Genomic DNA, 96,099 nt, shown 5'->3' on the forward strand with positions numbered 1-96,099 from the left:
CTGATCCGCCGCACCGCCACCGGGACGGCGGACATTCCCCCCTCCAGACTGGACTGACCGCCTCCCGCACATACTCACCACCATCGCAGCGTTGTTGATCCCGCCCCGCCGCGAACGTACCTGCCCCCGCGCCGTCAAACGCGCCCGCCACAACACCTACCGCGTCAAGAAACACGGCGAACCAGCCAGCACCCACCACCACAGCCCGCCCACCATCCGGCTCCACACACTCAACCCACCCGCAGCATGATCAACTTAAGCTACGCGGCATTGGGCCCGGACCGGGAAACGCGGCCGGCCGACGCTGAAAGCGCCGGCGAATCGGTACCCCAGCCCAACTCGCCAGCTCGGCGACCTGGAAAACCGCGACAATATCGCGTTACAGCACTACCGGCACCGTGAAGACCACCGAGCGAGTGTGACTCTGGTTCGGTACCTGGCGCACCGTGCACGTCCTCCCGGTCGGTAACACCGGAAAACCACCAAAACCAGCACCACCGGCGGGTATGACATCGCACTGATCACCACCGACCTCGCCGCCACAACCGAGGACATCATCGCCCGCTACCCGGCCCGCTATTCTATCGAGGTGATGTTCGTCGATGTCAACAACCTCCTCGGCGCCGGGCAAGCACGCAACCGTGTCCCGAAAGCCGTGAAACGAACCGCCCCGTTCGGATTGTTCTGCGACATCCTCATCGCCTGATACGCCCTCCACGGCCACGACCAGGACGGCGCCACCCAGCGTCGCGCCTCCACGCCGTGGTTCCGGACCAAAACCGAACCCTCCACCCTGGACATACTCACCAGGTTCAGCCGACAGATCATCGCCGTCCGTTTTGTGCCCACCACACCCCGACCAGACACAACCCAGGAAATCATGGAATTCCAGCACGCCTGGACACAAGCCGCCGCACAACCGCAAAAGTCGAGCGGTTACACCGAGCCTGGCAAGGAGCCTTCGAAGCGATGACAGACCGACCCGCGCGAGTCGACCAGTTGTCCGTCCAGCGAGAGAGCTGGGAGGCCCTCTCCTCCAACCACTACGACCGGATCATGGCGATACGGGAAGAAGCGTTCCCACCGGCCGAGCGCTTCGACGAGGACACGGTCGCGCTGCGCAACAGTACCTGGCTGTGGACCGCCCGTGCGGACGGGGACCAGATACTCGGGTTCGCCTCAGCACTGCTGCTCGCCACCGCGCGTGTGGCATACCTCGAGTATCTCGCGGTGGATTCGGCCGAGCGCGGCCGTGGGATCGGTGCCGCGATGCTGTCGGCGATGCTGGGCGATCTACGCGCGGCGGGGTCTGTTCGCGGGATCGTGGTCGAAGTGGAAGACCCGGTCCGAACGCCTGGAAACGACCCGCTGCTTGCCCGGAGAATTGGGTTTTACGGCAGGTGGGGGGCCAAGCCGGTCGGAATCCTGAACGATTATTCCATGCCCGATCTGGTTAGTCCCGGCGATCAGGTTCCGATGATCATCCTGTGGCGGGGAATTGTGGATGGCGACGAGCTCGGCGCGCCGGAACTGACCCGGGTGCTCACGGATCTTTACCGGGGCTACTATGCGAGCGCGGCACAGGAAGGGCATCTTGAGGAGATGATTCGCCGAATCAGGTGAAACGCCGGTGGCCGTGTCCCAGCGCTAATAAGGAGTGATGTGGGGGTTCTCGGTGAGGAATTGTCCGGATGCCGCTTTGTTGGTGGTTTTTTCCAATGAGCGGCGCACCTGGCACTCATAACAACGTCACCGGCGGCGTTGGCGCGCCGGTCGTGCAGGCGAATTCCATCGGCGGTGTCACGTTCCACCTGCCGGTGCCGGCCCCGCTGGTGCCGCACCAGTTGCCTGCGGTGGTTCCGCGGTTCGTGGGGCGAGACGAGAAAATCGCCCAACTGGACGCATCCCTGAACGGTTCGGATGCGCCGACCTCGCTGATCCACGTGATCAGCGGGACCGCCGGTGTCGGCAAGACCACGCTCGCGGTTCGGTGGGCGCACCAGGTGTCCGAAAAGTTCCCGGACGGGCAGCTTTACGTCAACCTGCGCGGTTTCGATCCCACCGGCGCGCCGGTGGCGCCCGCCGAGGCAGTCCGCGAGTTTCTCGACGCGTTCGGGGTGCCGTCGGAGCGGATTCCGGTCGCCTTGGACGCCCAGGCGGCGATGTACCGGAGCCTGCTCGCCGAGCGGCGCGTCCTGGTGGTGCTGGACAACGCGCATGACGCCAAGCAGGTGCGGCCGCTGCTGCCCGGCGCGGGCACCTGCCTGGTGCTGGTGACCAGCAGGGACCGGCTGCAGAGTCTGATCGTGCTGGAAGGTGCGCAGCCGGTCGGGTTGACGGCGATGACAAACGGCGAGGCGAAGGAACTGCTGGCCTCCCGGCTGGGTGCCGCCCGCGTGGCGAAGGCGCCGCAGGTCACTCAGGAACTGATCGACCGGTGCGTCCGCCTGCCGCTGGCGCTGGTGATCGTCGCGGCGCGCGCCCTCGTCAATCCGGACTTCCCGATCGAGGCGCTGGTGGAGGAGCTTCGGCACGAGCGGGACCGGCTGGATCTCCTTGACGCAGGCGATGGTTACCTCGGTGTCCGCGCCGTCTTCTCCTGGTCCTACCGTTCGCTGAGTCCCGAGGCCGCCGGTCTGTTCCGGTTGTTGGGGCTGCATTTGGGTCCCACGATCAGCCTGGCCGCCGCCGCGGCACTGGCTGGTTTGTCCGTGAGGGACGTACGGCCGTTGCTGGCCGAGTTGGCCAAGGCGCACCTGATCGAGGAGGCCCAGCCTCGGCGGTACGGGTTCCATGACCTGCTCCGCAGCTATGCCGCGGAACTGGTCGGCGGTGAGGAGTCCGAGCCGTGGCGACTGGGCGCGGTCCGGCGGATGCTGGAGTTCTACCTCCACACGGCTCTGGCCGCGGACCACCGCCTCGCGCCGCACCGCGCCCGGATCACCGTCCCCGAACCACCCGCTGGCCTGCCGCTCACCGCGATCGCCGACGAACGGCAGGCGCTCGACTGGTTCGTCACCGAACACGCGACGCTGCTCGGCGCGATCAACACCGCCCGCCACCACAGTGTCGACGCGTATGCGTGGCGGCTGGCCTGGAGTTTCAGCACGTATCTTGAGCGGAAGGGGCACTGGCGCGACTGGATGAGCACGCAGCGGACGGCGGTCTCCGCGGCGATGTGCCTGGGTGAGGTGTCGGCGCAGGCCCGGGCACACCTTCTCGCCAGCCGCGCCGCCATCAGGCTCGCCCAGCTCGATGACGCGGCGGCCCACCTTCAGCAGGCGCTCTCGTTGTACGAGGAGTTCGACAACTCCCTCGGCTTGGCCCGAACCCACATCTCGTTCAGCTGGGTACGCGAGCTGCAGCAGCGCTTTCCCGAAGCCATCGAACACGCGGCCCGGTCGCTTGAGCTGTTCCGGTCGGTGGGGAACCGGGCGGGAGAGGCGCGTGCGCTCGACCAGCTCGGGTGGGAGCAGGCCTTGTCCGGTGACTGTGAGCAGGGACTGGTCAACTGCGAACGGGCGCTGGAGCTGCTCATCGAGCTCGGCCACCGGCCGGGTCAGGCCGACTGCGAGGACAGTCTCGGTTACATCAACCACCAACTGGGCCGCTACGACCGTGCCGTGCGCCATCTGCAACGGAGTATCGCGCTGTGTCAGGAGCTTGGCGATCCGTACACGGGCGCCGTCGCCCGAGACCGCCTTGGTGACACGTATCTGGCGCTGGGCAGGGAACGAGAAGCATGCGAAACCTGGCAGGTCGCCCTGACGACACTTGAGCAGATGTTAGCGCCGGAAGAGCCCGCTGTCCGCGCCAAACTGGAAAAGTTCTTGCGCGGTAAGGAAAGTCCTGCGGGCGACGGGGCTCAGCGGGTGTGACCACGTTGGCCGGGAAAGAAGTCAGAGGGCGTCCCGCTCCACCACGGTGTCGACCGGGCTGACCAGACCTCGCCGTCGCCGATCCGGCCGGTGCGGCACGCGGTCACGACGGCTGCCAGCGCCTTTTCCACAATGGAATCGTCGAGCAAAATCTCCACGCGGAGCTTGGGCACGAAGTCGACGGAGTATTCGGCGCCGCGGTAGACGGCGCGACCATCACGTACCGGTTCGTCCTGCGACTCGACAACAACAGCCTCGTCTACGGCGAACTCCGCGGCGACGACGGGGACAGTGGTCTGAACCCCGGAGGCAAGGTGACCGTGACCGAGGACCCGGACCGGCTGGTGGGCCCGCAACGACCCGAGGACATCCACACCGCGCGGGACATGACCGTAACTGTCGCACTTGCCGCGGCAGACGCGACGGCCTTCGCCGTGGCGGGTTCTTACGGCGGGCGCGCTGACGCCGGCCCGCCGTCAACCCGCCGATACGGCCCGATGTCGTTGAGCCCGGTCGAGAAGCGAACCCAGCCGGCGAAACAAGCGAAGAGCTGGAGGGCCCTGGCCCTGGGTTCGCTGGTTACATTCGGCTGAACGCGCCGATATCTTCGTGAAAGTCGCGGATGGTTCGTTCAGTGAGGGTGGGCCGGGTGCCGGCGATCGCGGTGAGATAGTCCTCGGTCGTGGCCGGCTTGCCATCGCGATGGATCAGTTCGCGCTCGAATGCCGCTTGCGCACCTTTGCGTGCGGCGAACTCGATGTCGGCCGGGGTGAACATGTCGCTGGCGCGAACGAGCCGCGGCAGGTCGACCGAGCCAGCGGCGGGGCCGAGGTAGCGCTGCCAGATCGCGGTCCGCGCGGCCGTGTCCGGGGGCCCGATCGGGATCACGTAGTCGAAGCGGCCGGGGCGCAGGAACGCGGGGTCGAGCGACCGCACGGAGTTGGTGGCGCAGATCAGCAGCCTGTCGTCGTGCTCGCGAAACCCTGGAATGAGCTTGAGCAGCTCGTTGGTCACGCCATGCCCGGTGGTGATCGCCAAATCGCCGCGGGCGGCGGCGATCTCTTCGACCTCGTCGATGAACAGCAGGACCGCCACCAGCTCGGCGAGTTCGGTGAACGCCTCCCGGAGCGCGGCTGCCGGCCCGCCGCTGGTGTCGGACGCCAGCCGGGATGGGAACAGTTCAACGAAGGGCCAGGCCAGACGGGAGGCCACGGCTTTCGCGAAGCTGGTCTTGCCGGTGCCCGGCGGGCCGAACAGGATGACGCCCTTGGGCGGCGTAACCCCGTACCGGCCGGCCAGTTCCGGCTCGCTCAGCGGCAACACGATGTCCCGTTCGATGATCTGCTTTTCCCGCTCCATCCCGGCGACCGCATCCCACAAGCCGCTCGGCATCACCCGGCCGCCCACCGCGGCGAGCAGGCCCGCGTCCGCTCCGGTTTGTTCGGGTTTCTCGTAGTAGGTCAATCCGGTCCGGGCCTGGAACCCGGAGTTCTGCAGGGCCGTCGCTCCAGTGGCGGAGTCGGGGAGCAGGGCGCTGATCCGGCGTACCCCGGCCGCGCGCAACCGCCGTTCCAGTTCGGCGAGCAAAGAGCTACCGATGCCCTGGTGGCGCCAGTGCGCCGCCAGGGCCACCAACAACACCCAGGCCCGCTCGCCCTGTGCGTGCGCTACCGCCATGCCCACCAGCTCATGACCGACAACCGCCACCACCGCCGGTTGCTTGGCCCGGGCCGCCGCCATTACCTCTGAGATCGGGAAGACCGGCGCGGGTTCGTCCTCGTGCCGGCTCTGGTCCCAGACCCGGATCGCCTGGTCCAAGTCATCGTCATGGAAGTCCCGCAGTCGCCACGCCGGCATGGGCACCACCTCGCCAAACCCGGCCACGGCGCACCACCCCCGCGGATGGCGACGCCGTCGAGAACAGGATTTTCGCGACATCGACACCCTACGTCGACCCCGGAGACCACGCTCGGTTCATCAGGGCGAAGACGCCCACCCCAGGTCAGAGCCGCAGCCTCGTGGTCGGCGTGCAGGCCCCCTCGTGGTACGCGGCTCACGAACCTGAGCGGATGCGCCCCGAAAGCCGCTGCGCCACACTGACGGCGCGGAAATCGCGGTAACGCCTGGCCACCAGCGAACTCGATCATGTCGGTAGCGTCATGTTCCTTAAGGCTGTATGGAAAGCGGGTGGCAGCGGTGGGTCAACTCGCTGTGCTCGGTGGGGATGTCGCACGGATGTTGTCTCCGACATCGTGGCGAGATTGATTCCGGCGACGTGTTCATTCTCGGTGGATTTCGCAGAGCCGGAGTCTCACGATGTCGTGACCAACGGCTGACTGCCCCGCCGCGCGCGGTTTACGGACTCATCGTGATGGTGATCTGGTCCGGTGCCGCGTCCAGCAGGATCAGGAACCCCGCTGTTCCGACAATCCAGCGCAGTGCCGAGCGGGATCCGGAGGAGAGTTTGCTCTGCCACCGTTCGAACCGTTCACGCATCCTTTCGCGCAGGGCGGCCCAGGCGACAAAGAGCAGGATGCCGGGGAGCACCATGATGGTCACATACACGCCGAGAAGCGGCGACCATTGGATGGCGGTCAGGTGGGCCGTAGTCATGATGCCGATCGCGGCGAAGTACGGCACGGCGGTGGCGAACTCGAACAGCCAGGTCCCCAGTCCCATCAGCAGCATCGAGCGCATGGTGAAGGGCCGAGCCTGGATGGATGCCCGTTCGGGGTTCTTGTCGGGGATGAAGTAACTCCCCACTATGAGCGCTGCGCCGAGGGCGGCCTGTCCCCAGGTCCACACGCTGTCATCGACGTGTGGCACGACAGCGCCCAGGCCGAGCATGAGCAGTACGCCCAAGGCGAAGTACGCGATCGCGACCGATCCGAGGTACGCGCCAAGCAGAGTCCCCACGCGGTGCGGCCTGGCCAGCAGCAGATAGAGGGTCACCCCGATCACGGTGGGACTCAGCGTATCGAGCAGGGCCAGTCCGAGCACCGCCCCAATCGTCGCGATCGACAACCCTGCCTCCTGCTGCCCGAAGCTGACGATTCGTAATAACACGCCCGTGTCAATTATCGTAGCACGGGCGTGTTAGAATGTGGAGGTGCCGCGACTCGTTGATCACGATCGGCGACGGGTCGAGCTCGGCGAGGCCGCCATCCGGGTGATCCTGCGCGACGGCCTTGCCGGCGTGACCGTCCGCGGTGTCGCCGCCGAAGCGGGCTGGTCCACCGGGTCCCTGCGGCACTACTTCAGCAATCAGCACGAATTGCAGACCTACGTCGTACAGGCCACCACCGACACCCTCCGTCGACGGGTCCTTCCACGTGTCCAGCGGCCCCGCGCTCATGGTTCGGTGGTCGAACGGATCGCCACGATCGTGGAGGAGATGCTGCCGTTCGATGCCGAGCGGCGCGAGGAATACGCATTGTGGTCGGCGGTCGTGGAATGGGAACGTCAACACCCTCCCGAGGGAGGCTCTGTGACGTGGAAGGACCAGCGGGCGCTGTACCGCCAATGCATCGCCTCCCTACGCGGATACGAGCCAACCCGCGAACCGAGCCAGGCCACGCTCCCGCATTCTGATGCCGAGGTCGAACTCTGGGCGGCGCTCCTGCACACGTTCGTCGACGGACTCGCCGCCCAGATCATGAACACCCCCGGCGAAGTGACCGTCGACACCGCCGCACAACTGCTGCGTTCACTACTGCAAGCCGTACCTCGCGCACGGCCAGATCAGTGAGCGCGTCAAACGCTCATGGTGGGCTGTTCGTGTGGTGTCGGCGACATGCCGACACCACGTGATGGTCGAGCCGGTCCCCTCCGCGACGAGCTGTCGGCGAGCCGCCGGATGCCGGCCGAGCATGGGCGTGGGCAGGCGGTGACAATGGCAGGCGTGCCATCCAGGACCCGTTCGCCCCTTGACGTGCCCGTGCGGTGGCGGGCTCCCGTTCGACGAGTGCTGTGGCCGTGCGCACGCGGGCATCGCACCAGCGGCCACCGCGGAGGCGCTCATGCGCTCCCGTTACAGTGCCTTCGCCTTGGGCGACACGGACTACCTGCTGCGGAGTTGGCACTCGAGCACCCGTCCGGCGGCGCTTGTCCTGGACCCCGGGCAGCGCTGGGAACGCTTGGAGATTGTGACGACCTCCGGCGGCGGCCTGCTGCATGCCGACGGCATGGTGGAGTTTCGGGCGCACTGGCGGACGGCCGAGGGCGGCCGGGGAGTGCTGCACGAAATCAGCCGGTTCGTTCGCGAGGACGGTCGGTGGACGTACCTCGACGGTCAGCGGGTCTAGGTCGGTCTAGGTCGTCTTACGAGGAGCAACCGTGTCAGGACCGCGAACGGCGGGGCTCCGCGCTCTTTTCCTTGGTGCGCATCGCTTCCTGCCGAACCTCGGCCTGGATTGCGCGTTCACGCCGTAGCCAGTCGGGATTGTCGGCCTTCAATGCGTTGATCTGCTCGGTGGTGAGGGGGTCGGTGATTCCGCCACGCGCGAGACCGCCGATGGAGATGCCCAGCTTCGCCGCGACAACCGGCCGTGGATGGGGGCCGTCGCGGCGCAGTTCCCGCAGCCACTCGGGCGGATCGGTCTGCAGGGCGTTGAGTTCGTCGCGCGAGACGACACCCTTCCGGAACTCCGCGGGGGTGGCTTCGAGGAACACACCCAGCTTCTTCGCCGCGGTCGCGGGCTTCATCGTCTGGGCGGTCTTGCGCGAGGTCATGGCTCCAAGGGTATCGAGTGTGCGCCCCACCTCCGACCACGCCCGGTAATCTGGGCCGGTGACCGGTTCGGCCGTACCACTGTCTTTCAGGCTCGCGTACGTCCCTGGCGTGACGCCCGGCAAATGGGTGCGGACCTGGCACGAGCGGTTGCCCCAGGTCCCGTTGATCCTCACCCGGGTGCTTGCCGCCGAAGCCGCCGACCTGGTGCGGGAGCGCGCGGTCGACGCGGTCCTCCTGCGGTTGCCGACCGACCGGACGGGCCTGCACGCGATCCCTCTCTACACCGAGACGACGGTGGCCGTGACTCCGAAAGAGCACTTCGCCGCCGCCGCCGAAGAGGTGACACCCGAGGACCTCGCCGACGAGGTCGTGCTGCATCCTCTTGACGACACCCTCGACTGGGAGTGCCCGCCGGGACGTCCGGCGATCGAACGCCCCGCGACGACGGCGGATGCCATCCAGCTGGTGGCGGCGGGGGCGGGGTTACTCGTCGTCCCGCAGTCACTCGCCCGGCTGCACCACCGCCGGGACCTCACCTACCGGCCGATCTCGGACACCCCGCAGTCGCGCGTCGCGTTGTCGTGGCTGGAGGACGAGACCACCGACCTGATGGAGCAGTTCATCGGGATCGTCCGCGGGCGGACCGTGAACAGCACGCGCGGCCTGCCGCCTGCTCCACCGCAGCCGAAGCGCGGGGTCGACGGGCGGAAGCACGGCTCCGGCAAGCCGGCCGGTGGGAACCGGCGACAGGGTTCCGGCGCCGGGCATAAGAGCGCCCAGCGCGGAAAGCCTCGCCGCCGCGCGTAGCGAGCGTCATGCGCCCGCTGCCAGGCCCAACTACCTCCGGGAGTTCGCCGAGCGGAAAATGGCCTCGCGCCGGTTCAACGCCTCGTCCAGGGTGATCGCGGCGTCGATGAGGGCCAGGTGGGTGAAGGCCTGCGGGAAGTTGCCGATCTGCTCCCCGGTCAAAGCGATCTCCTCGGAGTAGAGCCCGAGGTGGTTGGCGTAGGTGAGCATTTTCTCGAAGGTCAGCCGGGCGTCCTCGAGCCGGCCGGCGCGGGCGAGCGCGTCGACGTACATGAACGTGCACAGGGAGAACGTGCCCTCGGCGCCCCGCAGCCCGTCGGGTGAGGCGCTCGGGTTGTAGCGGTAGACCAGGCTGTCGGTGACCAGTTCGTCGTCCATCGCGCGCAGCGTGGCGGTCCACATCGGATCCTGCGGGGCGATGAAACCGACCGTGGCCATCCGCAGCAGCGCCGAGTCCAGGACCTCGCTGCCGTAGTGCTGGACGAACGCCCGCCGGTGCGGGTTCCAGCCGGAGTCCATGATCTGGTCGTAGATGGCGTCTCGGGCGCGGGTCCAGTCGGTGACGGCCGCTGGAATCCCGCGTGCCGCCGCGAGCCGGAGACCGCGGTCGAAGGCCACCCAGCTCATCAAGCGGCCGTAGGTGAAGGCCTCCCGCCCGCCGCGGGTCTCCCAGATACCCTCCTCGGGCTGGTCCCAGTGCTCGGCGAGCCAGTCCAGCACCTCGCGGATCGACAGCCAGTCCCGGTGCCCGAGCTGCAACCCCTGTTGTTCGGCGAACAACAGGCTGTCCAGCGCCTCGCCGTAGATGTCGAGCTGGAGCTGGTCGGAGGCCCCGTTGCCGATCCGGACCGGACGGGAGCCGCGGTAGCCGCCCCAGTGCCCCAGGGACTCTTCCTTCAGATCCGAGCTGCCGTCGACCCGGTACATGATGTTCAACGGCCCACCCTCACCGCCGGTGCGCTCGTTGATCCGGTCTGTCAGCCAGGCGTTGAACTGGGCCGACTCCTCCGTGAACCCCAGCCGCAACAGCGCGTAGATCGAGAACGACGCGTCCCGGATCCAGGTGTAGCGGTAGTCCCAGTTGCGCTCGCCCCCCACCTGCTCCGGCAGGCCGGTGGTGGGTGCCGCGACCAGGCCCCCGGTAGGGGCGTAGGTCATCAGCTTCAGCGTGATCGCGGAGCGTTGCAGTGCCTCCCGCCACCGTCCGGTGTACGTCGATCGGGAGACCCACGAGCGCCAGAAGGTGACGGTGTCGTCGAACAACTCCTGGAACTCGGCGAGCCGGATCTCCCGCGGCGGGCCGGTGGCGGCCGACTCCAGCACCAGCCCGCGGACCTGGCCGGCCATCAGGCTGATCGACGCGTGCACGTCGCCTGCGTTCACCCGCACGTGGCCCAGCCGTGCGTCGTCAGGCTCGCGCACGGGGCAAAGGGTCAAACTCCGCCCGTCGGTGCTGAAGACCGCACCGCGCTCATCGATATGCAACTGGTGGGTCTGGCGCCCGTAGTCGAACCGCGGAGCGATGTCGATCTCGAAGCTCATCTCACCGCGAGTGCAGCGCAGCATCCGGACGATCCGGTGCCTGTCGGTGGGTTCCCGCCCGGCCGGGGGCATGCAGTCGACGACCTCTCCCACACCGGCCTCGCTGATGAACCGGGTGATGAGGACGGCGGTGTCCGGGAAGTACATCTGTTTGGTTTCGTACGTCCGCTGCGCGGGCCGAACCCGGAAGTGCCCGCCGCGCTGGTCATCCAGCAGCGCGCCGAACACGCTCGGGGAGTCGAATCGCGGGCAGCAGAACCAGTCGATCGAGCCCGTGGTGCTGACCAGCGCGGCCGTCTGCAGATCCCCGATCAAGCCGTGGTCGGCGATTGCGGCCTCAGTCATGACTACCTCCAAGACAACATTGGCGCGCGTCCGGCCATGCTCATCGCCGCTCCCCGCGTGGTGCATCACCCGAGGCGCGTGAACTGTGGGACCGCTGTGCCGGCGACATCCCGCCCGGTCGCGCTCGTCTCGCCCGACCTTTAGCTTGGAAATGCAGATCTTTGCCGGCCGGTGACCACATCGGACCGGCTGACGCGCCCAGGAACGGCGGCCGCGACGGAGCACGGCGCTCGACCCGGAGTTGGGAGTCAGGCCATGGAGGACCACATCACGCCACGCCGCGTGGTCATCGTGGGCGGCGGGTTCGCCGGGCTGTTCGCCGTCCGGTCGCTGCGCAACCACCCGGTCGCGATCACGCTTGTCGACCGTGCCGGCCACCACCTGTTCCAGCCTCTCCTGTATCAGTGCGCCACCGGGATCCTGTCCGAGGGGCAGATCGCCGTTCCGTTGCGGGACATCTTCAAGCGGCAGCGGAATGTCCGGTGCGTGCTGGCCGAAGTGACCGGCTTCGACCCGTCGCAGCACCGGGTGCTGGCCCGGCGGCCGGGCGGGGAGCGCATCGAGTTCGGCTATGACGATCTCATCGTGGCCACCGGCGTCGGCCAGTCCTACTTCGGGCACGACGAGTTCGCGCGGTGGGCGCCGGGCATGAAGACGGTGGCCGACGCGCTGGCGATCCGTCGCCGGGTCTTCGGCGCGTTCGAGCTCGCCGAGACCGCCACCACGGTCGCCGGGCGTCGCAGGTGGCTCACCTTCGCGTTGGTCGGCGCCGGGCCGACCGGAGTGGAGCTGGCAGGTCAGCTGCGAGAACTCGCCGCCAAGACGCTCGAAGCCGAGTTCCGCACCGTCAGGTCGGAGGATGCCCGGGTTCTGCTTTTCGACGGCGGCGATGCTCCGCTTGCTTCCTTCGGCCCCAAGCTTTCGGCGCGAGCGGCCCGGTCCCTCGAACACCTGGGTGTCGAGCTCCACATGGGAGCCCGCGTCACAGAAGTCGACCAGGACGGGCTCGTGGCGGTCGATGCTTCGGGGGAGGAGACCAGACACGACGTGGGTACCGTTTTGTGGACCGCCGGCGTACAGGCTCCTCCGGTAGCCGCAGCTCTCGCGTCGGCCACCGGCGCCAAGTGTGACCGTGCGGGCCGTATTCTCGTCGCCCCGGACCTCACCGTCCCCGGCCATCCAAATATTTGCGTGGTCGGGGATTTGATGAGCCTCGACCGGTTACCAGGCGTCGCTGAAGTCGCCATGCAGTCCGGCCTCTACGCCGCGCGGCGTATCAAGCGTCGGCTGACGGGCCATCCGCTGAGAAAACCGTTCCGCTACCACGACCTGGGTTCCGCCGCCTACATTTCGCGCGGCCGAGCCGTGATATCGGTTGGGCCGCTGCGGTTCGGGGGCTTTCCCGGCTGGGTGGCCTGGCTCTTCGTCCACATCGCCTTCCTGACAGGGTTCCGCAACCGCGTCGGCGCGATTCTGACCTGGTTTCTCGCGTTCACCCGTGACATCCGGCGTGAACGAATATTCACGATGCGTCAGATCGAGACGGACCGTGACGCCTACTCCGCGCGACCGGTGTCGCGCACAGTGGCGCCCGCGGGGCGTGAGCGCCCGTCGTAGCGTGATCTTGCTACGGAGCTGTGACGGTCGGGTGCTTCGGTTGCGGCGGATACCGCGGATATTTCGGTATTCCTCGTCCGCACCTTCCGGGAGAAATCAGTGGAAACCAGCCGCAGTGACCGTAACCAACCCCCTGCCGCCCCGCTGCTCAACGGCCAGAAGGCGTTGGTGACGGGCGCGAACTCCGGTATCGGCAAAGCCACCGCGATCGGCCTGGGGAGGGTGGGCGCCGACGTCGTGGTGAACTACGTCGCCGGGAAGGACGCCGCCGAAGAGGTGGTGCGCGAAATCAGAGGCCTGGGTGTCCGCGCCTACGCACACGAGGCGGACGTGTCGCAGGAGGACCAGGTCGTCGACATGGTCGCCCGGATGGTCAAGGAGTTCGGGACCATCGACGTCATGGTGGCGAACGCCGGCCTCCAGCGTGATGCTCCGATCAGCGAAATGACACTGGACCAGTGGAACAAGGTGCTGAACGTCAACCTCGCCGGCCAGTTCCTGTGCGCCCGTGAAGCGGCCAAGGAGTTCCTGCGACGCGGCGTCGTCCCGGAGGTGTCCCGCTCCGCCGGCAAGATCATCTGCATGAGCTCGGTCCATCAGATCATCCCCTGGTCGGGGCATGTGAACTACGCGGCGTCCAAGGGCGGCGTGCAGATGCTCATGGCGACCCTCGCGCAGGAGCTCGCGCCGCACGGGATCCGGGTGAACGCGGTCGCTCCGGGAGCGATCCGCACGCCCATCAACCGCAGCGCGTGGGACACCCCCGAGGCCGAAACGGACCTGCTCCGGCTCATCCCGTACCGGCGCGTGGGCGACCCGGACGACATCGCGAACGCGGTTGCCGTGCTGGCGTCCGACCTTCTCGACTACGTCGTGGGGACCACCGTCTACGTCGACGGCGGCATGACGCTGTTCCCCGGTTTCGCCACCGGTGGCTGAGGTCGACGGTCCTCGCGTCGCCCGGAACGAATCAGGGAGAACTTTTGAACAGCGCGATCGGCTTTCTGACGGAGGCGCCGCCGCAGCTTCTGCCGGCCCGCGAGCTCATGGCCTTCACCCTGGCCTCCCACATCCTGCTCGTGCCCTTCGGTGTCGCCCTGCCCGCCATCACCCTCCTGATGCACCATCGCGGGCTCCGCAAGGGCGACGCCGTAGCCCTGCAACTCGCGCGGCGCTGGTCGGTGGTGATGGCCGTCCAATTCGCCATCGGCATCGTGACCGGCACCGTGCTCTCCTTCGAATTCGGTCTGCTGTGGCCGGGCATGATGGGCCGGTGGGGCGATGTCTTCGGCCTCGGCTTCGGCGTCGAAGCATGGGCGTTCTTCCTCGAAGCGATCCTCATCGCCATATACCTCTACGGCTGGCGCAGGCTCAAACCGTGGACGCACTTCTGGCTCGGCCTGCCCCTGCCACTGGCGGCCCTGATGGGGGCATTCGGAATCATCGCCGCGAATTCCTGGATGAACACCCCGGGCGGCTTCACACTCGACGCGGGCGGTAACCCGGTTGACGTCAATGTGCGGCAGGCGGTCTTCACGCCGATGTTCGGCCCCGAGTACTGGCACTTCGTTGCCGGCGTGATCCTGACCGCGGGGTATGTGGTGGCCGGGGTGTACGCGGTCGGCTGGCTGCGCGGCCGCCGGGACCGTTACCACCGGCTCGGTTTCACCGTGCCGTTCACTGTCGCCGCGATCCTCACCCCGGTGCAGTTCATCCTGGGGGACTCCATCGCCCGCTCCGTCTTCCACGACCAGCCGGTGAAGTTCGCGGCCGTCGAAATCGTCTGGAACACCGACACGCACGTAGCCGAGTACATATTCGGACGCCTGAACCCCGACGGGACGATCTCCGGCGGACTCAGGATTCCCCAACTGGACTCGATCCTCGCCGGATTCAGCCCGGACACCGAGGTGACGGGCCTGACGACGGTCCCCGCGGGCAACCGCCCGACGGCGACCGAGGCCACCATCGCGCACTGGGCGTTCGACATCATGGTGATCATCGGCAGCCTGCTCGTCCTGCTCGCCCTCTGGTACGGCTGGTGCTGGCTGCGCCGCCGTGACCTGCCGAGGTCGCGATGGTTCTTCCGGTGTGCCGCCATCGCCGGTGCCGCTTGCCTGCTGACCGTGGAATGCGGCTGGATCACCACCGAAGTAGGCCGCCAGCCCTGGATCGTCTACCAGAACATGCGGGTCGCCGAGGCCGTGACGGGCACCCGTGCCTCGTCGCTGTGGGCGATGTTCGGCATCGTCGTCGTGGTCTACGTGCTGGTCTTCGGCGCCTTCCTGACCATCCTGCTCAAGATGCGCACCCGCTGGCGGATCGCCGACGAACAGCTGCTCGACGTCTCGGCGGCCGGGCCGCCGGAAGGCGACGTCCCCTACGGGCCCCGGCTGACGACGGCCGCCGGATCCACCGAGGCCACCGAGGCCACCGAGGTCGCCGCCGCGCCGGACCACGGTACGGGACGCGCGGACGGGGGAGAGCGGTGATTTCCGGGATCTCCGACGTCATCGCCGGGGTGCTGCTCGCCGCCGTGACGGCCTACGCGTGCGGTGGGGGCACCGACTACGGGGCCGGATTCTGGGACCTCGTCGCGGGTGGCAGCGAGCGTGGCGAGCGCCCCAGGTGGCTGATCGACCACGCGATGGAACCGGTCTGGGAGACCAACAACGTCTGGCTGATCTTCGTTCTGGTGATCATGTGGACCGGCTTTCCCGTCCTGTTCCAGACGGTCTTCTCGGCCATGTGGCTGCCCCTGGCACTCGCGGCCGTGGGGCTCGTCCTGCGTGGCGCCGGCTTCGCCCTGCGCAAGCAAACGCGGCTGTTGGCCGGGCGCCGGGTCTACGGCGCGGTCTTCGCCGTGTCCTCGCTCCTGACTCCCTTCTTCCTGGGAGCGGCCGTCGGGGGTTTGGCCACGGGCCGGGTGGCGCCAGGAACGACGGCGTCGGCCGATGCGTGGTCGAACGGGACGTCGGTGATCACCGGGCTGCTCACCGTCGCCGCGACAGCCTTCCTCGGTGCGGTGTTCCTCACCGCCGACGCCCGTCGCTTCGACGCCGCCGATCTCGCCGGCTACTTCCGGCTGCGGGCCTGGTACAGCCTCGGCGCCATCGCCGTGCTGGCGATCATCGGCCTCGCCGTCACCCGGGACGACGCCCGCTATGTCCACAACGGCCTCACCAGCGGAATCGGCCTGATCCTCGTCCTGCTGGCCGTCGTGGCCGCCGTGGCCACCGCCGTGCTGCTGTACCGCATGGCGACGGGCTTGGCGAGAATCACCGCGGTCGCCGGCGTCGCCCTCGTCGTCGTCGCGTGGGGGCTGGCCCAGCGGCCGTATCTCATCCCCACCTCACTGACCGTGGACCAGGCGGCCGGCGCGGCGACGACGCTGCGCTGGCTGGTCCTGGTCACGCTCATCGCGGTGGTGCTGGTAGGGCCGCTCCTCGTCCTGCTTTATCGCCTGGACACCCGCGGCGCCCTCCAGCCCCTCACCGACGCGGATCTGCGCCAGCCGCCCGCCGATCAAGCGTCGGACAGCTCTCCGCCGTCCTGAGGGATCAGGCACTCAGGAGTACGGCGACGTCTCCGGATCGCGGCGTCGGAATGGTTGTGCGTGTGACCGGTAGCAGCGCGCCATCCCCACGCACCAGGAACAGCATCTGGTGTCCGGCCGGGATCGGTCCGTCGATGCGATGCGTAACGACGCGAGCGCCGCGGTCGTAGCGGCGCGCGAGTTCGGGTCCGGTTAGGACAGTGTCGAAGAGAATCTGGCCTGCCGTGTAAGGAGCGATGACGCCCGGGCTGTCCGTCGACGGCCCGAGGCGATAGACCGAGCCTTCGATGGTGGCTTCGAGGTTCGTGGAGGCCAGTGCGTTGAAGTCGTTTTCGTCGGTGAGGAGCAGGACCCCGGTGAGGCCTTCGAGTTCCGCGCCCGCGCCGGTTGCCGCGGCGAACAGCCTGCCGGGGGCGAGTTCGAGCCCGGTGGCTCTGATCCTTTCGCGCTGCACCTCGTGGCCTGCCCACATGACCACGTCCAGTCCCGCCTCGCGCAGGGCGCGGCCCAGATCGATCACCCACGGATCGCCGCCGACGAGCAGCGGCCTGGAACGTGCCGAGCGCATCACGCCCAACCGTCTCGCCGCGGGTTTCGCGGTCAGCCCGTACAGCGTGACGGTGGCCACGATGACAACGAACGTGGCCGGCAGGATCGTCGAAGCGCCGCCGATCCCCTTCTCGACCAGCGTGGCCGAGAACGTCGAAGCGGTAGCCGCGGCCACGATGCCGCGCGGCGCCATCCACCCGAGGAAACCCCGCTCCCCGAACGTGAGATCCGTTCTCAGCGATGCCGTGGCGGCCACGAGGGGCCGGGTCACCAGGACGAGAACCGCCACGAGACCGAGCGTCGGCAGTACCACATGCCGCAGGGAGCCGGGACTGACGGTGGCCGAGACGGAGATGAACAGCAGTCCGATGACCAGATTCACGAGTGTCTCGAAGAAGGGCCTGCGAGCGGGGACGTCGGCGCCACGGAGGTTCGCCACCGCGAGCCCCATCAGGACCGCGGCGATGAGTCCCGTGTCGTCCCTGGCCACATCGCAGGCCGCCGCCACACCAACCACCGCGGCAAGCTGGACGGTGGTGCCGAGCACCTCCCCGGGCCGGAGCGTGCGCAACGCCAGTATCAGCAGGGCCGATCCCGCGACGCCACCCGCCACGCCCACCCCCACGCTGACGGCGAAGTATCCGGCCTGGCTTGCGAAAGCTCCGCGCTCACCGGCCACGATGCCGTGAAAGACGAGCGCCCCCAGGATGCCGCCCAGCGGGTCGATCAGCGATCCCTCCCAAAGGAGGATTCGCCGCAACCGTTCCGTGGGACGCACGAAGTCGAGCAACGGGCCGACGACCGTCGGTCCCGACACGACCACGATCGCTCCGAGCATTATGGCGGCGCTCCGGGAGATCCCGAGGAGCGGCAGACCCGCCAGTGCCGCCGATATCCCGGTGAGCGGCACACCCAACCAGATCAGCCGGGCCACGACCCGGCGTGTGTGGGCGCGAAAACGCTTCAGGTCCAGGCCGAGCCCGGCGTCGTAGAGAATCACCGCGACGGCCAGCGACACCAGGGGGGAGAAGGTGTCGCCCAGCAGTAGCCCGGGGTTGACATCGGAGGTCAGCGCGCCGGCGATGCATCCGGCCGGCAGCAGGACGATCAGCGCGGGTATACCCAGACGGCTCGCCACCACCTGTGAGCCCACGGCCAGTACGACAATCAGGCCGAGGCCCACGAAGACCTGATCACTCGTCACCGCGATGCCACCATTCGGCACAGCCGGACAGGAAATCCGGAATTCTCAACCGACTGGTCCCTGCTTCGCCCCTGGTATTCGAGGCTCCTGCCATTGCACCACCGGACGACGACCGTCGCACCTTGGTGCGTGACCAGGTCCTGGAGACCTCAGTCCTGAGCCGATCCCCGGCCTGCGCGCTGGTGCCGCCGCTCGCCGACCCGCCGCCAGATCGCCCGCTGGCACTTGAGCGTGCCGGTCCCGACCAGGATCAGTATGACGATGTTGAGCAGCAGTTGGAGCAAGGAACCCCAGGCTTCTTCCCGAGCGCCGAACGCGCACGAAACACCGATGTCGGCCCCCGCCGGAATGGTGGTGACCGAGATGAAGACGCCGAGCAACGCGCTTGTCCTGGCCTCGGTCAGTGACACGATGCCGACGATCCCGGCCAGCACCGCCACGACGACCGAGAAGAAGTTCGGTGTGTCGATCAGGTTCGACACCGGCCTGATCCCCAGCTCGAAGACCTTCGGCTGCAGGTCGAAGCCGCGGACGACGACGCCGAAGAGGAACGTGGCGGCGATGGCCAGCAGGAAGCCCACGAGCAGGGCCATCAGGCCACGCCGGACCCTCGTCCAGGAACGGCGGTCGATCCCGAGCGCGACGCTGGTGACGGCCCCGTACTCGGGTCCGACCACCATGGCCGCGACGATGAGGATCTGCGAGTTGGTGATGATGCCGGCCGCGGCGATGAGCCCGGCGATGACCAGGAAGAGGTAGAAACTCGGGGGATATCTCCCTTCGGAGCGGAGCCGGGCCTCGACCTGTTCCCACACCGGAGCCCGTGCCCGGGGGCCGAGTTCCTCGGCCCCGGCCCTCGCCGCGCGTTCCGAGAACGCCATGTCGACCGGGTCGAGGACGAGGGAGCCACGGCGGTCGATCCCGAGATTCCGCAGGCCCCGCAGCACCTCGTTCGCCGCGCCGGTCAGGACGTCGCACTCGATGGCGTCGCCATCGGGATTTCGCACGCTGCCGGGCTGCAGGACGAGGTTCAGCACGCACGGCTCGGCGCCCAGCAGCGCCATGGTGCGGTCCGTAAGGTCCGGCGGGCTCACCGCTCGGACATGGATCATGTCCATCCGAACCTCCGTCTGCGGGGTGCGATGTGCGGGCGTGTCCAGCCCTGCCCGGCCACTCGTTCATTAACGCGACGGTGGTGGGGCTCGGCAACTCGGGTTCGCTCCAGCATGCGGAAGGAGTGTGTTTGCCGGATGGTGGGGACATGCGGACACCCGGCGAGATGAGCGGGGCGGAGTTCCAGTCGCTCTACCGATCTCTGCGTAGTACGGCTCCCGGCGGCACCACACCTCGGGGAGCCCTGGACACCATCACGCACGAACAGGTGCTGGCAGCCGTCCGCGAAATCCGCTCCGGCCGTTCGGTCTCACTCGCCGCTCCCGTGAACACCCGAACCGCACCGGACGACGCCGAACCCGCCGAACACCGGTTCATCGCTCCCACCGGCGGTGACCCGGAGCCGAGCGGCCTGCGGTTCGCCCGGGACCGCATCGCCATGAACATTCACGGCGACGTCGACAGTCATATCGACGCGCTCTGCCACGTCATCTACGACGGCACCCTGCACGGCGGGGTGCCGGCGGCGGACGCCCTCTCTCCGGACGGGGCGAGCGAGGGGTCCATCGACCTGGCCCGCGACGGCATCGTCGGACGCGGCGTGCTCCTGGACATCCCGCGACTGCACGGCGTCCCCTGGCTCGAACCGGGAGCCCACGTGACCATCGAGGACCTTGCCGCGGCCGAGGCACGGCAGGGGCTGCGGATCGGCCGCGGCGACATCCTCCTCGTTCGGGTCGGGCACCGGCGGCGTCGCGACGAGCTCGGCCCCTGGGATGTGGCCGGCGCGCGGGCCGGACTCCATCCGGCCGCCCTTGTTTTTCTGGCCGACCGGCAGGTGGCCGTGCTCGGCGGTGACGGCAACAACGACACGGCCCCCAGCGTGACCCGGGATGTCGCGTTCCCCGTGCACGTGCTCGCCATCCACGCGATGGGCTTGCACCTGCTCGACTACCTGCGGTTCGAGGACCTCGCATCACTCTGCGCCCGGGAAGGACGCTGGTCGTTTCTGTGCGTGATCGCGCCGCTGCGGCTGCCCACCGCCACCGGGTCCCCCGTCAATCCGCTTGCGATCCTGTGACGGCCCGAGTCGCCGGAAACCTCGCGCGGGGCTACCTTGCGAATTGAGCGCAAATCCAGTTCACCTCGGTGAGAGTGTCCAATAAGGACGGTGGTCGGCATGTCGCGTCACTACGACGTCATCATTATCGGCACTGGTGCGGGCGGTGGCACGCTCGCTCATCGGCTGGCGCCGACGGGCAAACGGATCCTCCTTCTCGAACGCGGAGACTACCTGCCCCGTGAACGCGACAACTGGAATTCGACCGCGGTCTTCGTCAAAGGGAAATACCGCGCCCCGGAATTCTGGTACGACAAGCACGGAAACCAGTTCCCGCCCGAGGTCAACTACTACGTCGGCGGAAACACCAAGTTCTATGGTGCCGCACTTTTCCGCCTGCGCCCCGAGGACTTCGGCGAGCTCCGCCACCACGACGGCGTCTCACCCGCGTGGCCGCTGACCTACGAAGACCTCGAGCCGTACTACACGCAGGCGGAGCACCTCTACCTGGTCCACGGCCGGCACGGCGAGGACCCCACGGAAGGGCCGGCCGGCGCCCAGTACGCCTATCCGCCGGTCCAGCACGAGCCGCGCATCCAGCAGCTGAGCGACGATCTGGAAAAGCAGGGGCTCCACCCCTTCCACCTGCCGATCGGGGTGAACCTCAGCCAGGACGACCAAGGCCGCGCCACGCACCGCAGCGCCTGCATCCGCTGCGACCGCGTCGACGGCTTCCCATGCCTGCTCAACGCCAAGTCCGACGCTCAGGTCATCTGCGTCGACCCCGCCCTCGAACACGCGGGCGTCGAGCTTGTCACCACCGCCGACGTGCGGCGCCTCGAAACCGACCCGGCCGGCCGGAGCGTCACCTCGGTCGTCGCGGAGACGGGGGACGGCTCAACCGAGCGGTTCAGCGCGGACATCGTCGTCGTCGCCTGCGGGGCCGTCAACTCCGCAGTCCTGCTGCTGCGTTCGGCCAACGACCGGCATCCGAACGGCTTGGCCAACAGTTCGGACGTGGTGGGCAGGCACTACATGCGGCACAACAACCTGGCCCTGATGGCCATCTCCAAGGAGCCGAACGACACCAGATTCCAGAAGACGCTGGCCCTGAACGACTGGTACCTGGGCTCCGACGACTGGGACTATCCCCTCGGCGGCATCCAGATGCTCGGCAAATCCGACTCCGAGCAGATCCACGGCGAAGCGCCCCGCTGGGCCGGCGCCGTCACTCCCGACCTGCCCTTCGAGGTCCTCGCCCACCACGCCGTCGACTTCTGGCTGTGCGGGGAGGACCTGCCCGCCGCCGACAACCGGGTCACCCTCGACCGGGCCGGCGCCGTCCACCTGGCCCTCGACGAGAAGAACAACGTCGCGGCGCTGAACCGGTTGCGGCACAAACTGCAAGGCATGCTCGGCCACCTGGGCATGCACGAGCACCATCTCCTGTCGCACAGCATCTACCTGCACAAGGGCATGCCCATCGGTGCCACGGCGCACCAGGCGGGCACCGTCCGCTTCGGCCGGGATCCGGCGAGCTCCGCCCTCGACGTCAACTGCAAGGCCCACGACCTCGACAACCTCTACGTCGTCGACACGAGCTTCTTCCCGAGCATCGGGGCGGTCAATCCGTCGCTGACCGCCATCGCCAACGCCCTACGCGTCGGCGACCACCTCGCGGAGCGGCTGGGTTGATCGAGAACCACCCGGCCGGGCAAGACGGCGGCCTGGAACGCCGTGCCCAGCCGTGCCCAGCCGTGCTCAGCGGTCGCCGAGTTGCCACTCGGGCCTGACGTAGTGGCAGGTGTACCCGTTCGGGTAGCGCTCCAGGTAGTCCTGGTGCTCCCGCTCGGCCTCCCAGAACTCACCGGCCTGGGTCACTTCGGTGACCACCTTGCCCGGCCATTTGCCGGACGCGTCCACCTCGGCGATGGTCGCTTCCGCGACTTCCTTCTGCTTGTCGCTGTTGTAGAAGATCGCCGACCGGTAACTGGTGCCGATGTCGTTGCCCTGCCGGTCGAGCGTGGTCGGATCGTGGATCTGGAAGAAGAACTCCAGGATCTGCCGGTAGCTCAACTTCGCCGGGTCGAAGACGATCTCGATGGCTTCGGCGTGGGAACCGTGGTTGCGGTAGGTCGCATTGGGGACGTCACCTCCCGTGTAACCCACCCTGGTGGAGATGACGCCTGGATGGCGACGGAACAGGTCTTGCATGCCCCAGAAACAACCGCCCGCGAGGACAGCCTTCTCAGTCGCGGTGGCCATGTCGTTGCTCAGCTCCTTCGTCTGCTGGATGCCCACTCGACTCAACGTTTCCACATCTCCGCGTCATCCCCGACGGCGCCCGCACTTTTGGCCCGCCGCGGTGCTGCGACCGCCGGCAGCACCGCGGTGCCACGCCGGTCAGGTCCCGTGCAGGATCACGCCGCGGATGTTGCGGCCCGCGTGCATGTCCGCGTAGGCCTGGTTGATCTCGTCCAGTTTGTAGGTCGTCGTGATCAGCTCGTCCAGTTTGAGCGCGCCCGTCTTGTACATCCGTGCGAGGCGGGTGATCTCGTAGGAGGGCGTGCCCATGCCGAAGATGACGCCCTGGATGCGTTTCTGCATCATCGACAGGAGCCAAAGGTTGATCGGCAGGCCTTCGTCCTTGACGTCGCCGATGCCGGTGACGACGACGGTGCCGAACTTCCCGATCGCGTTGACCGCCTGTGCGACGTGTTCGCCGGTGGTGACCCCGACCGTGACGATCGCGGAGTGCGCACCCTGACCGTTGGTGACCGACCGGGCGAAGTCGGCGGCTTCGTCGATGCCGGTGAAGGCATGCGTGGCCCCGAACTCCAACGCTTTCTCCCGCTTGAACGCGACCGGGTCGACCGCGATGACATGCGCCGCTCCGCGGGCGCGGGCGCCCTGCACGGCGTTCATGCCCACGCCGCCGACGCCCATCACGATGACCGTCTGCCCCGCCGAAACCTCCGCCCCGTATTCCGCTGAGCCCCACCCGGTGGGGACCCCGCAGGACAGCAATGCCGCGACGTGGAAGGGCAAGTCGGCGTCGACCTTCGTGAGGGAGAACTCGGGCACGACAGCGTGCTGGGCGAACGTGCCGACCATGGTCATCTGGGCCACGTCCGTGCCGTCGAGCCGAGCCCGGTAGGTGCCGTCGGTCATGCACCCGCTGAGGGCGTACATGCCCAGGTCACAGAGGTTTCCCCGGCCGGAAGAGCAAGCCTCGCACCGTCCGCAGGAGGGCACGAACTGGGCGACCACGTGGTCGCCGACCGCGAGGTCGCGCACCCCGGGACCGACGGCTTCCACCACACCCGCGCCCTCGTGCCCGCCGATCAGTGGCAGGTGCGGGGTCGGCATGTCCCCGGTCGTCGCGTGGTCATCGGAATGGCACAGCCCGGCCGCGACGAACCTGACCAGCACCTCGTTGGCGGCCGGTTCGTCCAGTTCGATGTCCACGATGTGCCACTTGCCCGGTTGCTCGAGCAGCGCGGCCGCACGGGTTCGCATCCTTGCCCACCTCCAGGTACGCCGACAGCACCATCAGCCAGATGTAGAACAGGTTCTATTTCCAGTCAAGCGTACCGGCGTCCGGATGGCAAGGTCGGCGTGGTTTCCCGGAGCCACCACCGTCCAGATCGGCTCGCGGCCGTCCAAGATCGCCTCGACGGCACGGACCTCTGTCGCTACCTCACTGACCGAATCGGTGCGCTACCGCTGGTCCAAGACGTCGAAAACCGCGCCGGTGGTCCGAACCGTCAAGCGGGTGGGCCGCCATTTTCCCGCGCACGGCAGAATGGAGCCCGATGAATCATCTGGTGGGGCGTTACCTCGTCGGCCGCTATCGACTCGTTGATCCGATCGGATCCGGCGGTATGGGTTCGGTCTGGCGGGTCTGGGACGCGCGGCAACGTCAGTACGTGGCGGCGAAGCTGCTGCGCCCGGCCGACGCGGGCACGCTGCTGCGGTTCGTGCGGGAGCAGTCGTTGCGGGTGGTGCATCCGCACGTGGCCGCGCCCCAGGGGTGGGCGGCCGAGGACGACCAGGTGTTGTTGACCATGGACCTGGTCCGCGGCGGTAGCGTTGCCCAACTGCTCGACCGCTACGGAGCCCTGCCTCTCCCGCATGTCGCGGTCCTGATCGGCCAGTTACTGGAGGCGCTGGCCGCGGTGCACTCGCACGGTGTCGTGCACCGGGACGTCAAGCCGTCGAACCTGCTGCTGGAGCCGACCGGGCGGGACCGGCCGTTCCTGCGGCTGGCCGACTTCGGTATCGCCGCGGTGCAGGGGGAACCACGGCTGACGCAAACCCATCTGGTGATCGGCACTCCGGGATACCTGGCACCGGAGTACGCGCTCGGTGCCGCTCCGGACATGCGGCAGGACCTCTACGCGGTGGGCGCGGTCGCCGCCCGGCTGCTGACCGGGCAGCCGTCCGTTCTTCCCCGTGACCTGCCGGGGCCGGTTCAGGCGGTCGTACAGGCATTGCTGGCGGAGTCACCCTCGGACCGGCCGGACTCGGCCGCGGCCGCGCGGCGGGACTGGCAGGCGGCGATCGAGTCGGCCGGGGTGGGTCCGGTCGACCCTGCCCGGCCCGGCGCGATCGAGGTGGTCGACCGGTTGGGGCCGTTGCCGGACGGATTCGGTCCGAACGGCCCCCTCCCGGCCCTGCCGGCGACCCGGCCATCGGTCGTGCAGGACATGCCCGGCCAGCCGTCGCTAGCGGGTCCGGCACAGCGCTCTCTGCCGGCGCGACTGGGCTGGCCTGCCGCCATCGCCCTGGGGGCGGCGGCGTTGGCCCTCGCCTTCGTCGTGCCCGGTGCCCTTTCCGCGGGAAGGAGTGGAACGGGCTCCGGAACCGCGACGGCCGGATCGTCGGTGCCTTCGACGACCATCGCGTCCTCCGTGCCCGGCACGGAATCGCCGGTGCCGTCAGCGCCCAGGAGCCCAGCGGGGTCGCCGGCACCGGGAACCGTCACCCAACCCGGCCGTACCACCGTCGGCCAGACCGCACCGGCCGCGAACTCGCCACGCGCACCCGTCGACGACAGCTTCACCGTGTCGACGACCGATGGCTGTGGTGCGGTCGACTTCGTCGATCGTGGCGGCAACAACGACGACGTCCTCGTTCACGACTACTGCGCCGACCGCCACGGCGTGAAGGCCTACGCCTGGGTCGACGGCACCTACCTCGGCGCCGAGTACAACGGCAATGGCGAAGCGGCGGCCGCGGTGACCTGGACCCCGTTCGGCAAAGTCATCGGCGGCCAGCGCATCGGCCTCAAGGTCTGCCTGGTCGACGGGACCGATGACCCCGACCCGTCCCGCTGCGGGGAACGCACCGTCACCAGCGTCGACGGCTGACCAGGTCCGGCGCTTGGGTTCGAAGCGCAGGGCCTGAATCCCGCACTCGACCGATTTCGCGGTTCCCGGAAGCCCTTTTGGATTTCAGCAAAGGCGCCGTTTCGCTGTCGCGGTGTTGCTACATGCGCTTATGCGGGGGACGTGTGGATCGGTTGACGGTGGATTTCACCGTGCTCGGCTGATGGACACGCCGGCGGTGCATATCGACGCGACCGACCGGATGCTTGGCGATGTCGATCAGATCGTCAAGGATTTGGAGTCCCTTGGGAGGGAGATACGCGGGCGGCGTTCCATTCGGCGGTGGTCTGGCGGTGGGTGATCTGCGGGACGAGTTGCACGGGATCCGGGAGTTCGTCGTTACCGCGCACGGCAATCACACCGCCGCGGTGTTCTGCCTCGTCGACGTTATGATGATGTCCGGGGCTACCTACCCGGCAAATCGGTGGTCCGTTCGCGCCGGTTCCCGCGTGCTCCCGTGTCGTTCCCTTGGCAAAAGGGCGCCCGTTGCAGTCGACCGTTTCCGTCACCCCGGCACATTACCTGAGTTACATTGCCTGAGTTACATTGCCTGAGTTGCTGCCGCATGTCGCGGTGGTGCGCCCGATGTTCGGGTGGCGCGCGTGGGATCGGCAAGAGTTCTCTGGTGCGTCAGTTCGCGGGCTCGCTCGGGCTGCCGTTCTGTCCACGGGGTCCGGTGTTCCGTGCGACCTGACCGGCCACCGGGCTTGACGGTGCGTGTGTTAGCGCCCACACTCGGAGCGCGAAGTTCCGGCGAACGGAGATCGATGATGCTTTCCTCGCGGCCGAGGGCACGGACGTGGACTGGCGTGGTCGCCATCGCGGTGCTGGCGATCACGGGGGCCGACGTTGGGCAGAGCCACGGGGTTGATCTCGAGGCCGCGACGGTGGCGCAGGTGACGGCCGCGGCGCAAACCATCGCCGGGTTCGGCGCGTCCGGCGCCTGGTGGGTGAACGACCTGGCGCACTTCTCGCCCGGCGTGCGGACGCAGGCCGGTGATCTGCTGTTCGACAGTTCGGGAATCCAGCTCAGCCAGTACCGGTACAACATCGGTGGCGGGGGAGTGGGAGTCGCCGGTGGCCCGCGTGCCCCGCAGACCTTCTTGACGTCCGACGGGAGCTACGACTGGACGAAGGATCCGGGCGGGCAGGCGTTTCTGAAAATGGCTTCCGCGGCCGGGGTGCCCGATCTCATCGGTTTCGTGAACAGCGCGCCGAGTGTGTGGACCAGCAACGGAAAGAGTTGCGGCGGGAGATTCGTCACGAGTGACAACGCGGCTTATGCCGGTTACCTGTCGACGATCGTGTCGCACTTCGCCGGGCAGGGCGTGCGGATCAGCGAAATCAGTCCGATGAACGAGCCGGACAACACGTTCGGCTCCTGCGGTCAGGAAGGCATGACCGTACCGGCCGCCGACCGGGCCGGGGTGATCAGCGCCGTCGGATCGGCCTTGTCCGCGGCGGGCCTGCCCACCACGGTGATCGCCGACGAGTCGAGTCAGACCAGCCAGTTGCTGAGCGAAGCGCCGACGTGGCTGGCCAACCCCGCCGCCGCGTCCGCGGTCAGTGCGATCGCTCACCACACCTACGACTTTCCCGGCGACACCAACCTCCAGCGGGTGGGCGCGCTGGGCGCGGTGAACGGCAAACCGGTCTGGGGCTCGGAAATCTGTTGCCAGGTCACCGGCGGCGGGTATGGACAACAATACGATCCCACCATCGCGGGTGGTCTGGTGCTGGCGAACTACATCTACCGTGATTTCACCCTGGCCGGCGATTCCGCCTTCCAGTGGTGGACCGCGCTGTCCCCGGTGATGGGCTGCGATCCGGTTGCCGACCCGTCCTGCGCCACATCGGTCAACTCGTCCGGCTGGAACGACGGGCTCATCTACTACGACCCGAAATATGCCACCAACGGCAACCAGAAACTGTATCCGGTCAAACGTTTCTACGTGCTCGGGCAATACAGTAAGTTCGTCCGGCCGGGCGCGGTCCGCTACGCGATCAACGGCACGCCGGGCGGCGTGCAGGCGATGACCTTCTGGCGCGACAACTCGTGGCAGGTCGTGGTGACCAACACCAACACTTCGGCGACGGCGTTCGCCCTGAACCTGGGCAGCGGAACGCTGACCTCGTCCGGCGCGTACCGGACCAGCGCGACTGAGAACATCAGCCCCATCGCGGCACCGTCGATCGCCGGATCGACGATGTCCACCACGCTGCCGGCGCAGAGCGTGAGCACTTTCCTGCTCGGCAGTTCCGGCCGGCCGGGCAGCGGCGGCTACCCCGCCCGTCAACTGATCGGCGCCGGCTCAGGCCGTTGCCTGGACGTCCCGGGCGCGAGCACCACCAACGGCACCCGGTTGGAAATCCACGACTGCGACGGTGGGAGCAACCAGCGGTTCACCCTCACCGCGAGCGGCGCGATCACGGTGTACGGGAACAAATGTCTCGACGCCTACCAGCAGGGCACGAGCGCGGGCACCGTCGTCGACATCTACACCTGCAACGGCGGCCGGAACCAGCGCTGGGAGCCGCATCCGAACGGGACGATCACCAACGCGCAATCGGGGCTGTGTCTGGATGTCGTCGGCCAGGCCACCGGCAATGGGTCCAAAGTGGACATCTGGCCGTGCAATGGTGGCAGCAACCAGTCCTGGTCGCTGAACTGACCTGGGGTAGCCACGGCATCTCCCGTTGGCGACCCAGGTCGAACGGGCGCGACAGGGGAGCCGGGTTCAGGGACGCGGATCGGGTGCCACCACCGACTCGGGCACCTGGCAGGAGGTGTGCTCTACCCATACCGACTCGACGCGGATACTCTCCGCCGACTCGGGTAGCCCGCCCGTCACGCCGAAGGGGTCCAGCTGCTCGTGCAGCACGTATTCCGGGCTGTGGTCGAGGCATTCCGAGGTGAAGCCGCTGTACCCGCTCTTGGCGGGAAAGACGGTCAGGTTGCCGAAGAACTCCCGGGCCGGGTTCGCGTACAAGAACCTCGGCGTGATCAGCCCGCCGTCATCGAAGTCGTCCCAGAAATCGATGGTGACCGCGCAGAAATAGTTGGACTCGCGCTCCGCGGCATAGTCGAGTATCACCCGCAGGTGTGCCGCCGCGGCCTGGATGAGGACGCGGTTCTGTTCCGGAACGGGGAGATCGCCGAGGAATTCGACCTCGCGCAGCGTCGCGAACAGGGGCAGCTCCTCATAGGTGTCCCCGCCCGCGGGGACCGCCATCAGCCCCCGCGGATCCCATACCTCGTTGAGTTCCATGACCTCCCGCAACTGCTGACGGAACCGGGGGTCGATCTCGGCCATTCGCGCTCCTCGCCGCGTCGCGCTACCACTCGTGGGTGCCCGGTGACTGACCGCCGAAACGGCCTCCCGTCGGCCAGGCGAATCCATGATCGTACAGCCACTGGTACGTCCTTCGGTTCCAGTCCGGGTCGCTGTGCCGGAAGGATCCGTCGTAGTTGAGGCCCCCGGAGCCGTTGCCGCGTCCCTGCACGTGGATCTGGCTCCCGCCGTCGCGGGGAATGTCGACCCGGGCGCCGTCCAGTTCGTTGGGTATCCCGGCTCCCCGCCGGACGGCGTTTCTGGCCTGGTTGACCAGTCCCCGGCGGGTCTCGTCGATGCTGGGCTCAGCTTCCCCGTACAGCTGTCGCCATGCCTCGCTACGGCGTGCCGCCTGCTCCGGGTCGTAGGGGTCGGTCTCCCGGAGAACTCTCCTGGCCTGCTCGTCGCACATGACCAGGCCGAGCGGGTCGGCAAGCCGGTGGGGGTTGCCGACATAGCCGCGGGGATTCGGCCCGGCGCCGAGTCCGAGGGGGTCGCTGCTGATGTACCGGGCGTTTTCCGGGTCGTAGTAGCGATAGTGGTTGTAATGCAGCCCGGTCTCGGGGTCGTGGTACTGGCCGGGGAAACGCAACGGGGTCGCGGCCCGGTGGGTCAGGCGTCCGAGGGCCTGGCCCCAGACCGTGGCCTGGGCGTGCCAGGCGACGTTGCCGTACGGGTCCACCAGCTCCGCCGGGGCACCGACGAGGTCGGTGACGATGGCGTAGAACGCGGCGTCGACCCACGACTGCGGCGCGTCCTTCATCGGCATGCGCTCGATCTGGGTGAGGGGCTGCAGGCCCTTCGGATCGAGGTCCCAGGTGGTGGCGTGACCGCCGGAGTGGACCTGCTCGGCGAGTTGCACGCCGTCCCAGGCGAACAGGGTCTGCTCGGCGACCGATCCATCGGCCGCGAGGCGCTGCTTGGCGATGCGGCGGCCCAGCGGGTCGTAGCGGTAGCGCCACACGCTGCCGTCGGGGGTCCGGACGGCGGTGAGCCGGTCCTCGGCGTCCCAGGTGAAGTGCCAGGTGTCGGGCTTGCGGGAGAGCCTGGTCCTGGTCCGGGCCACGACCCGGCCTTGGGCGTCATAGTGGTAAGTGCGGTTGCCCGCGGCACGGAGCAGCGTGCCCTGGTACTGCCGGGGTCCTTGGGCCTGTGGTTCCGGGTCGCCCGGCCAGTAGGCGTCGGTGAGGTTGCCGGCGCGGTCGTAGGAGTAGCGCTCGACGTGGCCGGCGCTTTCCACACCGGTGATCCGGCCGTGGGGGTCCAGGGTGAACCGCCGCGTGCCGCTGAGCCGGTCCTCCACCGCCGTCAGGCGGTCGCCAGGGCGGTGGCGGTAGGTGCGCTGCTGTACCAGCCGGGCCTGCGCCGCCGGGCCAAGGCCGGCCACGGTGCTGACGGTCTGGGACACCAGGCGGTCGTTGCCGTCCCAGGTCTGGGCAAGCATCGCGCCGGTGTCGAGCAGCCGCTCGGTCTCCCGGCCCACGGGGTCGTAGCCGAACGAGACCGTACGTCCGCCGCTGTGCAGCCGGACGGCGCGGCCGGCAGGGTCGTATTCCCAGCTCGAGCGAGCACCGGTCGGAGTCAGCCGCTCGGTGCGGCGGCCGAGCGCGTCGTAGCGGGACGCCACGGTGCGGCCGTTGACGGTCTCGGCGACCACATCGCCGAGAACATCGCGTCGGACGACCAGTTCGGCGTCGGGATTGACGGCACGCCGCAGCCGCCCGGCCGGGTCGAACTCGAAGGTCGTGACCGCGTCTTCCGTGCGCCGCTCGATCACTCGCCCCATCGCGTCGCGGGTCAGCCAAACGCTTTGGCCCGCGCCGTTGGTGCGCCGGGTCACCTCGCCCGCGGCATCGTGTTCGTAGGTCACGACACGGCCGTTGAAATCGGTCTCGCGCACCAGGTTGCCGGCCTGATCGTAGCCGTAGCGCCACACCAGCCCCTCGGCATTCGTGACGGCGGTCAGCCTCAGCGCGGCGTCGTAGGTGTACTCGGTCCTGGCGCCGGTCGCATCGATGTCGGCCGCCACCAGGTCGAAACCGATGATCTCCCGCCGGATGACGTTGCCGCCGGCGTCGGTGTAGGCGGTCATGCAGCCCTCGGCGTCGTAGAGCCAGCGCTCGGTCCCGCCGCCGGTCCGCGTGCGGGACAGCAGCCGCCCCTCGACCGACCAGGTCAGCGCCGTGGTGTTGCCGAGCGGATCGGTCACCGATGCCAGCCGCCCCAGCTGGTCGCGGGAATGGCGGACGGTGGCGCCCACCGGATCGGTGACCGCCACGGGCAGGCCGGCGGCGTTGTTGACCGTGACCGTCGCTCCGCCCAGGGCGTCGATCCGGCGCGTCACCGCGCCCGTGTCGTCATGGGCGTAGCGCGTGACGTTGCCCGCCGGGTCGGTGGTCGCGACGGTGTTACCTCGTTCGTCGTACGCGTAGCGCCATACCGCGCCGTCCGGGTCGACCTGCGTCAGCGGCAGCCCGAGAGCGTTGTACTCGGCCAGTGCCTGCGTACCGTCCGGCATGGTGACCCGGACGAGGTTGCCGTCCTCGTCGTACTCGTTGCGCCGGACCCTGCCCATCGGGTCGGTCAGGGTGAGGACCCGGCCCCGGGCATCTCGCTCGAAGGTCGTGGTGTGACCCAGCGGGTCGGTCTCGGCGACGGTCTGGCCCAGGTGGTTGAGGTGGTAGACGGTCGTGTCGCCCAGCGCGTCGGTGAACCGGGTGGTGCCGCTGCCGTCCGGCGCGTGGTCGTAGGTGAACGTGCCGTCGAGATACCCGCCGGCGCCCTGGTTGGCCACGCACCGGCCCTGGCCGTCGTAGCGGTAGCGGTACCACATGCCGTTGCGGTCGGTCCACCGCATCAACCGTCCCACGTGGTCGTATTCGAACTTCAGCGGCAGGTCCGAGGAGTTGACGACTTCCGCCAGCCGGCCGGCGTCGTTGTAGCCGAATCGGACGATCGTGACGTCCTCGCCGGACGGGTTGGCCAGCCGCAATTCGGTGACCAGGCCGTTCTCGGTGCCCACCAGAACCGTGTAGCCGCCCGAGTGCCGCACGGCCGACACCACACCGGCGTCGTCTCGCTCCAGGTCGTAACGATTGCCGTTACGATCCACCACCGCCTGGAGTTCGGCCACGCCGGCACTGGCCGCGGCGAAGCGCAAGGTGAGACCGGATTCTCGTTGCGCCACCGCGAAACCGCCGTCCTCGACGCGGAACAGTGGCCATCGCGGCCCGAAATCCGGCTCCACCTGCCCATCGGCCGGTGGATCGGGGTAGACCAGCCGGATGCCGTCCTCGCCGAGGAACACCACGCCCTGCCCGTCGAACTCGAGCCGTTGGTCCAATGTGGACGCCCAGGACGGGCCGAACCGCCGTCCGGCGCGGTAGGACGACAGGTGAACGCGTCGCAGCACCAGCGGTAACACCCCGTCCAGCGCCAGATCGGTCTGGGCCATCACCACCTGGCCGGAAGCGACGTCCACCGGATCGTTGCAGGTGTTGAGATCCTGCGACGGCTTGTCCGCCTTGGCCGGATCTTCGGGCCGGTTCGGGCCGCCGTTGGGGGAACCATCTCCTTCGCCCGATGTGGCGGACGGGTCGCCGGCCGAGGAGGTGGCGCTGGAATCGCCCGCCGGGCCGTCGGTGCTGGATGAGGTGGTCGGGTCGCCGGCGTGCGTGGTGGGGGTGTCGTCGGCGGAGGAGATGTGGGTGCCGTCGTCGCCGGCCTTGAGGTGGGGTTCTTCACCGGTGTGGCCGTGCAGCGCCGACATGACCTTCTTGATGGCGCCGAAGATTTCTTCGAGCTTGCTCATCAACGGGCGCAGTGCCTCGACCGAGTTGATCAGCTTCTTGATCAGGGCGCCGATCTTTTCGATCCAGGCGGACACCTGCTCGACGACCTGGGCGACCACCACGGGTGTGCCGAGGCCGAGGGTGCAGACCTCTTCGAGGGCGTCCTGGATGATGTCGCCGATGGCCTGGGTGACCATGTCGCGGACCATGCCCCGGACCGCACCGGTGATCACCCCGACGATCTGCACCACCGTCGAGATGGTTTCGGCGCAGGTCGCCGCGGCACCCAGGTGATCGATCTTGTTCTTGATGTTCGCGCGGTAGGTGTCGGCGGCGGTCCCGGTCCAGTTCGCGGTGTCGGTGTTGACGGTGTCGGTCAGATCCTTGGCCGCCTTCTGCACCGCGGTGGCGATGTTCTTCCAGGTAGCCGAGTAGGCGGCGATCTGGTCGGCGTCGCCGGCCAGTTTGTTGAGCGCCTCCTGCAACGGCTTGACATGCTCGATCAGCCAGTTCAGGCCATAGGAGATCAGGGTGCCGACCGGGTTCATCGCCATGGTCAGCAGATCCATCCCGGTGCCGAACGCGGCGATCCCGCCCTCGATCCAGCTACCCGACTGAACTCCTTCGTAGACCCCGGCGGCATCGTCGAGCACGTTGATCCCGCTGTGCCAGGTGGTCGAGTCCTGCTTCTGCGCGACCAGCGGATTACTCATGACTCCTCCTCCGCGAGCCCGCGCGCGACCGTGTCGACAGGGCGCACCTTCCGAGGAAGGGCGCCCCCCGATAGCGGGAGGAAAGCGCGCGTCTTGTGGTCGCCTTGACGGCCGTGGCCTGACACGGAGCTACTCATGCCAGTTCCTTACCGAGGGATTTCAACGTGCTCGAGTGGGACTGTTCCGCATTCTGGTAGCTCCGCACGGTTTTCGTTATCGCGTCCGAGATCGACGTGACGGCCTCGCGGGACAGGCCGAGTGTGACCAGCCCGGGCGCGCTTACCGCCAGCACCATCGGTACGAACAACGGTCCGCAGATCAAGCCGTACGCCTGGACCCCCATCGTCACCTGCTCCGCCGCCGACAGCGCCTGCCCCAACTCCGCCGCGACCTGTTCCACCGCTTTGGCGTGCTTGGCCAATTCGTCGGTACGAACCTGGTAGCCACCCGAATCCGACATAACGCCCCCTGTTCGCGGACAACGTCTCCAGTCATGGACGTGAAGAACCAAGTATCGGTTCCCCCGGATCACCCGGAAAGGACCAATTTCGGGCCGTCAACGGGATAATTGGGACAATTGCCCGGAAGGGCATCGACAGGTCATCGGGTCGCTCGCATCGCGGCTGACAGCGGTCGATGAGCTCGATCGACCGCTTTCGTGCGGCTGCGGGCGGGCTTATCGATCGACCTGGCGTTCGCCGCGCTGATCCCGCGGCCGATCGCCTTCGCCCGGCAGGTAAGCGGACAGGGTGACGTCCAGGGTCGTCTCGACGTCGGTTTCGGTTATGCCGCCCCACAACCACAGTTCGGCGAGGCCGTGCAGCGCGGCCCACAGCGAGGCGGCGAGCATGCGGGAATCGGTCCCGGCACGCCATCCACGAGTCTGCGCGCTGGCCACCAGGTCGGTGAACAGGGCGAGGATCGCGTCGTTTCCCTTGGCGAGGTCCGGTTCGCGCGCGTCGATGAGGTCGTGCCGGAACATCAGCTCGAACATCGCCGGGTTGTCCAGGGCGAACGTCAGGTAGATCCGGCACGCGGCCAGCAGGCGCTCGCGCGGGTCGCCCTCCGGCAGCCCGTCGCCGCACCTGCGCAGTTCGGCGAAGCCTTCGGTAGCCACCGCCGACAACAACTCGGCCCGGCCGGTGAAGTGGCGCAACGGCGCGCCGTGCGAGACCCCCGCGGCCCGCGCGATGCGGCGCAGGGTCACCGCCTGGACGCCCTCCTCGCTGAGCAGGGTGACCGCGCTGGAGATCAGACGTTGCCGGGGATCGCTGTCCACTGGGTCACTTCATCGGCGAGGACGGGAAGCAACTCCGGACGTTTCGCGGAAAAACCGTCACCAGGGGAACGTCCGGTGAACCAGTTGCGCGTGCGGGTGACCGCGACCGGCAGCACCTCACGCCACATCCAGGCGGCGTGCGCACGCAGTCCCGGGCTGAGCGGTGCGCCGGGCAGGGGTGCGAGCCAGGCCGGGTCGGGCGCCACGCCGAGGAGGGTGAGCAGGTGCGCGGCGAGCTTGCGGTGGCCAGGTTCGGAGAGGTGTAACCGGTCCGGACCGAAGTACCGCAGGTCGTGAACGGCCTCTTCCTCCGCCAGGTCCACGAGCAGCGCGCCGTGTTTCGCGGCCGTCGCGCGGATGGCGTCGTTGAGCGCTTCCAGCCGTCCGCGGACCTTCAGCACGCCGGGTACGCGGTTGGAGATGTCGCTGAGGGTGAACACGACGACGGTCGGTATCGCCCTGGTCAGCATGCGCACCGCGGCGTCCACCCGCTTGGCCACGACCTCCGCGCGGAAGTTCCGGGTCATCACGTCGTTGGCGCCGCCGAAGAGGGCCACCAGGTCGGGCTGGAGGTCCAGCGCGGTCGGGATCTGCTCGACGATGATCTGGTCGAGGCGCCGCCCGCGCACGCCGAGGTTGGCGTAGCGGAACTCCGGCTCGTTCGCGGCGAGTGCGGCCGCGGTCAGGTCGGCCCAACCCCGATACTGCTCGCTGCCGGGGTAGCGGTCGTGCAGCCCTTCCGTGCAGCTGTCGCCCAGCGCGACGAACCGTCGATAGCCCATTCAGATCTCCGTCATGTTCCGTTCACTTCGGAGATCCGTTGTAGCAAACTCACGTAGACAGTGTCTACTGCCCCTTGGGCGGCAAGGACGTTGCTGTGGTAACGCTATCGCCAGGGAACCTGGGGTGACCGGTAGAAGTCGACGCCTTCGACGTTCCAGCGCGGTGCCTGCGCCGCGAGGCGCTGGCGGTAGGCCGTCCAGTTGTGCGTGGCGCGGGGCGACCAGCCGAGTTCGGCGACACCGGGCAGGCGGGGGAAGGCCATGAACTCGATGTCGTCGCCGGTCCGCAGGGTCTCCGACCACAGCGGCGCCTCGACTCCCGCCACGGACTCCTCGCCGACCCCCTGCAACACGGTCGCCGGATCCCAGTCGTAGGCGTCGGCGACCTCGACGTAACCGGCCCAGTTCTGGCCCAGCGGGGTGTCCGGGTTGTACTGCATGTCCAGGTACGCCTTGTTCGCCGGCGACATCAGAATCCTGTTGCCCGCCGCCGCGGCCGCCGCGGTCGCGGCATCCTGACCGTCTGTGTCCCAGAACTGCGGGACCGTGCTCAGCGGCGGGTTCACCTTCGCCACCTCGTGCCAGGCCTGGGCGTCCTTGCCGTGCCTGGCGACCAGCGGAAGCACCTCGTGCATGAACTTCTCGTAGTCCGCGGGCTGGGTCGCCTGTGCCTCGTCGCCGCCGATGTGCAGGTAGCGGCCCGGGGTGAGCGCGGCGAGTTCGCCGATGACGTCGTCGAGGAACCGGTAGGTGACGTCCTTGCTCACGCAGAGCGAGCTGAAACCGACTTCGGTGCCGGTGTACAGCGGTGGCGCGACACCATCGCAGTTCAGTTCGGCATAGGAGGCGAGCGCCGCGTTCGTGTGCCCGGGCATGTCGATCTCGGGGATGACGGTGATGTGCCGGGAGGCGGCGTACCGCACGAGGTCCTTGTACTGCTCCTGCGTGTAGTAGCCGCCCCGACCGCCGCCGACCTCGGTGCTGCCGCCGTAGGTCGCCAATCGTGGCCATTTCCTGATCTCGATCCGCCAGCCCTGGTCGTCGGTCAGGTGCAGGTGCAGCCGGTTGATCTTGTACTGGGCGAGCTGGTCGATATAACGCTTGACCTGGTCGACGGTGAAGAAATGGCGCGCCACGTCGAGCATCGCGCCGCGGTAGGAGAAGCGCGGATAATCCACGATATGCCCACCGGAGACGACCCAGGGTCCCGTCTGGTGTTCCTTCGCCTCGATCGTGGGCGGGAGAAGCTGGCGCAGGGTCTGCGCTCCCGCGAACAGGCCGTCGCCGGTGTTCGCGCGAATCGTTGTTCCGGACCTGGTCACGTCCAGCCGGTAACCCTGGTCGCCGACGCCTTCCGTCGGGCCGAGGCTCAGGGAGATCGCGGGCGTTTTCGCTTGTGTCACAACGGGTAGCGGGTATCCGGTCGACGGGCGCAGCAGGCCGGCCAGATACTCGGCGACCTCGCGTGCGCCGCCGTCGGCACGGATCACCGTCGCGGCGGTGATCCGGAAATCCGCCGCCGGATCGGCCCTGGCTTCCACCGGCGCGGGAATCACTTCGGCGACGCGCGAAGTGGTCTGGACCGCGTCCGCGGGCAGGGTGGCCGTGGTGAGGGCGAGCAGGGCCGCGCCGAGCAGGCCGGCCAAGGACAACCGTGGTCGCATGGGCACTCCTGCGAGGAGAGGGAACTGGTCCGGCCCTAAAAGGTATAGACCAAATCCGCTCCCCGCGCAATGCCCGGCGACCGGGCTTCGGTGACTAGGGACGCAGGATGCCGCGCAGGTTGTCCAGCACGGCCGGATCCTCGATGGTCGAGGGGGTCGGCTCGGCGCGGCCCTCGGCGATGCCGCGCATGGTCTTCCGGAGGATCTTCCCGGACCGCGTCTTCGGCAGAGCGTCCACAACAGACACATGGCGGAAGGCCGCGACGGGGCCGATTTCCCGGCGTACGGCCGCGATCAGCTCATCACGCAGGGCGTCCTCGGAGACCTCGGCGTTCGCCTTGAGCACCACCAAGCCGTGCGGCAGTTGTCCCTTCAGCTCGTCGCGGACACCGATCACCGCGCACTCGGCGACGGCCGGATGCGAGGCCAGCACGGCCTCCATGGCACCGGTGGACAACCGGTGCCCCGCCACGTTGATCACGTCGTCGGTGCGGCCCATGATGAAGAGGTAGCCGTCTTCGTCGAAATATCCGGAGTCTCCGGTCAGGTAGTAGCCCTCGTACCGGGACAGGTACGCCTCGACGTACCGCTCGTCATCACCCCACAGCGTGGGCAGTGTGCCCGGCGGCAACGGCAGCTTGATCGCGATCGCACCCTCCCGGCCGGCCGGCACCACGTTGCCTTCCGCGTCGAGAATCCGCACGTCGTAGCCGGGTACGGGGACGGTCGCCGACCCGGGCTTGACCGCCATCGGCTCCAGGCCACGCGGATTGGCCGCGATCGGCCAGCCGGTCTCGGTCTGCCACCAGTGATCGATCACCGGGACGCCCAGTTTGCCGAGCGCCCAGTGGTAGGTCTCCGGGTCGAGGCGCTCACCGGCCATGAACAGCGTGCGGAACGCCGAAATGTCGTGTTTCGCCAGCTCCTTGGCGTCCGGGTCGAGCCGTTTGATCGCCCGCAGCGCGGTCGGCGCGGTGAACAACGCCGTGACCCGGTGCTCGGAGATCACCCGCCAGAAGGCGCCCGCGTCCGGCGTGCCGACGGGCTTGCCTTCGTACATCACGGTGGTCGCGCCGATCAGCAGTGGCGCGTACACGATGTAGGAGTGGCCGACGACCCAGCCGACGTCGGAGGCCGTCCACCAGATGTCGCCGGGCTGGATGCCGTACACCGCGTTCATCGACCACGCCAGCGCGACGGCGTGACCACCGGTGTCGCGCACGACGCCCTTCGGCTTCCCGGTGGTGCCGGAGGTGTAGAGGATGTAAAGCGGATCGGTCGCGGCGAGGCTCACCGGGTCGGCCGGGGTGACCCCGTCCAGCAACTCGTACCAGTCGACGTCCCGCGGTCCCGGTTCGGCGCGCGCGGCTTCCCGTTGCAGCACAACGATCTTTTCGGGCTGATGCTCGGTCGTCTCGAGCGCTGCGTCGATGATCGGCTTGTACTCGACGATTCTGGCCGGTTCGATCCCGCAGGACGCCGCGAGGATCACCTTCGGCTTCGCGTCGTCGATGCGGACCGCGAGTTCCTTCGGCGCGAACCCGCCGAACACCACGGAGTGCACCGCTCCGAGCCGGGCGCAGGCGAGCATCGCGATCGCGGCTTCGGGCACCATCGGCATGTAGATGATCACGCGGTCGCCCTTGCCGACGCCGAGGGACGCCAGGCCGCCCGCGAACCGGGCGACCTCGTCGCGCAGCTCGGCGTAGGTGTAGGTGCGCCTGCTCGAGGTGACCGGAGAGTCCCAGATCAGCGCCGCCTGGTCGGCGCGGCCGCGTTCGACGTGCCGGTCGAGCGCGTTGTACGACGTGTTCAACTCGCCGCCGGGAAACCAGCGGTAGAAGGGCGGGTTCGCCGAGTCGAGCGCCCGCACCGGTGCTCTCGTCCAGTCGATGGCCTTGGCCGCGGCCAGCCAGAAACCTTCCGGATCGGACAGGCTGCGCTGGTATTCGTCGGTGTGGGTGCCCATCGGGATGGTCCTCCTCGTCCAGCTGTTGCTGTGTCATTCAACGCACGTGTGCGGGTGGCCGGGCCGCGACGCTCGTCGTCGGCCGCCGGTCAACGATGACTGCGGCCCGCATCCCCACCCCGCACACCGTTGTCCGGCCTCACCACAGTGCTGATCTCGCGTTGTGAATGACGTTCCTTCACTGTAGCTACGCGACGGTGACCCTGTCCTTGAGCAAACCGGCCGCTTGCTCTTCGAATCGCTGCGGCCGGTAGCCGCAGTCGCGCAGGGTCCGGCTGACCGCGGTGACCAGCCGGCTGTGCATGATCTTCTCGTAGCGGGCCACGTCGAGCAGTTGGAAATAGTTGCTCACCTCGTCCGCCGCGGCCATTTCCCGGAGGGTGCGCAGGCAGCCGTAGGAATCCGGATTGAACACTCCGCGTTCCCGGTGGGCGGGCAGCAGCACCGCCAGGGTGTGCGTGATGCGGCCGAGGATGGTCATCGGCAGTTTGAGCCAGCGGAGAACGGCCTGCCCGATCGGGGTGAGCAGGGTGCCCGTCGGCCGGTCGACCGACCGGTACCGGTCACGGATGGGCGGCAGCACGCAGTCCGTCCATTCCAGATAGAGCGTGCTTTCGTCCACTGTGGTGTTCAGGAAACCGGAAAGCAACAGGTCGCGATTCCACACCGCCAGCTCGACGCACAGGTAGTAGCGCGCCCATTCGCGTGGCTGTGCCCGGCGCGCGGCCACCTCTTCCGCCGGCAGGCTCGGGTTCGGCCTGTTTTCCGGGTTCGGCAGGTAGATCGTGGCGTCCGGCTGGTTGAGCCGGTCGACCAGCTTGTCCGCGCCGGCATACACGGCTTCGGAGATCTTCAGGCCCCGCAACCGGCGGTCGGGGGACAGGGGGGTGCTTCGCTGCAGTTCCATCAGCTCCGCGCGAATTCGCTCGTAGACCGTGGCCGCGGTCAGCTCGCCGAATTCGGAACCGTCCGGTTTTCGCTGTTCGGGCAAGCGTTCCAGCGGGATCGCCACCGACCAGGAACCGCGGCGCTGGCCCGCCCCGACGAACGGTTCGTACCCGCGGTGCACCACGAGCGGCGCCCCGGTTCCGGGATCGGGCACGGGTGCGGCATAGCGAACGAGCTGGCGGACGAACGCGGGCGGGCTCAGGTTCAGGATGGTGCGGTTGGCGTCGAACGGGTTGCTCGGCGGCAGGTGCCGGGCCCGGCGGCCGAACCGCCCGAACACCAGTTGCCACACGACCAGCCGGTCGGCGACCAGGATCGCCAGCATCAGGAACCACAGGACGAGCGCGATGATGCTCCAGAACCCGGTGCTGTACTCGGCACTGAGCAGGCCGTCGGCGACCAGCTGACGCAACGACTCCCAGGAGAAGCCGAGCAGCGCGAACGGCGCGACGACGACAACGCCGACCAGCACGGTGACCTTGAGCGCGGCGGCCTGCGGGCTCGAGGATCGTCGCCAGATCGTCGGCAGTGACAAGAGCACTGCTAGTAGCAGCCAGCCGTGCAACAGCGGCGAGCCCCAGGCCGACCCTAGGAACAGCAGCGCCAGCACGGCGAGCGCGCCGTCGCGGACCTTGCGTCTTGTCCGTGCCGCGATCGCCTCGACGAGCACACTCGCCGGGTGATATCCGGGCGAAAGCGGGACGGGCCGCGTAGATTCGAGGAGGAATTCTTTGATCGCTTCGTCGGCGAAGGCCGAATCGAGATGCGCGGCGGCGCAGAGGTAACGGGTGGTGTCGTCTTGGATTACCCACTGTTGCGTTCCGCTTAGGACGGAACTTGGCGGCGGTCCCCCAGCGGGTGGCATGGGGCCCTCCAGAGAACAGCTCGTGCGGAACCGGATGCTGAGAGTAGCATGATCAGCTCGCCGGTGTTACCTCTGACGAGGAGTTGAGATTATCTGGGGACCGTCCGGGGGAATCGAGCGATGCGGTAGGGCAACCCGCCAGGCGGCGGCGGCGTCCAAGACGCGAATATGGTGGAAGTCCGCAAGGGCGAGTCGAGCAGGAGGAAACCGGCGGTGAACGGATTCGCGAGCTGGCTTCTCTCGCTCGCACACGACCTGTTCCAGCCCGGGTTCTGCCCGGGCGACTGGGTGTGGGCGACGATCGCGGCAGGCGCGCTGGTCGCGCTGTTCCCCGTGCTGGGCGCGCTGATCGTCGCGGTGATGCGCAAGTTCACCGGCAACACGTACAACACGGTCACGCTGGGCATCATCCTCGCGGCCGGCGTCGTCCTGGTCTTCCTGCTGCCGTGGCTGACGGTCAACGGCATTTCCGGCACCTACCGGGCGGTCAGTTCCGGGGTGCGGTCCGGCCTGTCTGCGGGCGAGGTCGCCACGCTCCGGCGCAGCTACTGCGACTTCATCGGCACGCAGAGCACCTATCTGGGCGGCGGCCGCAACGGCTTCGAGGTGCTGTTCTACCCGTCGGGTGACAAGCTCGCGTACGGCTACTACCTCGCCGGGCTGGTGGGCCTGCCCGCGTTGACGCTGCTGTTCATGATCCTCCAGGCCCGTACGGCCATGCGTCGCGGGCAGAAGTGGCCGGGTCGTTTGCTGTGGGGCTGCTACGTGCTGTTCGCGGTGGCCAGCCTGAGCGTCGAGGCCAACGCGGCGGTGTTCCTGTGGCTCGGGTTCCTGCCGATGAGCGTGCTCGGCATCATCCCGATCGCGATCGTGGGGCCGCCCCCATGGGCGGTCATCAACCGCAAGGAGCCGCCGCGGCGTGAGCCGGAGAATCGGGAGCCCAAGCAACCGCCTCCTCGGCCGGCGCCGCCACCTCAGCAGCCTCAGCAGAAGCAGTACACCCCGACCGCCGTCGCACCCGCGCAGGAACTGGCGGCCACGCCAGGGCCGATGCCGGTGCCGCCGGGCTCGACGGCCAACGGCAGCGAGCGCTACCGGCGGCTGCGACGGCTCGGCCACGGCGGGTTCGGCACCGTCTGGCAGGCCGTGGACAACCAGCTCGGCCGCACCGTCGCGCTCAAGATCGCGCATGCGCCCGACCGGGACACCGAGGAGCGCATGCGGCGCGAGGCGCGGGCGCTGGCGATGGTGAACCATCCCAACTGCGTACGTGTGTACGACCTCGTGGAGGAGCCCGACGGGCTCGCGCTGGTGATGGAGTACCTCGACGGCCAGGCCCTCGCCACGGCCGTGGACCGGCAGGGCCCGCTCGACGACGTCGCCGCCGGACGGCTGTGGGCGACCGTCGCCGGCGCCCTGCTCGCGGCGCACGAGAAGGGCGTGCTGCACCGCGACATCAAGCCGTCCAACATCATCGTGGACCCGCAGGGCCTGCCGCACCTGATCGACTTCGGCATCGCGCGCAGCCGCGGCGACGCGTCGATGACCGCGACCGGGATGATGATCGGCACGCCCGACTTCGTCGCCCCCGAACAGGCGGCGGGCGCCCCGGCCAGCCCGGCTTCGGACGCCTGGCAGCTCGCCGCGACGGTCAGCTACGCCCTGTCCGGTTTCCCGCCCCGCGGCACCCGTGAGACCCCGATGGCCGCGCTGATGGCGGCCGCCCGCGCCGAGCCGCCGTCCCGGCTGCCGCAGCGGTCCGCGCACTCGCGCCTGCTCATCGCGTCACTGGACAACGAGCCCCGGCGGCGTCCCACGCTGGGAGCCGTGCGCCGGGAGATCGAGAGCTGGCTGGCCAGGGCGGGCAAGACCCCGGACGGCCCGGTCACCCGCATCGTCCCGCGCGCGGACTCCGTCCGCACCCGGGTCGTCCCACCCGGCCACTGACGCCCAACCCTCCCGTCCCAACCCTCCCGTCGCGAGTCCGGCTCCCATGTCACCCGAGTCCGGCTCCCGCGCCGCGCGAGTCGGCCTCCCGCGACAGGCGAGTCGGCCTCCCGCGCCTCGCGAGTCGGGCTTTCGTGACGGGCGAGTCGGGGTCTGGTGACGGGCGAGTTGGGCTTTGGTGTCGGACGAGTTGGGCTTTCGTGTCGGGCGAGTCGGGGTTTGGTGTCGGGCGAGTTGGGCTTTGGTGACCGGATGCTCCTCGTTGTCAGCGGGAAGTCCCCGCTGACAGTGCTGGCGCGAATCCCGAACTCACCTGACGTAAACGCCGGACTCGATCGTCCTGAAGGCCGGACTCGCGTGTCTTGAAGGGCGGACTCACCTGTCTTGGAAGCCGGACTCGCGTGACGTGAAGGGTTTCTCCACATGGCCCCTCTTACCACGTGCACGGGCTGCTCGGCGAAAAGGCCGACCGGCGAACAGGACGGAAAACTCGGTGCTGAACATGTTCTCCGAGCCGGACTGTGGCGGCGGGATCTTCATCGACGCCATTTTCCCGCCGGGGGCTTCGGGGGAGGGAACCGCTCGGAGTCGACCAAGGAGTACTACAGCTTCAACGTCTCGCCACTCAACGGCGGCTGAGGGTCAGCGCCAGGACGGGAGCCAGAGTTCGGCCTGCCAGTGGTCGTAGGAAATGGGGTCGCCGTTGAGGATCGGCCACAGCCAGGCGAAGTTGGCCACCACCAGCCCGACGTAGAGTGCGACCACGAGCAGGCCGGTGCCCCGCCGTTCGAAGCCGCGAGCGGCGCTGCCGAGGATCTGGCCGAGCACGAGCGTGAGCCCGAGCGCCAGGAACGGTGCCAGCGGCGTGGCGTAGAAGAAGTACATCTGCCGGTCGATGTTGGTGAACCAGGGCAGGAACCCGGCGAAGTAACCGGTCAGCACGGCCGCGTACCGCCAGTCGAAGCGGAAGATCGACCGCCACAGGCCCCAGCCGAGCATGGGGAGCGCGAGCCACCAGGTCGCCGGCGTGCCGATCAACATGGTCGCCTGCACGCACTCGCTGGTGCCGCACACAGGGGTGTTCGACTCGTAGTAGTAGAGCATCGGCCGCAGGCCCATCGGCCAGGTCCACGGCTTCGACTCCCACGGGTGCGGGTCGTTCTTGGGCGTCAGCAGGGTCTCGTGGAAGTGCAGCACGTTCATCGAGTAGTCGCCCAGTGAGCGCAGCGCGGGCGGAACCCAGCTCCAGAAGCCCGGTGCGATTCGTTTGATCTCGACGTAGTGCCGGTCGGTCGCCGACTCGCTGGCGAACCACGCCCAGTAGCTGGACAGGTAGATCACGACCGGGATGCCGACGAACGCCCACAGCGCGGGCGCGACGTCGCGGCGCAGCGTGCCGAGCCAGGGTCGCGGCACGCCCGCCGCGCGGCGGGCGGCGACGTCGAAGCCCACCGCGAGCACGCCGAAGAAGGCCATGTAATACAGCCCGGACCACTTGACCGCGAAGGTCAGCCCGACGCAGAGCGCGGCCGCGAACCGCCACCACCGGAAGCCGAGCTTCGGTCCCCACCGCGACTCGTCGGCCCAGCCCTCGCGCACCGCGACCGCCATCCGCGCCCGCACCTGGTCGCGGTCGACCAGCAGGCAGGCGAACGCGGCGAAGGAGAACAGCGCGATGAAGATGTCCAGCATGCCCATCCGGGACTGGATGAACAGCACGCCGTCGCAGATCACCAGGATCCCGGCAACGCCGCCGAGCAGGGTCGACCGGGTGAGCCGCCGGCCCGCCCGAACCACCAGCAGGACGATCAACGTGCCCGCCACCGCCGAGCTGAACCGCCAGCCCCAGCCGTTGTAGCCGAACAGCCACTCGCCGAGCGCGATCAGTTGCTTGGCCAGCGGTGGGTGCACGACGAGCTCGTAGCCGGCGTTGTCCTCGAACCAGCCGTTGCGCAGCATCTGCCACGCCTGCGGCACGTAGTGCTTCTCGTCGAAGACGGGCGTGCCCTTGTCGGTGGGGAAGCCCAGGTCCTGGAACCGGGTGATCCCGCCGATGAGGGTGAGCACGAGCGTGACGACCCAGCCCCGCAGCCGGTCCGTCGGCATCGGGCGACCCAGGAGGGTCGCCACCCGGTCCGTCGGCGGGGGCGGCGACTCGACCGGGTAGCGGTGCGCGCGGGTGAGCAGGGCGGTCACGGGTGTCGATCCTAGGGCGGCCGCGCGAGCTGAGTGGCAGCCCGGCGTGGAATTCCCTTGACCGGGTATGGCGCCGATACGCTGGCGACATGCCACTTGTCCTCGCCGCGACACCATTGGGTGACTCGCGGGACGCTTCGCCACGCCTTGTCTCGGCGCTCGCGGACGCCGACGTGATCGCGGCCGAGGACACCCGCCGGTTGCGCGCACTGGCGGCCACGCTCGACGTCACCCCGGTGGGTCGGGTGGTCAGCTTCTACGAGGACGTGGAAGCCGCCCGGCTGCCGAAACTGCTGGAGGCGCTGCGGGGCGGTGAGACGGTGTTGCTGGTTACCGACGCCGGGATGCCCAGCGTGTCCGATCCCGGCTACCGGCTGGTCGCCGCGTGTGTCGCCGAGGATCTGCCGGTGACCTGCCTGCCCGGCCCGTCCGCGGTGACCACCGCGCTGGCGCTGTCCGGCCTGCCCAGTGACCGGTTCTGCTTCGAGGGGTTCGCCCCGCGGAAGCCGGGGGAGAAGGCCAAATGGTTCGCGCAACTGGCCGGTGAGGTGCGCACGGTGGTGTTCTTCGAGTCTCCGCACCGCCTGGCCGCCACGCTCGACGAGGCCGCGCGGGCGCTCGGCGACCGTCGTGCCGCCGTCTGCCGGGAGCTGACCAAGACCTACGAGGAAGTCCGGCGTGGCACCCTTCCCGAGCTGGCGGCCTGGGCCGCCGAAGGCGTGCGCGGCGAGATCACCGTGGTGCTGGAGGGCGCGCGGCCACGGGCGGTCAGCGTGGACGAACTCGTGGGCGAGGTTTCGTCACGGGTTGCCGCCGGGGAGCGGCTCAAGTCCGCTGCTGCCGCGGTCGCGACCGCGGCCGGTGTGTCCAAGAAGGAGCTCTACGACGCCGTCCTCGCAGCTCGCCGAGGCTAGGGCCAGCCGCGCGGCCATGAGTACCCGCCTGCTGACCTCGTGGGCGGGCAGGTTCCGCAGCGCTTTGGCGTTCAACTCGACGGTGAGGTGTCTGCTGGCCCCGCTGACCAGCACGTACCCGATGTCGCCCGCGATCGGGTAGCTGACCCCGTCGACCGGCCAGCGCCGCATGCGCCTCCTTTGTGTGTTGGTGTCCATGAAGTCCCCCTTGTTCCCCAATGACAAGGTCCTCCGAATCGTCCCAGGCTAGAACACGCTGCTTCGTGCGCACAGTGTTACCGATGGGTAGTTACGGTCCCTCTCCCCGTCACCTTCTCAACGGAGGCGCTTCGGCGCCGCAGTACTGTCCCCCGTATGCGTGCTGTGCAGGTGACCGAATTCGGCGGCCCCGAAGTACTGCGGCCCGTCGAACTGCCCGACCCCGAGCCCGGCGAGGGGCAGGTGCTGATCGAGGTTGACCGCGCCGGGATCAACTACGCCGACACTCATCAGGCCGAGAACTCCTACCTCGCGTCCGCCAAACTACCGTTGGTGCCCGGAGGTGAGGTCGTGGGGCGGACGCCCGGCGGCCGGCGCGTGGTCGCGCTGCTGAACGGCGGCGGGTACGCGGAAAAGGCGGTCGCGGACGAGGCGACCGTGTTCGCGGTGCCGGACGGGGTCGATGACGTGACCGCGCTGTCCTTCGTCGTCCAGGGCGCCACGGCCTGGCTGTTGCTGCGCAAGAGCGTGCGTCTCGAGCCGGGCGAGTCGGTGGTCGTGCACGCGGCGGCAGGCGGGGTCGGTACGATCGCCGTGCAACTGGCGAAGGCGTGGGGCGCGGGCCGTGTGATCGCCACGGCGAGTAGCCCCGAGAAGCGTGCCCTCGCACTGGAACTCGGCGCGGACGTCGCCGTGGACTCGAAGGCGCCGGACATGACCGCCGCCCTGCGCGAGGCCAACAACGGCAGGCGGGTCGACGTCGTGCTGGACATGACCGGCGGCTCGGTCACCGACCAGAGCATCGCCGCGCTCGCGCCGTTCGGTCGGCTCGCGTTCTACGGGATGGCGAGCAGACAGCCACCCAAACCCGTCGAGCCCGCCATCCTCCTGGGCCATTCGTTTACGATCGCGGGCATGTGGCTGCCGCATGCGTTTTCCCTGCCCGGCAACGTTTATGGCAAAGCCCTGGCCGAGCTGTTCGAACTCGCGATCGCGGGCAAGATCGCGGTCGTCGCCGGTGGCGAGTACGGGTTGTCCGAAGTCCGCGCGGCCCATGAAGCGCTGCGTTCCCGTTCCACGGTCGGCAAACTCGTGCTCAACCCTCGGCGCCTTCCGGGGGTGTAACCCCCAGACCCCAGGCCCCCTGCCTGAGGAGCGATTCCAGGGGAGCGGCCTTGTGCAGGCATTCCGCGTACTCGGCGTCGGGATCGGAGTCGGCGGTGATGCCGCCGCCGACGCCGAGCGCGATCTGGCCGCCGTACAGTTCGAAGGTGCGGATGGCGACGTTGAGTTCCAGCCCGGCGATCGGTGAGGCCAGCCCGATCGCTCCGGTGTAGACGCCACGTGCGCACCGCTCCAGCTCCGCGATCTCCTCCAGCGCGCGGATCTTCGGCGCCCCGGTCACCGACCCGGGCGGGAACGTGGCGCGCAGCAGATCCGCGTCCGTGCCGGTGAGCCGTCCCTCCACTGTGGACTCCAGATGCCACACCCCTGGTGCGGGCCGCACGCGCAGCAGGTCCGGTACCTTCACGCTGCCCACGGCGCAGACCCGCCCCAGATCGTTGCGCACCAGGTCGGTGATCATCACGTTCTCCGCGACGTCCTTCATGGACTCGCGAAGGGCTTGCCGCAGGTGTTCGTCCTGCGGCCCACGCCGGGGCAGTGTGCCCTTGATCGGAGTCGAGAACACCCGATCGCCGTGCCGGGCAAGGAAAAGCTCCGGTGACAGCGAGACGACAGTGCCCCAGTCGCCGGCGAGGTAAGCGGCTCGTCGCGGTCGGAGGGTCCGGGTTCCTTCGGCGAAGAGGGCGGCGGGCGAACCGTCGAACGCGCCGGTGAAGCGGGTGCAGATGTTTGCCTGGAACAGTTCCCCGGCCTCGATCGCGTGGACGCAGGCCTTCACGGCGTCGCGGTGCCCAGCGGCGAGTGGGCGGTCAAGCTTGGCCGGGGTCCAGGAGAACTTGGGCGTCTCCAGGGTCAGCAACCCTTCGAATTCGGCGGCATCGGGCGGTTCTTCGCCGTCCGGGACCAGGGCTTCGAACCACCAGACCCCGCGATCGTCGAGCCGCAGCACGTGATCGGCCCAGCCCCACAGGGTTTTCGGCAGGGCGCCGGTACGGCCGGACGGGTCCGTGAGGTCGTAGGCGAGGTAGCCGAACCAGCCGCCGCCCACCGCACCGGCCGCCGCGCCCGTGATGGCCGGCTGGCGGGTCAGGTTTTCAAAAGGATCCGCGGGCGGTGCGAGTCCCACCGTGGGGGCGAGCACCGCCCCCGACGAGAACCACCTTCCGGTCAGGGCGGCCGGGCCGGGCAGGCCCAGTGCGGCTGCCCTCGCGTCGAGCAGCAGGAGTACCTCACCCGGTGCCCGGTTCGAGCCAACCGCTTTGCGCGCCAACCGCATGACGCACATTCTGGCTGGTTACGGCATGTGCATGAGTTGTCAGTGGCGGGTCATCGTGAAGTCCGTGCCGTCGGAGGCGATGGCGCTGGGGCTCCACGTGTACAAGCCCATGTCGTCGGCGTCCAATCCGGACGGGCTGGTGTCGGCCAGGTTGGTGCCGTTGAACCTGACGCCGGTGAACCTCATGCCGCCGCTGATGCCCGGATACCGGTCGGTGGGTGATTCGATGATCGCCTCGGCCGAGGAGTGCCGCGAGTTCAGCGACTTAATGACCGTCCTCGACCAGCCCTTCGTGGTGTCGCTGATGGTCAACTGGTAGGTGTTCGTACCGGTCCGGGTCACCGTGGCGGAGATCTTGTCGCCCGCGCCGACCGCGTTGCTGTAGTAGACGGGCGCCGCGGGGTACATCTCGTACCACGCCTGGTAGACCGGTGAGCCGCTGGAGCAGTCGGTGACGACACCGGTCTGCTCGACGGTGGACGAGCCGTCGCCGTCGATGCCCACCCACGGGGCGAGCACGTCGTCGGTGGAGGTGCAGGTCACCGACGGCTCGGTCCAGCTGGCGGTCGCGGTGGTGAAACTGCCGAAACTCACATAGCCGCCCCAGTTTCCGCCGGAGAAACTGCGGGCACCGAAAACGGGAGTGGCCACGGCCGAAGTTCCGACGGAAGCGGTCGAGGCGGCGACGACGGCAAGCAGGTTGGCGGCGTGTCTGACGAAGGTCCGTTTCATGGCTGTTCCAATACGTTCACCAGGAGGGATGGGGGAGTCGCCGCCAGCAATTATTGGATCCGAAACTGCTTCACCGGTAGCTACTTTCGACGTGAAAATCCCGGTCAAGTGATATCCAAGGAAAGGAAAAACGGGGGCCGGGTGGGAAACCCGGCCCCCGCGGGACCTCCGGTCAGCCCTGCTTGGCCGCCGCGTCCACGAATTCCGTCGTGTAGGTCTTCGACAGGTCGATCGAATCTTTTTTCGGCTTGACGTTCGTCGAGAACGAGGCAAGCACGTTGAGCACGTTCTTCGCGCCGTCCGCGTCCATCCGGCCGTCCGCGTTGAACATCCCGATGCTGTCCTTGACGGACTTCACGTACAGCGCCTGGTCACCGCCGGAGTAGGACGGCGGCATCTTCGCCGCGATCTCCTCCACGCTGTGCTGGCTGATCCACTTCAGCGTTGCCACGAAAGCGTTCGCGAGCTTCTGCACCACGTCGTGGTTCTGCTTCACGAAGTCGCAGTTCAAGTAGAGCGAACTCGCCGGGTACAGGCCGCCCAGCGCGGACTTCGTGCCGTCGACCGTGCGCATGTCGTAGAGCACCTTGCCCTTGCCCGTGTTCGTCAGTGACGCGATGGTCGGGTCGGTGGTCATGCCGGCGTCGATGCCACCCTGGTCCAGGCTGGCGACGAAGGTCTGTCCGGCCCCGACCTTGACCGGCGTGTACTGATCGGCGCTCACGCCCGCCTTGGCCGCCAGCGCCTTGGTCAGGAAGTCGGTGGAGGACCCGAGCGAGGTCACACCCAGCTTCTTGCCCGCGAAGTCCGCGGCGCTCTTGATGGCGTCCGCGTTCTTCGTGGCGACGACCTCGGCCTCACCCGGGATGTTGGCCATCTGCACGACACTTTGGATGCACTGGCCCTTGGCCTGCAGGTCCACCGTGTGGTCGTAGAACCCGACCACGCCCTGCACCTGCCCCGCCACGAGCGCGGTCTCGGCGGTGGCGCCCGACTGCTCGTCCTGCAGGTCGACTTCGACGCCCTGGGCGTCGAAGTAGCCGAGTTGCCTGGTCAGCGTGGCCGGCAGGTAGATGATCTTGTTCAGGCCGCCCACGATGATGGTGACCTTCGGCTTGCCGCCCGCGCCGGTCTCCGCGACCCGGGAGTCCCGGCAAGCGGTCGTGCCGGCCGCGACCAAAGCGAGCGCGGCGATCGCAGCGGTGATCTTGCTGATCGTGCGAATCTTCACTGATCCCGTCCTTTCAGATGACGGCCTGGTCGCTGGTGTGGGACATGGACGGCCGCCACCGCAGCAGGCGGTTCTCGAGGTGTCCGATGCCCCATTCGGCGACCAGCGCGACAACGGTGATGATGATCATGGCGGCGTAGATGCCCGCCGAGTCGAAGGTTCCCTGCGCGTTGGAGATGAGAAAGCCGACACCGGCCTTGGAGCCGGCGTATTCACCGACGACCGCACCGATCAGCGCGAAACCGAACGCCGTGTGCAGGGAGGACAGGATCCACGACGTGGCGCTGGGCAGCACGATCGACTTCAGCACCTGCAACCTGCGCGCGCCCAGGATGCGCGCGTTGTCGATCAGGTTGCGGTCGACCTCGCGGGCGCCGGTGAAGGCGTTGAAGAACACCGCGAAGAACACCAGCACGATGACCGTCGCGACCTTCGACCCGAGGCCGAGGCCGAACCAGATCACGAACAGTGAGGCGAGCACGATGCGTGGCACCGCGTTGGCGGCCTTGATGAACGGCGCCAGCACGTCGGCGAGGTACTGGCTGCGACCGAGGATGACGCCCAGCACCACACCGGCGGCCGCGCCGATCAGGAAACCGAGCACGGCTTCGGAGACAGTGGTCCACATCTGGTACCAGATCGACCCGAAGTCGGTGCCGACGGTGAACCAGTGTGCCAGCCGCGCCCAGATCAGAGACGGTTTGGAGTAGAAGAACGGGTCGATGAAGTACGTCGCGGTGAGTTCCCAGCTTCCCAGCCACGCGACGACGATCGCCAGGCGCAGCAGCCAGGTGTTCCGTCGGCGCCGGTGGACAGCCTTCCGCTGCCGGGCAAGGATCATTTCTTCCGTCTCGGGCTGCACCAGGATGGGTGCGGTGGTGTCAAGCGACATTGGCGGCACCCTTCATCCGAGCCTTCTCGACCTCGACGCGCAGTGATTCCCAGACCTCGCGGTAAATGCGCAGGAAGTCTTCGGTGATCCGGAGTTCCTCGACCTTGCGCGGGCGGGGAAGGCCGACCTCGAAGACGTCCTTGACCGTCGCGGGGCTGGTGGTCAGCACGACGACCTTGTCGGCGAGCGCGATGGCCTCTTCCAGGTCGTGTGTCACGAAGATCACCGCTGCTTCGCTGCCCGACCACAGCCGCAGCAGTTCGTCCTGCATCAGCGAACGGGTCTGGACGTCCAGTGCGGAGAACGGCTCGTCCATCAACAGGATCCGCGGCTTGTTCACCAGGGTCTGGGCGAGTGCGACCCGCTTGCGCATACCGCCGGAAAGCTGGTGCGGGTAGTACCTTTCGAACCCGCCGAGGCCGACCCGCTCGACCCAGTCGGCGGCCGTCTCGCGGGCTTCAACCTTCGGCACGCCACGGAAGCGCGGTCCCGACGCGACGTTGTCCAGTACCGAACGCCACGGCATCACGGCGTCGTTCTGGAACATGTAGCCGACACCGTCCGGAATGGACGTCACCCGCTCGCCGTTCACGTACACCTCGCCGGCGGAAGCCGGTTGCAGGCCGGAAACCAGGGACAGGGTCGTCGATTTGCCGCAGCCGGTCGGACCGACGACCGCGACGAACTCGCCCGGCTGGACGGTCAGGTTGAGATCTCGAACGGCGGTGTGCACCGAGCCGGTCCCGCTCGGGAACCTTTTCGTCGCACCGATCAGTTCGATCAGTGGTGAAGACATCCGGGTGACTCCTTCGTCACTCGCGTTTCGGGGCAGGTGTGACGAAGGTAAAAGCGCTCTTCGGCAAGGGGGAAGCTTGTCCGCGTTCTGCGTGCGTCCCGTTCGTTCTTCGCGTTTAGCGCATTTCGCTCAGTCCGTCGAGCCCTCCCGCCAGTCCACCACCGCCCTCAACGGAGACGCTTCGCGTCACTGCCCTGTCCGGTGACCAGCAGGTACGGTTCCCGGCATGGCAGACAGAGGCGTCTTCCGCCGGATGCGGTTCTCCCGCCAGATCCTGATCCTGCAGATCGGGGTCGTGGTGCTCCTGCTCGTCGTCGGGCTCGCGCTGGTGAGCTGGCTACTGTGGAGCACGCTGCGCGACCAGTACGGCGAGCGCGCGCTCGCGATCGCGCGCACAGTGGCGGTCGACCCCGTGGTGGTCCAGAGCGCCGCGGCCAAACGCCCGGGCGGGGATCTGGAGGACCGCGTTCGTGCCGTGACGGACCCAAAGGACGGCCCGCTGTTCGTCGTCGTCACCGACGACCAGGGAATTCGTCTCGCGCACCCCGACCCGGCCAGGGTCGGCGAGAAGGTCAGCACCCCCGCGTCGGAGGCGCTGGCCGGCCGCGAAGTCGTGAGCTCGGTACAGGCGGGCACCCTCGGGTTGTCGGTGCGCAGCAAGACACCCATCCGCGCGCCCGACGGGCGTGTCGTGGGGGAGGTCAGCGTCGGCTACGAGATCGGGGAACCGGTCGAAGAGCTGGTGCGCCTGATCCTGACCAGCATCGCGTTCGCCGTGGGCGCGCTGGCCCTCGGCGTTGGTGCTTCGGCCTTGCTGACAAGACGGTTGCACCGGCTCACGCATGGGCTCGAACCACGCGAGCTGACCGAGTTGCTGTACGAACGCGAGGCGGTGCTGCACGGAATCAGCGAAGGCATGCTCGCGGTGGACGCGGCGGGCCGGGTTTCGGCGCGCAACGACGAAGCCGAACGGTTGCTGGGCAAGCCGCTTCCGGTGGGCACTGAAGTGTCCGAACTGGACCTGTCTCCCCGGCTGGAGAAGGCGGTTTCGGAACGGCAGCCGGTGGACAATCTTCTCGCGGTGGCCGGAAACCGGGTGCTGGTGGTCAACTCGCGCGCGGTCACCCGGGACGAACGCGATCTGGGCACGGTACTTACCTTCCGCGACCGCACGGACCTCGACGCGCTCACCCGCGAGCTGGACGCGGTGCGGTCGCTTTCGGACGGTCTGCGGGCGCAGCGGCACGAGTTCAGCAACCGGTTGCACACGCTCTCGGGCCTGTTGCAGCTGGGACACAACGGTGAAGCGATCGAGTACCTGCAAACGCTGACGGACACCACGGGTGCGATCGCCAGCGTGATCGGCGACTCGGTGACCGACCCGTACCTGCAGGCGTTGCTGGTCGCGAAAATCGAGGAGGCCAAGGAAAAGGGTGTCGAGCTGCGGCTGTCGGACGACTCATGGGTCCAGGCGTCGGTGACCGATCCCATCGCCGTGAACACCGTCGTGGGGAACCTGCTGGACAACGCGCTGCGTGCGGCCCGGATGGGTCCGCGCAGGCCGCCGACGGTCGAGATCGCGCTGCTCGCCGAGGACACCACGCTCCACGTGTCCACTGTGGATAGTGGACCGGGTGTCGCGCCGGAACTGCGGGACAGCCTGTTCGACGAGGGAGTCTCCACCAAGATCGCACCCGGGCACGGACTCGGGCTCGCGCTGGCGCGCCAGGCGGCCAGAGCGCGCGGCGGTGACGTTTGGCTGGCCGATCCCGGTGGCGGCGACAGCGGCGCCTTGTTCGTCGCCGCCCTGGAGAACCTGTTGGAGGCAAAATGATCCGCACGCTCATCGTGGACGACGACTTCCGGGTCGCCGCGGTGCACGCGGGCTTCGTCGAGGAGGTGCCGGGATTCGCCGTCGCCGGCACCGCGCACACCGCCGCCGAGGCGCGGGCCCGCATCCGCGAACTCTCACCCGATCTCGTGCTGCTGGACGTGTACCTGCCCGACGAGTCCGGGCTGAGCCTGCTCGCCGAGTCGCAGATCGACGCGATCATCCTGTCCGCGGCCACCGACACCAGGTCCGTCGGCACCGCGATCCGTGCCGGAGCCCTGAACTACCTGGTCAAGCCGTTCACCACGCGCCAGTTCGCGGACCGCCTGACCAGCTATGCGCGGTACCGGCAGTTCCTCGCCGAGGAACGCAACCTCGGCCAGGCGGACATCGACCGCGCGTTCCGGCTGCCGCACGACCAGGACCGCGCCGTCACACCGAAGGGCCAGTCCAGCGCCACCGCCCGCCTGGTCTCCGAACGGCTCCGCGAGGCGGGATGCCCGCTGTCCGCCGCCGAGGTCGCCGGTGAACTCGGGGTGGCCAGGGCCACCGCCCAGCGGTACCTGACGGCACTCGCGGAGTCGGGGGTGGTCGACATGCGCCTGCGCTACGGCGCCACCGGCCGCCCGGAACACGAGTACTCCTGGCGCGCTACCCCTGGGGAAGGTGTGTGAGGTGACGCCGGTTGTCCCGCCCCCAGTGCACAGCCGCCGCGACATCGGCGAAGGCCAACTCCGGGAGCTGTGCGTCACGCTCGAACCACGAGTACTCCGAGTTCTCGGCGGAGAGCACGATGGATGCTCACGTGGCAGGTCGCAGACGAAGGGCACCCCGACCGTGTTGAGCCCCGAGTCGCCGTAGACCGACGGGTAGGTTCCGGCGAAACGCAAGCCCTGGACGGCGGCGCCGATCTCCTCGGCGCTTTCCCGGACGAGGTTCTCCTCAGCCGTCTCGTCCCCGGCGAGAAATCCGCCCACGGCGTCCCACCGGCCCTCGCCGGGGTTGTGGCTCCGGCGCGGCAGGAGGATCCTGTCCCGCGCGGGATCAAGGATCAGACCGGTGGTGGTTGGCGGGGGATTGTGATACTTCGTCAAGCCGCACCGGCCACACCGGACGTGGGATTCCGTTCCGCTGCCGAGGAGAGCCAGGGCGGGCCACATCGCGGGCAGAAGCGCCAGTCGTTCATGACGTCAGAGAATCACGTCTTCGAGCGAGAAGGGATAGACCATCGCGTCGAAGCCGATCGGGCCGCGGAATCCGCTTTTCTGGGGCGCGGTGCTGTGCTCGTGGATGCCGAGCCTGCTGTGGAACCAGCCGGGCCGGCCCGGAATGCCGTTGTGCCGCCGCACCCACAGCACCACCTCCGAGTCCGCCCAGCGGGTCGGGTGCAGCCGGTTCAGCCAGTGCTCGTAGGAGGCGTAGACGAGCACCCGGCTGATCCCCGCGGCGTGCCGCACCGCCTTGATCCACGACTTCACGAACCGGTCGTCCACGCCCTCGGCCTCGACGTCCAGTGTGGGCGCCAGCGAGCCGGGGCCGAACAAGCCGAGCCGCCTGCCGGCGCCGACGCAGTGTCTGGCCTGGTCGCCCACCGCGCCGGGGCGGGCGTAGTGCCGGATGCCGACTCGTACGCCCGCCCGTTGCGCCGCCGCGATCTGCCGCTCCGCGCCGGGGTCGCTCCAGTTGACGTTTTCCGTCACGGTGATCGACGCGAAACAGACAGCACCGGCACGGACCGCGCCCCAGTCGGCCACGGTTGCGTGCAGCGCGAGATTCATCCCTCGCACAATGCCGTTTTCGGTCACAGCCCTCCCAAGTGCCGTGCCGACACCCTACGTGCGGGAGCACTGAATTCCGAAAACCGGCGTGCTAGGAATTTTCCTTCTGGAAGGTGCGGGCGCCCCACCAGACGGCGAGAATCGCCATCACGAGCAGGACCACCGCACCGGTGAACAGGCCGTCGAAGGTGAAGTCACCGCGGAAACCGGCGCGCTCGGCATCCACCACATGGGTGAACGGATTGATCCGCGAGATGGTGTACAGCCAGTTCGGTGCCAGCATGCTGGTGATCGGCAACAGGATTCCGGACAGCAGCAGCACCGGCATCAGCACGGCGTTGAGCAACGCCGGGAACGCCTGCTCGCTCTTGATCGTCAGCGCCACCGCGTAGGAGGCCGAGGCCAGCGTCACCGCGGTCAGCGCGACGATCACCAGGCTGACCAGCACCCCGCCGAACGGCGCGTCCAGGCCGAACGCGACGTACGCCAGCACGGTGATCAAAATGGCCTGGACGACCGCCTGGATCGCGTTGTTGGCCACCTTGCCCAGCAGCAGCCCCACCCGGCTGGCCGGGGTCACCCGCAGCCGTTCGAGCACGCCGCCGCGGTAGTCCACGAGTAGCGAGAACCCGGCGAACGACGAGCTGAACAGGGCGAGCTGGATGATCAGCGCCGGGGTCAGGATGGTCCAGCTGCTGCCCGGCGGGAACCCCGGAGTGCTCGCCACCACCTTTTCCATCAGCGGGCCGAACAGCACCAGGTACAGCACCGGCTGCATGATGCCGATCATGATCCACGCCGGGTTGCGCAGCGACAGCGCGAGATCCCGCCGGAAGATCAGCCAGGTGTCAAACAACATGTTCGGGCTCGTCTCCTTTTGCGACCTGCGCGCGACCACGATCACGTCGACGGGGCGCTGTTCCATGTTGTTCACTGTCGGGTTTGTTCACTGTCGGGCGCCCCACCGCGACAGCGGGGCCTTCGCTCACGGGTCGCCGTGATTGCCGTGTCACAACTGTGCGGGCACCCCCTCCTTGACCGTCGCCTGCTCGGCATCGCGCAGGGAACGTCCGGTCAGCGTGAGGAACACGTCGTCGAGCGTGGGCCGGTGTACCTGCATCGCGGTCATCGCGATCCCGGCCGAATCCAGCGTGCGCAGCAGTTCCGGCATCACCGTGTCGCCGCGCGGCACCCGGAACCGCACGGACGAGTCCACAGTAGACACGTCGTGCGCGCCGGGGAGCTTGCCGGCGATCTCGGCCGCTTCCGTGGTGTGCTCCGCGGGCACTTCGATGGTTACGCCGTCGCCCGACACCCTGGCTTTCAGCGCATCTGGCGAGCCCTCGGCGACGATCTCTCCGTTGTCGATGACGAGGATCCGGTCGCACAGTGAGTCGGCCTCGTCCAGGTAGTGCGTGGTCAGGAAGAGCGTGACGCCGTGTTCCGCACGCAGGCGCCGGATGTGCTCCCAAAGGTTGGCGCGGCTCTGCGGGTCCAGACCGGTGGTCGGCTCGTCGAAGAAGATCAGCTTCGGGTCGTGGATCAGGCTCAGCGCGATGTCCAGCCGCCGCCGCTGACCCCCGGAAAGCGTCTTGGTGAGCCGTTGGCCGAGCCCGGACAGGTCCAGTTGCTCGGTCAGCTCCGCGCCGCGCCGGTGCGCGTCGGCCTTGGACAGCTTGTACAGGCGCCCCTGTAGTTCGAGTTCCTCGTCGACCCGGCATTCGGCCGCGGTGCCACCGCCCTGGGCGACGTAGCCGATCCGCTTGCGTACCCCCAGCGGATCCTCGCGCAGGTCGCAGCCGCCGACCGTGGCTTCCCCGGCCGTGGGTCGAAGCAGTGTGGTGAGCATGCGCAGGGTCGTCGTCTTCCCCGCGCCGTTCGGGCCGAGGAAGCCGACGAGTTCCCCCTCGGCGACGTCGATGTCGACGCCCTTGACGGCCTCGACGGTGCGGCCGCGCGCGGTGAACTTCCGCGCCAGGCCGCGTGCCCTGATCATGAAATCCCCCCAGATTCAGTCAAATTTGACTAGCTGCGGTGAAGCACTCTCCCTCATGAGGACCACGTGGTCAAACTTGATTACTGAGGTGGTTGGCCGAATGACCGTCCGGGATCGTCGGCCATGACGTACTCGCCGGCCTCCAGCCGCTCGATCAGCTGTCGTAGCCAGCTCAGGCTGGTCTCGGCGTGCATTTCCCATGATCGGAACAACTCGCGGATGTGTGCCGGCTGACCCCAGCTGTCGCTCTGCCCGGCCAGCAGGCTCGCACTGCGCACATCGGTCTCGAGCTGGAAGACGCGGTGCCGCAGGAGCCCGATCACCTGCTTGCGAGGCAGGGTCGTCATGAGCGTGATCGCCGCGCCCATTTCCGCGCCGGTGGTGTGCCGGCCGGAGGACAGCGCGTGCGAGAGCAGCACGTGGAACTCGGTTTCACCCGCCTCGGTGACCCGGTAGGCGGTCCGGTCCGGACCCGACTCGCCGGGCTCGACCTCGACCTGCTCCAGCAGCTTTTCGGCGGTCATCTTCTTCAGCGCGTGATAGACCGAGCCGGGCTGGATGTTCGCCCACTTGTCCGCCGACCAGGTGAGCAGCTCGCGGCGCACCTGGTAGCCGTGCGCCTTACCGTACATACGCACGACGCCGAGCACCAGCAGCCGCGTGGCCGACACGAGCACCTCCCGGGCAGGGCGCGGTTGAAAACCGTTGTGGCGATGTCCGTACGCTAATAAAGCATGAGTATCCCCGTGTTGACGGCGGTGGCCTGGCCGTACGCCAACGGCCCCCGCCACATCGGCCACGTGTCCGGTTTCGGCGTCCCGTCGGACGTCTTCTCGCGCTACCAGCGAATGGCCGGCAACCGGGTGCTCATGGTGTCCGGAACCGACGAGCACGGCACCCCGATCACCGTCCAGGCGGACAAGGAGGGGCTGACCGCGCAGCAGACCGCCGACAAGTACGCCCGCCAGATCGGCGAGGACCTGCGGGGCCTCGGCCTGTCCTACGACCTGTTCACCCGCACCACCACCGGCAACCACGCCCACGTGGTGCAGGAGATCTTCCTCGCCCTCCACCGCAACGGGTATGTGGTCCCGAGGACCACCACCGGTGCGATCAGCCCGTCCACCGGCCGTACCCTGCCCGACCGGTACATCGAGGGCACCTGCCCGATCTGCGGCTACGAAGGCGCCCGCGGTGACCAGTGCGACAACTGCGGCAACCAGCTCGACGCCGCCGAGTTGATCAACCCGCGGTCGCGGATCAACGGCGAGACGCCGAAGTTCGTCGAGACCGAGCACCTGTTCCTCGACCTGCCCGCGTTCACCGAAACCCTGGGCAAGTGGCTGTCGACGAAGACCGACTGGCGGCCCAACGTGCTCAACTTCACCCGGAACCTGATCGACGACATGCGGCCCCGGCCGATCACCCGTGACCTCGACTGGGGCGTGAAGATCCCCCTGGACGGCTGGCGGGACCAGCCGCTCAAGCGGTTCTACGTCTGGTTCGACGCGGTGATCGGGTACTTCTCGGCGAGTGTGGAGTGGGCGCGGCGATCGGGGCGGCCGGACGCCTGGCAGGAATGGTGGAACAACCCCGACGCCCGTACCTACTACTTCATGGGCAAGGACAACATCACCTTCCACGCCCAGATCTGGCCGGCACTGCTGCTCGGCCACAACGGCGAGGGCGATCGCGGCGGCGAACCCGGCCCGTACGGGCGGCTCAACCTGCCGGACGAGATCGTCTCCAGCGAGTTCCTCACCATGAGCGGCTCGAAGTTCTCCACCTCGCGCGGCACGGTCATCTACGTCCACGACTTCCTGCGCGACTTCGGCCCGGACACCCTGCGCTATTTCATTTCGGTGGCCGGCCCGGAAACCCAGGACACGGACTTCACCTGGGACGAGTTCGTCCGGCGGACCAACTTCGAGCTGGCCAACGAGTGGGGCAACCTGGTCAACCGGTCCATTTCGATGGCCTACAAGAACAACGGCGCGATCCCGGCTCCTGCCCGGCCGGACCCGGCCGACGAGGAGCTCAAGGCCCTGTCCCGGAAGGCATTCGAGACGGCGGGCGGCCACCTTCGGCGGTCCCGGTTCAAGCTGGCGGCGGCCGAGGCCATGCGCGTGGTCACGGCGGCGAACAGGTATCTGTCGGATCAGGAGCCGTGGAAGCTCAAGGACGACGCGGAGGCCACCGCACGCCGGGACAGCGTGCTGCACACCGCGTTGCAGGTGGTCGCGGACGCGAACACGCTGCTGACGCCGTTCCTGCCGCACGCTGCCCAGAAGGTGCACGAGGCGCTCGGCGGCTCGGGCGTGTGGGCGGCGCAGCCCGAGTTGAGCGAGGTCGAGGACCTGGACATCGATGGCCGGATCAACCCGATCCTGACCGGCGACTACGCCGCGGAGCAGGCCCGATGGGAGTCCACGCCGATCGAGGTCGGCCGTCCCCTGGAGAAGCCGACCCCGCTGTTCGCCAAGCTGGACCCGAAGCTCGGCGAAACCGGCCCCGACTGGGCCCCCATCGCCTGACCCACCGGCAGACCCCGCACCTCGAACGCAGAACTTGCGGTACGCCAACGTGGGACTCGCGCACGCCTCGCGAGTCCCGCGTCGGGCGCGTGCGAGTCCCGCGTGGGACGCGTGCGAGTTCTGTGTTCGGGTCGAACGGAAGGGGAGTTGGTGAGTGAGAAGCCGAGGCCGCCGGTGCCGGACCGGCTGCCGGTGCCGGTGGTCGACGCGCATACCCATCTGGACGCCTGTGGCGCGGTCTCCGCGGCCGACGTGACCGCCATGGTCGACCGCGCCGAGGCCGCCGGGGTGACTCGCGTGGTGACGGTCGCGGACGATCTGGCCGCCGCCCGCTGGGCCGCCGAAGCGTCCACTTGGGACGAGCGGGTGTTCGCCGCGACCGCGATCCATCCCACCCGTACCAAGGACTTCGGGGCCACGGAACAATCCGAAGTAGAGCGCCTGGCCCGCCAGGAGCGAGTGGTGGCGGTCGGCGAGACCGGTCTGGACTACTACTGGGACTACTCGCCGCACGAGGCCCAGCAGGAGGCGTTCCGCTGGCATATCGACCTCGCCAAGCGGGTCGGCAAGCCACTGATGATCCACGACCGCGACGCGCACGAGGACGTCCTCCGCATCCTGGACGAGGAGGGCGCACCGGACCGCGTCGTGTTCCACTGCTTCTCCGGCGACGCCGAGATCGCGCGCCGGTGCGTCGACGCCGGATATGTGCTGTCCTTCGCGGGCACGGTTACCTTCCGGAACGCGCGGGCGCTGCACGAGGCCGCGAAATTGGTCCCTTCGGACCGGTTTCTGGTGGAAACCGATGCTCCCTTCCTCACCCCGCATCCGTTCCGTGGCAGGCCCAATGAGCCGTACTGCGCCGCCTACACCGTGCGGTACCTGGCTGAGCTGCGCCGACAGAGCGTCGAAGAGGTCGCGTTGGCGGCTTGCCAGAACGCCGAGACCGTGTATCGGCTCCCCTGAGTGACGGGCGTACCACGAGGATTGCTCCGGGTGGATGAGTGACGAAGGCCACTAGATTTCGGGGGGTGTTTGCGCAACCCGGCCGGGTCCGTTACTGTCCCGTGATCGTGCCGGAGGGTTACTCGGAGTGGAGTGAACGCCGGAACGGCCACAGCCGTGTCAGTGCAGGTCGGGATCGGGGATGACATGGGCGTGGATGCCGCTAGTGCGAAAGGGATCGACCTGCTGTGACTGGTAGTAGACAGGCTCACACGCGCCTCGACGACACCGTGAACTGGTTCTCCACCACGAGTGCCCGAGTCGCCACGCTTGACTGGCCGAGCCCCGAAGAAGACTGGGACTTCTCGGACGACCTCGCGATCACCGAGCACGACATCCGTGCCGTCCTGGGCCCGGACGCCGACGACCTGATGACCGAGGCCGACGTCGATGTCGACGAGCTGATCCGCCTGATCAACGCCGAGACCACGCTGCTGCCGGCGATCGTCATCCCGGACGAGGCGTCCGCGGACCGCACGGCATCCGGCGAGGCGGCGGAACAGCCCGAGCGGGCGCTGGTCTCCGCGGTCAAGACCTGGAAGCGGCGGTTCCTCCGCGGCTCGGTCCTGGCCCTGCTGATCAGCATCACCGGTGGTGGCGCCGCGGCCCTGGCGATGAACAAGAGCGTCACGGTCGACGTCGACGGGCACGAGCAGACCGTGCACAGCTTCGGCAAGACCGTCGGCGAGGTGCTCAAGGACGCCGGCCTGACCGTCGGCGAGCACGACGCGCTGTCCCCGTCGCCTCAGGCGGCGGTCGGTGACGGTGGCGTCATCAAGCTCGAGCGCGGCCGCAAGCTCAACCTCGTCGTCGACGGTGTGGCGCGTGAATCGTGGGTCCGCGCGACGAGCCTGCAGGAGGCCATCGACCAGCTCGGCCTCACCGGGCAGTTCCCGCAGGGCAGCTGGTTCTCCCTGCCAGAGAACGCGCCCCTGCCGCTCGATGGCGCCACCGTCGAGGTCCACACCCTCAAGCACGTCACCGTCCTCGACGGCGACGCCGCGCCCCGCCAGGTCACCAGCACCGCCGTCACCGCGGGCGACTTCATCAAGGACCAGAACCTCAGCCTCGGCCCGGACGACGAGCTCCTGGGTGGTCTGGACGTCAAGCTGACCGACAACGCCGAGGTGCGCATCAGCCGCACCGGCGTTTCGGTGATCACCCAGCAGGAGGACATCGCACCGCCGGTCCAGCAGGTCGAGGACGACACGCTGGACGCGGGCAAGACGGTCGTACAGGACCCGGGCACGCCGGGCACCCAGATGGTGACCTACCGGATCACCAAGAAGAACGGCAAGGAGACCGACCGCGTACAGCTGTCGGTCCAGGTGCTCACCCCGCCCAAGCCGAAGATCGTGCGGGTCGGCACCAAGCAGCCCGACGTCGCCAACGGCGCGCTCTGGGACAGGCTCGCGCAGTGCGAGTCCAGCGGGAACTGGGCCGCCAACACCGGCAACGGCTTCGAGGGCGGCGTGCAGTTCACGAACCAGACCTGGCTCGCCTACGGCGGTGGCCAGTACGCGCAGCACGCCTACCAGGCCAGCCGTGAACAGCAGATCGCGATCGCGACAAAGGTTCAGCAGGGCCAGGGCTGGGGCGCGTGGCCGGTGTGCTCCAAGAAGATCGGGGTGGCTTGAGACCCGTGGCGCCGGCCGTGATCGCCTGGCCGACGCCTGCGGACTGGGATTTCTCAGACGATCTGGCGATCACCGAGCACGACGTGCGCGCCGTACTCGGCCCGGATGCCGACGCGTTGATGGCCGAGGTCGGCGTCGGTGAACTGCTCAGGCTCATCAACGCCGAGACCACGGTGCTCCCGGCGCTGGTCCCACCACGCGCGCCCGCCGTGGACGGGGAGCCGGTCCGCGAGGAATCGCCCGTCAAGGCGTGGAAGCGGCGGTTCCTCCGGGGTTCGGTACTGGCGCTGCTGATCAGCATCACCGGTGGCGGCGCGGCGGCGCTGGCCATGAACAAGAGCGTCACCGTCGATGTCGACGGGCGCCAGCAGACCTTGCACAGTTTCGGCGGCACGGTGGGCGAGGTGCTCAAGGACGCCGGCGTGACGGTGGGCGAGCACGACTCGCTGTCCCCCTCGCCTCGGACGCCGGTCGGCGACGGCGGGGTCATCAAACTGGAGCGCGGCCGCAAACTCGATCTGGTCGTGGACGGCGTGGCACGCGAGGCGTGGGTCCGCTCGGCGACTCTGCGGGACGCGCTGGCGCAGCTTGGCCTGGCCGGGAAGTTCGGGCAGGGCACATGGTTCTCCGCGCCGCAGGACCTGAAGCTGGGGCTCGAGGGCGCGACCGTCGAGGTACGCACGCCCAAACACGTCACGATCTACGACGGGGACACCGCCCCACGCCAGGTGACGACGACCGCGATCAGCGTCGCGGACTTTCTCACCCAGCAAAACGTTTCCCTCGGTCCGGACGATGCCGTGGAAGGTGGTCTGGACGTCAAGCTGACCGACAACGCCGAGGTACACATCAGCCGCACCGGTGTCTCGGTGATCAGCCAGCAGGAGGATGTCGACCCGCCCGTGCAGCGGACCAACGACCCGAACCTGGCCTCGGGCCAGCAGGTCGTGGACGATCAGGGCACACCGGGTAAGCAACTCCTCACCTACCGGGTCACCAAGAAGAACGGCAGGGAGACCGGCCGCGTGCAGCTGTCGGTCCAGGTGCTGACCCCGGCCACGCCGAAGGTCATCCGGGTCGGCACCAAACGGTCGATCACCGCGGGCGGTTCCGTTTGGGACCAGCTCGCGCGGTGCGAGGCGAGCGGGAACTGGGCGGCGAACAACGGCCGTTACTACGGTGGCCTCCAGTTCGACCGGGGCACCTGGAGCGCCTACGGCGGCACCGACTACGCACCCACCGCGGACAAGGCGAGCCGTGAGCAGCAGATCTCGGTCGCCGAGAGGATCAAGTCGGCCCGGGGCGGCTACAGCGCCTGGCCCTCGTGCAGCCGCAACCTTGACCTTTCCTGAGTGCTGGGCCCCTTCCGCAGAAGGTAGGGTCGCGGGCGTGACACAGTTGCTCGGGCCCGCCGAGATCCGTGGGCTGGCCGCCGAGCTGGACGTCCGGCCGACGAAGAAACTCGGCCAGAACTTCGTGCACGATCCCAACACCGTTCGCCGGATCGTCGAACTCGCCGGGGTCGGTCCCGATGATCATGTGCTGGAGGTCGGGCCGGGACTCGGTTCGCTGACGCTGGGACTGCTCGCCGCGGGAGCGCGAGTTTCGGCCGTGGAGATCGACTCCGCGCTGGCCGACCGGCTCCCCGTGACGGTCGCCGATCGCGCCCCCGAGGCCGCGTCCCGGCTGACCGTGCTGGCCCAGGACGCACTTCGCCTGCGCGCGGCCGACCTGCTCGCGCCGCCTGTGCCTTCTGGGGATGCGGCCCCCGGACCCCCGCTGGGGGCGAGTCCCCAGACCGCTGTGTCCTGTGGGGATGCGGCTCCCACGCCCACGCTGGGGGCGAGTCCCCAGACCGCTGTGTCCTGTGGGGGCGCGGCTCCCACGCCCCCGCTGGGGGCAAGCCCCCAGACCCCCTTCACCCTCGTCGCGAACCTGCCGTACAACGTGGCGGTGCCGGTGGTGTTGCATCTGCTCGCCGAACTGCCGTCGGTACGGCGCGGATTGGTCATGGTCCAGGCCGAGGTCGCCGATCGGATGGCGGCGCGGCCGGGCAGCCGCGTCTACGGCGTGCCGAGCGTCAAGCTCGCCTGGTACGGGCAGGCGCGACGGGTGGCGTCCGTGCCACGCTCGGTGTTCTGGCCGGTGCCGAACGTGGATTCCGCGCTGGTGTCCTTCGAGCGCATGCCCGAGATCTCCGGTGTGGACCGGGATCTGGTGTTCTCCTTGATCGACAAGGCTTTCTCACAACGTAGGAAGACGCTACGGGCCGCGCTGGCTTCGTGGGCGGGTTCGGCTGACCGGGCGGGTGAGCTACTGCGGGCGGCCGGCGTCGATCCGGGCGCGCGAGGTGAGCAGTTGGGCGTAAAAGAATTTGCGCAAATCGCACAGCGTGCGGACCTGCGGCCATCCGTGTGATCCTGGGCTGTGATCTGCGCCTTAAACCTTGCGCCCAGGATGTGAAATCGGCTCTACTCTTCACGTATCCATCCCGAGCGACTGAGAGACCTGGCTCGCCGAAGTCGCAGCAACCACTCCCTTCGGGGCAGGTGCTAACGCCAGGATCGATGGAGGATCCTGTGTTCCGCACGATGCTCACCCGGCGCCGAGTCGTGGACGAGTGCCGTCGCACAGTCTGTGCGTGTCGCGGCTGACCGTCTTCTTCTGACTGAGCCTGTTTCGCACTGTCCATTCTGGACAGATTTATTCGGTGACGGTTGGCGCCCCCGGAAAGCGGCGGCGCCTGTCTTTGTGGAGCCTTCTCGTGATCACTGTGGAAAACCTGACCAAATCCTTTCCCGGCAAGGAAGCGCCGGTGCTGGCGCTGCGTGAGGTGAGCATCGAAGTCAGCGCGGGCGCACTGCACGGCGTGCTCGGCGCGGCCGGGGCGGGCAAGTCCACCCTTGCCCGGTGCATCGCACTGCAGGAGAAACCCGATCGCGGCGTCGTCCGGCTGGACGGACTGAATACCGCGGGCCTCGACGGCCGGCGCCTGCGCGAGGTGCGCAGGCAACTGGCGGTGCTGAACCCGGCGCAGTTGCACGCCGAGCGCACGGTGGCCGGAAACGTGGCCGCACCGCTGGAACAGCTCGGTGTGGACGGCCCGCAGCGGCGCAGCCGGGTCGGCCGGATCCTCGACCTCACCGGCTTGACCCGGCGGGCCACGCAGCGGCTGAGCGAGCTGACCGAGGGACAGCGCCGCAAAGTCGCGGTGGGCCGGGCACTGGCCGCCGGCCCCGCCGTGCTCCTCGCCGACGACCCGACCGCGGGCCTCGAGCGGGAGGAGTCCGGCGCGGTGCTGACCGTGCTGGACCGGGCCCGGGCCGAGCTCGGCGTGACGGTGCTGCTGGCCACCCAGGACGGCAGCGTGGTGCGGCGAGTCTGCGACGAGGTCAGCGTGCTGGAGGAGGGGCGGCTCGTCGAGCAGGGCACGGTGCTCGATCTCCTGACCGACCCGGCGAGCCAGACCGCGCGCACGGTGCTCCCGGCGATCGAGACGCCGAGGGGGTACGCGGCACGGTACGACCGCACGGTCGATGTGGTGTTGATCGGTTTCGCCGCGGTCGGTGCCCTGTTGCCGGAGGCGGCCAGCCGGTTCGACGTCGAGCTGGCCACCATCGGCGGCGGCCTGACGCGGGTCGGCGACACCCCGGTCGCGCACCTCCGCGTCGGCGTCCGTGGGCAGGAGGCGGACGGGGCACTCTCCTGGATCGAAGACCACGGCGCTCACGTCAGCCCGACTCCCGCCGTTCCCAGGTCTGTCGCCGCCTGACACGCGAAAAGCGCCGCCCCCGAGCGCGGGCGGCGCCTTTTCACGCGAGGGTCACGCCTGTCGGCCGGCAAGTTAAGTGGCCAGCCGTAAGGTAAGCTGGAACTAGCCGGTCGTCAAGTAAGTTTTGAGAACGTCCTGGAGGAAGGTCCGTGTGATGGCGGGGCGGCGCAGCGACACCAGGGAGCGGATCCAGCAGGTCGCGCTAGCCCTGTTCGCCGAACAGGGCTACGAGAAGACGTCACTGCGCGAGATAGCGGAAAAGCTGAACGTCACCAAGGCGGCGCTGTACTACCACTTCAAGACCAAGGAAGACATCGTCGCCAGCCTGTTCGAGGATCTTGCCGTCTCACTGGACGAAATCCTGGAGTGGGTGCGGGCACAGGACGATCCGGCGCGGATCCGCGAAAAACTGCTCCGCCGCGTCGCCAAGCTGGTCGAGGGCAGTTTCGTCCGGTTGTGGCAGTTCATCCAGGAGAACCAGCCCACGCTCAAGGAGTTGCACGTCGGCAACCCGCTCGCGGAGCGGATGACGGCCGTGCTCGAGGTCATCTCCGCCGGCGAGCAGGACCCATCGACCCAGCTCAGGGCCCGGTTGGCGCTCATGGCGCTGGTCATCGGGAACAATCCGGAGGTGCTGGCGGACGAGCGGCGGGGCGAGGTCGCGCTGGACGTGGCGCTGGAACTTGCTTCTCCTCGCGGGCGGAAGGTTGATCGGGCCACGTAGGCTTGGGGCGTGCTAGCCGTCGTACCACCGCCCGTCACGGTCAGGGTGCCCTCGAAGATCAACTTGCACCTTTCGGTCGGTGACCTGCGGGAGGACGGATTCCACGAGCTGACGACCGTCTTCCAGGCGCTGTCGCTGACCGACGAGGTCACCGTGGCGGTCGCCGACGAGTCCGGCGTCGAGGTGCACGGCGAGGGGGAAGACGCCGTGCCCACCGGCCCGGACAACCTCGCCTGGCGCGCGGTGGAGGCGCTTGCCGCCCATGTCGGCCGGGTCGATCCCAAGGTGCGGGTGGTGCTGCGCAAGGGAATTCCGGTTGCCGGGGGCATGGCGGGCGGCAGCGCGGACGCGGCCGGGACACTGGTCGCGCTTTCCGCGCTGTGGAAGCTGGACATCGGGCGGGACGAACTGGCGGAGATCGCCGCCAAGCTCGGCAGCGACGTGCCGTTCGCGCTCTACGGCGGCACCGCGCTGGGCACCGGGCGGGGTGAGGAACTGGTGCCCGTGCTGTCCCGGCACACGTTCCACTGGGTACTCGCCTTCGACGAGCGCGGCCTGTCCACACCACGCGTCTTCAAGGAACTGGACCAGCTCCGCGAGTCCGGGAACCCGCCGCGGGTCTCCTCGCACGCGCCGGTCGTGGAAGCGCTCGCCTCCGGCGATCCACGGCAGCTGGCTCTGCTCCTGGGCAACGACTTGCAGGCCGCGGCCGTGTCGCTGCGGCCAGGGCTGCGGAGGACCTTGCGTGCGGGCGTGAACGCCGGTGCGCTCGCGGGCACGGTTTCCGGCTCCGGGCCGACGTGCGCGTTCCTGTGTACCGACGCGGAGTCGGCACTGGAGGTCGCGGCCGAACTCGCGGGTGCCGGGGTGTGCCGGACGGTCCGGGTCGCCCACGGCCCGGTCCCCGGCGCGCGAATCGTCGGCACCGATGACAGCCACCGCCCGACGCCTCCGCAGGTGCACGCATAAATGGCCAACTTGATCAATCTCGAGGCGGTCAGCAAGTCCTACGGCGTGAAGCCACTGCTCGACGAGGTCTCGCTCGGCGTGGCCGAAGGTGAGCGGATCGGCGTGGTGGGTCTCAACGGTGGCGGCAAGACGACGTTGCTGGAGGTGCTGGCCGGGATCGCCGAACCGGACTCGGGGCGGGTGAGCCGGGTGCGGGATCTGCGGATCGCCGTGGTCACCCAGCGCACCGACCTGCCCGCCGGCACGGTCCGTGACGCCGTGCTCTCCCACTACTCGGCCGAGCACGAGTGGGCGGCCGACCCGCGCGTGCGGTCCATTGTGGATGGTCTGGGCATCACCGCGCTCGGCCTGGAATCCCGGACCACCGAACTGTCCGGCGGCGAGCGGCGCCGGGTCGCGCTGGCCGCCGCGCTGGTCGGCGACCTCGACCTGATCGTGCTGGACGAGCCCACCAACCACCTCGACGTCGAGGGCGTGCGCTGGCTGGCCGATCATCTGCTGGCGCGGCGGGCCGCGGTCGTGGTGGTCACGCACGACCGGTGGTTCCTCGACACGGTGTGCGGGAGGACCTGGGAGGTCGCGGAGGGTCGGGTCGAGCAGTATGAGGGTGGTTACGCGGACTGGATCTTCGCGCGCGCGGAACGGGCCCGGCTCGCGGCAAGCGCCGAGGAGAAGCGGCGCAACCTGGCCCGCAAGGAACTCGCCTGGCTGCAACGGGGAGCGAAGGCGCGCACGTCGAAGCCGCGCTACCGGATCGAGGCCGCCGAAGCCCTCATCGCGGACGTGCCCGAGCCTCGCGACTCCGTAGAGCTGACCGCCTTCGCCCGCCGCCGGCTCGGAAAGACCGTGCTGGAGCTGGAAGACGTGACGTTGCGGGCCGGCGAGAAGCCGGTGCTGGACAAGGTCACCTGGCGAATCGGCCCCGGGGACCGGATCGGTCTGGTCGGCGTCAACGGTTCGGGCAAGACGACCTTGTTGCGGCTGCTGGCCGGTGAAGGGGAACCGTTGTCCGGCAAGCGAATTCAGGGCAAGACCGTGCGGCTGGCGCATCTTTCCCAGGAACTGGAGGAACTCGGAGGAAGCGCGCGCGAAGTGCGCCGACCGGGTGCGAGCGTCCCGCAAAACACTGGCCAGTTGCGCCTGTTGGAGGCGGTCGAGCAGGTCGCCGGGCGAGTGGTGCTGGGCAAGCAGGAGCTTTCCGCGTCCCAACTCGCCGAGAAGCTCGGCTTCCCCGCGGCCCGGCAGTGGACGCCGGTGGAGGATCTTTCCGGTGGTGAGCGCCGCCGGTTACAGCTCGCGCGGCTGCTGATGGCCGAGCCCAACGTGCTGCTGCTAGACGAGCCCACCAACGACTTGGACATCGAGACCCTGCAGCAACTGGAGGATCTGCTCGACTCCTGGCCGGGCACGATGGTCGTCGTCTCGCACGACCGGTATCTCGTCGAGCGCGTGTGCGACGCGGTCTACGCACTCCTCGGTGACGGCCGCGTCACCCACCTTCCCGGCGGTATCGACGAGTATCTGGAACGGCGCCTGGCAGCGCGGCAATCGACCGTGGAACAGCCGAAGCAGCCTGCGCGGCAGTCCATCGCGGCGGAGCACCGGGCGGCGATGAAGGAGCTGGGGAGGCTGGAGCGGCGCTTGGACGTCCTGCACAAGCGGGAGACCGAGCTGCATGACCAGCTTGCGGCCAACGCCACCAACCCGGACAAGCTCGTGGAACTCGGCGCCGAGTTGAAGGCGGTGCTGGCCGAGAAGGAAGACGTCGAGGCGCGCTGGCTGGAGACGTCAGAGCTGGTCGAGTGAGCGGGGGCCGGCTGAGCCGGGAATGTCCGCCGAGGCTGTTGTGGACAGTGGGAAGACCGGTCTCCCGAAGTCACTGAGGATCCGTTTCTGTTCCCTGCGGATGAAATTCCGGCGGAGGGGACGCCAAAGTGTTCATTGTGGACGGTGATGGGTATTCCTTCCGGCACGCGCTGATCGGCGAGTGTCTACGGCGGCCCGCTGTGGTCGCGGGACGGGCCGGGACCGCGGCTGCTCGGCGACGCGACCGTGCTGGACGTCGCACTGGTCGCGCTTCCTGGCCCTCGATTTGGCAGGAAGGGGCGTGGCGGCGCTGAACTTCTTGGTGCCCTACCTGCTCACCGAGGTCGCCCGCGCCTCACCCGCCGCCATCGGCGTGGCGCTGTTCGCCCAGTCCGTGGCGACGGCGGCGGTCCTGGCCGTCCTGGCGCTGACCGCTGGGGCTCTGCTGGTCGGGGCCACCGCGCGCGCCTGAGCCGGTGTCCGCACTCGTCGCTAAGGTAAGCCACGTGAGTAAGTTCGTGGACACGCTCGTCGCGACGGCGGGGGCGGGCGGTCGACTGCGTGGGATGGTCACCGGGGAGACGACGGAGCCGGTTCGCCGGACCTGGGCGGAAGTGCACGAGCAGGCGAGGCGGATGGCGGGCGCTCTCGTGGCGGGCGGCCTGGCTCCCGGTGGCGCGGTCGCCGTGCTGGCCGCGGCGCCCGCGCTGATCGCGCCGACCGTGCAGGCGGTGTGGCTGGCCGGCGGCAGCGTGACCATGCTGCACCAGCCGACCCAGCGGACCGATCTCGCCGTCTGGGCCGCGGACACGGTCAAGGTGCTGCGCATGATCGGCTCGGGCCTGGTCCTGCTCGGCGAGCCGTTCGACGCGCTGGCCCCGGTGCTCACCGAGCACGGCATCGACTTCCGCATGATCAACGAACTCCTGGCGGCCGAGCCGATCGACGCGCCGGTGCCCGCCGGTGAGGACGATCTCGCGCTGCTCCAGCTCACCAGCGGGTCGACCGCCGAGCCCAAGGCCGTCCGGATCACGCACGGAAACCTGTATTCCAACATCAAGGCGATGGTGGACCGGGCGGAGTTCCGGCCCGAGGTCGACGTCATGGTCTCCTGGCTGCCCACCTTCCACGACATGGGCATGGTCGGTTTCCTCACCGTGCCGATGACCTTCGGTGTGGAGCTGGTCAAGATCACCCCCGTCGAGTTCCTGTCCGGGCCGCTGATCTGGCCGCGGCTGATCAGCAAGTACCGCGCGACCACGATCGCCGCGCCGAACTTCGCCTACGCGGTGGTCGGCCGGCGGATGGCACGGGTCGACGACGACGGCGCCTTCGACCTGTCGACGCTGCGGATCGCGCTCAACGGCGCCGAACCCATCGACGAGGCCGCGGTGAGGGTGTTCACCGAGGCGGGTGCCCGGTTCAGGATGCGGCCGGAATGCGTTTTTCCCGCCTACGGCATGGCGGAGGCGACACTGGCAGTGTCCTTCGCACCGCTGTTCACCGGGCTGACCCTGGACTTCGTGGAGGCCGAGGCACTCGAGGCCGGCAACCGCGCCGTCCCGGTGCCCGAGGGCGACCCACGGCGAGGCACGGACGCGGTCCGTTCCTTCGCGGTGCTCGGCCGCCCGCTCGACGGGCTGGAAGCCGAAATCGTCGACGAGCACGGAAAACGGCTCGGCGACCGCCGGGTCGGCGAGATCCGCCTGCGCGGCGAGGCGGTGACGCCGGGCTACCTGACCGTGGACGGCCCGGTGGAAACCCAGGATGAGCAGGGCTGGCTCGCCACCGGCGACCTCGGCTACCTGATCGACGGGCAGATCGTGATCTGCGGCCGCCGCAAGGACGTCATCATCATGGGCGGCCGCAACATCTACCCGACCGACATCGAGCGCGCCGTCACCTCGGTCGAAGGGGTGCGCGCGGGGAACGCGGTGGCGGTCCGGATCGATGCGGGCACCCGGCGCGAACGCTTCGCCGTGGTACTCGAGTCGAAGCTGGCCGGGGATGCCGAGGCCGAGCGAGCGCTGACGAAGGAGGTCGCGGCCCGGGTCCGGGACGCCGTCGATCTCCGGCCGTTCGCCGTCGTGGTGCTGCCCGCCGGAAGCCTGCCGAAGACGCCCTCCGGCAAGGTCAAGCGCGCCGCCACGGCCACCCAGTTCGCCGACCGCATCAACGCCGTCGCCCACTGATCCCGCGAGTCGGGCTCCCGCGACACCCGAGTCGGGCTTTCGCGTCGGGCGAGTCGGGCTTCCGGGTCGGGTGAGTCGGGCTTTCGGGTCGGGTGAGTCGGGCTTTCGGGTCGGGTGAGTCGGGCTTTCGGGTCGGGTGAGTCGGGCTTCCGGGTCGGGTGAGTCGGGGTTTCGGGTCGGGTGAGTCGGGGTTTCGGGTCGGGTGAGTCCCGCCAGGCTCAGCTCTGCTCGACGGAATCGGGCTTGGCGACGGTGGACAGGCGTTCGATGGCCTGGAACTCCTCCCGCGCCGTCGGCAGCGGCTGCGGCTGACCGAAGCGGGCGGCCAGTTGCTCCTCGACGGCGTCGAGGAAGGCGTCGACCTCGCGCTCGTCGTAGCCGCGGCGACCCAGGAGCGGCTTGCCGAACATCACGTGGTGAACCTCGGCGGGCGTGAGGTCGTCCTCGTCGGCGAGGGTCTTCGCGATACGCAGGACGAACTGGTCGACCTCGTTCTTGGCATAGCCCCGCCGGCCGATGGGGGCGTTGGCGAACTCGATGCCGTAGACGTCTTTCGCGGTGTAGGACATGTCTTGGTCCTAGTCGCGGCCGATCTCGGGGGAAAGGTGAGCGCGGGGGTATCGACTCGAACGAGCGGAATTTGTTACGCCTGTGAGTGACAAAAATCTCACTGAGCGTGGAAGATGTTCTGGGCCGCCGTCAGCCCTTTGCCGATGAGTGCCTCGACGGCATCGGCACACCGGTCAACCTCGAAGGCGAGTTCCTTGCGCTCCGGGGTCGAGAAGTCCTTGAGCACGAAGTCGGCCGGGTCCTGCCGGCCGGGCGGGCGCCCGATGCCGAAACGCACCCGGAAGTACTCCCTGGTGCCCAGCGACCTGGTGATCGAGCGGAGCCCGTTGTGGCCGTTGTCGCCGCCGCCGAGCTTCAGCTTCAGCGCGCCGAACGGCAGGTCCAGCTCGTCGTGCACGACCACGATCCCGCTTGGCTCGATCTTGTAGAACTTGGCGGTTCCGGCGACCGGGCCACCGGAGAGGTTCATGAACGAACGCGGCTTGGCCAGCACCACACGCCGGTCGGCCAGTCGCCCCTCGAGCACCTCCGCGCCGCCCTTGTGCGCCTTGAATTTCCCGCCGAGGCGCGCGGCGAGCTCGTCCACGACCATGAAACCCACGTTGTGCCGGTTTCCGGCGTAGCGCGGTCCAGGATTGCCGAGGCCGACGAGCAGCACCTGCTCGCCGGCCCCGGGAAGATCCGCAGTCATGCCGAGAACTACTCGGCTTCTTCCTCGGCCTCGCCGGCGGGCTCCTCGCCCTCGGCCGCGGTCGGGGCCTCGTTGACGCCGGCGACCAGGGCTCCCGGGTCGGTCAGCAGGTTCGCCCCGGCGGGCAGGCTCACCTGCGAGACAAGGATCTGGGTGCCGGGCTCGGCACCCTCGATCGAAACCCCGAACTGCTCGGGGATGTGCAGCGCCTCGACCTCGACGGAAATGGTGTCCAAATCCTGGCGGACCAGGGTGCCGGGGCCGGCCTCACCGGTGAGGACCACGGGCACGTCCACGGTGACCTTCTCGCCACGTTTGACGACCAGCAGGTCGACGTGCTCGATGTAGTTCTTCAACGGGTGCACGGTGATGGTCTTGGTGAGCGCGAGCTCGCTGGTGTTGTCCACGTCCAGGGTGAGCACGGCGTTGCTGCCGTTCTCCCGGATGACGCGGGCGAACTCGAGCGCGGGCAGCGCCAGATGCCGCGGATCGGTCCCGTGGCCGTACAGCACGGCCGGGATCTTTCCGGCACGACGGGTGCGGCGCGCGGCGCCCTTGCCGAATTCGGTGCGCGGTTCGACGGACAGACGTACCTCGGACACGGTCTTGCTCTCCTTCAGGACTGACGACTGCGAATCAGGTCGGCGGTGCCTGGCGGCGGCGAGTTCCGCAAGCGTGCAAAGCGCGGGGCCACTCAAGCCGCCGCGTCGATCACGCGGGGCACCTGAGGGTGCGTGGAGCCCGCCTCGCCGAGACAACCTGTTCAGTGTAAGCACCCGCTCACAGCTTCGCCGTCCGGGGGTTGCACCCCCGGCCCAGTCCCATGGCCGCGGCGAGTTGCGGTGGGTGGCCCAGGCGCGTAGGAAGCTGGTGTGGCTGGGGGTGTCCGGGTTCCACTGGTGATGGTGATGTTCTTGCTGTCGGGCTGTGTGGCGGATTCTCCGCCGCCGCCCGATCCGCGAACTGCCGTCGAACAGGCGCTGGACGCGCTCGCCGACCAGACCGCCGTCGCGTACCAGGTTTCCGCGGTGCCTTCCGGGGGCTTGCCCCCAGATCCCCGTCTGGGAACAGGCCCCCAGACCCCCTTAGCCAGGTTGACCGTGACCAGGAACGGGCTGGCACAAGGAGTGCTGCCGATCCGGGGCGAGCAGGTGGGAATCGTCCGTGTGGGTGGCTCGGTGTTCCTGCGGGCGCACGCGGACTACTGGCGGGAACAGGGGATGCCCGCCGAGCGGGCCGGGGAGTACGGCGCACGCTGGGTCCGCGTCGACGGAGGCGTGCCGCTCCTCGATCCGCGGCTGTTGGACCCCGCGGCCGTGGCGCGCACGCTCCGGGAACGCCTGCCCGCCCAGGCCAGGCCGGTGCGCGCGACGCTGCCGGACGGCACGGCCGTCTTCGAGGTCAACGGTCTGCGGGTGACCGCGGTGGCGCCGCACCGGGTCGCCGACGTCGCGCCCGAGCTGCTCGGGCAGCCGGTCGAAGACTCCTTCGGCGCGGGCGTGATCAGTGTGGACGGTCTGTCCGGCGGCGGGCTCGCCGACTTGCGGTCGAGCCTCGATGGCGCGATCTCGGGCCTCGGGCAGCCGTTCGTCGCCGGTCCGGTGGTGGCCGCGAGCGTCACGGCCAACGAGCTGAGCTGTGACCCGGACGGGTTGTGCACCGACACCGTGCAGGTCCGGCACCAGCTCGTCGGCGGCGCTTCCGACACCGGGGTGCGGCTGGTGCTGACCGCGGCGGTGAACTCCGCCGACCTCGGCACGCGCAGCTGCGTGCAGGAGGTCGTGGTGGCGGTGAACGAGCCGGCCGCGATCGTCTGTGCGGTCAGGTTCGAGCTGCCGAGAAAGGCCGGCTACACCCGGGTGATCGCCCAGCCGGCGGTGACCGCCGAACCAGTGGCCATTGTGGACATTGACCGGTTGCGGCGGGAAGTGGCCACGGAACTCGGCTGACTATTCGCCCCGCAGCGCGGAAATGACCGGGGCGAAGGTCTCCAGGAAGGGCTCGAAAACAGTGATGTAGCCGAAGCCGAAACGATCGCGGTGCTCGTGCAGGCGTTCGGCGATCTCGTCGACGGTTCCCGCGAGAATCTGCGGGGCCGCCAGCAACTCCTCCGTGCGGTGGGGAACCGGCAGGTCCGCCGCCCAGTTTTCCAGTTCTGGGCGGGGATTTTCGGCAACGACCACGTGCTGGATGAGCATGTTGTGCTCGAGTTCCCGGCCGCCGGCGTGCTTGCGGACGAAGGAAACCCGGTCGCCGAGCTCGTCCGGCGACGCCAGGGCGAAGGTGCCGGGCGGCTTGCCGGAAACGTGTTTCAGGCCGGCGTAGCCCACGATATCGGCCTGCCTGGCGGCCAACTCGAGCACGCCGTCGCTGTTGCCCGCGATCAGCAACCGCGGCAGATCGCCGAGCCTGCGCCGGAGTTCGGTGACCGTGCTCTCCGGATAGGCGATGCGTTCCCCGGCCGGGCGCCACGGCAGGCCGGCATCGTCGAACTCCGCCTTCACGATTCCCGCGCCCAGGCCGAGTTCGAACCGGCCGCCGGTGATCTGGATCGTGGTTTCCACGTCACGGGCCAGCAGCGCGGGGTTGTAGAAAGGCGTGTCGAGCACCAGTGTCCCGACGCGGGTTCGCTCGGTGACCGCGGCGGCGGTCACCAGCGCGGGAAACGGCGCGAGCCGGCCGAGGTGATCGGGCACGCTCAGCACGTCGTAGCCGAGTTCCTCGGCGCGGTGGCATTTCGCGGCCCACTGGCTGGGCCCTTCCACGAACCAGAGGTTCACGCCGAAGCGGAATTTGCCCATGGCGGCAAGGTATGTCACGGGCCGTGCTTTCCGCCGCACCGTTCGCTGTCGGCGGACTCACCCGTTCCCTGGTTGGTGCTCCCGTCTACTCCTTTCTCGGGCTGTTTCACGGAGCCGGCTAGTGCGGACGAGAGCACCCGTCACCCGGACGGCCGTCGCGCGCGCGGCTTCGGCACATTTTGGGTCGGTGTGTTATCACCCGCCTTCGCGGTTTTCCTTGCTGCGTACCGGATCGGCCCGAAACACCCGGAAAGCGGCAGGGGTGAACCGGGACAGCCGATGTGGAACCGTTAACGGCTCATTACGTTGGGAACCGTGACCTGAGGGTGCACTCCTCGGACCGGAGTACCACCTCGTCCCGGCAAATGACGATCTCTCGCGCAGGGGCAAGGGGCACGCGCAGCAGGCGCAAACCGGTACGAATGGAGAAACAGCGATGGCTGTCCCCACTGTGACGAACCTCAACCCGAGTTCCGGCACGACGGCAGGCGGTAACCCCGTCATCATCACCGGAACCAACTTCAACACCCCGGCCGTCACCACGGTCAACTTCAACGGCAACACGGCGACGTTCACGATCAACTCCGACACGCAGATCACCGCGACCGCACCGGCTCATGCCGCCGGGCCATTCCCGGTCACGGTGACCAACGCCGACGGCAGCAGCGCGCCGATCGACTACACCTACACCACCGGCCTGACCCTGGCGCCGACCGGCGGGACCACGGCCGGCGGGACCACGGTGGACATTTACGGCAGCAACCTGGCCAATACCACCGCGGTGAAGTTCGGTACCAAGAACGCCGCATCGTTCACGCAGATCTCCGGCACACATGTGCAGGCGGTCAGCCCGGCGGGCAGCGGGGTGGTCGGGGTCACGGTCACCACGCCAGGTGGCACGAGCGCTCCGTCGAACTTCTTCTACGTCTCACCGCCGACCAAAAGCAGCTTGAGCGTGACCTCGGGGCCGACCGCGGGCGGCACCTCGACCACGATCACCGGCAGCAACCTGGCCAACGCCAGCTCGGTGACCGTCGGCGGCACAGCGGGCACCATCACCGCCAACAACGCGGGCTCGATCACGGTGACCACTCCGGCCGGCACCGCGGGCAACGCCTCGGTCGTGGTGACCACGCCCGGTGGCAGCACGGACGGGCTGACTTTCACCTATGTCGCCGCGCCGACGGTCACGGGCGTCGCGCCCACCACCGGTAGCACCAACGGTGGTGACACGGTGACCATCACCGGCACCGGATTCACCGCGACCTCCGGAGTCACCTTCGGCGGCACCCCCGCGGCGTTCGGGGTGATCGACGACAGCACGGTCGCGGTGCTCACACCCGCTCACGCGGCGGGCACCGTGGATGTCGTGGTCACGACCACCGGCGGCAGCGCGACCGCGACCGGCGCCTTCACCTTCCAGACCCCGCCGGGAGGCTGATCCGGGGAGGTGGTCCGCGCGGGCCGGCTGCGACCGGCCCGCGCCTCCCCGGTACTCATCGATCCCGGGGGTGAAAAAGCCGTGGGGGCGCGGTTCGCGCTCGCCTTGCCGCGCTCCCACGGCGCCACATCGGATCAAAGACCGTACTGGCCCGGGAACAACCAGGGGGTAGGAGGAGAATGCATGCCGACCATCACCAACCTCAATCCCGCCAGCGGTCCGACCAGCGGCGGCAACCAGGTCGTCGTCACGGGCACCGGGCTCGCCAGTACCACGTCCGTCCACTTCGGAGCGAGTGCGGTGTCCTTTGTGGGCGTATCGAACACCCAGGTCAACGCGTTCGCCCCGCCGGGCGCCGGAACCGTGCAGGTGAACGTGACCACCGTAGCGGGCACCAGCAACTCCCTGCCCTACACCTATGTGCCCGCCCCGATCCTGACCAGTTTGAACCCTACGTCGGGTCCGGCAGCCGGTGGCAGCACGGTGGTCCTGGCCGGCACCAACTTCTCGAATGTCACGACCGTCCGATTCGGAGCGAACGCGGCCGCCTTCACCGTGGTGTCGAGCACCCAGATCGTCGCCGTCGCCCCGGCCGGCAGCGGGACCGTTCCGGTCACCGTGACGACCTTGTCCGGCACCAGCAACTCGGTGTCGTACACCTATGTTCCGACACCGGTGGTCACCTCGATCTCTCCCGAACAGGGACCGTTGCCCGGCGGCAACACGGTCACCCTGACCGGCAGCGGCTTCACGGGGGCGGTCGCGGTGACGTTCGGCGCCGTAGCGGCGGCCTCGTTCACCGTGGTGGATTCGAGCCACATCACCGTGACGGTGCCGGGCGGCAACCAGCCTGGTCCGGTCCAGGTCACGGTCACGACGATGTCGGGCACGAGCAATGGCGTGTCGTACTTCCATCTCGTGCAGCCCGCGGTCGTGGCGGTCGCGCCGAACCAGGGACCGTTGTCCGGCGGCGACACGGTCACGATCACCGGCGGTGGTTTCACCGGTGCGAGCGCCGTGGTTTTCGGTGCGACCTCGGCGGGGTCGTTCACGGTCGTCTCCGACAACCAGATCACCGCGGTGGCCCCGGCGGGCACCGGCGCGGTGCAGGTCACGGTCACGACGCCGGGAGGTGTGAGTTCGACGAGCGCGTCCAGCGCGTACACCTACCTGAGCGGGCCCACGGTAAGTGGCCTGACCCCCAACCAGGGACCTACGGCCGGCGGGAACGCGGTCACCCTGTCCGGCGCGAACCCGACGTTCGCCACCGCGGTCCGGTTCGGTGCCACGCCCGCGCCGTTCACGGTCGTCTCCGGCACCCAGATCGTCGCGCAGGCGCCCCCCGGAGCCGCCGGCCCGGTGGCCGTCACGGTCACCACACCGGGCGGCACCAGCGCCGGTGTGACCTACACCTACGTCGCCGCGCCGGGCAGTTGAACCAAACGGCGGTCACCGGATCGGGAGACAACAACGTGAATTCATTGACATCCGATCCACGGACAATTTTTTGCAATGGAAAGGGGTGTCGCGTTACGCGCAGTGGGTAACGAGCGGTGTTACTCGACCAGCGGTATTTCATTCGTTCAGTGGACGGTCGGGTTTGCTGTCGGCAGAGGGTAGCCGTCCCTGGGGGTGAATCGTCTCCCCAAAGGGGTCGTGTTGCTCTGGTGACGGTTGTCGGTTCGCGCGGAAACGCCGTAAGAATCGTGGTCGGTCCACCGGTCGACCGGTAGATCTGCAGTGTTCACCAATAGCCCGAGGAGGGCAGTTGAAAGTCTCTTATCCATTGTTGATGCGGCGCGTCGGCGTACTTGTCGTCGCGCTCGCCGGGATGATGGCGTTCGTCGCGCCGGCGATGAACATCGCCAACGCGCAGACGACGACCACCACCACGTTGGTCGCGGTACCGAGCACGGCACCGTCGGGCACCGCGGTGACCTTCACCGCGACGGTCACCTGCCCTGGCGGGGGGATCCTCAACCCGACCGGGACGGTGAACTTCTTCGACACCACCGGGGCCCCGGTCTTCCTGGGCAGTGCGGTGCTTGGCGGCCCGGTCGGCGGTGTCGCTTCGGCGTCGATCACCACGACGGCTATCACAGCACCACCGAACACCCACACAGTCACCGCGACGTATACCGGGAGCGGGGTGTGCGGCCCGTCGATTTCCTCGCCGGTGACCGTCAACGCGACCACTACCACGGTCACCCTGACCGGAAACCCGAACCCGGCGACGCAGCTCCAGCCGGTGACCTTCACCGCGGTGGTGACCTGCACCGGAGACGGTGACCCGACGGGTTCGGTGGTCTTCACCGACACCACCACGGCGACCGTTCTGGGCACCGACGCGGTGGGTACGGCCGGTCCCGGTACCGACACGCGGACGTTCACCATTCCGCCGGTCACCTTCGGCGTCCCGCTTGGCGGGCACACGATCACGGCCGTGTACACGAGCACGAACCCGAACTGCGCGGGTGCGACGGGTACCACGACCGAGACCATCATCCCGCTGGGCCTGAGCACCACCACCGTTTCCGCGGCGCCGAACCCCGTGGCGGTCGGTTCGCCGACCACGTTGACCGCGGTCGTCACGTGTGCCACGGGCAGCACGACCGGTGGCTCGGTGTCGTTCTTCGACGGTGTGACCCTGATCAACACGGTCCCGACCACCGGCTCGCCGGCCACGGTCACGACCTCGTTCACGCCTGGCACGCCCGGGCCACACACGATCACCGCGGTGTACAACGGCTCGCCCACCTGCGCGGCTTCCTTCGCGACCACGACGGTGACCACGCTGGCCACGTCGACCACCACGGTTCCCGCGGTGGCCACGACGGTGGGCACGCCGACCACGCTGACCGCGACGGTGACCTGCACCACGGGTGGTAACCCGGCCGGTGGCACGGTGACCTTCACCGACACCACCACCGCCACCACGCTGGGCACGGCGACCGTGGTGGGCGGCCCGCCCACCGGGACGGCGACGCTACCTGGTGTGGTATTCGCCACAACTGGCCCGCACACCGTCACCGCCGCCTTCGCCGGCACGGCGGACTGTACGGCGTCCACCGGCACCGGCACGGTCACGGTCAACGCGGGCCCGATCGGCACCTCGACCACGACGGTTTCGGCCTCCCCGGCGAACCCGTCCTTCGGTCAGCCGGTGGTCCTGACCGCGACGGTGACCTGCTCGACGGGCAGCCCGGCGGGTGGCACGGTGACCTTCACCGACACCACCACCGGCAACGTCCTGGGCACCGCGACCGTGGTGGGCGGCCCGACGGGCACCGCGACGCTGACCGTCAACGGGCTGACCGGGGGCACCCACGTCATCTCGGCGGCGTTCGGCGGCACGGCCACCTGTGGCACGTCGACCGGCACCGTCACGGTGAACGTGTCGGGCGGCAACACGATCAGCGGCACGGTCAACACCAGCATCACGATCACCTCGCCCACCACGATCACTCCGGGCACGGTGATCAAAGGCAACGTGACGATCTCCGGTGCGGGCTCGCTTCAGGCCAACGGTGTGCACATCTTGGGCAGCCTCACCGCGACTGGTGGTACAGGGCTGCGGCTGTGCTCGAGTGAGGTCAACGGCAGCACGAACGTCACCGGCATGAACGGGGTGATCGTGATCGGCGATGCCGGTGACGACGGTAACCCGCCTTGCCCGGGTAACAACCTGCACGGGCAGGTGACCATCAGCTCGAACACCGGTTTCGTGGAGTTCTCGGGCAACACCACGGGTGGTGCGGTGAACATCAACAACAACACCACCACCATCCCGGTGCCGCCGGAGAACGCGACCGCGACGGAGATCGAGGCCAACCAGATCGGCGGAAACCTGAACTGCTTCGGCAACGTGCCGCCGCCCACCAATGACGGCATGCCGAACACGGTGGCCGGCGTCCGAACCGGGCAGTGCTCGGTTCTCTGAGAAGCGGAAAGGGGTGTCACGCTCGTGAGTGGGGATTGCTGCCGCGGCAACGGTTCCCACTCACGAGCCGCTCAAAACCCAGGCGTGGCCGCGGTTATGTGCGGGCACACCTGGTCACCTCAGGTGAAAACGTCCTTCGAGCCGCACCTAGGCATGGCCGTCGAACAGGCTCGTGACCGAGCCGTCCTCGAACACCTGCTGGATCGCCTCGGCCAGCATCGGCGCGATGGACAGCACGGTCAGCCGGGCGAAGCGCTTCTCCGGCGGGATCGGCAGCGAGTTGGTGACGATCACCTCGCGTGCCTTGCAGTTCGACAGGCGTTCGGTGGCCGGGTCGGACAGGATGCCGTGCGTGGTGGCGATGACCACGTCCGCGGCCCCGGCATCGAGCAGGGCGTCGGTGGCCTTCACGATGGTGCCACCGGTGTCGATCATGTCGTCGACCAGCACGCAGAGTTTGCCCTCCACGTGGCCGACCACCCGGTTGGCCACGGCCTGGTTCGGCTTGTCCGGGTCACGCGTCTTGTGGATGAACGCGATCGGCCGGTCGCCCAGCTGCGCGGCCCACTTCTCGGCCAGGCGCACCCGGCCGGAGTCCGGCGAGACCACCGCGATGTCGGCGCCGCCGTAGGTCTTCTTGATGTGCGCGGCGAGCAGGCTCTGCGCGAACAGGTGGTCCACGGGGCCGTCGAAGAAGCCCTGGATCTGCGCGGTGTGCAGGTCGACCGTCATGATCCGGTCCGCGCCCGCGGTCTTGAACAGGTCGGCGATCAGCCGCGCGGAGATCGGCTCGCGGCCCTTGTGCTTCTTGTCCTGGCGGGCGTACGGGTAGAACGGCATGACCACGGTGATCCGCTTCGCGCTGGCCCGCTTCAGCGCGTCCACCATGATCAGTTGCTCCATCACCCACTCGTTGATGGGCCGCGTGTGGCTCTGGATCACGAAGGCGTCGGTGCCGCGCACCGATTCCTCGAACCGGACGAACAGTTCGCCGTTGGCGAAGGTGTGCGCGGTCTGCGGGGTGATCGTCACGCCCAGGTGTTGGGCGACCTCTTCCGCGAGCTCCCGGTGTGCGCGGCCGGAGAAGAGCATCAGGTTCTTCTTCGGCGTGCCGGACTTAGGACTCATCAGACGACTCCCGCTCAGTCTGCTCTTTTTGTGGCGATTCTTTTTGTGGCGATCCGCACGGCACGCTCAAGTTGTCGTCGCCGCCGTCACGCTCTGGGGAACTTTCCTTTTCCTGCGCGGCGCGTGCAGCCTCCGCCGCGGGGGTACCCGGCCTGCGCCGGGCCACCCAGCCTTCAATATTGCGCTGTGAGCCGGTGGACACCGCCAGCGCCCCCGGCGGCACGTTGCGCCGCACCACAGTACCCGCCCCGGTGTAGGCGCCGTCCCCGACCGAGACCGGCGCCACGAACATGTTGTCCGAGCCGGTCTTGACGTGGGAACCGATCGTGGTGTGGTGCTTGGCCACGCCGTCGTAGTTGACGAAGACGCTCGACGCGCCGATGTTGCTGTACTCGCCGATGGTGGCGTCTCCGACGTAGGTCAGGTGCGGCACCTTGGTACCGGTGCCGATTTCGGCGTTCTTCGTCTCCACGAAGGTGCCGATCTTCCCCTTGTCGCCCAGCCGCGAACCCGGCCGCAGGTAGGCGAACGGCCCGACGCTGGCCCCGTCGCCGATCACCGAGTCGAAGCCGTGGGTGCGGACCACCCGCGCCTGCGCGCCGACCGTGACGCCGGTGAGCGTGCAGTCCGGGCCGATCACCGCGCCCTCACCGACCGAGGTGCCGCCCTTGAGCTGGACCCCGGGCTCCAGCACCACGTCACGGGCGAGCGCGACGTCCGCGTCCAGCCAGGTCGTCGCGGGATCGGTGACGGTCACCCCGGCCAGTTGCCACCGGCGGACGATCCTGCGGTTCAACTCCGCGCCCAGCACGGAGAGCTGGACCCGGTCGTTGACGCCCTCGGTCAGCCACGGGTCGTCGACCACCAGCGCGCCCACGCTCAGGCCGTCGGCACAGGCGTGGGTGAGCACGTCGGTCAGGTAGAGCTCGCCCTGCGAGTTGTCGGTGGACAGCCTGGTCAGACCCTTGGCGAGCACCGCCGCGTCGAAGGCGTAGACCCCGGAGTTGATCTCGTCGATCTCCAGTTGCTCTTCGGTCGCGTCCCGCGTCTCGACGATGCCGGTCACCGTGCCCTTTTCGTCGCGGAGGATGCGCCCGTAGCCAGCCGGGTCGGCGACCACGGCGGTCAGCACGGTCACCGCGTGCCCGCTGCCTTGGTGCTCGGCCAGCAGGGCGGACAGCGTGCCGGTGTCCAGTAGCGGAACATCGCCGTAGCTCACCAGCACGGTGCCGCGCAGCTCGTCGGGCAGGGTGTCCAACGCGCAGGACATCGCGTGCCCGGTGCCCCGCCGGGTTTCCTGGACCGCCGTGTCGATGGGCCGCCCCAGGGTCTCCGAAAGCCGGCCGAGGTGCTCGGCGACCGCCTCGCGCCCGTGCCCGACGACCACCACCAGGTGATCCGGCGACAGGCCGGCCGCGGCCCGCACGGCGTGCTCGACCAATGGCCTCCCGGCGACCGGGTGCAGCACCTTCGGGGTGGCGGACCGCATTCTGGTGCCCTCGCCGGCGGCGAGGACCACTGTGCTCAGCGTGGGCTGGGTTGTCACCATGAGTGCCGCCCCTCAACTTGCAACGTGCAACAGCCGAATCAAGCCGCCCGATCCTACGGGTGCGCGCCCGCGTCCGGTGCCGGGTCATCCCCCGGCGGAACTCCGAAGGATTCCGGCGGCGCCGAGCTCATCGTGGCCACCTGGTTGCCGCCACGTCGTTTCGCCTGGTACATCGCGGCGTCGGCGCGTGACAGCACCTGGTCCGCGCGTTCCTGCGGCCGCAGCGAGACCAGCCCGACCGACAGCGTCACGCCGTGCGAGAGGTGCAGCGGCAGCGACGCCACCGCGGAGACCGCCCGGCCGAGAGCCTGCTTGGCCGCGGAGACGGGCGCGCCGGGCAACAGCGCCACGAACTCGTCACCGCCGTAGCGGGCCACGATGTCGTCGCCGCGCAGGGCATCACGCACGGTGCTCGCGACCACGCGGAGCACGTCGTCGCCCTCGGCGTGCGAATGCTCGTCGTTGACGCCTTTGAACCGGTCGAGGTCGATCAGCGCCACCGCCAGAGGCTGGGCCGTGCTCATCGCCGACAGGCTGCGCAGATGCTCGTCCAGCGCCCGCCGGTTGGGCAGGCCGGTGAGCGGGTCCTGCAGTGCCTGCTGGCTGATCGCGCCGTGCTGGGCGGACAGCCGCTCGTGCTCGCGGCGGGTGTCGAGGGTGGCGATCTGCGACTCGCGCATCGACCACAGCTCGGCTTCCAGCGCCCTGGTGTACTCCCGCAGCGAGCGGATCGACTCGTCCGTGCTGTCGTGGTCGAGCCGGGCCAGCTCGCGGACGAGGTTGAGCCGCATGCTCGGCTCGGAGTTGGTCTCGGCGAGGGTGATCCGGGTGGTGTGCAGGGCCTTGAGCGCGTCCTCGCGCTGTCCGGCGGCGTCCAGGCAGCGGGCCAGCGCGATGGCCATGATGACCTGTTCGTGCGGGAAGCTCGGTTCGATGACCAGGCGCTGGAGCCGTTCGACCTGCGAGGCGTCGGGGGACGCCAGCGCGAGCGCGGCGGCGAGCACGCCGACCTGATCGACCGCGGGCACTCCGCCCTTGCGGGGGAACAGCGATTCGGCGAACGGCGCCTCCACGGCCACCGCCATCGACGCGGCCGTGCGGAACTTCGCCTCCGCCTCGGCGTGCCGGTCGACCCGTTCCAGCCGCAGCCCCCAGCCCGCCAGCATCTTGACCCGGTTGATCAGCTGGACCGTGATGTCGTGCGGACCCGCCGACTCCCGGTTCGCCTGGTGCGCCCGGGCGATGACCTCCTCGGCCGCTTCGTAGACGCCGAGCTGGTTGAGCACGATCCAGCAGTCGATGAGCGCCGCGGCCTGCATCTTGGCCCATTCGCGGCGGCCCATCTGTATGTCGGGGGTGGCCGAGTCGTCCAGGATCGCCAGTGCCCTGGCGATTTCCGTCAGTGCCGCGTCCTCCTGCTCGGCCAGGATGAGCAGGCGGCCGCGTAGTGCGTGCGCGTCCGCCCGGTAGAGCCCCAGTCCGTGCCGGCGCGAATGGGCGAGCATCTCGTCGAGCAGCGGCTCGGACTCGGCCGCGAAGCCGGGGATCACGAGCCTGGCCACGACGGCCGCACGCAGCAGTTGCGCGACGAGCACCGGTTCCCCCCGACGCTGGGTCTCCGCGAGCATGTCGTCGAGGCCGCGAACGATTTCGCGCTGGTCGGCCGGGTTCGTGTGCTGCACGGCCGCCAGAAGTTCCCTGGCCCGTCCGACGAGCCAGGCGTCGGACATGTCCGCCAGGGTCGGCGGCCGTCTGCTCGTTTGTTCGCTCTCGCCTAGCAGCGGAGTGCACCCCCTCGCTCGTCGGGGCAGGCTACACCAGCTCCGCCGCCAGGATTCGAACCTGAACTGTCAGAACCAAAATCTGAAGTGCTGCCAATTACACTACGGCGGATCGCGCCTGGTCAGGATACCGATCGGCGAAGCGGGGCCGCTGGTGGGGTTTGCGGTCTCCCCAACCGGCCAAACCTCCTGTAGCGTAAGTTACGCAAGCGTAGGTTGGCTTGACCGTTGCCTACGGGTCCGATCGGTGAGGTTGTCGCGATAGCGCTGATCACGGCAAACTCAGGAAGAAGTGTTCTGCATGACGGCAACTCTCGAACCGCTGTCCACGAAAGGTCCCAAGCCGGTCATCAGCGGCAAACGGTCGCTTTCCGTCCAGGTCACGGTCTATCTCGGCGTGCTGCTGCCGCTGGCGGCGCTGATCATCGCCGTGCCCTTCGCCTGGGGATGGGGTTTGTCCTGGACCGATGTCGCCCTGTTCGTGGTGTTCTACGCCATCAGCGGGCTGGGCATCACCGTGTCCTACCACCGGTACTTCACGCACGGGTCGTTCAAGGCCAAGCCGTGGCTGCGGGTGGTGCTGGCCATCGCCGGCAGTACCGCGGTGCAGGGGCCGGTGATCACCTGGGTGGCCGACCACCGCAGGCACCACGCGTTCTCCGACCGTGACGGCGACCCCCACTCGCCGTGGGCCTTCGGCACCTCGCCACTCGCCATCGCCAAGGGCTTCTGGCACGCGCACATGGGATGGCTGTTCGAGCGTGACAAGAGCAACGCCGACCGGTTCGCCCCCGACCTGGTCAAGGACCCGGCCATCAGGAAGGTGGACGAGCTGTTCTGGCTGTGGACCCTGCTGTCCCTGGTGGTTCCGGCGTTGCTCGGTGGGCTGATCACCTGGTCGCTGTGGGGCGCGGTGACCGCGTTCTTCTGGGCCGGGCTGGTGCGGGTCTGCGTGCTGCACCACGTCACCTGGTCGGTCAACTCGATCTGCCACATGATCGGCGAGCGCCCGTTCGCCGCGCGGGACAGGTCCGCGAACTTCTGGCCGCTGGCGATCCTGTCCTTCGGCGAGTCGTGGCACAACCTGCACCACGCCGACCCGACCTCGGCCCGGCACGGCGTCAAGCGCGGGCAGATCGACATCTCGGCCAGGGTGATCTGGCTGTTCGAAAAGCTCGGGTGGGTGTACAACGTGCGCTGGCCGACCCCGGCCCGGCTGGCCAAGCTGGCGGTGGAAGAAGCCAGGTGACGACCGCGCATCGCCGTTTCGGCGGCGGCAAGTAGTCTCTGCCGAATGGCTGCTGCGAGAAGGCGCCCGAAGCGCGAAGCGGCCACCGGGGCCCGGCCGGCGGCCCCGGTGAGCCGGGTGCGGATGACCGGCGCCGAACGCCGTCAGCAGTTGCTGAACGTGGCGCGTGAGTTGTTCGCGGCAAAGGGCTTCGACGGCACGTCCATCGAAGAGATCGCCCACCGCGCGAACGTGTCCAAACCGGTCGTCTACGAGCATTTCGGCGGCAAGGAAGGCATCTACGCGGTCGTCGTGGACCGCGAGACACAACTGCTGCTCGACCGGATGGTGTCCACCTTGCACGGTGGGCACCCGAGGGCGATGCTCGAGCAGGCCGCGAGCGCGCTGCTCGGCTATGTCGAGGAATCCCACGACGGGTTCCGGATCCTGGTGCGCGACTCCCCGGTGGCCAGTTCGACGGGAACCTTCTCGACCGTGCTCAACGACATCGCGAGCCAGGTCGAGCACATTCTCGGCCAGCAGTTCGCTTCACGCGGCTACGACGACAAGTTCGCCGCGTTATACGCGCAGGCCCTGGTCGGCATGGTGGCGTTGACCGGCCAGTGGTGGCTCGACGCGCGCAAACCCAAGCGCGACGAGGTGGCCGCGCACCTGGTCAACCTGGCCTGGAACGGCCTGTCCCACCTGGAACACAAACCCAAGCTACGGCTCAACTAGGGACTTTCGCTGGCGAGTTGCCCGCTCCGGACGGCGAGTTCTCAGCTCAAGCCTCCGCGGGGGTCGGTGAGTACGTGCTCGATGACGATGTCGGCGACGCGCGCAACGGGGACGGTCGTGACCACCTCCGGTGTCGCGGACCTTCTCAGCAAGGGCTCCACCGTCTTGAGGTACTCGAGCGGCTCGGCGAGTTCGGCCGGATCCTTTCCGCATGGATTGGAAGTACGCGTAGTCAGCCGCTCGACGAGTATCTCGGCTGGAGCGCTGAGCAGGACGATATGCTCGAAGCGAGCATGAAAAAGGGCTTGGTTGCGCGTGGTGCTTCTGTACGAACAGCACGTTCTCGCTCGAATCGCCGGAGAGCAGTGCGTCGATCCGGTCCTCACGCCAAAGCCTCTCGCCGTCGACCGTTTCGTAGTAGTCGCCGTCGTCGGTATCGACCGTCCGATAACCGCGCGCGGCGAGCTCGTCCAGCAACGAGGTTTTTCCGTGATCAGCACGCGCTTCATGTGCGGAAAGAACGAATACGATCGCTGCGCACGGTGCGCCAGGTGCGCGCCTGGAAGCAACTCGCAGTCTCGAGCGGCCCGCGAGGTCCTCGCAGTGACTGTCCTAAATAGATAGTCGTTTCGTTGGTGCGGAAGAAGAATTTCTGTCCGGCACCGGCACCGCGGTCGAATCCGCTTCTCCAGGAGCCGCGCCGCCGTCGTACCGGTGGCGCCGGCGGGTCGGACGCCCTCCCGGCCGAACAAGATGTTCGGGAAAGGTCGGTGCCGTGGCCTGTGTGTGGGCAAAAGAAGTCATGGCACTCGAGCGCGCTGTCGAACCGCCTGCTCGCTGCCCGCGATCAACGAACCTTCGTGCGCAAGTCGCCGAGTTCTACGCGCGAGTGCGCCGGTCATGGAAAGTCAACCCGTGTGGGTGACAAAAACAGGGTCGGTTCATCAAGCGTGCACCATCTGGGCACTGTTCGAGGGGCGGGAAGCCCCATACTCTGCGTCATGGTGCTGATACGGAAGGTGTACGCCTCGTGAATGAGATGACTTCGGCCCTGGCTACTGCCCTGAAAGCGGTCAACCGGCAGGTCCCCGCCATGGTGGAAATGCTGCAGTCGGGAACGCTGCCGGTCGGCAAGCAACGCGACTTCGCCGCCCTGCTGATCGGGCTGGGCGAACTGCTCAAGGAGTACGCCGATGCCGCCGACCGCGTCGCCGTTCGCTAGCGCTCGACGCGTGCCAGTCCGCCCGCGCCTTCCCTGTGATGGTGCCTTTTCACCCACGATGGTCAGTTGCGCCGGATCGCGCCAGGATTCGGCTGTCCGGCCCGCTCTTTTCGCTGAGGGCGGCCGCGGTCTCCGCGTCGGTGGGGAGAAAAGTCTCCAGCTCCGAAAGGGTCACGTCGACGGCGGTGACGACCCGGACCACCATGCCGCTGCCCGGCACCGACCGGTCGTTCTCCATGAAACTGACATGGCCGCTGCGTGGTGCCCGCGCGCGGTGCGAGCTCCAGTGGGGAAAGCCGTCGCCGCGTCCGCCATTCCCGCAGCGTCTCGCCGAAGTTGTGCACGAAGGCCTCCTCGCACCCACCGTGATTCCCCCGAGGGAATTGAAGGCATGCCGCCCGCGCCAAAGGATTGCCGCATGGCAGACGGACTCCTTCTTCCCCAGTTGCGGGCCGGTGGCTTGGCACGGCCCTTTTCGCCATGGACAGCAGCCACATCATGGGCCTGACTACGGGCAGGACAGATCCGGTGACGGACAGGCCCAAGCGCGGGCCAGATCAAGTGACCGTAGGCCAACTCGGATGACCGCCGACACCGAGCCGCTCGGCACGGATCGCGATGTCGACGAGTCCGGGTACTACTTGGCCCGTCGCTGGTCACCGGTGCGCGTCCGACCAAATTGTTCGGCGCCTGGCACTCGCCTTCGACTCCGTGTGGGTCGGCGACTCCGCCAGAGCGGCAGGCCGGTGAAACCCGCGTTGTTCGCCACTGTCTACCGCGACGACGAAGCCGAAGGGGGCAAGGCCGCGCTGGACAAGTACTGCCAGGCCAACTGCGGCAGGCCGCTGGGGATCGTCGGGAAGATCCAGGCCATGATGGCCGGACCCGACCTCGAAGCCGGCGCCGAGCACATCCTGCTCCGGATCGTGGCGGTGGAACCATCGGTGTTCGAGGAGCAGTCGGCGGGAGTCGCGGAACTTGCCCGGGTGCGGGTGGCCCGCGGATAGCCCCGGGTGGGCCCGCGGATTGGGTCGGGTGGGGTGGCCCGCGGATTGCTGTCGTACCCCGGAAGTACTGTGTAGGGGAGAGCTCCCGACCCTCTCGTTCCCGGGCGGGGGTGTGCCCGCATGTGCGCGAGGGGTGTCTTACCGTGACAAACCGGGTTTTGTCTTCTCTGTTGTCGTCGGTGCTCGGTGACGCGTCGTTGCAGGGGATCGTGGAGCGCGCCGGGGCGCCGGTGCTGGAGCTTGAGGGCGCGACCACGACCCGCCAGCTCGTGGTCGCCGCGCTCGCCGCCGGCGCCGGACGTCCGGTGCTGGCGGTCACCGCGACCGGCCGTGAGGCCGACGAACTGGAGGCCGCGCTCGCCAGCCTGCTCGGTGCGAGCGAGGTCGCCGGCTTCCCGTCCTGGGAGACCTTGCCGCACGAACGGCTCTCGCCGCGCGCGGACACCGTCGGCCGGCGGCTTGACGTGCTCCACCGCCTGCGTGGTGAGGGTGCGCCGAAGGTGGTCGTAGCGACCGTGCGCAGCCTGATCCAGCCCATGGCGCCCGGTCTCGGCTCACTGTCCCCGGCCGACCTGCGGGTCGGGGAGGAACACGAGTTCGAGGCCGTGCTCGATCGCCTCGTCGAGCTCGCCTACACCCGCGTCGACATGGTCGAGAAGCGCGGCGAGTTCGCCGTCCGAGGCGGCATTCTCGACGTCTTCCCGCCCACGGCCGACCACCCCTACCGCGTCGAGTTCTGGGGCGACGAAGTCAGCGAGATCCGTGCCTTCGCCGTCGCCGACCAGCGGTCCCTGCCCGGCGAGATCGAGGCCGTGCACGCACCGCCGTGCCGGGAGCTGCTGCTCACCGCGGACGTCAAGGCCCGCGCCGCGGAACTGGCCGAGCGGCACGCCGCCGACGCCCACCTCGCCGAGATGCTCGGCAAACTGGCCGAGGGGATTCCGGTGGAGGGCATGGAGGCGCTCATCCCCGTGCTGTGCGACGGCGAGCTGGAGCTGCTCACCGACGCGATGCCCGAGGGCGCGCACGTTGTGCTGGCAGACCCCGAAAAGATCCGTGCCCGCGCGCACGACCTCGTCCGCACCGGCCAGGAGTTCCTCGAGGCGTCCTGGATGTCGGCGGCCGGGGGCGGCAAGGCGCCGATCGACCTGGGTGCCTCGGCCTACCGCGGCCTTGCCGAGGTGGCCAAGCACGCGGGCGAGACGAACCGGCCGTGGTGGACGCTGTCCCAGCTGACCAGCGAGGACACCGACGTCTGCAAGATCGCGATCGAAGCGACGCCCGCCTACCGCGGCGACTTCGAGCAGGTCACCCAGGATCTACGCGCGCATCTGGCCACGGGCGGCGCCGCGGTGCTGGTCGTTGCGGGGCACGGGACCGCGCAGCGCGCGGTGGAGCAGCTGTCCGCGGCCGACGTGCCGGCGAGGCTGGCCGAGGACGATTTCACCCCGGCGAGCGGGATCGTGACCGTCGCGTGCGGCGGGCTGACCGAGGGGTTCGTCGCGCCCGCGCTGGGTCTGGTCGTGCTCACCGAGCCGGACCTGACCGGCCGCGGCGCGACCACGACATCGACCAGGGATCTCGGCACCAAGATGCCGTCCCGGCGGCGCAACGCGGTCGATCCGCTGGCGCTCAAGCCGGGTGACTACGTGGTGCACGACCAGCACGGCATCGGCCGGTTCGTGGAGATGGCGCAGCGCACCGTGGCCGGCGCCACCCGCGAGTACCTGGTGCTGGAGTACGCATCGTCCAAGCGCGGGCATCCCGGGGACCGGCTCTACGTGCCGACCGACCAGCTCGACGAGGTCTCCCGGTACGTCGGCGGCGAGTTGCCCACGCTCAACAAGCTGGGCGGCTCCGACTGGAAGAACACCAAGGCCAAGGCACGCAAGGCGGTCAAGGAGATCGCCGCCGAACTGGTCCAGCTCTATGCCGCGCGGCAGGCCGCGCCGGGGCACCCGTTCGCCCCGGACACACCGTGGCAGCGCGAGCTGGAGGACGCGTTCCCGTTCGTCGAGACCGTCGACCAGCTCGCCGCCATCGACGAGGTCAAGGCCGACATGCAGCGCGGCGTCCCGATGGACCGGGTGATCTGCGGCGACGTCGGCTACGGCAAGACGGAGATCGCGGTGCGGGCGGCGTTCAAGGCGGTGCAGGACGGCAAGCAGGTCGCCGTGCTGGTTCCGACCACGCTGCTGGCCCAGCAGCACCTGAACACCTTTTCCGAGCGGATGCACTCGTTCCCGGTCACCATCAAGGGGCTGTCCCGGTTCACCGCGAAGTCCGAAGTGGACACTGTGCTGGCCGGGCTGACCGACGGCGAGGTCGACATCGTGATCGGCACGCACCGGTTGTTGCAGACCGGTGTCCGCTACAAGGACCTCGGCCTGGTGATCGTGGACGAGGAGCAGCGGTTCGGCGTCGAGCACAAGGAACACATCAAGGCGCTGCGCACGCACGTCGACGTGCTCACCATGTCCGCGACGCCTATTCCGCGCACCCTGGAAATGTCAATGGCGGGCATCCGGGAAATGTCGACCATTCTCACCCCGCCCGAGGACCGGCACCCGATTCTCACCTATGTCGGGGCGTACGACGACAAGCAGGTGGCCGCGGCGATCCGGCGGGAGCTGCTGCGCGACGGCCAGGTCTTCTACGTGCACAACCGGGTTTCCTCGATCGAAAAGGCCGCGCGACGGCTGCGCGAACTGGTGCCCGAGGCCCGGGTGGTCACCGCGCACGGCCAGCTGAACGAAGACAAGCTCGAAAAGATCATCCAGGGTTTCTGGGAGCGCGAATACGACGTGCTGGTCTGCACCACTATCGTGGAAACCGGGCTGGACATTTCCAACGCGAACACCTTGGTCGTGGAGCGCGGGGATCTGCTCGGCCTGGCCCAGCTGCACCAGTTGCGCGGCCGGGTGGGCCGTGGCCGCGAACGTGGATACGCGTATTTCCTTTATCCCACCGAGGCTCCGCTCACCGAGACCGCGCACGACCGGCTGGCCACCATCGCGCAGAACACCGAACTCGGTGCGGGCATGGCGGTGGCGATGAAGGACCTGGAAATCCGCGGCGCCGGCAACATTCTCGGCGCCGAGCAGTCCGGGCACATCGCCGGCGTCGGTTTCGACCTGTACGTACGGCTGGTCGGCGAGGCGGTGGAAGGGTTTCGAGCCGTTTTCTCCGGTTCCGGGGCGGAGCCGGCCGAGGAGGAGGAACTGCGCGAGGTCCGCGTGGATCTCCCGGTGGACGCACACATCCCGCACGATTACGTGCCCGGCGAACGGTTGCGGCTCGAGGCGTACCGCAAGATCGCGTCGGCATCCGACGCGGAGGCGCTGCACGCCGTCGAGGAGGAGCTGATCGACCGCTACGGCCAGCCGCCCGCACCGGTGCGCCGCCTGCTGGCGGTGGCCGCGTTCCGGCACACCTGCCGGGCCGCGGGCGTGACCGAGGTGTCCACGCAGGGCAACACGATCCGGTTCGCGCCGCTGCCGCTGGCCGACTCGCAGATGGTGCGGCTCAAGCGGTTGTACCCGAAGGCGGTCTACAAGGCGGTCACGAACACCGTGTCGGTGCCCAAACCGACCGAGGGGCCGGCGGGCGGCCGGATGGGCGCCCCTCCGTTGCGCGACGAGCCGCTGCTGGACTGGTGCACGAAGCTGCTCGCCAACCTGACGAAGGCGCCGGCGCCGGTCAGTTGAGTTCGCGGCGGAGTTCGTCGAGCCGGGTGGCGACGTCGTCGAGGTCCGCGGGAGCGAACTCGAGGAGTTCGTCGCCGTACCGCGGCCGGGCGATGAGGGTCCACAGCCCTTCGTCGTTTTCGTAGACCCGCAACGGGCATGGGGTGATTCTTCGGTGGCCGTCGCGGTCGCGGATTTCGGCCGAAAACTCCGCGATGGCGTATGGCTTCAGCGCGGCGAGGGCTTCGGCGCGAGCGACCTGCCGGCTCGGCCGGGGTGCCCCGATGGTTTCCGAACGCGCGGCCAGTATCTCGCCGCGCAGTACGCTGATCGGCGCTTTCGGGATTTTCCATGATTTGTTGGGCAGCACCGCGGCGAGGACCGCGCTGAGATGGTCACGCCAGAACGTGCGGACGAAGACGTCGTCGTTCTCGCGCACGGCGACCAACCCGAACTGGTCGCACGACGCGACCAGCGTCCGCAGGTGGACGTCGTTGATCAGATCGCTGGACCAGCCGTACCGCGCTTCTTCCGGCGCGCTCAGCAGTTTCGCGACCTCCGCCGGGGTGGGCTCGTCCCGATGCCGGGTTCCGCGTGAGATGTCGTTTCCCGGACGTGTTTCCTCGCTGCGCCAAACAGGTTCCGGCGCCAGCACGATATGTAATTCGCTCCCGGTTTCCTCGGTCACCAGCGCGGCGAGCTCGTCGACGTGAAACCGTTCCGCTTCCTCGAACCACATTCCCCCTCCTGGAAGCGGCTACCCGCCGATGACGGGCGGAGCGACCGGCAGCCCCGTGTTCGGGTCGACCAGTTTTTCGCCCTCGTCGGTGAGCTGGAAGAATTCGTCGTCGTCCAGGACGTACTTGCGCTGGTGCTCCTTGTCCTCCTCCTCGCCCTGGCCCCGGCCGCCGCCGGACGCGCCCATTCCGCTGGCGCCAGGCTTGCCCGCGGCACCCGCCGAGCCGCCACGCACGACGGATTGGCCCGCCATGCCGTTCGCTCCCGAGCCGACACGGTTCCCCGCGCCGAGGCCCTTTTCACCCGCGGCACCACCACCGGAGGCTCCGCCGCCGTACAGGCGACCCGCCGCGCCGCGGCCCGGTCCGTTTTCTCCCGCGCCGGAACCAACTCCCGGTCCTGACCCGGAACCGCTGCCACGGTAGCCCGTCGTGGACCCACCGGAATCCGGCAGGGACCCGGAAATGGCCCCGATCGGAGCCCATCCCGCACCGCCCGGCCCACTTGGTGTGGGGCCACCGCCGAGGCCGCCCGAGGACGACCCGCCGGTGCCGCCCGCCGGTCCGGGACCGGGGAACCCGGTGAAACCCCCGGGCGTCGTGGCCTGCGCGGAGTCGGTGGATCGCGCTGCCCCAGCGGGGACGCCGTTCGGGCCCCGATAACCGCCGCCGCCGGCCGTGGACGTGGAGATGCCACCGCCGCCATGGGGCACGACCGGAGTCGGCGTTCCGCCACTGCCCGGGACGGAAGCATGACCGCCGCCCCCGACCACCGGCGGGGCACCGCCCGGAGTGGTCATGCTCACCTTGAAGGCGCCGGAATCGAGCTTTCCGTAGGACGACGGCATCCGCGACCCGTTGTCCGCACTCGCCCCGCTCCAGGTCCGCATCGC

Annotated in this window: 76 protein-coding genes, 1 tRNA gene, 4 pseudogenes and 1 riboswitch; of the genes and pseudogenes, 40 read left to right on the top strand and 41 right to left on the bottom strand. The window is 68.5% G+C overall.

The window, feature by feature from the left end:
* Nucleotides 1-379: 379 nt before the first annotated feature.
* Entirely contained in the window at nucleotides 380-895 is a 516-nt protein-coding gene (locus tag VJT49_RS22365) for a hypothetical protein (RefSeq protein WP_324166849.1), read from the bottom strand.
* A 74-nt stretch (nucleotides 896-969) separates the two neighbouring features.
* Between VJT49_RS22365 and VJT49_RS22370 the strand changes: the two genes are divergently transcribed.
* Nucleotides 970-1,623, top strand: coding sequence for a GNAT family N-acetyltransferase (locus VJT49_RS22370; protein WP_324166850.1), 654 nt, complete (start codon nucleotides 970-972; stop codon nucleotides 1,621-1,623).
* A 95-nt stretch (nucleotides 1,624-1,718) separates the two neighbouring features.
* Nucleotides 1,719-3,878, top strand: a complete 2,160-nt coding sequence (locus VJT49_RS22375) for an ATP-binding protein (protein WP_324166851.1) — start codon at nucleotides 1,719-1,721, stop codon at nucleotides 3,876-3,878.
* 21 nt (nucleotides 3,879-3,899) lie between these two features.
* On the opposite strand, the pseudogene VJT49_RS22380 reads toward VJT49_RS22375, so the two are convergent.
* From VJT49_RS22380 to VJT49_RS22390, 3 genes and pseudogenes are all read right to left on the bottom strand, one after another.
* Nucleotides 3,900-4,084: pseudogene (locus VJT49_RS22380) on the bottom strand (P-II family nitrogen regulator); the annotation flags it as partial.
* 373 nt (nucleotides 4,085-4,457) lie between these two features.
* Nucleotides 4,458-5,735: an ATP-binding protein gene (locus VJT49_RS22385; RefSeq protein ID WP_324166852.1), complete on the bottom strand. Its 1,278-nt coding sequence runs from the start codon at nucleotides 5,733-5,735 to the stop codon at nucleotides 4,458-4,460.
* A gap of 498 nt (nucleotides 5,736-6,233) precedes the next feature.
* Nucleotides 6,234-6,902 (bottom strand): GAP family protein, encoded by a 669-nt coding sequence (locus VJT49_RS22390; protein ID WP_324166853.1) that lies wholly within the window; start codon nucleotides 6,900-6,902, stop codon nucleotides 6,234-6,236.
* A gap of 85 nt (nucleotides 6,903-6,987) precedes the next feature.
* Between VJT49_RS22390 and VJT49_RS22395 the strand changes: the two genes are divergently transcribed.
* Together VJT49_RS22395 and VJT49_RS22400 are read left to right on the top strand one after the other, a co-directional pair.
* Nucleotides 6,988-7,626, top strand: a complete 639-nt coding sequence (locus tag VJT49_RS22395; protein WP_324166854.1) for a TetR/AcrR family transcriptional regulator — start codon at nucleotides 6,988-6,990, stop codon at nucleotides 7,624-7,626.
* A gap of 178 nt (nucleotides 7,627-7,804) precedes the next feature.
* Nucleotides 7,805-8,182 (top strand): YchJ family protein, encoded by a 378-nt coding sequence (locus VJT49_RS22400; RefSeq protein ID WP_324166855.1) that lies wholly within the window; start codon nucleotides 7,805-7,807, stop codon nucleotides 8,180-8,182.
* 34 nt (nucleotides 8,183-8,216) lie between these two features.
* On the opposite strand, the gene VJT49_RS22405 is transcribed toward VJT49_RS22400, so the two are convergent.
* The gene (locus VJT49_RS22405; RefSeq protein ID WP_324166856.1) at nucleotides 8,217-8,609 is read right to left on the bottom strand and encodes a DUF5997 family protein; all 393 of its coding nucleotides are present in this window, start codon (nucleotides 8,607-8,609) and stop codon (nucleotides 8,217-8,219) included.
* 58 nt (nucleotides 8,610-8,667) lie between these two features.
* Here VJT49_RS22405 and VJT49_RS22410 point away from each other — a divergent pair, with 58 nt between their 5' ends.
* The gene (locus VJT49_RS22410) at nucleotides 8,668-9,417 is read left to right on the top strand and encodes a LysR family transcriptional regulator substrate-binding protein (protein ID WP_324166857.1); all 750 of its coding nucleotides are present in this window, start codon (nucleotides 8,668-8,670) and stop codon (nucleotides 9,415-9,417) included.
* 30 nt (nucleotides 9,418-9,447) lie between these two features.
* Here VJT49_RS22410 and VJT49_RS22415 read toward each other — a convergent pair whose 3' ends face one another.
* A complete protein-coding gene (locus VJT49_RS22415; RefSeq protein ID WP_324166858.1) occupies nucleotides 9,448-11,304 on the bottom strand; it encodes a glycoside hydrolase family 15 protein in 1,857 nt (618 codons plus the stop codon).
* Nucleotides 11,305-11,559: 255 nt separating this feature from the next.
* Between VJT49_RS22415 and VJT49_RS22420 the strand changes: the two genes are divergently transcribed.
* From VJT49_RS22420 to VJT49_RS22435, 4 genes are all read left to right on the top strand, one after another.
* Nucleotides 11,560-12,921, top strand: a complete 1,362-nt coding sequence (locus VJT49_RS22420; RefSeq protein ID WP_324166859.1) for an NAD(P)/FAD-dependent oxidoreductase — start codon at nucleotides 11,560-11,562, stop codon at nucleotides 12,919-12,921.
* A 99-nt stretch (nucleotides 12,922-13,020) separates the two neighbouring features.
* Nucleotides 13,021-13,860, top strand: coding sequence for an SDR family oxidoreductase (locus VJT49_RS22425; RefSeq protein ID WP_324166860.1), 840 nt, complete (start codon nucleotides 13,021-13,023; stop codon nucleotides 13,858-13,860).
* 44 nt (nucleotides 13,861-13,904) lie between these two features.
* Nucleotides 13,905-15,413: a cytochrome ubiquinol oxidase subunit I gene (locus VJT49_RS22430; protein WP_324166861.1), complete on the top strand. Its 1,509-nt coding sequence runs from the start codon at nucleotides 13,905-13,907 to the stop codon at nucleotides 15,411-15,413.
* The gene (locus VJT49_RS22435) at nucleotides 15,410-16,477 is read left to right on the top strand and encodes a cytochrome d ubiquinol oxidase subunit II (RefSeq protein ID WP_324166862.1); all 1,068 of its coding nucleotides are present in this window, start codon (nucleotides 15,410-15,412) and stop codon (nucleotides 16,475-16,477) included. Before VJT49_RS22430 ends, VJT49_RS22435 begins: the two co-directional genes overlap by 4 nt.
* A gap of 4 nt (nucleotides 16,478-16,481) precedes the next feature.
* Here the strand turns inward: VJT49_RS22435 and VJT49_RS22440 are convergent, their stop codons facing one another.
* Both VJT49_RS22440 and VJT49_RS22445 read right to left on the bottom strand, forming a co-directional pair.
* Entirely contained in the window at nucleotides 16,482-18,230 is a 1,749-nt protein-coding gene (locus VJT49_RS22440; protein WP_324166863.1) for a cation:proton antiporter, read from the bottom strand.
* Between the two features lie 149 nt (nucleotides 18,231-18,379).
* A complete protein-coding gene (locus tag VJT49_RS22445) occupies nucleotides 18,380-19,348 on the bottom strand; it encodes a DUF389 domain-containing protein (protein WP_324166864.1) in 969 nt (322 codons plus the stop codon).
* 143 nt (nucleotides 19,349-19,491) lie between these two features.
* Between VJT49_RS22445 and VJT49_RS22450 the strand changes: the two genes are divergently transcribed.
* Nucleotides 19,492-20,424 (top strand): cyclase family protein, encoded by a 933-nt coding sequence (locus tag VJT49_RS22450; RefSeq protein ID WP_324166865.1) that lies wholly within the window; start codon nucleotides 19,492-19,494, stop codon nucleotides 20,422-20,424.
* 99 nt (nucleotides 20,425-20,523) lie between these two features.
* Entirely contained in the window at nucleotides 20,524-22,098 is a 1,575-nt protein-coding gene (locus tag VJT49_RS22455; protein ID WP_324166866.1) for a GMC family oxidoreductase, read from the top strand.
* A gap of 66 nt (nucleotides 22,099-22,164) precedes the next feature.
* Here the strand turns inward: VJT49_RS22455 and msrA are convergent, their stop codons facing one another.
* Nucleotides 22,165-22,668, bottom strand: coding sequence for a peptide-methionine (S)-S-oxide reductase MsrA (msrA, locus tag VJT49_RS22460; protein ID WP_324166867.1), 504 nt, complete (start codon nucleotides 22,666-22,668; stop codon nucleotides 22,165-22,167).
* 138 nt (nucleotides 22,669-22,806) lie between these two features.
* Complete coding sequence (locus tag VJT49_RS22465; RefSeq protein WP_324166868.1) at nucleotides 22,807-23,922, bottom strand: NDMA-dependent alcohol dehydrogenase; 1,116 nt, start codon at nucleotides 23,920-23,922, stop codon at nucleotides 22,807-22,809.
* 296 nt (nucleotides 23,923-24,218) lie between these two features.
* Between VJT49_RS22465 and VJT49_RS22470 the strand changes: the two genes are divergently transcribed.
* Together VJT49_RS22470 and VJT49_RS22475 are read left to right on the top strand one after the other, a co-directional pair.
* Complete coding sequence (locus VJT49_RS22470) at nucleotides 24,219-25,775, top strand: serine/threonine-protein kinase (RefSeq protein ID WP_324166869.1); 1,557 nt, start codon at nucleotides 24,219-24,221, stop codon at nucleotides 25,773-25,775.
* 785 nt (nucleotides 25,776-26,560) lie between these two features.
* Entirely contained in the window at nucleotides 26,561-28,465 is a 1,905-nt protein-coding gene (locus VJT49_RS22475) for a glycoside hydrolase (RefSeq protein ID WP_324166870.1), read from the top strand.
* 66 nt (nucleotides 28,466-28,531) lie between these two features.
* Here VJT49_RS22475 and VJT49_RS22480 read toward each other — a convergent pair whose 3' ends face one another.
* The 8 genes from VJT49_RS22480 to VJT49_RS22515 form a co-directional block, all read right to left on the bottom strand.
* Nucleotides 28,532-29,107: an Imm15 family immunity protein gene (locus tag VJT49_RS22480; RefSeq protein WP_324166871.1), complete on the bottom strand. Its 576-nt coding sequence runs from the start codon at nucleotides 29,105-29,107 to the stop codon at nucleotides 28,532-28,534.
* Between the two features lie 22 nt (nucleotides 29,108-29,129).
* Nucleotides 29,130-33,629 carry an RHS repeat-associated core domain-containing protein gene (locus VJT49_RS22485; protein ID WP_324166872.1) on the bottom strand — a complete coding sequence of 1,500 codons (4,500 nt, stop codon included), beginning with the start codon at nucleotides 33,627-33,629 and terminating at the stop codon, nucleotides 29,130-29,132.
* A 133-nt stretch (nucleotides 33,630-33,762) separates the two neighbouring features.
* Nucleotides 33,763-34,089 (bottom strand): type VII secretion target, encoded by a 327-nt coding sequence (locus VJT49_RS22490; protein ID WP_324166873.1) that lies wholly within the window; start codon nucleotides 34,087-34,089, stop codon nucleotides 33,763-33,765.
* A gap of 216 nt (nucleotides 34,090-34,305) precedes the next feature.
* The gene (locus VJT49_RS22495; protein WP_324166874.1) at nucleotides 34,306-34,908 is read right to left on the bottom strand and encodes a TetR/AcrR family transcriptional regulator; all 603 of its coding nucleotides are present in this window, start codon (nucleotides 34,906-34,908) and stop codon (nucleotides 34,306-34,308) included.
* Nucleotides 34,881-35,690 (bottom strand): SGNH/GDSL hydrolase family protein, encoded by an 810-nt coding sequence (locus VJT49_RS22500; RefSeq protein ID WP_324166875.1) that lies wholly within the window; start codon nucleotides 35,688-35,690, stop codon nucleotides 34,881-34,883. Before VJT49_RS22500 ends, VJT49_RS22495 begins: the two co-directional genes overlap by 28 nt.
* A gap of 104 nt (nucleotides 35,691-35,794) precedes the next feature.
* Complete coding sequence (locus tag VJT49_RS22505) at nucleotides 35,795-37,354, bottom strand: beta-N-acetylhexosaminidase (protein ID WP_324166876.1); 1,560 nt, start codon at nucleotides 37,352-37,354, stop codon at nucleotides 35,795-35,797.
* 94 nt (nucleotides 37,355-37,448) lie between these two features.
* Nucleotides 37,449-39,323 (bottom strand): propionyl-CoA synthetase, encoded by a 1,875-nt coding sequence (locus VJT49_RS22510; protein ID WP_324166877.1) that lies wholly within the window; start codon nucleotides 39,321-39,323, stop codon nucleotides 37,449-37,451.
* 187 nt (nucleotides 39,324-39,510) lie between these two features.
* Nucleotides 39,511-40,941, bottom strand: coding sequence for a hypothetical protein (locus VJT49_RS22515; protein WP_324166878.1), 1,431 nt, complete (start codon nucleotides 40,939-40,941; stop codon nucleotides 39,511-39,513).
* A 408-nt stretch (nucleotides 40,942-41,349) separates the two neighbouring features.
* Between VJT49_RS22515 and VJT49_RS22520 the strand changes: the two genes are divergently transcribed.
* Nucleotides 41,350-43,083, top strand: a complete 1,734-nt coding sequence (locus VJT49_RS22520; RefSeq protein WP_324166879.1) for a serine/threonine-protein kinase — start codon at nucleotides 41,350-41,352, stop codon at nucleotides 43,081-43,083.
* A gap of 642 nt (nucleotides 43,084-43,725) precedes the next feature.
* On the opposite strand, the gene VJT49_RS22525 is transcribed toward VJT49_RS22520, so the two are convergent.
* Complete coding sequence (locus tag VJT49_RS22525) at nucleotides 43,726-45,279, bottom strand: dolichyl-phosphate-mannose--protein mannosyltransferase (RefSeq protein ID WP_324166880.1); 1,554 nt, start codon at nucleotides 45,277-45,279, stop codon at nucleotides 43,726-43,728.
* An 89-nt stretch (nucleotides 45,280-45,368) separates the two neighbouring features.
* Between VJT49_RS22525 and rsmI the strand changes: the two genes are divergently transcribed.
* From rsmI to VJT49_RS22540, 3 genes are all read left to right on the top strand, one after another.
* Nucleotides 45,369-46,193: a 16S rRNA (cytidine(1402)-2'-O)-methyltransferase gene (gene rsmI, locus VJT49_RS22530; RefSeq protein ID WP_324166881.1), complete on the top strand. Its 825-nt coding sequence runs from the start codon at nucleotides 45,369-45,371 to the stop codon at nucleotides 46,191-46,193.
* Between the two features lie 16 nt (nucleotides 46,194-46,209).
* On the top strand, nucleotides 46,210-46,335 hold the full coding sequence (locus tag VJT49_RS22535) for a hypothetical protein (RefSeq protein WP_324166882.1): 126 nt from the start codon (nucleotides 46,210-46,212) through the stop codon (nucleotides 46,333-46,335).
* Between the two features lie 212 nt (nucleotides 46,336-46,547).
* Nucleotides 46,548-47,516, top strand: a complete 969-nt coding sequence (locus tag VJT49_RS22540; protein WP_324166883.1) for an NADPH:quinone oxidoreductase family protein — start codon at nucleotides 46,548-46,550, stop codon at nucleotides 47,514-47,516.
* Here the strand turns inward: VJT49_RS22540 and VJT49_RS22545 are convergent.
* From VJT49_RS22545 to VJT49_RS22565, 5 genes are all read right to left on the bottom strand, one after another.
* Nucleotides 47,488-48,792, bottom strand: coding sequence for an aminodeoxychorismate synthase component I (locus VJT49_RS22545; RefSeq protein ID WP_324166884.1), 1,305 nt, complete (start codon nucleotides 48,790-48,792; stop codon nucleotides 47,488-47,490). The genes VJT49_RS22540 and VJT49_RS22545 overlap by 29 nt on opposite strands.
* 39 nt (nucleotides 48,793-48,831) lie before the next feature.
* On the bottom strand, nucleotides 48,832-49,524 hold the full coding sequence (locus VJT49_RS22550; protein WP_324166885.1) for a G1 family glutamic endopeptidase: 693 nt from the start codon (nucleotides 49,522-49,524) through the stop codon (nucleotides 48,832-48,834).
* Between the two features lie 172 nt (nucleotides 49,525-49,696).
* Nucleotides 49,697-50,755 (bottom strand): ABC transporter substrate-binding protein, encoded by a 1,059-nt coding sequence (locus tag VJT49_RS22555; protein ID WP_324166886.1) that lies wholly within the window; start codon nucleotides 50,753-50,755, stop codon nucleotides 49,697-49,699.
* 13 nt (nucleotides 50,756-50,768) lie between these two features.
* The gene (locus VJT49_RS22560; RefSeq protein ID WP_324166887.1) at nucleotides 50,769-51,647 is read right to left on the bottom strand and encodes an ABC transporter permease; all 879 of its coding nucleotides are present in this window, start codon (nucleotides 51,645-51,647) and stop codon (nucleotides 50,769-50,771) included.
* Entirely contained in the window at nucleotides 51,637-52,443 is an 807-nt protein-coding gene (locus VJT49_RS22565; protein ID WP_324166888.1) for an ABC transporter ATP-binding protein, read from the bottom strand. Before VJT49_RS22565 ends, VJT49_RS22560 begins: the two co-directional genes overlap by 11 nt.
* A gap of 226 nt (nucleotides 52,444-52,669) precedes the next feature.
* Between VJT49_RS22565 and VJT49_RS22570 the strand changes: the two genes are divergently transcribed.
* Together VJT49_RS22570 and VJT49_RS22575 are read left to right on the top strand one after the other, a co-directional pair.
* Nucleotides 52,670-54,277: a sensor histidine kinase gene (locus VJT49_RS22570; protein WP_414636061.1), complete on the top strand. Its 1,608-nt coding sequence runs from the start codon at nucleotides 52,670-52,672 to the stop codon at nucleotides 54,275-54,277.
* Nucleotides 54,274-54,948 (top strand): response regulator, encoded by a 675-nt coding sequence (locus tag VJT49_RS22575; protein WP_324166889.1) that lies wholly within the window; start codon nucleotides 54,274-54,276, stop codon nucleotides 54,946-54,948. Before VJT49_RS22570 ends, VJT49_RS22575 begins: the two co-directional genes overlap by 4 nt.
* A gap of 183 nt (nucleotides 54,949-55,131) precedes the next feature.
* Here the strand turns inward: VJT49_RS22575 and VJT49_RS22580 are convergent.
* The 5 genes and pseudogenes from VJT49_RS22580 to VJT49_RS22600 all read right to left on the bottom strand — a co-directional run.
* Nucleotides 55,132-55,434 (bottom strand): annotated as a pseudogene (locus VJT49_RS22580) (NUDIX domain-containing protein); the annotation flags it as partial.
* Between the two features lie 30 nt (nucleotides 55,435-55,464).
* A complete protein-coding gene (locus VJT49_RS22585; RefSeq protein ID WP_324166890.1) occupies nucleotides 55,465-56,052 on the bottom strand; it encodes a GH25 family lysozyme in 588 nt (195 codons plus the stop codon).
* A 91-nt stretch (nucleotides 56,053-56,143) separates the two neighbouring features.
* The gene (locus tag VJT49_RS22590; RefSeq protein WP_324166921.1) at nucleotides 56,144-56,911 is read right to left on the bottom strand and encodes an ABC transporter permease; all 768 of its coding nucleotides are present in this window, start codon (nucleotides 56,909-56,911) and stop codon (nucleotides 56,144-56,146) included.
* A 150-nt stretch (nucleotides 56,912-57,061) separates the two neighbouring features.
* On the bottom strand, nucleotides 57,062-58,048 hold the full coding sequence (locus VJT49_RS22595) for an ATP-binding cassette domain-containing protein (protein WP_324166891.1): 987 nt from the start codon (nucleotides 58,046-58,048) through the stop codon (nucleotides 57,062-57,064).
* A gap of 80 nt (nucleotides 58,049-58,128) precedes the next feature.
* Nucleotides 58,129-58,719, bottom strand: a complete 591-nt coding sequence (locus tag VJT49_RS22600) for a PadR family transcriptional regulator (protein WP_324166892.1) — start codon at nucleotides 58,717-58,719, stop codon at nucleotides 58,129-58,131.
* A 63-nt stretch (nucleotides 58,720-58,782) separates the two neighbouring features.
* On the opposite strand from VJT49_RS22600, the gene metG reads away from it, so the two are divergent.
* The 11 genes from metG to VJT49_RS22655 all read left to right on the top strand — a co-directional run bounded on the left by metG (nucleotide 58,783) and on the right by VJT49_RS22655 (nucleotide 72,687).
* On the top strand, nucleotides 58,783-60,582 hold the full coding sequence (gene metG, locus VJT49_RS22605; protein ID WP_324166893.1) for a methionine--tRNA ligase: 1,800 nt from the start codon (nucleotides 58,783-58,785) through the stop codon (nucleotides 60,580-60,582).
* Between the two features lie 150 nt (nucleotides 60,583-60,732).
* On the top strand, nucleotides 60,733-61,548 hold the full coding sequence (locus VJT49_RS22610; RefSeq protein ID WP_414636062.1) for a TatD family hydrolase: 816 nt from the start codon (nucleotides 60,733-60,735) through the stop codon (nucleotides 61,546-61,548).
* Nucleotides 61,549-61,817: 269 nt separating this feature from the next.
* Complete coding sequence (locus tag VJT49_RS22615) at nucleotides 61,818-63,224, top strand: transglycosylase family protein (protein WP_324166922.1); 1,407 nt, start codon at nucleotides 61,818-61,820, stop codon at nucleotides 63,222-63,224.
* 5 nt (nucleotides 63,225-63,229) lie between these two features.
* A complete protein-coding gene (locus VJT49_RS22620) occupies nucleotides 63,230-64,576 on the top strand; it encodes a ubiquitin-like domain-containing protein (RefSeq protein WP_324166895.1) in 1,347 nt (448 codons plus the stop codon).
* Nucleotides 64,577-64,613: 37 nt separating this feature from the next.
* The gene (locus tag VJT49_RS22625; RefSeq protein ID WP_324166896.1) at nucleotides 64,614-65,642 is read left to right on the top strand and encodes an rRNA adenine dimethyltransferase family protein; all 1,029 of its coding nucleotides are present in this window, start codon (nucleotides 64,614-64,616) and stop codon (nucleotides 65,640-65,642) included.
* A gap of 65 nt (nucleotides 65,643-65,707) precedes the next feature.
* Nucleotides 65,708-65,798, top strand: a riboswitch (SAM riboswitch).
* Between the two features lie 190 nt (nucleotides 65,799-65,988).
* Nucleotides 65,989-66,996: a methionine ABC transporter ATP-binding protein gene (locus tag VJT49_RS22630; protein ID WP_324166897.1), complete on the top strand. Its 1,008-nt coding sequence runs from the start codon at nucleotides 65,989-65,991 to the stop codon at nucleotides 66,994-66,996.
* Between the two features lie 154 nt (nucleotides 66,997-67,150).
* Nucleotides 67,151-67,720 (top strand): helix-turn-helix domain-containing protein, encoded by a 570-nt coding sequence (locus tag VJT49_RS22635; RefSeq protein WP_324166898.1) that lies wholly within the window; start codon nucleotides 67,151-67,153, stop codon nucleotides 67,718-67,720.
* 9 nt (nucleotides 67,721-67,729) lie between these two features.
* Nucleotides 67,730-68,689 (top strand): 4-(cytidine 5'-diphospho)-2-C-methyl-D-erythritol kinase, encoded by a 960-nt coding sequence (locus tag VJT49_RS22640; protein ID WP_324166899.1) that lies wholly within the window; start codon nucleotides 67,730-67,732, stop codon nucleotides 68,687-68,689.
* Nucleotides 68,690-70,495 (top strand): ABC-F family ATP-binding cassette domain-containing protein, encoded by a 1,806-nt coding sequence (locus VJT49_RS22645; RefSeq protein WP_324166900.1) that lies wholly within the window; start codon nucleotides 68,690-68,692, stop codon nucleotides 70,493-70,495.
* 301 nt (nucleotides 70,496-70,796) lie between these two features.
* Nucleotides 70,797-70,967: a hypothetical protein gene (locus VJT49_RS22650; protein ID WP_324166901.1), complete on the top strand. Its 171-nt coding sequence runs from the start codon at nucleotides 70,797-70,799 to the stop codon at nucleotides 70,965-70,967.
* A 34-nt stretch (nucleotides 70,968-71,001) separates the two neighbouring features.
* Nucleotides 71,002-72,687: a fatty acyl-AMP ligase gene (locus tag VJT49_RS22655; RefSeq protein WP_324166902.1), complete on the top strand. Its 1,686-nt coding sequence runs from the start codon at nucleotides 71,002-71,004 to the stop codon at nucleotides 72,685-72,687.
* A gap of 218 nt (nucleotides 72,688-72,905) precedes the next feature.
* Here VJT49_RS22655 and VJT49_RS22660 read toward each other — a convergent pair whose 3' ends face one another.
* The 3 genes from VJT49_RS22660 to VJT49_RS22670 form a co-directional block, all read right to left on the bottom strand.
* Nucleotides 72,906-73,256: a DivIVA domain-containing protein gene (locus VJT49_RS22660; RefSeq protein WP_324166903.1), complete on the bottom strand. Its 351-nt coding sequence runs from the start codon at nucleotides 73,254-73,256 to the stop codon at nucleotides 72,906-72,908.
* 98 nt (nucleotides 73,257-73,354) lie between these two features.
* On the bottom strand, nucleotides 73,355-73,948 hold the full coding sequence (gene pth / locus VJT49_RS22665; protein ID WP_324166904.1) for an aminoacyl-tRNA hydrolase: 594 nt from the start codon (nucleotides 73,946-73,948) through the stop codon (nucleotides 73,355-73,357).
* Nucleotides 73,949-73,956: 8 nt separating this feature from the next.
* Complete coding sequence (locus tag VJT49_RS22670; protein ID WP_324166905.1) at nucleotides 73,957-74,550, bottom strand: 50S ribosomal protein L25/general stress protein Ctc; 594 nt, start codon at nucleotides 74,548-74,550, stop codon at nucleotides 73,957-73,959.
* Nucleotides 74,551-74,820: 270 nt separating this feature from the next.
* On the opposite strand from VJT49_RS22670, the gene VJT49_RS22675 reads away from it, so the two are divergent.
* Nucleotides 74,821-75,897 carry a hypothetical protein gene (locus VJT49_RS22675; protein WP_324166906.1) on the top strand — a complete coding sequence of 359 codons (1,077 nt, stop codon included), beginning with the start codon at nucleotides 74,821-74,823 and terminating at the stop codon, nucleotides 75,895-75,897.
* On the opposite strand, the gene VJT49_RS22680 is transcribed toward VJT49_RS22675, so the two are convergent.
* Nucleotides 75,898-76,749, bottom strand: a complete 852-nt coding sequence (locus VJT49_RS22680) for a TIGR03621 family F420-dependent LLM class oxidoreductase (RefSeq protein ID WP_324166907.1) — start codon at nucleotides 76,747-76,749, stop codon at nucleotides 75,898-75,900.
* Between the two features lie 436 nt (nucleotides 76,750-77,185).
* Here VJT49_RS22680 and VJT49_RS22685 point away from each other — a divergent pair, with 436 nt between their 5' ends.
* From VJT49_RS22685 to VJT49_RS22700, 4 genes and pseudogenes are all read left to right on the top strand, one after another.
* The gene (locus VJT49_RS22685) at nucleotides 77,186-78,190 is read left to right on the top strand and encodes an IPT/TIG domain-containing protein (RefSeq protein ID WP_324166908.1); all 1,005 of its coding nucleotides are present in this window, start codon (nucleotides 77,186-77,188) and stop codon (nucleotides 78,188-78,190) included.
* Between the two features lie 183 nt (nucleotides 78,191-78,373).
* A complete protein-coding gene (locus VJT49_RS22690; protein WP_324166909.1) occupies nucleotides 78,374-79,627 on the top strand; it encodes an IPT/TIG domain-containing protein in 1,254 nt (417 codons plus the stop codon).
* A gap of 418 nt (nucleotides 79,628-80,045) precedes the next feature.
* Nucleotides 80,046-80,921 (top strand): annotated as a pseudogene (locus VJT49_RS35395) (Ig-like domain-containing protein); the annotation flags it as partial.
* A 174-nt stretch (nucleotides 80,922-81,095) separates the two neighbouring features.
* On the top strand, nucleotides 81,096-82,130 hold the full coding sequence (locus VJT49_RS22700) for an Ig-like domain repeat protein (RefSeq protein ID WP_414636065.1): 1,035 nt from the start codon (nucleotides 81,096-81,098) through the stop codon (nucleotides 82,128-82,130).
* Between the two features lie 147 nt (nucleotides 82,131-82,277).
* On the opposite strand, the gene VJT49_RS22705 is transcribed toward VJT49_RS22700, so the two are convergent.
* The 4 genes and pseudogenes from VJT49_RS22705 to VJT49_RS22720 all read right to left on the bottom strand — a co-directional run bounded on the left by VJT49_RS22705 (nucleotide 82,278) and on the right by VJT49_RS22720 (nucleotide 86,700).
* Nucleotides 82,278-83,258, bottom strand: a complete 981-nt coding sequence (locus tag VJT49_RS22705) for a ribose-phosphate diphosphokinase (RefSeq protein WP_324166910.1) — start codon at nucleotides 83,256-83,258, stop codon at nucleotides 82,278-82,280.
* A gap of 82 nt (nucleotides 83,259-83,340) precedes the next feature.
* Nucleotides 83,341-84,807, bottom strand: a pseudogene (gene glmU / locus VJT49_RS22710) (bifunctional UDP-N-acetylglucosamine diphosphorylase/glucosamine-1-phosphate N-acetyltransferase GlmU); the annotation flags it as partial.
* A 53-nt stretch (nucleotides 84,808-84,860) separates the two neighbouring features.
* On the bottom strand, nucleotides 84,861-86,537 hold the full coding sequence (locus tag VJT49_RS22715) for a GGDEF domain-containing protein (protein WP_324166912.1): 1,677 nt from the start codon (nucleotides 86,535-86,537) through the stop codon (nucleotides 84,861-84,863).
* A gap of 91 nt (nucleotides 86,538-86,628) precedes the next feature.
* A tRNA-Gln gene (locus VJT49_RS22720) sits at nucleotides 86,629-86,700 on the bottom strand.
* A gap of 189 nt (nucleotides 86,701-86,889) precedes the next feature.
* Here VJT49_RS22720 and VJT49_RS22725 point away from each other — a divergent pair.
* Nucleotides 86,890-87,837, top strand: a complete 948-nt coding sequence (locus VJT49_RS22725; protein WP_324166913.1) for an acyl-CoA desaturase — start codon at nucleotides 86,890-86,892, stop codon at nucleotides 87,835-87,837.
* Nucleotides 87,838-87,960: 123 nt separating this feature from the next.
* Entirely contained in the window at nucleotides 87,961-88,554 is a 594-nt protein-coding gene (locus VJT49_RS22730; RefSeq protein ID WP_324166924.1) for a TetR/AcrR family transcriptional regulator, read from the top strand.
* Between the two features lie 41 nt (nucleotides 88,555-88,595).
* On the opposite strand, the gene VJT49_RS22735 is transcribed toward VJT49_RS22730, so the two are convergent.
* The gene (locus tag VJT49_RS22735; protein ID WP_324166914.1) at nucleotides 88,596-89,063 is read right to left on the bottom strand and encodes a hypothetical protein; all 468 of its coding nucleotides are present in this window, start codon (nucleotides 89,061-89,063) and stop codon (nucleotides 88,596-88,598) included.
* Between the two features lie 521 nt (nucleotides 89,064-89,584).
* On the opposite strand from VJT49_RS22735, the gene VJT49_RS22740 reads away from it, so the two are divergent.
* Nucleotides 89,585-89,776, top strand: coding sequence for a hypothetical protein (locus tag VJT49_RS22740; RefSeq protein WP_324166916.1), 192 nt, complete (start codon nucleotides 89,585-89,587; stop codon nucleotides 89,774-89,776).
* Between the two features lie 49 nt (nucleotides 89,777-89,825).
* On the opposite strand, the gene VJT49_RS35400 is transcribed toward VJT49_RS22740, so the two are convergent.
* A complete protein-coding gene (locus VJT49_RS35400; protein ID WP_414636064.1) occupies nucleotides 89,826-90,014 on the bottom strand; it encodes a hypothetical protein in 189 nt (62 codons plus the stop codon).
* 508 nt (nucleotides 90,015-90,522) lie between these two features.
* On the opposite strand from VJT49_RS35400, the gene VJT49_RS22750 reads away from it, so the two are divergent.
* Together VJT49_RS22750 and mfd are read left to right on the top strand one after the other, a co-directional pair.
* Nucleotides 90,523-90,783, top strand: coding sequence for a hypothetical protein (locus tag VJT49_RS22750; protein WP_324166917.1), 261 nt, complete (start codon nucleotides 90,523-90,525; stop codon nucleotides 90,781-90,783).
* A 158-nt stretch (nucleotides 90,784-90,941) separates the two neighbouring features.
* The gene (gene mfd, locus VJT49_RS22755; RefSeq protein WP_324166925.1) at nucleotides 90,942-94,490 is read left to right on the top strand and encodes a transcription-repair coupling factor; all 3,549 of its coding nucleotides are present in this window, start codon (nucleotides 90,942-90,944) and stop codon (nucleotides 94,488-94,490) included.
* Here mfd and VJT49_RS22760 read toward each other — a convergent pair.
* Together VJT49_RS22760 and VJT49_RS22765 are read right to left on the bottom strand one after the other, a co-directional pair.
* Nucleotides 94,483-95,208 carry an ESX secretion-associated protein EspG gene (locus VJT49_RS22760; RefSeq protein ID WP_324166918.1) on the bottom strand — a complete coding sequence of 242 codons (726 nt, stop codon included), beginning with the start codon at nucleotides 95,206-95,208 and terminating at the stop codon, nucleotides 94,483-94,485. The two genes, mfd and VJT49_RS22760, sit on opposite strands and share 8 nt — an antisense overlap.
* An 18-nt stretch (nucleotides 95,209-95,226) precedes the next feature.
* The coding region (locus VJT49_RS22765) for a hypothetical protein (protein WP_324166919.1) at nucleotides 95,227-96,099 on the bottom strand (873 nt) is incomplete at its 5' end.

This window comes from Amycolatopsis sp. (genome assembly GCF_035276945.1).
In the GTDB taxonomy this organism is placed as follows: Bacteria; Actinomycetota; Actinomycetes; order Mycobacteriales; family Pseudonocardiaceae; genus Amycolatopsis_E.

Excerpts from the sequence above, each read along its gene's own strand:
- pth (WP_324166904.1), bottom strand. The coding sequence starts at position 73,948 with ATGACTGCGGATCTTCCCGGGGCCGGCGAGCAGGTGCTGCTCGTCGGC.
- VJT49_RS22690 (WP_324166909.1), top strand. The coding sequence starts at position 78,374 with ATGCCGACCATCACCAACCTCAATCCCGCCAGCGGTCCGACCAGCGGC.
- VJT49_RS22535 (WP_324166882.1), top strand. The coding sequence starts at position 46,210 with ATGAGTACCCGCCTGCTGACCTCGTGGGCGGGCAGGTTCCGCAGCGCT.
- VJT49_RS22385 (WP_324166852.1), bottom strand. The coding sequence starts at position 5,735 with ATGCCGGCGTGGCGACTGCGGGACTTCCATGACGATGACTTGGACCAG.
- VJT49_RS22445 (WP_324166864.1), bottom strand. The coding sequence starts at position 19,348 with ATGGACATGATCCATGTCCGAGCGGTGAGCCCGCCGGACCTTACGGAC.
- VJT49_RS22470 (WP_324166869.1), top strand. The coding sequence starts at position 24,219 with ATGAATCATCTGGTGGGGCGTTACCTCGTCGGCCGCTATCGACTCGTT.
- VJT49_RS22590 (WP_324166921.1), bottom strand. The coding sequence starts at position 56,911 with ATGTTGTTTGACACCTGGCTGATCTTCCGGCGGGATCTCGCGCTGTCG.
- VJT49_RS22455 (WP_324166866.1), top strand. The coding sequence starts at position 20,524 with ATGTCGCGTCACTACGACGTCATCATTATCGGCACTGGTGCGGGCGGT.
- VJT49_RS22465 (WP_324166868.1), bottom strand. The coding sequence starts at position 23,922 with ATGCGAACCCGTGCGGCCGCGCTGCTCGAGCAACCGGGCAAGTGGCAC.
- VJT49_RS22595 (WP_324166891.1), bottom strand. The coding sequence starts at position 58,048 with ATGATCAGGGCACGCGGCCTGGCGCGGAAGTTCACCGCGCGCGGCCGC.
- VJT49_RS22485 (WP_324166872.1), bottom strand. The coding sequence starts at position 33,629 with ATGAGTAATCCGCTGGTCGCGCAGAAGCAGGACTCGACCACCTGGCAC.
- VJT49_RS22645 (WP_324166900.1), top strand. The coding sequence starts at position 68,690 with ATGGCCAACTTGATCAATCTCGAGGCGGTCAGCAAGTCCTACGGCGTG.
- VJT49_RS22450 (WP_324166865.1), top strand. The coding sequence starts at position 19,492 with ATGCGGACACCCGGCGAGATGAGCGGGGCGGAGTTCCAGTCGCTCTAC.
- rsmI (WP_324166881.1), top strand. The coding sequence starts at position 45,369 with ATGCCACTTGTCCTCGCCGCGACACCATTGGGTGACTCGCGGGACGCT.
- VJT49_RS22500 (WP_324166875.1), bottom strand. The coding sequence starts at position 35,690 with ATGGGCTATCGACGGTTCGTCGCGCTGGGCGACAGCTGCACGGAAGGG.
- VJT49_RS22635 (WP_324166898.1), top strand. The coding sequence starts at position 67,151 with ATGGCGGGGCGGCGCAGCGACACCAGGGAGCGGATCCAGCAGGTCGCG.
- VJT49_RS22575 (WP_324166889.1), top strand. The coding sequence starts at position 54,274 with ATGATCCGCACGCTCATCGTGGACGACGACTTCCGGGTCGCCGCGGTG.
- VJT49_RS22560 (WP_324166887.1), bottom strand. The coding sequence starts at position 51,647 with ATGTCGCTTGACACCACCGCACCCATCCTGGTGCAGCCCGAGACGGAA.
- VJT49_RS22565 (WP_324166888.1), bottom strand. The coding sequence starts at position 52,443 with ATGTCTTCACCACTGATCGAACTGATCGGTGCGACGAAAAGGTTCCCG.
- VJT49_RS22545 (WP_324166884.1), bottom strand. The coding sequence starts at position 48,792 with ATGCGGTTGGCGCGCAAAGCGGTTGGCTCGAACCGGGCACCGGGTGAG.
- VJT49_RS35400 (WP_414636064.1), bottom strand. The coding sequence starts at position 90,014 with ATGGAGAACGACCGGTCGGTGCCGGGCAGCGGCATGGTGGTCCGGGTC.
- VJT49_RS22490 (WP_324166873.1), bottom strand. The coding sequence starts at position 34,089 with ATGTCGGATTCGGGTGGCTACCAGGTTCGTACCGACGAATTGGCCAAG.
- VJT49_RS22680 (WP_324166907.1), bottom strand. The coding sequence starts at position 76,749 with ATGGGCAAATTCCGCTTCGGCGTGAACCTCTGGTTCGTGGAAGGGCCC.
- VJT49_RS22685 (WP_324166908.1), top strand. The coding sequence starts at position 77,186 with ATGGCTGTCCCCACTGTGACGAACCTCAACCCGAGTTCCGGCACGACG.
- VJT49_RS22370 (WP_324166850.1), top strand. The coding sequence starts at position 970 with ATGACAGACCGACCCGCGCGAGTCGACCAGTTGTCCGTCCAGCGAGAG.
- metG (WP_324166893.1), top strand. The coding sequence starts at position 58,783 with ATGAGTATCCCCGTGTTGACGGCGGTGGCCTGGCCGTACGCCAACGGC.
- VJT49_RS22570 (WP_414636061.1), top strand. The coding sequence starts at position 52,670 with ATGGCAGACAGAGGCGTCTTCCGCCGGATGCGGTTCTCCCGCCAGATC.
- VJT49_RS22505 (WP_324166876.1), bottom strand. The coding sequence starts at position 37,354 with ATGCGACCACGGTTGTCCTTGGCCGGCCTGCTCGGCGCGGCCCTGCTC.
- VJT49_RS22735 (WP_324166914.1), bottom strand. The coding sequence starts at position 89,063 with ATGAAGCGCGTGCTGATCACGGAAAAACCTCGTTGCTGGACGAGCTCG.
- VJT49_RS22540 (WP_324166883.1), top strand. The coding sequence starts at position 46,548 with ATGCGTGCTGTGCAGGTGACCGAATTCGGCGGCCCCGAAGTACTGCGG.
- VJT49_RS22725 (WP_324166913.1), top strand. The coding sequence starts at position 86,890 with ATGACGGCAACTCTCGAACCGCTGTCCACGAAAGGTCCCAAGCCGGTC.
- VJT49_RS22730 (WP_324166924.1), top strand. The coding sequence starts at position 87,961 with ATGACCGGCGCCGAACGCCGTCAGCAGTTGCTGAACGTGGCGCGTGAG.
- VJT49_RS22585 (WP_324166890.1), bottom strand. The coding sequence starts at position 56,052 with ATGAATCTCGCGCTGCACGCAACCGTGGCCGACTGGGGCGCGGTCCGT.
- VJT49_RS22415 (WP_324166858.1), bottom strand. The coding sequence starts at position 11,304 with ATGACTGAGGCCGCAATCGCCGACCACGGCTTGATCGGGGATCTGCAG.
- VJT49_RS22760 (WP_324166918.1), bottom strand. The coding sequence starts at position 95,208 with ATGTGGTTCGAGGAAGCGGAACGGTTTCACGTCGACGAGCTCGCCGCG.
- VJT49_RS22420 (WP_324166859.1), top strand. The coding sequence starts at position 11,560 with ATGGAGGACCACATCACGCCACGCCGCGTGGTCATCGTGGGCGGCGGG.
- VJT49_RS22375 (WP_324166851.1), top strand. The coding sequence starts at position 1,719 with ATGAGCGGCGCACCTGGCACTCATAACAACGTCACCGGCGGCGTTGGC.
- msrA (WP_324166867.1), bottom strand. The coding sequence starts at position 22,668 with ATGGCCACCGCGACTGAGAAGGCTGTCCTCGCGGGCGGTTGTTTCTGG.
- VJT49_RS22405 (WP_324166856.1), bottom strand. The coding sequence starts at position 8,609 with ATGACCTCGCGCAAGACCGCCCAGACGATGAAGCCCGCGACCGCGGCG.
- VJT49_RS22480 (WP_324166871.1), bottom strand. The coding sequence starts at position 29,107 with ATGGCCGAGATCGACCCCCGGTTCCGTCAGCAGTTGCGGGAGGTCATG.
- VJT49_RS22660 (WP_324166903.1), bottom strand. The coding sequence starts at position 73,256 with ATGTCCTACACCGCGAAAGACGTCTACGGCATCGAGTTCGCCAACGCC.
- VJT49_RS22715 (WP_324166912.1), bottom strand. The coding sequence starts at position 86,537 with ATGTCCGACGCCTGGCTCGTCGGACGGGCCAGGGAACTTCTGGCGGCC.
- VJT49_RS22550 (WP_324166885.1), bottom strand. The coding sequence starts at position 49,524 with ATGAAACGGACCTTCGTCAGACACGCCGCCAACCTGCTTGCCGTCGTC.
- VJT49_RS22510 (WP_324166877.1), bottom strand. The coding sequence starts at position 39,323 with ATGGGCACCCACACCGACGAATACCAGCGCAGCCTGTCCGATCCGGAA.
- VJT49_RS22475 (WP_324166870.1), top strand. The coding sequence starts at position 26,561 with ATGATGCTTTCCTCGCGGCCGAGGGCACGGACGTGGACTGGCGTGGTC.
- VJT49_RS22705 (WP_324166910.1), bottom strand. The coding sequence starts at position 83,258 with ATGAGTCCTAAGTCCGGCACGCCGAAGAAGAACCTGATGCTCTTCTCC.